Raw genomic sequence first — 115343 nt, forward strand, 5'->3', positions numbered from 1 at the left:
GATCAAAGCAAAGCCTTTTATCAATCACTTGACAGTTATTCAGCACAAAGTAAACCACTTAACAATGGCAATTACAGTTACTTAGCTTTAAATGGCACACCTGCTATTGGCTTTGTAAAAAAACCAGATGCCGAGATTGGTAACACATGGGTAAATTACATCAAAGTAGCTGATGTTGATGCGACCCTATTAAAAGTAACCGCCGCAGGCGGCATAGTTCTGATGGCACCAAATGACAAAGTCCGTAATGGCAGCGTCGCAATTATTCGTGATCCAGCGGGTGCTGGTATTGTAATTCAGGAGCAAATGTAATGAATAAAAAAATGATTCGCTTAGCTGCTCTTGCGGCTGCACTGTTAGCTTTAAACGCTTGCACCCCCTATGCAAGCCTAGATATTAATGCGCCGTTTAAAGTAGGCCCTGTGTATGTTAATCCGAGCATTGGTATTGGCGGTACACTTTAATAAATTATAGGGCTCTGCGTTTTAAACAAAGCGCCCTATTCATTAATGTTTTACTTTTAAGCGCTGAACCTGTGTAAGCACATCTTCAGCCTTAGCGCCTAAGTAAACGTAAATAGCAAGAGCAATCAAAAGTCCAACTACAGCAAACATCATCAAAACAGCAGGTATAACATACTCTGTTTGCCCTAGTGCTGCTTTAAACATGGTAAGCAAAGCTTCTATTGATACCGCAATCAGTATTGTTGAGATAAAGCGCGTAATCGTGCGTCTTGTCGAGCTGTGACGAAAAATATCCTTATGCATAAGGATTTCTTCTTCCAGTATAGTTTTCCCTAAATCGAAAATAGCCAAAGCTAAAGTAACAAAGATAATAATAGTAAATGGCTTAAGAGGATCTGACTGCATATTTTCATTCAAGACTAAATCCACCATACCAGCAAACACCTTATATAACAGATAAATTACCAAGCAAAACAAACAGCCAACAATCAGACCATAACCAACCCTGAAGTAAGGTGTCATTCTTGCTCGCTTAATATCTCCCATAATAAATTCGATTAACTCAGTTAAGCACACATCAATTACCAAAAATTGCTGCTTACCTTTTTCGGAAGGAATCATTTTAATAACTGAAATACATAAATGCTTTGTTGCTGTCGAAATATACGGCGAAGTAAAATGGGGATCAGGCGAAGCTGAAGCAAGTAAGAAATAAGGCCGAGCGCTTAAGTCCTGACCAGCCCCTACATGCGCGAGTTTTTTCTTATATTGACGTTTAAAACAAACATTATAACCCTGCTGAATACCTTGCTCATTCAAGCAATATTGTAATTCTAGAAATGGATATTGATTGACTAGCTGCTGATATTCTTGCTTGTTAGTTAAAGATGCCTGAACGCTTGCCAGTATTGAGAGTAGTAAATTATGAATAAGCACTTGTTGCTCTTCATAGCGTTCTATAGCACTTAAATAACTCATTCTTGCCATTTTGCTTCCTTAGAGTAATAGACACACTAAGCTAAGCAAGGAAGGCTCCAAATTTGTAACGCCTTGATAATCAGTTGATTGGAGGATTTGAAGATTTAAAAACAATGATCAAGGCACTATAAAAGTGCAGAGTATAATTAAAAAGCACTAAAACGAAAAAAGCCGTAACTTATTAAGTTACAGCTTTTTAATTTTGGTGCGGATGGGGGGACTTGAACCCCCACGGCCGAAGCCACCACCCCCTCAAGATGGCGTGTCTACCAATTCCACCACATCCGCATACAATTCTGTATGTTGTTAAGCTTGTTTTGTTTACTTGAGGAATGAAAACTACTTAACAATAATTAGTAAAAACTAATTAGTTAGGTACGTCAGACGCTTTTTCTTCTGTCACAGGCACATCAGTTTGTGCTGGTGTTACAGTTTCAACAGCTGGCGCAGCCTCTAGGTTTTCCCACTCATCAGTCTTTTTAATTTGACCTGCAGTAAGGTTGCCCAGAACAATACTTAGTACGAAGAAGATCGTCGCTAAGATTGTTGTTGTTTTAGTCATGAAGTTACCAGCACCTGATGAGCCAAACACAGTTGCAGAAGCACCTGCACCAAATGATGAACCCATATCAGCGCCTTTACCTTGTTGGATTAAAACCATACCAACTAATGCTAAAGCAACGATTAAATAAACTACTAATAAAATTTCGTACATCTTATACGGTCCCTTTTGCACTTTCACAGATAGCAGTAAACGAATCTGCTTTAAGACTCGCGCCGCCAATAAGGCCACCGTCTATATCTGGTTGTGCAAATAATAATTCGCTATTTTTTTCATTCACGCTACCACCATATAAGATGGTTAGTTGCTGTGCTATTTCGCTATCCGAAGAAGCAATTTTCTCACGAATAAACTTATGTACAGCTTGCGCTTGCTCAGGAGAGGCAGTCTTACCTGTGCCAATGGCCCAAACGGGCTCGTATGCTACCACAGAATTCTTCAGTGCTGCTACACCTAATTTGCTAATTACAGCATCAATTTGTGCTGCAACCACTAATTCAGTTTCATTTGCTTCACGTTGCTGTTCACTTTCACCAACACACAGAATAGGTGTTAAGCCAACTTGCTGCGCTCGTGCAAACTTATCTGCAACAACGTCATCTGACTCACCGTATATGCTACGACGTTCAGAGTGACCAACAAGTGTAAAAGTTGCGCCTAAGTCTTTTACTAACTGGGCATCTACTTCACCAGTAAACGCACCAGCATGATTTTCAGAGACTGTTTGCGAACCAAAAGTTACGTTTTGTTGCTGCAAAGAACTCAACAATGGGAATGGTGGAAACACCACTATATCCAGTTCATCCGATTGAACATTTTTGATAGCAGTTGATAACTGTTCAACAAGCTCTAAAGAGCCGTTCATTTTCCAATTACCTGCGACCATCGGCTTACGTGTTGCCATTATTCCACTCCACATTAGAAAGCGGGCAAGATACTAACTCGACTTGCCCAAAGTTACAAGAGGTTATTGTTATGCCTCGGTTTGTTTGCTCACAGTTTCGACAACTTCGGCAATTTTGCGTGCGCTATCAAGAACAACCTTTTCCTGTTCAGCTTCAACCATTACTCGTACAACTGGCTCAGTCCCTGATTTACGCAGTAATACACGACCTGTATCACCTAACTGTTCTTCAACCAGTGCTACCATATCAACGACAGCTTGATCTTGCGTTGGATCAGTGCCTTGTGGGTAACGCACATTGATCATTTTCATTGGGTACTTTGTAAAACCAGCCCCTAAGTCTTGCAATGTTTTATTCTGAGCAACCATCGCAGCCAACACTTGTAAGCTTGAAATAATGCCATCACCCGTGCTAATTAAATCAAGGTTTAATACGTGACCTGAGCTTTCACCACCGATTTTCCAACCATTTTCTTGCAATAACTCCATTACATAACGGTCACCTACTTTACTGCGAGCAAAACCAATGCCACGTGCTTTTAAGGCATTTTCAAGACCCATGTTTGACATAACAGTACCAACAACACCACCACCTAACATATCGTCGTTGGCTGCTTGACAAGCAATGATATAAACAATGTCATCACCATCAAAAATTCGCCCATTATGGTCAACCATCATTACACGGTCACCGTCACCATCGTAAGCAATACCTACATCAGCATTGTGCTCAAGAACTTTACGTTTTAGGGTTTCAACGTGAGTTGCACCACATTCAAGGTTAATATTTACACCATTTGGCTCACAAGCATGACAGATAACCTCAGCACCTAACTCACGCATTACTGAAGGAGCAATGTGATAGGTAGCACCATTTGCGCAATCAAGAACGATTTTTAAACCTTCAAGTGATAAGCCTTGCGGGAATTGGCTTTTACAAAACTCAATGTAACGGCCATCTGCCGTTTCTAAACGACGTGCTTTACCAAGTTTATCAGAGGCAACACAGGTCATTGGTTCATCCATCATAGCTTCAATTTCAAGCTCAACTTCATCTGGTAGTTTTAAACCTCTGCTTGAAAAGAACTTAATACCATTATCGTGGTAAGGGTTATGAGATGCACTAATTACAATCCCCGCTTCAGCGCGGAAAGTTTGTGTAAGATACGCCACCGCTGGAGTCGGCATAGGGCCCAATAATACAACATCGATGCCAGCAGCTATTAAACCAGCTTCAAGTGATGTTTCGAGCATATAGCCAGAAATACGGGTATCTTTACCAATAATAACCTTTTTCGTCCCTATTTTTGATAATACGCGACCTGCTGCCCAGCCTAACTTCAATGCAAATTCAGGAGTGATTGGAAACTCACCAACCATACCGCGAACTCCATCCGTGCCAAAATACTTTCTTGTTTTACTCATTTGTAATTCCTTTCGTGCATGCTTGCCAAACGCTAAGCACATCAACTGTTTCTTGTACGTCATGAACGCGGATAATTTTCGCACCATTTTGTGCTGCAATCAGCGCACCTGCTAAGCTTCCCGCTAAGCGTTCATGTGTTTCTCTATTTAATAAATTACCGATCATCGATTTACGAGATAACCCCGCGAGAACCGGTAACTTGAATTGATTAAATACATCAAACTTATTTAAGATTTCGTAATTATGAGCCAGTGTTTTACCAAAACCAAAACCTGGGTCTAAAATAATACGCTGTTGCTGAATACCCGCTTGCTCACATTTGGCTAAACGCTCTGCAAAGAACTCATTAATATCAGTAAACAAATCATCATAGTGTGGGTTACTTTGCATAGTGCGAGGCTGACCTTGCATGTGCATTAAGCAAATTGCCACCTCAGGGTATTGAGCTAAGACCTCAATAGCCCCAGGTTCTTGCAATGCTCTAACATCATTAATGATGTCAGCACCAGCAATAATCGCTTGGCGCATGACTTCACTTTTACTGGTATCAATGGAAATAATGCAGTCGCTAGTTTTTCTAAGTGCTTTGACTAAAGGTATAACTCGCTCAAGCTCATCTTCAAGAGATACATCTGGAGCTCCTGGACGTGTTGACTCGCCGCCTATATCTATTATTTTTGCACCTTGGTTTAATAATATTTGAGCTTGCTTGACAGCGCTGTCTAGTTGGCAGTAGCTGCCACCATCAGAAAATGAATCAGGAGTGACATTTAAAATCCCCATCACGACAGGGGAATCGAGGTGTAAAATACGACCTCGGGGTAATTTAAGAGCGGTCATTTTTACCTTCAAATCTTCCATGCATTTGCTCTACTAACAAAGAGCCAATTTAATGCTAAAAAAAAACCCCGGCATCCGGGGTTTTTGCTGTGTATATTTTAACGATTATTCAGCTTTGTCATCAAGGCTTGTTTCATCCTTTTTTACTGAATCATCCTCTTTTGTCTCATTGGCTACAGGCTCTGCTTTTGCTGTAGGCTTTTTATCATCTGAACGACGGTCATGAACATCACGCGGCTCTCGTACAGGCTGACGTGCCATTAAGTCATCAATTTGACCGGCATCAATCGTTTCGTACTTCATTAGTGCATCTTTCATTGCATGTAAGATATCAATGTTATCTTTAAGGATTTGCTCTGCACGTTGATAGTTACGATCTGAGAATAAACGAACTTCTGTGTCGATCACTTTTGCTGTTTCATCAGACATGCTCATAGAACGGCTACCGCCGCCACCCATGTACATTTCGTTTTGATCTTCAGCATAAAGTAACGGACCAAGTTTCTCACTTAGACCCCATTGGGTAACCATTTTACGAGCAATATCTGTTGCACGTTCAATATCGTTACTTGCACCGGTTGTAACTTTGTCTTCACCATAAATTAGCGCTTCGGCGATACGACCACCATAAAGGCTAGAAATCATTGACTCTAATAGCTCTTTTGAGTGGCTCACACGATCTTGCTCTGGCAAGTACATAGTGACACCTAGCGCACGTCCACGAGGAATGATAGACACTTTATAAACCGGATCGTGTTCAGGTACCATGCGACCAACAATCGCGTGACCCGCTTCATGGTAAGCAGTCATTTCTTTTTCTTGCTCACTCATCACCATGGTCTTGCGCTCTGCACCCATCATGATTTTATCTTTTGCAGCATCAAACTCTGCCATGCTTACAACGCGTTTGTTCCCACGAGCTGCATATAACGCGGCTTCGTTAACTAAGTTTGCAAGGTCTGCACCAGAAAAACCTGGCGTACCACGTGCAATAACAGCGGCTTCTACGTTGTCACCTAAAGGCACTTTACGCATATGAACTTTAAGGATTTGTTCACGGCCACGAATGTCAGGAAGACCAACAACAACTTGGCGGTCAAAACGGCCAGGACGTAATAACGCAGGGTCTAATACATCTGGGCGGTTAGTTGCAGCAATAACGATAATACCTTCGTTACCTTCAAAGCCGTCCATTTCAACCAGCATTTGGTTAAGTGTTTGCTCACGTTCATCGTGACCACCACCCATGCCAGCACCACGTTTACGGCCTACTGCATCGATTTCATCAATGAAGATGATACAAGGTGCTGCTTTTTTCGCTTGTTCGAACATATCACGTACACGTGATGCACCAACACCAACAAACATTTCTACGAAATCAGAACCTGAAATTGTGAAAAACGGCACTTTAGCTTCACCTGCTACTGCTTTAGCAAGTAACGTTTTACCCGTACCAGGAGGACCAACCATCAACACGCCTTTCGGGATGCTGCCACCAAGTTTTTGGAATTTTGATGGGTCACGTAAGAAGTCAACTAACTCAGTCACATCTTCTTTCGCTTCGTCACAACCCGCTACGTCAGCAAAAGTCGTTTTAACTTGGTCTTCGCTCATCAGGCGCGCTTTGCTCTTACCAAAAGACATCGCACCTTTACCGCCACCGCCTTGCATTTGACGCATGAAGAAAATCCATACACCAATAAGCAGTAACATTGGGAACCAAGAGATTAAAATGCTGGCGAGGAATGACTGCTCTTCAGGCTTAACGCCTTTAACATTAACATTGCTTTTTAAAAGATCATTCAAGATGTCTTTATCATACATAGGCATGATGGTTTGAAAGCGTTCACCGTTTGTTTTTGTACCTGTAATAGTACCCGTTGTGCTTTCAATAGAGACTTCTTGGATAGCGCCACTACGAGCGTCGCTAACAAATTGAGTGTAACTTGTTTGGCGATCAGCCTGATCACCACCATTAAAGCTCTGAAACACTGACATTAGCACTACTGCAATGACCAGCCAGAGTATTAGATTTTTCGCCATATCGCTCAAGGAGTTAACCTCTTGTATCCAATTAATTTAAATTCAACTTAACGCAGCACAACTGTACTACAGTTTGTAGCCTGTCGCCACTATATAAACTTCCCGAGAACGGGCGCGTGATGCATCAGGCTTTCTAATTTTCACCGCTTTAAAGCTATTACGTACTTCCTGCAAGTATTGATCAAATCCTTCACCTTGGAAGACTTTGACACAAAATGCGCCATTTTTCTTTAAAACTTGGTGGCACATATCTAATGCCAACTCAACTAAGTACATACTACCAGCTTGGTCAACAGATGTATTGCCGCTCATATTTGGCGCCATATCAGAAAAAACAACATCCACGTTTTTTCCATCAATGCGTGTCAATAGAGCATCAAGCACCGCTTCTTCACGAAAGTCACCTTGTAAAAAGTCAACACCTGCCAGCGAGTCCATAGGTAAAATATCACAAGCAATAACTTGGCCTTTGTCACCTACCTTTTCCGCTAAATATTGCGACCAACTACCTGGTGCAGCACCTAAATCAACCACAGCCATCGATGGTTTAATTAATTTATCTTTGTTCTGAATTTCGTCTAATTTGAAAACCGCACGAGAACGCCAGCCTTTCTTTTGCGCTTCGTGAACATAAGGATCGTCGAAATGTTCCTTCAGCCAACGCTTAGAACTGGCTGAATGTTTTTTATTTGCCATAAATTAATACGTAACTAATTAGTAATATTCTCTAGATGGCGTTAGAATACCCTTAATTCAAGCCATATTCAGCAAAATTTGTAACATGATGAAATTATCGAACAAACAAAAGCAGTTTTTAAAAGGCCAAGCGCACAGTTTAAAACCTGTTGTATTACTTGGTGCAAACGGGTTAACCGAAGGCGTTTTAGTTGAAATTGAAAGCGCTCTAGATATTCATGAGCTAATCAAAGTTAAAGTTCCTACTGACGAACGTGAAACTAAGACATTGATTTTTGATGCTATTGTTCGCGAGACAGGCGCAACAAAACTACAAACAATTGGCCACACAATTGTGTTGTATCGCCAAAGCGAAGAGAAAAAGATTCAATTACCACGCGGTTAATCTAACCCGAGGAAATCTTGAATCAAGGAAAAGCCAGCAAAAATGCTGGCTTTTTTGTAGGCAAAAAATTTTTGCACTAATTTGTAACTAAACTTTTTTACCTAGGTTATTTTTGCTCACGAGTGTATTTCAGTACCCGATTGATAAACTCAGTGGTTAACTCATTAATTAACCCGGTTTCAGCATTGAGAACTAAGCTAAACCCTATGTTCAGATGTGGAAACACAACAATATCGCTGCGATAACCTTGCACCCAGCCACTATGGTAATACAGCAGTTCATCATCATAGTTATATACACGCCAACCCAATCCATAATAAGCATCTTTGACATGACTACGCCAAACTCTACGACGAGTTTCCTTTTTAGTATGTGTATAAGGGCGTGTTTGCTTAATAAGTGCTTCTAGAGGTAACACGTCAGGATACTGCCCTAACTGCGCATTCAACCAAATAGCCATATCATTTGCGCTGGCATTGACACCTGCAGCGGCAGGTACCTTATAATAGTTTTTCTTTAATCGTGAAGTATACCAACGCTTTCTTCCACGAACATGAGGGTGAGCATAATTATCATCTCTTACCATCCCCTCAAAACCAACACTGGCATCCACCATTTTCAAGGGAGCAAATATATACTCTGAAATCCAGTGCGAGTAATCCATCTGTGTTGATTGATAAATTACAGAATCAATCAAGCTAAACATCACATTTTGATAACCGTAGCACTCGCTTGGTTTACAGATAGGTTCAACAGTCAATAACCGCTCAACAATGTCTGGGTAGCTCATACGCGACTCAATAAGGTTATCGTATGCATTAGGTACTAAGCCACTTGAGTGACTAAGGATGTGATAGATTTTTAAGTCATCTTTATAAGCTGTATTAGAAAAAGCAGGAATAAACTTACTTATTGGGTCGTCAATATTAAACTCACCTTGTGCTGCAAGTTTTGCGGTCAACGAGCCGGCAAAAGTTTTTGATACTGACGCTAATCGAAAACGTGTGTGTTTATCAACTTTGCGACCTTTTTCTATTTTTGTTCGCCCAATACCACGAATAAAATCTTCATTACCAATATTTACAATCGCCAATGAACCCCCTGGGATCCCTTTGCTTTTTAGTTTTCGGGTTAGGTGTTTATTATAGTCAGCAACGAAACTTTGCCACTGTTTGTCACTCGAAGTAGCTTCACCACTCACCACAAGCAGTAATAAAGAAAAAAGAAAAAGAATTAAAGATGAGCTGTACTTCATTATTTATTTTTTTAAGTCTGTTTGGGAAGTTTCTCATAACATAATATCATGAACTTTTGCCTCGACTAACGTACAATACGCTTAATCTTAACTTTTTATGGGTAGACTATTTTTCATGCGCTTACTTGTGGTTTTGTTTTTTACTTTAATTTCAGTTGGTTGTGCTCTAAAACCTGAACCAGCTCCGTTACTTTCAATGCCTAAGAAACCAAGCTTACAAAGCCAACGCTTTCAAGTTGAGTACCAAACAGAGCATGCTGCGCCTAAAGTAAAGTCAGTACAATTACCTGCACATGTGGTTAGTACACATCAAACTGTTGTCATTGTTGCTGATAAAACCAGTGTAACAGATACGCTTTACGCGCAGCTGGCCGAAGCACTCACAGCAAAGCAATTAAAGGTTGTAGAAGAAGGTGCACAAGCAGACTATACCCTTTCAATTCACCAGCTTGATCTTGAATTGATTGAAGACACAGAATACCAATTGGTAAAACCTGAAAAGCCATTGCCTTTATTTGATGAAGTAGCAAAACAGTTCCCGGTTCAAAAGTGTGCAACTATTTTAGGCCAAGTGAGTATGCGTCTGACTCATAAAAAAACCGGTGATGTTGTTTGGTTCGCAAAATCATCGATTGATAGTGCAAGTTTTCATCGTGAGCCACTTATCTATAGTTTTGAACAGCAACAGTTAATAAAGAATGAACTTGAAGTAGCGAGTTTTGTGCACGAGCAAAACTCAGAACAAGCTCGGATGGAGCGTATTAATAAAGAAGTCACTATTCCTGCTTATCAGACCTTCACACAAGTGAACGCGTTTAAAAAAGAGCAAGGCCCGTGTAACCGTACAGAAATTAGCGCTCTAACACCTATGATGCAGTACTACTTGAGCAGTATTTTAATCGATAAAATTAAAGTTCAGTAAAACTCATTAGCTGTTTGCCTACCCATAGGCAAACAGCGCCCTCCTTGAATTTGCAACACTTTCTTACACTTCCAATTCCTACTAATACATTTTTTTACAGATTACAGGAACTCCTTAACAATATACTATAAGCTATTACCCTTTCTAACAGACAAGGAAGCAACGTTGCGAGCTCATAGTGCCCTATTATTGATATGTTTAACCCTGCTTAGTACCACAAGCCGAGCTAGTAATCGCTATTATGCAGATAATACTTTAGAACCAAGCCAAGGTTTTGCATGGGACTGGGGCATAGGTCTAGGTTACTACATTGAAGATTCTTACCTTGTTGGCATGGATTCATACAATGATGGTATAGAGCCAGATGTTCACCTCGCCGTTTCTTACGACCGTTTTTATCTTGATTACGATCAGAGCCAACTCAGTGGTGGTTTAACACTCGGTTACAGTGTTATCGATAAATTTGAATGGGGCTTAGATATTGTTGGCACGAATATTCAATCTGGATTTGATGAAACAGGCTTAAATATTTATGGTAACGAAGTAATTAAAGAGCTTGAAGGGATCAGAACACGCGACTACGACTTTGATGTAGGTCTTCGCCTATCACGTCGCTTTGAAAACTCGCAAATTTCATTTGAATACCTGCATGATATTTCAGGTGCGCATAATGGTTGGGTAATGAATTCATTTTTTAGTCAAATTATCCCTTGGCGAAATTGGGAATTTCGCTCAGGCGTTGGCTTGAGTGCCTATTCAAATGACTTTACAGATTATTACTTTGGCATTTCAGACGCAGAAGCATTGGATACACGCCCAGCATATAACCCAGATACCTCTTACAGCCTTATTTTTGAATTTCACGCAGAATACCCCATCAATAGGCACTGGGTATTTTTAACTGGCTGGCTATCAACTTGGTTTTCAAATGATATCCACCAAAGCCCTATTATCTCTCAAGAATATCAGCATAAAGCCAAGGTAGGCGTGCGTTATGTTTTCTAAGTATTACTTGTGCTTTATCTTCTTGGTGTCAGGGCCCTTATTCGCCAAGCAGCAGTTAGAAGCTGATCAGACAACCGAAAGTGCACTAGTTGCACTACCAGATACCTGTGTAGCGCTGCGTGAAGGCAGAAATTGTTATGCCGAAGTTGATATTACATGGCACCAGCAGCAAGTTGGTAATTACTGCTTACGTAACGCACAAAGCAAGCACATAATGCAATGCTGGTTAATGCAACAAAAGGGCTTATTTAGATACCAATTTGATTCAGCAGAAACCATAGGTTTTGAACTTATAAGTAGTGATAACGGTAAGGTTGTTGCAAGCACTGAAATACAATTACAGTGGGTCTATCAAAATCGTCAGAAGAAACGTCGTTGGCGACTGTTCTAAGCAGGAGTAAAAAATGGAACATTACGGAACTATCTTATTAGTAGAAGATGATATCTCGCTCGCCAACTGGGTTGCGGAATACTTAATTGAGCAAGGCTATCAAACGACTATATGCCAACGCGGTGACCTAGTAGTTGAGCAAGTACGTAAAACAAATCCAGACTTAGTGTTGTTAGATATTATGCTACCAGGTCAAGACGGTATTAGTGTGTGTCGCGATTTAAGGCATTTTTATCAAGCTCCGATTATTATGCTAACTGCACGTGATGATGAAATGGATGAAGTTATAGGCCTCGAAGTGGGTGCCAGCGACTATATGATGAAACCAGTTCGCCCTCGCGCTTTATTAGCACGTATTAAAGCTGCACTTCGCTCTAAAACAGACACGCATGAAGCTGCAAATTCTGAGCTTATAAGTGTTGGTAAATTATCAATTAACACTGAATCACGCACGGTTTACTTGGCTAACGACGAGGTACATATTTCAAGCGCTGAATATTTACTGCTAAACTATTTAGCAAGCAATGCAGGTCAGGTGGTATCTCGTGATGCGGTGTTTAAGGCAACGAAAGGCCGAGAGTATGATGGCTTGGACAGAAGTGTAGATGTACTCATTTCCTCATTAAGAAAAAAATTTAATGATGACCCACAGCACCCTGAAAAAATTAAAACCATTTGGGGCAAAGGCTATTTACTTGTTGCCACTGCTTGGCAATAACGACTAGCGCCTGTGAAAAAGTTTTATATTTCGCTACTTGGTAGCGCTTTGCTTTCAATCATTGTTTTGGGCTGGCTAATTGATGCTTTTAGCCAACAAACCCAGGCACCTCAGGATGTGTTTTCTAGCGAAACGAAAATGATCAAAGGTTTTGCAAAGCAACTGGCTAAACTTGACGCGAAGCAACGAGAGCACGCTATTGCAGAGTTTAATCAAGACTTTTCTGTACAACTTGAGTATCGACCAACCCAATCCCTTGCGCTGCCTTACTCATTATTAGCTCAAATAACTCAGCCAAGTGGTCTCATTCTAGAAGATCAGCAAGGCTATTATTTGCTTTACAGTGAAGCAGCCCTTGATACTCATCATATAAAAATGCGACTAGACAAAGACTTAACTCATGAACAAGGTAACGATGTATTACTTACCTTGTTATTCTATACTGGGTTATGTGTATTTATGGGCTTCATTATTGCACCACTTGCAAAGCGTTTAAGCGTATTAAACGAGGCGGCACAACGCTTTGCAAAAGGTGATTTAAAAAGTCGCATTCAATTATCACACTTTACTTATATCAAAGATGTTGAACTGACATTTAACCGCATGGCAAACCAAATAGAAAAACTCCTTGATGAGAATAAGTTAATGGCATCGAGCTTATCTCATGATATTCGCACACCTATAGCTTGTTTACGATTTGGTTTAGAAGCGGCACAAGACTGTCCAAGTGAAGAAAAGCGCCTTGAATATCTTGCACGCATGGAAAACGACTTAGATCAAATGGAGTCTATGTTAAAAAGTTATCTGGCATTTGCAACACTTGAGCAAAAATCTAATCAGCTAACGTTTAACCACTCTGATCTGCAAACTTATATTCTAACTTTAATTCATCAAATAGAACCTAAGCTTGAGCAACGCGGTTTACGAGTCAGTCACCGAGTTAAAGTTGGTGATATTTGTGCTGATTTACACTGGTTAGCACGCGCCATTGTTAATCTATTAAGTAATGCCTGTGACTTTGCAGAGTCTGAAATTTCAATCAGTGCAACCAGTACTAATGAGTACATCACTATTAGTATTGAAGATGATGGCCCTGGTGTGAGCGAACAAAATTGGCAAAAAGTATTTAGCCCATTCTTTCAAGAACAAACGCACCGTAATCGCGATGGAGAAAGCTACGGGCTAGGTCTTGCTATCGTGGCTAAAGTCGCTGATTGGCACCACGGCACGGTCGAAGTATCAAAAAGTAAGCAGCTAGGTGGCGCCTGTTTTAGCATAACAATCCAAAATAAAAGCCAATAAACATGTTTCATTTGTGTTAATTGTTTCGTATTGTAATGCGCAATTGCACGAATTCTACGCTGACAACTCGCACACAACGAAGAACAACCAAAATGCGGATGATTAACCCTTTTTATTTAGTGTTAATTCGAGTAGATTGTCAGCGCCGTCACAAATAGAGAAGTAACAATAATATGAGCGCATCACGTGGGGAGTTCAGCTCCCGCTTTGGATTTATTATGGCTGCAGCAGGCTCTGCTGTTGGCTTAGGAAATATTTGGGGTTTCCCAACACAAACTGCAAGTAATGGCGGTGCCGCGTTTTTAGTGGCTTATTTAGTGTTAGCATTTTGTCTTGCTTATCCTGCTTTAATGGCTGAGTTAGTAATTGGTCGTCATGGTCAAGCTAATGCCGTCACTTCACTTCGAAAAGTAACGAATCAAGCATGGCAAAAGAAGTTCGCCTTCGTGGTGGGTTTTGGCGGTATTATTTGTGCGGGTCTCATCTTAAGCTTCTATGCGATTGTGGCTGGCTGGATGCTGAGTGCAACCCTCGAACCCGTTGCACAATTAGCCGGTCAAGAACAAGCTGGCACTTGGCTTAGTGAGCAGTCACTATCAAGAAACCTTATATTTACTGCTGGATTTATTATTCTAACCGTCTCTATTATCTCTAAGGGTGTAGAAAACGGCATCGAAAAATGGTCTAAACGCTTAATGCCTGCCCTTTTAGGTATTTTGTTTATGCTAATCATCTATGTAATGACGCAAGAAGGCGCGATGGAAGGCCTAAAAGCGTATTTAGTGCCAGACTTTTCATCGATTTTAAACCCAGAGTTATTAGTGAATGCGTTAGGACAGGCGTTTTTCTCATTGTCGCTTGGTACCAGCGTAATGATTATCTACGGCTCATACATAAGCAAAAAAGAGAATTTAGTATCGCTAGGTGCGTATGTTACTTTAATCGATGTGTTCATTGCCTTTGTAGCTGGTTTATTGATTATTCCAGCTATGTATGTTGCACAAGCGCAAGGCGTACAAATTTTTTCTGCTGAAGGTGCCCTACTTTCTGAAGATACCTTGGTATTCCAAGTGCTACCAGCATTATTCACTAGCATGGGTGATGTAGGTATTTTTGTTGGCTTTGCTTTTTTTGCTTTAATGAGTATTGCCGCATTAACGTCATCAATCTCGATGCTAGAAGCACCTGTTTCTTATGCAGTTGAGCGCTTTGCTTTGAAACGTGTTCAAGCTACTTGGATCATCGGTGGTATCATTGCACTCGTTAGTTTCACAATCGTATTTAACCTAAGCACGTTATTTGGTTTTGTAATTACTTTAACCACTAAGATTGGGCAGCCTATTCTAGGCTTAATGTGTTGTATTTTTGTCGGTTGGATTTGGCATCGTGCGTCTTTACTAAAAGAAATTCAACAAGGATGCCCAGAAGCTGCAAACAGCTTCTTCTGGAAAGTATGGCCATGGTACATTAAGTTCATTTGTCCACTTGCCATTGCATTGGTATTTGCTAACTCATTATTAAATTAACAAATTACGGAGGTAGCCATTTGGCTACCTCAAACACATATCCTGGTGTGGAATGCCATCTTCTAAATAATCATCCCCCACATTTACAAAGTCAAATTGCTGATAAAACCCGGTTAAATAGCACTGAGCACCAATCATGATCGCTTTATCTGGCCAATGTTTTTTACAAGTATCTATCGCGGTTTGCACTAGTTTAGTTGCCAACCCATCACCACGAAATTGCTCTGCAACCAGCACTCGACCAAATGCGCTAAATTGCTCATTCTTTTTATAGCAACGTGCATAGGCAGCTACCTGCTGAGCTTTAAACAAAAATATATGCTGAGTAAGCTCATTGTTATCAACTTCGTCAATTTCTGGGTAAGGACAGGTTTGCTCTACAACAAATACATCAACCCGCGCCCGTAAAATGGCGAATAACTCATCTTTACTGAGTTCGCTATAACTTTTAATAGAAAACATAACGCTCCTTTATGAAGACAAAAAACCCAGCCGTAGCTGGGTTTTAACTAACTAGCTAATAGTTAGTCTTTAAGCAAATAATCGTTCTAGCTGATCACAAAGCTGTGACAGATTTACATGATCATGTTCAATGGTTAAATCTACATAACCATCCCCTCTGAAGGCGCGATCAAGTTCGATTAATACATGTGTTTTATGTGCTTCAGGCACAAACGACAACTCAACCTCTTGTAAACCAAAGAGGCTACGGCTATTTGGGCGATATTCTAATTCTTGATAACAACCAGAGTGTGATTGAAAAGTGGGAGCCCTCAAGAAGCCTTTTTCTACATCCGCTTTTACTAGACTGAAGCCCAGTCGATCCATCGCTTCCATAAACGTGCTTACAGCGTCATTAGGATAAATATGCAATGCATCACGGTCTGTTGGATCAAGCGCTAAATCAATGTCTAAGCCAGTTTCAAGCCAAACATGCGATTGGTTATAACCAGCATTAATTTCGGTGATCGGTGTCTCAGAATGAAGGCGAGCTTCAAATGGAATATGTTTTTCAACACCCGCTGCAATTGTGCCTATATCTGTAATACGCCATTTTTCAATAACATGGTTTGTGAAATACTCACCATCTTCGCCATCGACTTTTACACGTGTCATAAGTGCTAGGTCTAAACCCGATATTTCTTGGTCCACATCGCCACCTTTGATGACAATAACGGCATTAAATTTTTGACCCGGTTGTAAATGCTCTGTCTCGAGTACAGTGTCAACTTTTGCTGCACCAATACCTACTGATGCAAGGATTTTCTTAAACATCTATTCTCCTTAAGCCAGCTTCTAACCTATGGCTTAAATTCCTTTGTTAATGCATCTTAACCACAATTAAAAGCTAATGTCAGCGAAAAAATGATGCTTTTGCCGGATTAATCAATAAATCATGTATAAGTGCTTATTTTTTGAACTCCTATTACTCGTTGTTGTTTTCCAACTACGAATATTTCGCTACACTTCAAACAAATGAAGTTAAAAGAACAATTATGGAACTAATCTACTTTGCTACCGCGTTCGTTTGTGGCTTTGCTGTTTACCAGTTAAAGCTGCCTCCTCTTATCGGCTTTTTATTAGCGGGTTTTGCACTCAACCTATATGGATATAAGACAACCGAGCTGCTAAATACCTTGGCAAGTCTTGGTGTTACTTTGTTATTGTTTAGCATTGGTCTTAAACTCAAAGTATCTAACCTAATGAAGCCACAAGTATGGGCGCCAGCCTCAATGCATATTGTTTTGAGTAGCACGCTGTTTAGTGGTTTTATGTTGTTATTAGGTGCCTTAGCACTACCTTTATTTAATGAGCTGACTTGGCAAAGTGCATTATTAGTCGGCTTTGCCTTTAGCTTCTCAAGCACCGTATTTGCAGTAAAAGTACTTGAAGAGCGCGGTGAAATGGCAAGCCTTCATGGTAAAATTGCTATTGGTATCTTAGTTATGCAAGATATCTTTGCAGTTATCTTCTTAGCCATCAGTACAGGTAAAGCCCCAAATATTTGGGCACTGGCATTATTAGTCGGCTTACCAGTTTTAAGACCTGTGATGTTTTGGGTATTAAACCGCTCAAAGCACGGTGAATTATTGCCGCTTTTTGGTTTTTTCTTTGCACTTATTATTGGCTATCAGGCTTTTGAGTTCGCGGGCCTTAAGGGTGATTTAGGCGCTTTGATCATTGGTATGATGTTCGCTTCACATAAAAAAGCTGGTGAGTTATCAAAGTCGTTACTTAATTTAAAAGACATATTATTAGTCGGCTTTTTCTTAAATATTGGCTTGAATGCAGAACTGACAACTCATGCAGTGATCGTTGCAATCATCATTATATTAGTCTTACCATTAAAAGTTGCTCTTTATTATGTGCTAACAAACACATTCAAATTACGTGCTCGTACTTCTTTGTTAAGTGCCTTCAGCTTAGCTAATTATAGTGAGTTTGGCTTAATTGTGTGTGCTGTTGCCGCCACCAGTAATATGATCACCTCTGAGTGGTTGGCAGTGATGGCTATTGCTGTGTCTATCACCTTTATTTTAGCTTCGCCATTAAATAAGCGATCAAATGAAGTTTATGTGAAAATTGAACATTGGCTGCTTAAATTTGAAAGTGATAGTCGTCTTGCTGAAGAGCTGCCCGTAAACCTTAATGATACAAAAATTGTTATATTTGGCATGGGTCGCATTGGTACAGGTGCTTATGAAACAATCAGCCAAACCCATCCAAATCTTGTCGCAGGTATTGATATAAAGCCTGATGTTGTTGATAAACATATCAAACGCGGTCGCCGTGTATTGCTTGCAGACGCCACTGACCCTGATTTCTGGCAGCGTGTAAATCACTCTCATGTAGGGATGGTGATGCTTGCGATGCCGAAGCATATGCAAAATATTTTTGCTTTAGAGCAACTTCGTGCTTCTGGCTATGAAGGTCAGGTTACTGCTATCGCAAACTACCCAGATCAGCAAAAAGAACTAGAAGATATGGGGGTTGACTCGACATATAACTTCTATTTAGAAGCTGGTAGTGGCTTCGCTGAGCATGTAAAACAAAAACTTTTCTCTTAATGTAAAAAAAAATTATCAGTACCTCCAGATGGTACTGATAATTATTTTCACTGTATTCAGTTAGTTGGCTAACTAGTTTTCTTTCCTCAACAACCCCGTCCCCACATTGGGTTAAGCCTATTTACAAAGCTTTACATCCAGATTAGCAATCAGGCTAAAAAAAAGAGTAGAATTAATTCTAAGGTGCTTAGCTAAGTATCTATTTTTAACACAAAAAAGTTTAGCCATGTTGTGATTTCGTTATCTCAAATACAGCGCGGTTAGATTGATTGAGGTTGTTTAAATGAAAAATAAGTTTACCAACGAGTTTTTAGCAAATACGGATGATGCACGTGGTGGGAAACTTTCAGATATTCAGCAGCAACTTGATGAGTTACAAAATAACGGCATGACTGCTTTGGATATTAGAACCGTGCTATTCAACAAGATGCTCGATGTATATCAAGTACCTAGTGATCATTTTCTTCGTGACTGTGAAACACCTGAACGAATCGACGACCCAGCTATTGCCCTCAAGCTAAATAAGCTTGGCTTTACGAAAAAGCGTCGTAACCAACTACACTAATACGCCGTAATTAATTTAGTGGCTGTTATTCTGAGGGCCTACATCCCTCACTAAATAGGCTGTTTCTTGCCCGTCACAGCCTATTTTCTCTCCCCTTTTTACCGTATCATCTAGCTTTAAAATTTCTTTGAGATAAAGATGGATACAGCTCAACTCAAACGCGCCATAAATACTAAGATGCCATTTGGAAAGTATGCTGGTCGCCCTTTATTATTGCTGCCAGAGCCTTATTTGGTGTGGTTTAAACAACAAGGATTTCCTGATTCCCAGTTAGGTGCACAACTAGCGATGATGTATGAAGTGAAGCTCAATGGCCTAGAAAAAATGCTAATGCCATTATTAGATGAAAAATAATTAACCTTTTTTCGAACTTTTATAATTAAGTGCGGTCTATTACTTTGCTACTTGTTTATTTTTGGTTTTAATCTTTAAAAAGCGCCTTAGGCGCTTTTTTTATGCCTGCAAAAATACCTGTAATCTAAGACTTAATTAGTCTTGAACAAGCGAATCACAAATTTTGCTCCACCTAATGGTGAATCACACACTTCAGACTGCCCTTGATGCCAACTGACAATTTTAGCGACAATTGCAAGACCTAACCCAAAGCCACCTGTTTTCTTATCACGGCTTTTATCTAAACGAGTAAATGGCTTAAAAATACTTTGCCACTCAGATTTAGCGATCCCTGGACCATCGTCTTCAACACTAATTTGTATCGAATCACCTAACTCTTCAAGGCTCACATGAATTTTGTGGTTTGCGTATTTTTGTGCATTGCCTAATAGGTTTTGAATACAACGCGCCATAAAATGCTCGTCACACTCGTAGTAAAGCTGCTTAGGTGCACTCACTGCTACCTCAATGTCAGTAGCAAATTCGAGCTTATTCACCACACTGTTGATAAGCGCAGTAAGGTCACAAGAACGTGGTTTTAAACTCGGTTGATGTGAATCAAGCCGCGCATATTCCAGCATTTCGGAAACTAATGCCTCAAGCTCTGCAATATCAGCCTGCATGTTATCAATGTAAGTATAAGATTTTTCATTCTCAACTTGCTCTTCAAGCATAGCAATTGCAAACTTTAAACGAGCAAGTGGCGTTCTAAACTCATGAGAAACAGAAGAAGTAAGCTCTTGCTGTGCTGCTAGAAGGTATTGGATACGCTCTTGCATCGCATTGAGTGTATCTGTGATTGGCAGGAAAAAGGATTTGGAAGCGTCTTGTAGTTCGAAGTCTTGCGCTCCTCCTACAGCTTCACAGGCAAGTGTGAGTTTATTAAAATCTCGCCATAGTAATAAGCTCCATAGCCCAATAGGCAAACCAATTACTGTTAATAATAAAAAGTAAGGCCAAACTGAGCTAAAATTTGGGTTTTCAACAGAAAGTGGACCTACTTGCAAAAGCTGTGTGTCGTTGATAGCAATATACCAAACCACCTTTTGCTCTTTATTAAACAAATACAGATGATGATCATTTTTGAGCTGTGATTTTAAATCATCTGGTAAAGCAAGGTCTGAGAGATTAATCAATTCGCTTTCATACTCTCGTTCTAGCGAAGCTAAACCATTATCCGTTTGGCTTAATAGCCATAGAGATTTACCAAATTCTTGGTCGAGGGCGATTTGTTGTTGAGTTTCTTCGTAGGGCCATAACTGTTCTATGACCCCACTAACAAGAAACAGAGAAACTATTATATAAAGATATAAGCTTGCAAATAGTTTCCCCATTAATGTTTACATATCCCATGCATCAGATACAAAGAGGTAACCTTGTCCCCAAACTGTTTTAATTCGGTATGGTTTATCACTGTTATCACCTAGCTTCTTGCGGATACGTGATACGCGTACATCAACTGTACGGTCTAAGCCATCATACTGACGGCCAATCATATGCTGGTGCACATGTTCACGGCTTAACACTTCACCTGCATTTGATGCGAGTAACCAAAGTAGCTCAAACTCATGGGAAGTCAGTGTAATTTCACTGCCTTTTAGTGTAACGATGCGGCTAGTTTTATCAATAGTTAAATCACCAAAACTAAGCTCTTCAGGTGCCTTGTTAGTAGCTTGTCCACGACGTAATAACGCATTAATACGCGCTAATAATACACGAGGCTCAGCAGGCTTGATTACATAATCATCTGCGCCGAGCTCCAAACCAATCACTTGGTCAAAGTCTTCACCTTTTGCTGTTAACATTAAAATAGGTAAGCTGAATTTATCACGAACCTGACGACACACACTAAAGCCGTCTTTACCCGGTAACATGACATCTAAAATCATTAGATCAACAGGGTTGTTTTCAAGGTATTCAAATACTTCATCGCCGCGTTCAAGGACCGCAACATCCAACCCATTATGCTGAAGGTAATCACGTGTTAACTGCTGTAAGCCGAGATCATCTTCAACAAGTAAAATCTTTGCCATTGGTTGCTCCTAAATTAAAAAAAGCTCCACGGTGAGCGTAACCTACGCCTCGTTGTTTTTGCTTCGGTGCTTTGCACTTCGACTTTTGCTGTCGCAATTTTACTCCCCGTGTGCGGATTGACTAAGGAGTATATTGTTTCAATCTGAACCCGCGCTTTATGGCTGAAAACCCCTGAACTAGTGTCGTTCCAGCATTGAATTTTCTGATTATTTTGGTACAAACACAAATCTTGAGGCTGTTGACTTTGCCAGCTCATTTTTAACTCAAGATCACAAAATTCGTGCTGTTGTAATACAACGCACACTTTTGGTGTGATATCAAACTGAGTCGCTTGTGCATAGCTTGGGGAAGCCCAAATAACAGCAACAAACACACACAGACTAAAAGCAAAATACTTCATATTAAAAAATATGATTGAATCCTATAAATGCAGTCATCGAGTACGTGTGTTCAAAAAGCGGACTGTCATCCACGGCTGAGTAGTCATAATATGCTAAATGAAAACGAAGAGAGTTAGCCTCACTCAGGGGCCAACGGGCGTCGATTTTAGCATAAGGTTGCCAGCTACTGCCAACATCAATTTCCCCATATGAGGACTCTTCTGCCGATAAACCATAAAAATAATCATTTAGTCTGGCTGATTTGTACCAGATCCCTAGGCTAGGTGCGACCGATAAGTTTCCTATACGGTGATGTGATTGCCATTGTAAAGCACTACGCAAACCGTTATAAACTCCGGAAACATCGGTCAACGCTTGTACAGAGATAACATGATTATTTCGAATATAGTGATAACTTAAGCCAGCATCTAAAGCCCAGCGTCTTTTTTTAATATCGCTTGTAGATACAGACTTTTCTGCCAGTTCATTACTAGTGGTCGATTCAACAATAAAACTATTTGATGTTTGCAGTGCAAATATATTACTTGGATGGAAATCTATAAAGAAACGCGTCTCAGGGTTGAACTCAGTAACAAAGTTAACGACGTGACTATCACTCTCTTGTAATGAATAACCTAAACGGCCATTATCAAAGAACCATTTTTCACCATAAAAAGCGATTTCAGGCAGCACGAGCAAAGGTAAGTTATCACCTCCATGAAGTGGATTCGTGATCACCCCCGCACCTGTATTAATACTTAGATGCCATTGCTGGGTATCAATCTGTTGATTTGCCACACGGCTTTCACGTTCAGTGCGCGTTGAGTCATCAGCGCTTGCTTGACTCACTAGCATGCCAAATATGGCATAAACCAGTGCGCACATCCTGATCGTTTGAGATTTCATTGTTATTTTACGACCAAAGAAATTTATGCAATAAGAGCATAATATCAAGATGTGAACAAACTGTCGTTGCAAGGTTACAACTATTCACAAATTTGATACATATATCGATTAAGTTTGTTACTCTTCGACGATTTCTATGCGATTGCGACCATGCTCTTTTGCTAAATAAAGCGCTTTATCAGCTTTAGCAATCAGTTGTTCCGGTTTACTATTTTTAGCTTTAATAGCAATACCAAAGCTTGCTGTCACTTGGCTTAACACCTTGTCAGATTTAGGATTTTTAATTTGTAGTTTAGTAACAGCCTGACGTAGTTGCTGGGTAAAGTTAGTCATATCACTAATGCTGGCAAACTGAGCCGTGAAACAAAACTCTTCGCCACCATAACGATAAGCTTGGCCAACACTTGAAACATGCTTAAGTAGTTTTGCTGAAACAGCTCGTAAAACTTGATCTCCTTTTTGGTGACCAAAGGTGTCGTTAAACTGTTTAAAGTGATCGATATCGACCATTGTAAGCACGGCGACTTCAGCTAAATTATTAGTTTGGCAAAATCGCGTTATATCTTCATCAAACTTACCACGATTATAAAGCCCAGTCAGAGGGTCTTTTTCAGCTTTACTTCTTGACCTAACAAGCTCTTGCTTTAGCTCTGTAATTTCGGAGTACGCCATAGCGAGTTGGTTTTGAAAATCTTGCGCACGGCTTTGCAAAGCTGCCGACTCATCACTTAAACGCTCTACACAATCAAGTACATCATCAAAGCCACTTTCTTGGCTTATATCAGCACTCGTTAGTGTTTCACGACACTCTTGCAGTGCCTGATTAAATTCAGTTGAGTAATTTAGTGCTTCGTTAATATCTTGATGTACCTTGCCAACAACATCGTTAAAGCCGCTAGAGAGCTGATAAAATAGTGCCAAGTCATCCCGAGATAAGTACTTATCGAAAAGCCGTTTTGCCTGCTCATGACTACAAGTATTGTGTTGTTTAATAATACTATCGAGCTCTTTACTTAACTTTTGATTTTTATCACTCACATAGCAATACCAAAGCGCATAATTAAGCGGCGTAATTGGCATCTTGTATTTTACCATTAGAGGAATTGCTAGCTTCAGACAATGGCTCGAGTAGCTTAAAGAGTGGTCGGCTTGCGCTGAGAGTATCATGAGTCTAGGCCATGAAAATTTTTATTATTTCAATTAAGTTAACAACACCCAAAGAAAAATCAATGAAAAAGGATTTTGACAGACTAAAACCAGTAAAAACCACGAAAAAATTTTACAAAAACCAATACTAAATAACTAATTAAAGTGTGCGGTTGTATCTATGTAAAAGTTTAAATTAAAGTCAAAGCCACTAGTTATTAAGTTAAATTGCTTGCTGGGTAAGCGATTGAGCAATACTCCAAATCGCGTTGAGTGCAGGATCATGACGCTCTTTATTTAGTACGGCTAGACCAATTTCGAAACCTGCAATAGTTTGTTCTGCATCACTAACAATTTGCACTTTATCTTTGAGCGGGCTGTTATCCAGTACTATTTTTGGCACCATAGCAATACCTAAACCTAGACTCACCATAGAGACCATAGCTTCATGACCTGCAACCTGCGCATATATACGGCCATGAATATTTTTTTTACGCCACCACTGCTCAAGACGCTGCCTTGATAAACCTTGCTCAGCAACAATAAATTCTAAATCTGACCAATCAATTTGCTCATTTGCTGACAGTTTTTCGCTGATCGGGCACACGATTTTTGGCGCAATCAATACTAGTGGCGAATAACCAACACTAGTAAAGGCAATTTGTCCCGGTAGTTTTGTTGGTTTAGCAGCAATTGCCATATCTTCATGACCATCTAAAACACGATTTATTGCTAATGCAGGGTCACCAGTATTCAAAGTAATTTCAATATATGGGTGCTGCATACGCAGTTGTTCAAGTATTTGATGTAAAAAACTATATGAGGCAGTTACAGAGCAATAAATACTGACATTGCCATAAACATGCTGTTGCGGCTCTTGTACATTAGCTTTAAAACGATGCCAGTTAGCAAGCGTCGCATTAGCGTACTCAATAAATGACTCACCCTCGCGGGTTAATTTTACGGTGCGATTATCCCTATTAAATAACACCACCCCAACCTCTTCTTCGAGTTGCTTGATGTTCCGACTCAAGGTTGGCGCACTGATATGGCAAAGCTCACTGGCTCTTGCAAAGTGTAGCGTCTTTGCTAACGCCAAAAAGTAATTAAGATGTTTATGATCCATACCACCACCATTTCATTTTATGAAATACTTTAATTCAAATATATCATTTTACGCAAGGTAAAAAATTGCATAGTGTTAAGACATACAAAGAACACTACGTCGGTTCTTTGATTTTCTAACAAAATTGTATTTATAGGACACTAACAATGGCGAATTATTTTAATACTCTTCCTTTAAGAGAGCAGTTAGCGCAATTAGCGCAGTGTGAATTTATGGACCCAGCAGAGTTTGCTGATGGTGTAGACGCTTTAAAAGGGAAAAAACTCGTTATTGTCGGTTGTGGCGCACAAGGCCTTAACCAAGGTTTAAATTTACGTGACTCAGGTTTAGATGTTTCTTATACATTGCGTGAATCAGCTATTGCTGAGCGCCGTCAATCTTTCTTAAACGCATCTGAAAATGGTTTTACTGTAGGCACATATGAAGAGCTTATCCCAACAGCAGATGTAGTATTAAACCTAACACCTGATAAACAACATACCGCTGTTGTAAATGCTATTATGCCTTTAATGAAGCAAGGCGCAACGCTTGCTTACTCACATGGTTTCAATATTGTTGAAGAAGGCATGCAAATCCGTGAAGACTTAACGGTTATCATGGTTGCACCTAAGTGCCCTGGATCGGAAGTACGTGAAGAATATAAGCGTGGCTTTGGTGTACCAACATTGATTGCGGTTCACCCAGAAAATGATCCTCAAGGCCATGGCCTAGCTCAAGCTAAAGCTTATGCAGCTGGTACCGGTGGTCATCGTGCTGGCGTATTAAAATCATCATTCATTGCGGAAGTTAAATCTGACTTGATGGGTGAGCAAACGATTCTATGCGGTATGCTACAAACCGGTTCATTACTATGCTTCGACAAAATGGTTGAAAAAGGTATTGATGCAAGCTACGCGTCTAAACTAATCCAATACGGTTGGGAAGTGATCACTGAAGCACTTAAGTATGGCGGTGTTACTAACATGCTTGACCGTTTATCAAATCCAGCAAAAGTAAAAGCATTTGAATTAAGTGAAGAGCTTAAAACAATTATGCGTCCACTTTATAATAAGCATATGGATGACATCATTAGCGGTGAATTTTCTCGTGGCATGATGGCTGATTGGGCTGAAGATGACGCAAAATTACTAGCTTGGCGCGCCGAAACAGCAGAAACCGCATTCGAGAAACAACAAAATACAGATCAAGAAATCAGCGAACAAGCATTCTTCGACCAAGGTATTTTAATGGTTGCCATGGTTAAAGCAGGTGTTGAGTTGGCCTTCGAAACCATGACTGCGGCAGGTATCATCGCTGAATCTGCTTACTATGAATCACTACACGAAACGCCACTTATCGCGAATACCATTGCTCGTAAGAAGCTTTTCGAAATGAACCGAACTATTTCAGATACTGCAGAGTATGGCTGTTACTTATATAACCACGCATGTTTACCGTTGCTGCAAGATTTTATGAAAAATATCGATACAGATGTAATTGGTAAAGGTCTTGATAGTGCTAGCAACCAAGTTGATAACCAAACCTTGATTGCCGTGAATAAAGCACTGCGCGAGCACCCGGTTGAAATTATTGGTAGCAAGCTACGTGGTTACATGTCAGCAATGAAGAAAATTGTTTAACCCTGGAAAGTAAGTTTCGCTTGTTAGAAACCAAGCCCAATTGCTTATATGCTTTGGGCTTTTTTTTTGTCCCTACATTGATTCGTCATCTATAAAGTGTATGCTAAAATTACTGACTTAAATGTTGTAAACTAAGACACTTTCATGGCGTTAAATCAACTCACCATTACTAAAAAAATTACACTGCTTGGCAGTTCTATCGCCCTAATTGTTGCTGCGTTAATCGGCGCAACGGCTATATATAGTGCAAAACAAATCATTGAACAACGAATGATTGAATCTGAACTACCTAGCAAATTGCAAGCAATTGATAATTATATTACTCATGATATAAATCAAATGATCAGTGCGGCAGAGCAGCTATCTAGTAACGAATTTGTATTAGAATGGGCTCGCTCAGGTAATACTGATGACAAGACTTTGCTTAAAGAGCTCAACCGCCTTGTTAAGCAATACGACTTAGCAACTGCTTCGTGGGCTAATCGAGAAACTGCACAATATTGGAACCAAGATGGCTTTTTGCGAGTTTTAACCAAAGAGCAGGATGGCTGGTTTTATGCGTTTACCAACACTACACAGCCTTTTTCAATCAGTATCTATCAAGAATCACCCACTGATGTAAAAATGTTTGTAAATCACCAGCAAACCAATGGGATTGGTTTAGCAGGCCTTGCAAAAAGTATTGACGATATGCAAGCAATGTTACAGCGTTTTAAAATTGAAGAGACTGGTTTTGTTTACATTGCCGATAAAAACGGCCTAATTCAGCTTCATAAAGACGAGAGCAAAGTCGCCAAAGCTAAATTAGATGACGTTTATAAAACTGCTATCACTCGTTCTCTGTTAACTCAAAGTGAATTCAATTTACAGGAAATCGATCTTGATGGTGAAGCGACATTAGTAGCCGCAAGCCCAATCCCAAACACAGATTTATTTGTCATTGCCCAAGTACCTAAGCACGAAGTATTTTCTAGCATCCAAGTTTTACAATGGCAAATTATCAGCTTTGCAATTGTTATTGCCCTCATTGCAAGTTTTGCAGGGCTGGTGCTGGCACGTACACTATCATCGCCGCTGTCTAAAATGGCAGAGTTGTTTACTCGTTTAGGCTCAGGTGATGCAAATTTAGCTTATCGTTTGCCAGCTTCCGAACAACCTGAACTCGCTAACTTGTCAGCAGGCTTTAACCAATTCATCTCTAAGATTGAGACTGCTATCAGCCAAGTTGCCCAAGAAAGTAGTGAAATAAGACAAAGCGCTGATCATGTGTTTAAGCAAGCACAGAAGAACTCTGAAGCGCTAGATAATCAAAAAGAACAAACAATTTCGGTCGCAGCAGCGATTAATGAAATGGGTGCGACAGTGCAAGAAATTGCCTCAAGCGCAGCTAATACGGCTAAACTCACTGAAAACAGTAAACAAAATACCGAACAAAGTCATACTCAGGTAACACAAAGCAAAGAAGCAATTATAGAACTTGCATGCGATATCGATAACATCACTGAGCAAGTAAACGAGCTTGCAAATAAAACGCAAGCTATCGCCAGTATTGTTGACTCTATCAGAGGTATTTCTGAGCAAACTAACCTATTAGCACTTAATGCGGCGATTGAGTCAGCTCGTGCTGGTGAGCATGGTCGCGGTTTTGCAGTTGTAGCCGATGAAGTAAGAGCATTAGCAAACCGTACTTCACAATCAACAACTGAAATTCAAACGATGATCAGTGAACTAACGAATACGTCTGATCTAGTGGTTAATCATATCAATCACTCGAAATCACAAGCACAGTTAAGCGTTGATGCAATGCAAAGTTCAGTTGAATTGCTCAATGCCATTAACGATGCTGCTAATGAAATAAACGATATGGCAACCTTAATAGCAACTGCGACCGAAGAGCAAAGTAATGTAGTCGCAGATGTGGGCCGTAACATTGAGCAAATAAGCGATATTAGTGACAACGTAATGCGTGAACAAATCGACAGTGAACAAGCAATCAAAGATTTAGCAAACAGTGCTCAAACTCTTGATGACCTTGTTGCGACCTTCGATAAACGCTGACACGTTTTGTAACAGTTAACCCTGACCCTTTTTCATTCACGGCCTATACTTAAATGGTATTAGGCCAAGAATTAAGAGGGTCAGATGAAATTACCTAGCATTGTTTTAGCCTCAAGCTTTTGCTTATTAACAGCGTGTAGTAGTACAGAAAATAACACCGCTCCCCCACCACTTGCTTTGACGCAAAGTAATACGTTTACTCAAACCTCAGTTGAAACTCAACAAGAGATTTTTGCATTAAGTAAACATATAAAAGAGCAACTTGATAGTACCTTTCCAAAAGACAGCCGGTCATTACAAAGCACTAAACGTTTGCTCAAGTTCCTTTTGCAAAATGGTGATGCTTCTTTATCTTATCAATCTGGCGCCACCTTAACGGCCAAGCAAGCCTATTCAAATTTAAATGCTAATTGTTTATCGTTATCGATTTTAGCCTACAGTCTTGCTGAGTATCTCGGCCTTGAAGGACAATTTCAAAAAGTACATATTCCAGAATATTGGGCACTTGATAATGGCTTTAATTTACTCACAGGCCATATCAACTTAAAAGTAAGTGAGGCTCAAAAGCTCGTGGTAAATAGAAAAGTCATTTACCCAGAAGAGCGCTCTTTAGTGATAGATTTTGACCCTAACAGCCGCCAAGAAGCGTTTAAAACCAGCAACATCAATAAAGCCCGCATCACAGCAATGTTTTATAATAATAAAGGCGCAGCTGCGATGCTAAAACATGATTATGATACTGCTTTTAGCTATTACAAAGCAGCTGTTAATATTGATAGCAACTACTCAGGTGCTTGGGGTAACCTTGGGGTATTGTTCAGATTAACAGATGACTATCCAAGAGCTGAAACAGCCTACCAATACGCGATTAGTTTAGATCCAGATAACAACACCGCATTAGGCAATTTAGCCAGACTCTATAATCTGACCAATCGCGAAGAGCAAGGCCAGGCGATATTAGCCAAGCTTGATAATAAGCGCCAAGCAAACCCCTATTATCACATTTCTTTAGGTAATGATGCTTACACGACCGCCCGTTATCAAGATGCAATAAAGCACTACAAAAAAGCCCGTGACTTAAACCCAACCCTGCATGATACTGATTTTGGTTTAGCGAGAACCTATTATCAATTAGGTGACCTAAAGCTCGCTAAAAAGTACTTAACTATGGCAAACAATAAAGCAGACTTTGATCATGATAAACAGCGTTACGAAAGTAAGTTACAAGCGCTTCGTTCGCATACTGCAAAGCTTATTGATTACCGCTAGTGCTACACTAAGCACTGCGCAAGCTTTTGCCAGTACAGATTTAGAACGAGACGTCATAACGCTAACATCGGCTCAATTTGCTGGGCGAAAAACGGCGACTCAAGGCGCTCAGTTAGCCGCCCACTTTATAAAAGAGCGCTTTATTGCTCATGGCTATTCTGTTGATGATCAAGTATTTACTTATCAGTCAGGGCTCTTTGGCAAGGCTACTGGGCGGAACATTATTGCGACTAAAAATAGCCACTGTGAGAAGTGTAAAAAAGTAATTTTTACCGCTCATTACGATCATTTAGGGCAAAAAGGTAATCGGCTCTACCCAGGTGCGAACGACAATGCCAGCGGCGTTGCCGCTTTACTTTATTTAGCTGAGCACTTTGCGCAAAGCCCTCTGCCCTATCAATTAGTTTTTGTTGCAACCGATGCAGAAGAAAATGGCCTACATGGTAGCGAGTACTTGGTATCGACACTTAATAAAGACGAAATCAAACTTAATATTAATTTAGATATGCTCGTTGTGAACCCCAGAAAACCGCGTATCTATGCATTTTTAGATAATCAATCATTAGCACATTATCAAGCTGACATTAAAATTCTATCTGATGAACAGTTAACCTTTATGGTAACTAGCTCGTCAGCGAGGCTAAATCGGTTATTTGATCTCAAAGTTGATTGGCGCAGAGCAAGCGACCATTATTCATTCGCTAAAGCGGGGATCCCTTATATTTACTTTGGTATAGGACATGACAAACACCACCACCAAAGCACAGACACGGCGGCGCACATCGACTTTACACTATTCGAATATGCCATAGCGAAAATAGCCCTATTTATTGAAAAGCTTCCAAGTTAGTTATTTAGGTAGCTCAGACGTTAAAACAAACTGTCTTTTTTGTGCTTTGCTGAGCTTTTTTACGCTTATTTCTAGTTTAGTTGCTTCACTACGGTTACCCACCTGCTGTTGATAGATAAGCGTTAGAGGCCCTTTTCCCTTAAGATTTTTCGCACCTTTTCCCGCTTGATGCTGAGCGAATCTTTTTTCAACATTGGTACTGATCCCTGTATACCAATGACCTAAACGTGTTTGCACTATATACAAATACCACATGACATCTGAGTTATCGCTGTTTTTTAAAGGCTGATGTAAACTTTTTGGGTTTGCAGTGGTCAAATTTGTGCCTCGTGGTTTTTAATCGCATTTCAGTAAAAACAATTACTGAAAAGGGTTTTACCTTCTGTGACTAATCGGTATCATGCAGTGTATAAAAAATAAGGATTCAAACAAATAATGCAGTCGTTTAAAACTTTTTCTTTTTGGTTAGTACTTACCCTTACTTTAAGTGCTACAGCAGGGTGTTCAAGCTGGGTTTACCGTATCAATATTCCTCAAGGTAACTTTTTAGAACAATCAGATGTAGATAAGCTACGTGTTAATATGACTCGCGAGCAAGTACTGTATGTTCTAGGCAAGCCAGTAGCAGAAGACTCTTTTGATAAAAATACGTGGCATTACCTGTATGTATTTAACATTGGCCGTAGCAACGAGCAACGTAAGTCACTCACTATTAACTTCGAAAATGATAAGCTTGTTTCGTTATCAGGTGACTACGAGCAACCTAGCGAATTTAATACGCCGCTTGAACAAGAGTAATCTTAATTCTAATTAATTAAGGGTAGCCTGAGCTACCCTTTTTTATGCCTTGTTTAGTGGCCTTCCGCCAGTCACTTTATTGGCACGTCCTTCTTCTTTGGCCTTTTCAGCTCGACGTCTGCGCGCATCCTTTGGATCAGCAATAAGAGGGCGATAAATCTCAATACGATCCCCTTCCTTTACTTCTTGATTAAGCTTACAGGTACGGTTCCAAATACCCAGTGTTAAGTTATTTGCGTCTATTTCAGGACACTTATTGATAATACCCGACTTAATCACCGCTTGCTCAGCTGTCGTGCCTATCGGCACTTCTACTAATAAACTGGTTGCCGTTGTTGGTAAAGCAAAAACTACTTCAACAGTTATCATGGACGAACTCCGTACACAGTTTTAGCACGCTGCGTAAATGCATTAACCATATTTTTAGCTACTTCGTTAAATACTTTTCCAAAAGCCAGTTCGATAAGTTTACTCGCAAATTCAAACTCAAGATGAAGCTGTACTTTGCACGCTTTATCGTCCAGCGGTAAAAATTGCCATTTACCTTGTAACTTTTTAAATGGGCCATCAACTAAGCGAAGTGCAACAGTTTGCTCATCAATAAACGTATTTTCGGTAGTAAACCACTTTTTTAAACCCGCTTTTGAGATCTCCAAACTGGCCGTCATGCCACTAGCTTGTTGCGTGATGATTTTAGCATCTGAGCAATTTGGCAAAAACTCTGGATAAGCATCAACATCATTCACTAAATCAAACATTTCTTTGCTGCTGTACATTACAAGCGCACTTTTTTCTATTTGCGGCATATTCACTCCCAACTTTGTCGGCGAATTTTAGCAAGCTTTGGCTATTTCCCCAAATTTTAGTAACACGAAAATATCCGCAAAGCCTTAAAAAAGCGATGTAAAAGCGCTGTTTTTACGTATAATATGGGCCACTATGGCTAAGAAAAAATCATCTAAATCGACAAGTAATACCATCGCGCTTAACAAAAAAGCGCGCCATGAGTATTTTTTACACGATAAGTTCGAAGCAGGGGTTGAACTACAGGGCTGGGAAGTAAAAAGTATCCGAGCTGGTAAAGTAAACATCTCTGAGACTTATATTCATATTAAAAACGGCGAAGCATTTTTACTTGGCAGTCAAATTCAGCCTCTCAACAGTGCTTCTACTCACGTAATTTGCGATCCACTTCGTTATCGTAAGTTACTTTTAAATAAACGTGAAATCGATCGTCTTATCGGTGCAACAGAACGCGACGGGTTTTCACTAATCGCAACTGCAATGTACTGGAAAAAATGCTGGGTGAAGTTGGAGTTCCACCTTGCTAAAGGTAAAAAGATGCACGATAAACGTGAAGACGGAAAGAATAAAGATTGGGCACGAGAAAAAGAGCGCCTAATGAAACATAAAGCTTAATTTATGAAATGAGCCTAACTTTCGTGTTAGGCTCGTACCCCTTACAAACACTCACTTTTTACAAAAATATCAATACCCTCTCTAAAAAACCCATCCTTTTTTGCTATTCCAAACCAGTACGTTTACATGATATCAATCTTTACCGTGACAACTTCACAACTTTTTCACAATTACACAAGGATTGAAATTTATGAAGAACACCCACCGCTTTCTACAGCGACCTCTCTACGCATTTACTATTGCAGCACTAAGTGGCACAAGCTTTATGTCTATTGCTGCTGAGTCAGATGGAGCTGAAAAGGTCGAGCGTATTGAAGTTACAGGTTCTCGTATTAAACGTTCAGACATTGAAGGGCCATCACCGGTACAGTCAATAAGTCGTGCAGACATAGACAATATGGGCTACGACAACCTACAACAATTATTAGAACGTATGCCAGTTGCAGGTAATGGTACTTTCTCTACTCGCGGCAATAACCAAGACTCTACAGCTAATGGGGCTGCAGCGGTAAGTCTCAGAGGCTTAGGCTCTGATGCAACATTAGTACTTATTAATGGCCGTCGTGTTTCAATAAGTGCTTTTGCGGAAAGCATCACCAATTCATTTGTAGATATCAACTCGATTCCTGTTTCAGCGATTGAGCGTATCGATATTTTAAAAGATGGTGCATCGGCAATATATGGTTCTGATGCGGTTGCAGGTGTAGTTAATATCATCTTAAAAAAGGATATTAATGGTCTAGAAGTAAACCTTGGATATGGTGGTACTGATGGTCCTAACTACGAAGAAAAAACAGCAAGCCTCGTTTGGGGTACCAGTACAGAAAAAAGCAGCGCATCAATTATTATTGATTACTTTAACAACTCAGCACTCTCCTCTGATGAAATGGGCCGTCTAGGTACAGCAAACCAAGAACCATATGGTGGTATGGATTTCCGTTCATCGCGTGGTTTCCCAGGCTACTTTTATGTAGATGGTGAAAAAACCATTGATCCAGCATGCCCTGCAGAAAATGCGACAGCAAGTGGTAGTTGTTTATTTGACTATGGCCCGTATGGTTACGTAACCCCTGCATCTGAACGTGTTGGTGCTATTTCGCAGTTTGAATATAACTTTGATAATGGTATATCGGCATTTTTAGAAGTTGCAGTACAACACAATAGTTCGCAAGCAGCTGGTGCACCGACTCCGCTTGATGAAGATGCCGGCCTTACAGTGCCAGCAAACCACCCTAACAACCCGTTTGGCCAAGATATCGAAATTGGTCGCTACAGAACAGTAGATGCGGGCCCCCGTCAATGGGATATCGAATCAGATACACTTCGCTTTGTTGCGGGCCTAAAAGGCGAGATCAGTGACTGGAGCTGGGAAGCAGCCATTCAAAAAGGTCGAAGTAAATCAATGCAAACAGGCGATAGAAGCCAAGGCTGGGTGCGTACTGATTTCTTACAACAAGAAATCGATGCGGGTAACTATAACCCTTTCGGTGGCACCTATAATGACCAAGCAGTTATTGACCGTATTACGACAAGCTTAGTTCGTCGTGGTGAGTCTCATATGACATCATTTGATGCAAATATCAGTGGTGAAGCATTTAGCTTTGGCGATGATGTGGTGATGATGGCTGCCGGTATTGAATACCGTGAAGAAGATGTGAGCGATATTCCAGACGATCAATTCCAGCGTGGTTTAATCTTTGGCACTGAGTCAGTATCAGCCGCTGCAGAACGCGACCAATATGCAGCTTATATTGAGTTTTCAATTCCTCTTGCTGAAAATTTAGAGCTACAATTAGCAGGTCGTTACGATGATTACAGTGACTTTGGTTCAACAACAAACCCTAAAGTAGCTGTACGCTGGGCGCCAACAGACTCAATTACTGTTCGTGGTTCATGGGCACAAGGTTTCCGAGCACCTTCACTAGCACAGATTGGTTTAGGCCCTTCTGAAGAAAGCCAATTCTTCGTTGATACATACCGCTGTCAAGCGACAGGACTTGACTGTAATGCCCTTGATTACAATATCCAATTTGCGGGTAACCCTAACCTTGAAGCTGAAGAATCAGAGTCATGGAATGTTGGTTTCATATGGGCACCAACCGCTGAATTTGGTTTCGGTGTCGATGTATGGAGCATTACGCAAGATAACAAGATAGATGAACAAGAATTCGGCCCTATCTATGATAATAACTGTAACGATCAAAACAGCACTGTGTGTGTGCGTTTAGCACCACAAAATGGTCAAAGTTTAGGTGTAATCCAAAAAGTTTACAGCACCTTTGAAAACGTTTCATCGCAAGAAGTATCGGGTGTTGATGTGTCGGCAAACTACACTCATGCTATGAACGATTACGGCTTCTTAAAATTCAATTTAGAATGGGCATACCAAAACGAATTTAAAAAAGATGGTCGCGATTACACAGGCGAGTACCGTTATCCTGAAAACCGTTGGATTTTCTCTACAAACTGGGAGATGGGTGATTTCAATACCAATGTAAATGTGAGCTACACTGGTGAGTTTGAAGATACACCAGACATCGACTTTGATGGAAACTTAGACTTTGATAGCAACACATCACGTATGGTTGATTCGCAAACACTGGTTGATTTACAAACTGCTTATAACTTCTCAGATAAAATCAAACTATCTGTGGGTGTGAATAACGTGTTTGATGAAGATCCTCCGTTTGCAATCGGTGATGGTGATGGCGACTTATATGGCTATGTGTCGAGCGTACATAACCCACGTGGTCGTTATTTCTATACTAAACTAACAATGCGCTTTAATTAATCGCGTTGAGCTTAAAAACAAAAACCCGCCAATTGGCGGGTTTTTTAATTCGCTAACAAAGGCCTAAATTATAGGTCGCCTTCGTTTTCAGAAAGGAATTTAGCAACACCTTCAGGGCTTGCATCCATACCTTTTTTACCTTCAGTCCAACCTGCTGGACATACTTCACCGTGCTCGCTGTGGAACGCTAGCGCGTCAACCATGCGGATCATTTCGTCGATGTTACGGCCTAGTGGAAGGTCGTTAACTACTTGGTGACGTACGTTACCTTCTTCATCGATTAGGAAAGAACCACGGAAAGCAACACCTGCTTCTGGGTGCTCAACGTCGTATGCTTGACAGATTTCGTGTTTAACGTCTGCAACTAGTGCATATTTAACTTGACCAATACCACCGTCAGCAACGGCAGTGTTACGCCATGCATTGTGTGAAAATTGTGAATCGATAGAAACACCGATTACTTCAACGCCACGCTTTTGGAACTCTTCAAAACGCTTGTCGAAAGCGATTAACTCTGAAGGACAAACGAAAGTGAAGTCTAACGGGTAAAAGAAGATAACTGCTTTTTTACCTTTGATAGTTTCTTTTAGGTTGAAGTTTTCAACGATTTCACCGTTACCTAGAACAGCTGCTGCAGTAAAGTCTGGTGCCTGACGGCCAACTAATACACCCATTTTTATCTCCAAATATTTGAGTTTATTTCCAATTGCCTATGCAATACTCACTTATATATGGTTACTAAAAAGCAAAAACCAAGAGTAAGTATTGATAATTTGCAAGATAGTTTAATGAGGTTACAGACAAATGAACAATCGAAAAAAGCGATATGCCTAATCGGAAAAATTGATTCACATTAAATACTGACGATTCTTATCAATTCGTGAAATAAGTGAGGACCTTTTTATAGTGGTAGCGACAGGTCTAATCCCTCAAAATGATTAAGTATTATTAGTATTAATCTTGGTCAGAACAAAGCAGTGACGATAGAAAAGAATGTCGTGCACACCTGCTCGTAAATCTAACTTTCTGCTGTAAAAAGTTTGCGAACACAAAAAACCCAGCATCAAGCTGGGCTCTTAAAAAATAGAAAATCAATTAGTGCTACCTAGTCCATGATATCTTCTGGCATATCACCACGGATTTGCTGCCAGATTTCACCTGTTTGATGACCGTATTTACGCATCATAGAAATCGCTCCATCGTGTTCACGACGCTCTGCCAGCACAGTTAAATCTTTATAAAACTGACGCGCTAATTCACGGGTACGTGAATCAGAGAAGTAATGGCAACCAATTTTTGAGTAGAAGCCTTTAAAGCCATTTAAGATAAGCACGTAAATGCGGTTATTACCAGCAACGGCTAGTTCATGGTGAACTTTATAATCGTAATCAGCAAATGCTTGAGCACTGTCTTCAAGTTCTTCACTTTGCGCTAAGATTTCAATTACACGCTCAGGGGCAAGCTTAATTGCCGCACGAGTGTAAATTGCGCTGATATTAGTACGAGCAGAAAGTAATTGATCTGTAAGCTCTGGCATTTTATCTTCATCAAGACGCGCAAGTGTTTCTAAAATATTTAGACCTGAGGTTTCCCAGAAGTTATTTACACGAGTAGGTTTACCGTGTTGAATTGTTAACCAACCATCACGAGCTAAACGCTGCAGTACTTCACGTAACGTTGTGCGTGTTACACCAATAAGTTCTGACAATTCACGTTCGGCAGGAAGAATTGAGCCAGGCGGAAAGTCACCATTCCAAATAGATTCTACAATGTATTCTTCAGCAAAACCTGCTGGGCTTTTCGCTTTAAAAATTCTCATTCAATTTCCACTTGAGTTAGCAACTACTTTTACCGCATTTGGCATTCAACTCACTGATTGTACCAGATGATCAGCAACTAACAAGTAAACTAACTCTGCTGTGCATAAAAATCTTTAAGATCTCGTTAAATAAGTGACCTTTTGGATTAAAAGCACACCAAACAACAATACTTTCGATATACTCAACTTCTAATTATTTACAATAACAACCAGCACTAATAAAAGGTACAGCCATGCAACAGCGCGTTTTACCAGCAATATTTAAAAACTTTTTGGGGACTTCGCCACAGTGGTATAAATACACCATTATTGCGTTTTTACTAATCAACCCAGTTTTATTTCAACTTAACCCTTATCTGGCAGGATGGGTATTAGTGCTCGAGTTTATCTTCACACTCGCAATGGCGCTAAAGTGTTACCCGCTTCAACCAGGTGGCTTATTAGCCATAGAGGCGTTGTTTATTGGAATGACAACAGCCGGCCAAGTTGAGCATGAAATAGTACAGAATATTGATGTAATTCTGTTACTTATCTTTATGGTTGCAGGCATATACTTTATGAAAGACTTGCTTTTGTATATTTTCACAAAGCTTGTTGTTTCGGTGCGTAGCAAGACCGTGTTATCGCTGTCGTTTACAATTGCAGCTGCCTTCTTATCCGCTTTCTTAGATGCGTTAACGGTTATGGCTGTGGTTATTGCCGTCGCTATGGGTTTCTATAGCATTTATCATAAAGTGGCATCTGGCAAAGATTCTAACAGTGAGCACGATATTAACGATGATAACCAGGTACGTCCTGTCAATCGCCAAGAGCTTGAAGAGTTTCGCGCTTTCTTACGTAACTTGTTGATGCATGCATCAATTGGTACTGCCTTAGGTGGTGTGTGTACTATGGTAGGAGAGCCACAAAATTTAATTATTGCGGAACGAGCTGGCTGGTTCTTTGGCGAGTTTTTCTTTCGTATGCTGCCTATTACTTTGCCTGTAATGATTGCAGGTATTGCCACGACTTTCTTCCTCGAGAAAACCAAAGCATTTGGCTATGGTGCCAAACTCCCAGCACCCATTCACACTATATTATCGGACCACGCTAAAAAGCTTGAGAAAAAACGTACTACACGCGATAAAGTGAACTTAGCTATTCAAGCATTTATCGCTGTTTGGTTGATTATAGGTCTAGCACTTCATTTAGCCACTGTTGGTTTAATTGGCTTATCGGTAATTATTTTTGCGACAGCCAGTGCCGGCATCATTGAAGAACACCAACTAGGTAAAGCATTTGAAGAAGCCCTGCCATTCACTGCATTACTTTGCGTATTTTTCTCAATTGTTGCCGTTATTATCGACCAGCATTTATTTACACCCGTGATCGCATGGGTACTTACTTTTGAAGGCCAGCTGCAATTAGTCATGTTCTTCATAGCTAACGGTATTCTGTCGATGGTCAGTGACAATGTTTTCGTAGGTACTGTGTATATAAACGAAGTTGCTGCTGCACTACAAGCAGGTCAAATTACTCGTGATCAGTTCGATTTACTGGCTGTGGCTATTAACACTGGTACTAACTTACCAAGTGTTGCTACCCCTAATGGCCAAGCTGCGTTCTTGTTCTTGTTAACATCAACATTAGCACCTGTACTAAGGCTGTCTTACGGGCGCATGGTTTATATGGCCCTACCATATACCATAGTGTTAACGATTGTTGGTTTGAGTATGACCTTATTTAGCCTATCTGATATGACAGATTTACTCTATCAATGGGGCTTAATCAACCACCATACGGGTGTGTTACCAGGCTCACTTGGTGGTCATTAATCTAAACAAAAAAGCCCGCGAAATGCGGGCTTTTGGTTTTATTGAGTATGAGTATTTAATCTAACACTTTTGCATCGTTCGCTTTGTTTAGTAAGCTTCGGCTTTGCGTTAAGAAATGCGCTGTCGCATCAGAGAAATACTCTTTCGCATCTGCAAACGCGGCAATCAATGCAGCTTTATCACCTGCTTTGAGTTTTTCGAGGGTTTCCGCAAAAGTATCTTGGTAATTTGAAAGTAATGATTCTACATCGTCGAATTGCGCTAACATGATATCAGAATATAGTTCAGGTGACTGAGCAAACAATCTCCCAACCATCATTAACTCTAACTGATAAATTGGTGATGAACAGCTGCGAAGTTCTGCCAACGTATGACTTTGCTTGGCAAGAAACTGACCGTATACAAAGGTTGTTAAGTGACGCATTACCTGAATGATTTGCATCGCTTCATCATGTTTTTTAGCATCCATTTCAACCACTTGACATCCCCAAACTTGGAGTTGCGCCATTAGCCCTTTAGCTACTTCATGATCTCGCCCTTCACACACAACAACGGTTTGTTTTACCCAGTGTGAAATATCTGGACCAAACATGGGATGCAACCCGACTACTGGGCCGCTATGAGCCGCCATTAGGGCTTTTAAAGGCTTTTGCTTAACTGATGTAATATCAACTAATAAACAGTCATCATCGAGTATTGGTAATGCCGAAACTACGTGTTCAAGTGCATTAATTGGTACACTTACAAGGACTAATTTTGCCCCTTTTAATATCGCTTCACTCTGTGCTTGCTGTGCTTTATCTAAAATACGGACTTCATAACCTGAACGAGCAAATTGTTGAGCAAATAGCTGACCCATGGCACCTTCACCACCAACAATTACAATGGGTGATAACTGAGGTGCAACACAAGCGAGGCTACCTTGCTGGTTTTGATACGCTTCACGCATCATACGGCGCAGGATATCTTCAACTAACTCAGGGTTAACCCCTTGTGCGACTGCTTCTTTACGGCGAGCTGCAAGTAAATCAGCCTCGCGATCTGGGGCATGTAATGGCGCACCGATTTGTTGTTTAATTGCGCCTATTTTTTCTGTAATCCCATTACGCTTTGCCAGTAATGCCACCAATTGCGCATCACATTCATCTATTCCTGCTCTTAAATCAGCTAGATCATTCACTGTTACCACGTTACCACACCTCAAACCCTAAAAACGTAAATAATTATATACAAAAAAGTAAAGCTTTTAATACAAATTATAGTAACAGGATAACAGCCAAAGCACAAAGCCCTAACGTGAATGTAGCATAGCTTATAAAGGGATAAATAGAGGTCAGTCGATCAGTTTGAAGGGAGTACTTAGGTGTCTCACAAAGGGGGAAAATTATTTTTGTGGTATAAAAACCAAAACGGGCTGCAACCTAAGGCTGCAACCCGTTTTATTTTGCGTTGTAAAACAGCGCGTATTAGTTAAGTTTTTCTCTAATACGTGCAGATTTACCAGAACGCTCACGTAGATAGTAAAGTTTCGCACGGCGAACAGCACCGCGACGTTTAACTGAGATACTATCGATAAGAGGGCTGTGCGTTTGGAATACACGCTCAACACCTTCACCGCTCGAAATTTTACGAACTGTGAATGCTGAGTGAAGACCACGATTACGCTTAGCGATTACAACACCTTCAAAGGCCTGTAGACGCTCTTTGTTACCTTCTTTTACACGTACCTGTACAACAACTGTATCACCAGCGCCGAATGCTGGTACGTCTGATTTAAGCTGCTCTTCTTCAAGCGCTTTAATAATATTTTGGTTTACTTTTGCCATTATATTTCTCACTTTCCTAGGTGTAACTGTCTTCTAGCCACAAGCTTGTTGGTACTCTTGCTGAAACTCAGCAAGGAGTGCCGCTTGCTCCTCAGTCAGAGCTAGGTTATGCAACAAGTCAGGACGACGAAGCCAAGTTCTACCAAGTGATTGCTTTGTGCGCCACTTAGCGATTTCTTGGTGGTTTCCGCTGAGCAATACAGCAGGCACCTGTTTATCATCCAATGTCTCTGGCCGTGTATAGTGAGGACAATCAAGCAAGCCATTCGAAAATGAATCTTGCTCAGCTGACTGGTTATGACCTAACACCCCTGGTACTAATCGTGCTACTGCATCAATTAGCGTCATTGCGGGTAGTTCACCACCACTTAAAATAAAATCACCAATTGACCATTCTTCGTCAACGTATGATTCTATAATTCGCTCATCTATACCTTCATAGCGACCGGCAATTAAAATCAGCTTTTCTGAATGCGCAAGTTCACTTGCACCTTGCTGATCTAATTTGCGCCCTTGCGGTGACATATAAATTACTTTTGCACCATCACCTGCCGCTTTTTTAGCGTCAAGGATAGCTTGTTTCAATGGTTCAACCATCATTAACATGCCAGGACCACCCCCGTAAGGACGGTCATCTACAGTTCTATGCTTATCAGTAGCATAGTCACGCGGATTCCAGCAGTTAAAGTCAATTAGACCATTTTTAACTGCGCGACCTGTAACCCCTTGAGTGGTAATCGCATCAAACATGTCCGGGAAAAGGCTAATCACCCCTACCCATAGCGAACTCGTTTGTGACATTAAAACCCTGGGTCCCAGTCAACGGTAATTTCTCTTGCATCATATTTAACTTCTTTAATAACAGAGTCTGTTAAGAAAGGAATTAAACGTTCTGCTTGGCCAAATGCATCTTTTTTGTTTGCTTTCACAACCAAAACATCATTTGAGCCTGTCTCCATAAGGTCATCGACTGTGCCTAAGTTATAACCTTTATCAGTTATAACAGACATGCCGATCAGATCTCGCCAATAGAATTCACCTTGCGGTAATTCTGGTAGCTGCGCTGCGTCTACTGAGATTTCTACATTGGTTAAAGCCATTGCTTCGTCTCGGTCGTTTACTTGCGCAACTTTAGCGATAAAGCCTTTGTTGTGGCGACGCCAGTCGACCACTTCTAAGGTCTGCCATTTACCTTGCTGCCCTATCAACCATGGGCTGAAATCGAAGATCCCTTCGGGATCATCAGTAAATGAATGCACCTTAAGCCAGCCCTTTATACCATACGGGGCACCGAGCTTTCCTACTGTAATATACGAGGTGTTCTCTTGACTCATGGTTACTCTTACGCCTATTAAGCCGCTTTACGAGCGTCTTTAACTAACTTAGCTACGCGATCTGAAAGAGATGCGCCTTGACCTACCCAGTGTTCAACACGAGATAAATCTAAACGTACTTTTTCTTCCTGACCAGAAGCAATTGGGTTAAAGAAACCTACTTTCTCGATGAAGCGACCGTCACGCGAGAAACGGCTATCCGCAACCACAATTTGATAGAAAGGGCGTTTTTTAGCGCCACCACGTTGCAAACGAATAGTTACCATACCGTCCTCTACATTAGATTGACTGTTTTCATTAATAAGATTTACTCCCCAGTACGGGAAGCTGGGGAATTGTACGAGTTTTTTGCAACATTGCAAGTAAGAACTGCTGCAAAATGTAAGTTTAGTTGATTAAACACTGATCTGGCCTTTAAATCTTACATGCAGCTAACAACTATGCATAAATTATCTACAAAAAAAGGAGCTATACGCTCCTTTTTATACACTTAATAAAAAGCGCTATTAAAATTTAGGACCACCACCCATCATGCCAGGTGGTAACATGCCTTTCATACCGCGCATCATTTTCTTCATACCCCCCTTGCCTTTCATCTTTTTCATCATCTTCTGCATTTGCGTAAATTGCTTAAGCAGTTTGTTGATTTCTTGCACTTGGGTACCAGAGCCTGCGGCAATACGTTTTTTACGAGAGCCCTTGATGATTTCAGGACGCGCGCGCTCTTTTGGTGTCATTGAGTTAATGATGGCTTCCATTTGTACGAAAGTCTTATCGCCCATCTGCCCTTTTACGGCGTCTGGTAAGTTTTGCATGCCCGGTAGCTTATCAAGCATCGACATCATACCGCCCATGTTCTTCATTTGACGAAGTTGCTCAGCAAAGTCATCTAATGTGAAGCCGTCACCTTTAAATACTTTCTCAGCAACTTTAGCCGCTTTCTCTTTATCTACTTTCATTTCGACTTCTTCGATTAATGAAAGTACATCACCCATACCTAGGATACGAGAAGCAATACGGTCAGGGTGGAAAGGTTCAAGTGCATCAGTGCGCTCACCTACACCCATAAACTTGATCGGCTTACCGGTAATATGACGGATTGATAATGCAGCACCACCACGAGCATCACCATCAGTCTTTGTTAAGATCACACCACTCAAAGGTAGCGCTTCATCAAATGCTTTTGCGGTGTTTGCTGCATCTTGACCTGTCATCGCGTCAACGACGAATAAGGTTTCGATTGGATTAATCGCACTGTGCAGTGCTTTGATCTCGTCCATCATGTCGTTATCGACATGTAAACGACCTGCAGTATCGACTAATACTACATCGATGAACTTTTTCTTCGCGTGTGAAATCGCATTATTCGCAATATCTACTGGCTTTTGTGAGATATCGCTTGGGAAGAACTCAACACCCACTTCATCAGCAAGTGTTTCTAGCTGTTTGATTGCTGCCGGACGATAAACGTCAGCACTAACAACTAACACAGACTTTTTCTTACGCTCTTTTAAGAATTTAGCTAGTTTACCAACACTGGTTGTTTTACCAGCACCTTGTAGGCCCGCCATCATAACTACCGCAGGCGGCTGCGCATTAAGGCTTAACTCTTCATTTGCTTCACCCATTGCCTTTTCAAGTTCTTCACGAACAATCTTAATAAAGACTTGGCCTGGACTTAAGCTTTTCGTTACTTCAACACCAACGGCGCGTTCTTTAACTTGCTTAACGAACTCACGAACAACAGGTAATGCAACGTCCGCTTCCAAAAATGCCATGCGGACTTCACGTAATGTATCTTTTATATTTTCTTCAGTTAGGCGTCCGCGGCCACTGATATTTTTTAAGGTTTTACCTAAGCGTTCTTGGAGATTCTCAAACATGTAAAGGTTCCGATAAAACGTGTTTCACCTGTAGTGTACATAAAACAGACAAGTTTGAAGACAATACAGGCAATATTAAAATTTAATTACTAGCAGTATACCGTAAATGATGGTCGACAATACAGTGTTCAAGTGTGTAGTTTGAGTTTCTTTTTACAAACTCTATGCTTTTTCCTTGCTATAAAATACAATGGCATCAAAGAGACAAGGATTTATCTATATAAATTAAGTGGCCAAAACACGATGATTATTAGTTTAACTATTATTGCTAGTTTGTTTTATGTGTTAGCAACGTCACATGTGCTATCACGCCTTTTCCACAAACAAGGTCCGAGCCAAAAACTCACAGTGATACTAAGCACTGTGGCTATCCTTGCCCATATGCTATTACTGGTTAATTCAGTTTTTCGTGCTGACGGTCAAGATTTGAGTATCGTCAACGTTGCTTTATTGACCTGTTGGGTCATCGTAGTATCCGTTACAGCTGTGTCGCTCAAGTTCCCTGCTACCTTATTACTACCAGTTGTGTATGGTTTTGCAGCCTTACTTACACTTGCCAGCTTATTTATTCCGCATCATGTGATTTTACAATCAATAGATGTTGAACTTGGCTTAGTCACTCATATATCGTTATCACTTTTGGCATATTGTGTGCTGATAATCTCGACACTCTATGCGGTACAGTTTTACTTTATTGATAAGCGTTTAAAGCGCAAAGACTTAGCAATCGTACACAGTCATCTTCCACCTTTAATGGTCGTTGAGCGTCAGCTTTATCAATTACTCACGCTTGGTACAATTCTACTTACCTTTGCACTACTTTCTGGGTTTATCTTCTTAGAAGGTATGTTTGCCAGTGAATTTATCCATAAAACGGTTTTATCGTTAATTGCTTGGCTTATTTTCACTGTTGTAACAGTGGGTCACTTACGTCAAGGCTGGCGTGGTAAACCCGTGGTGTTTTCGATCATGATAGCCGCTTTTATCTTGTCACTTGCTTATTTTGGCAGCCGTTTCATCCAAGAAGTGATTCTAAATAAGTTTTAACTTGACTCAGCAAGCTGTCTCTAGCTTAATATGCACTGATTTATAAAAAAAGGATCCATCGTTGGACGACATATCGACTAGTACCCTGTTTATTATATTGGGATTATTGATACTTATTTCTGCTTATTTTTCTGGTTCTGAAACTGGAATTATGTCAATTAACCGTATCCGCTTGCGCCATCTTGCTAAAGAAGATCATCGTGCAGCGAAACGCGTCAGCAAACTGTTAAGTCGCCCAGACAGACTCATTGGTCTGATCTTGATTGGTAACAACCTAGTTAATATCGCTGCAGCACAGGTTGCAACGATTATTGGTATTCGCCTATACGGTGACCTCGGTATCGCAATTGCAACTGGTGCACTGACCTTAGTGGTTTTAATCTTTGCCGAAGTAACGCCAAAGACACTTGCAGCGCTTTACCCAGAAAAGGTCGCTTTCCCAAGTTCGATTGTCCTTAAGGGGCTTTTGAAAATACTTTTCCCATTTGTGGTTATCGTAAACTGGATGACCAATGGCATGCTGCGCTTGTTTGGTATCACAACAGCACAAATTGAAGAGCACAGTTTAAGTAAAGAAGAATTAAAAACCGTGGTGAACGAATCTGGTGCTCTATTACCAGCTCGCCACCAAAGCATGCTGACTTCAATTTTAGATTTAGAGCAAGTAACTGTTGAAGATATTATGATCCCACGCAACGAAATTGTTGCTATCGATATCAATGATGACTGGAAACTTATTAGCCGTCAGCTAACTCATGCTCAGCATACTCGTGTTTTATTATATCGTGACCAAATTGATGATGCTGTTGGCTTTATTCACTCACGTGATGCACTGCGCCTATTAACTAAAGAACAGTTTGATAAGCCATCACTATTACGTGCGGTTCGTGAAATCTACTTTATTCCTGAAGGCACATCACTAAACACACAATTGCTTAAGTTCCAGCAATCAAAAGAACGTATCGGTTTAGTTGTTGATGAATATGGCGATATCCAAGGCCTAGTAACACTTGAAGATATTCTCGAAGAAGTTGTTGGTGACTTCACAACAACGCAAACTCGCACGCCAAGTGAGGAAGTTACAGAGCAAGACGATGGCTCAGTACTTGTAGATGGCGGTGCTAATATTCGCGATTTAAATAAAGAAATGGGTTGGGAGCTCCCGATTGATGGCCCGAAAACGCTAAGTGGTTTAATCGTTGAATACTTAGAGGATATCCCAGACTCAAACCTAAGTTTACGTATTGCCGGATACCCTATTGAAGTGATCGAGATAAAAGAAAACATGGTGAAGTTAGTTAAAGTTATTCCAAGCAAACGCACGGAGTAACGTTCGACTCACCCCAAAAAAGGAGTAGCTTGCTACTCCTTTTTTGTTAGTTATAACTGAAACGCCTCAGAAAATTCACATTTTCCCAGCAGACCCCACACCGTAAAGCAATTCCTCTACTATTATTTTCTTTAAATACTCTGTTGTATAACAAGGAAAAATAATGGACGAAATATCAATCGAGAAAATCTACAACCAAGCTATAGAGTTGCTAATGCTCTACGGGCCAAAGTTTATTTTAGCAATACTGGTTTTAATCATTGGTTGGTGGTTAATTGGTAGAGTTGCCAACATGGCTGAAAAATCAATGAATAGGGTCAAATTCGAAGTTGGTTTGACGCACTTTTTAGTCTCCTTCATTTCTGTCATTTTAAAGGTACTACTGCTGATATCTGTTGCCTCGATGATTGGTATCGAAACAACCTCATTTATTGCAATGCTCGGAGCAGCCGGTTTAGCCGTAGGTATGGCACTGCAAGGCAGTCTAGCGAATTTTGCAGGTGGAGTGCTTATCCTATTCTTCAAGCCTTTTAAAGTAGGTGATGTTATTGAAGCCCAAGGCTACATGGGGAAAGTAGTAGAAATTCAAATTTTTGTCACTGTTTTACTTACCTACGATAATGAAAAAATCATTATTCCAAATGGCACGCTATCGAATGGCTGTGTTAAGAATAAGTTTGCAGAGCCAACACACCGCGTTGCAATCGAGTTTGGTATTAGCTATGGCGATGACGTTCATAAAGCCCGTGACGTGCTTATGAGCGTTCTGGATGACTATGATCTGGTATTAAAAGATATAGAAGATAAAAAACCAACAGTGCATGTTAGCCAGCACGGTGAAAGTCATATCGGCATGTTAGTGTGGGCTTGGGTTGAATCGGATAACTACTGGCCTGTGTACTTCGGTTTGTATGAACGAGTCAAAATTGCCTTTGATGCTGCTGATATCACTATTCCATTCCCACAGCGAGATGTTCATATTCACCAATTCCCTGGTAAATAATTTACAAGGCGAGGTCAACTCGCCTTATTTGATTGTGCTTGTTGAATTCGTATCAATAACTCTGCCGTAGCAGTTGCATCGGCTAATGCTCTATGATGATTCGTTAAGTTCAATTCAAAGTGTGTCGCTAAGTTACCAAGTGAATAAGACTTTAGCTTTGGAAATGTCTTTCGTGATTCAACTACTGTACATAGCTTAGGCATTTTAAAACCTTGCCCGAGTGCAGCGTATTCCTTGCGAATAAATCCGTAATCAAAATTCACATTGTGGGCAACAAATACACTGCCTTTTAACAGGGCACGCAACGTGTCGGCTATCTCCTCAAAGCGAGGAGCATCACGCACCATTGCCGCGTTAATTCCTGTTAATTTGGTAATAAAGGCAGGAATACTTCGTTCGGGATTGATTAAACTCGCCCACTGCTTAATAACTTCGCCAGCTTGTAACTGCACAACCGCAATTTCAGTGATTTTATTATTCCCTTGTACGCCGCCAGTGGTTTCTATATCGACCACACTATAAATGCGATTTGGATCATTAAACCAGCTCACCTTAACGATATTTACTTCAAAGCCGTGTTGCTTTAAGACATCAATACTGACAAGTTGGTTGCGTCTTAGTTTGTCGCCCGGAGCTTTAACTTCTTCAAATGTGAGCTTATGCTCTTTTAAAACCATTAAATCTGGGTAACCATCTTTAAGCTGCTTAAAGGTTTTTGTCATTTGCAATAAATGCGCTTTTAAACTAGCTAGACTGCTGTGTTTTATCAATATTTTTAGTGGCTCTAAAATATCGCTATGCCACATAAAAACACCATTGGCTATTTCGTAGTACTGTCCTGCATTTTTACAAACATATTTATACAACGCTTCATTACTAGTGAAATTTGCAAGCTTTTGCTCAATTTGTGTATGCTGCGCTGTGTAAAAGCAATCAGCAAGTAGTACTTGTGGATAAAGATCAAATTCATTACACGGCGGGTACGGTGTCTCGATAAAGAGCTCTTGCCAAAATGTTAAGGTAAAAAGACTTAACCAAAGATTATTCTCAGTAAAAAACACTGTGTTACCGAACTGTTGATAATACTCGCATACTCCTTGCTCTACATCACCACGGTAAATGTCATCAACCTCTATTTGATGCTCTGTATCAATTAACATTTGTGTTAAGCGTGAACGTTGCTGCTTATTATATTTACGCTGTAGAAAGTCTTCGGCGAAATACAAAATGCTATCATCAAGCGGGTTTTGGATAATATTTTCAAGCTTATGCTCAACCCAGCTTTTGTCTCCTAGCTTGTAACGCTGGCGAATTGCCAGCTCTTGCGCTTCACTACTGCCCTCACAATGCTCTAGTAACTCAAATGCAAAACCTAAGTCATGATCTTTAAGCTGCTTATATAAGCGGATCAGTAACTTGTTTTTGATGCTCTGGGCTAATTCATCTTCACAGTTAATAGCTAAAAGTGCTTGAGCTAAGGTTTGGTACTGTGTTTCTGATTGGCTTTGCTTAAGCTGCATACGCAACTGGTTTAATTGATAATGCGATTGTGCCTCGGCTAAGGTTTTAAAACGCGATAAGCTGTCGCTGACATCACCACGTACTTTTGCAATTCCTAAGTCACGCATTACAAAGCGATTTTGATGGTTTATATCGCCTTGACTTAGTCGGCCGCTATGTAAAAACTCAAAGTATTCATAATACTGGCTTCGGCTATTGACCACGAACTGACTAAATAAAGCGTCTAAATCACTGTGGTTGCGGTCAATATACTGTTTACAAAGTTGAATTAAGCTATGTTTGCTGGCTGATTTTTTATAATCAGGTTGTGTCGTCATTAACTCATCGTTTGCTAATAAGGTTAATAAAGTTGGCTTTGTTAAATGCTCAAGCAGCAAATCTAATTCATCATGACTTGGGTGTGCCACCAGCCCCTGTTGCTTTAGCTTAAAAATAGCCCCATGTAGATTAGGGATTTCTTCATAATTTAATGATGACAGTGCCACGATTTTTGGTTTACGGGAATAAATACGCAGCAAAGTACACAAACTTTGCTCATCAAGTAGGGTGAGTTTTTCAAGAAATTGCATTTGCTCAGCTAAGAGTAAATGCGTGCACTGAGATTGAATAAACTCAGCGAGCTCAAAGAAATGACTTAAATAATATTTTGCTGGTAATTGTGTTTTCATAGCCAAACCTGATACTGTATATAAATACAGTATCAGGTATTAGTAAACTGATTTCAATGTTTGAGGCTATTTAACTTTTAAAATACCTACAATCGCGCAAATTGCACCGCCTACCATACCGAGCCAAGCCTCAATCGGTGTATCACCACTAAAAGTTCGGCTAATTTGTGCACTTGCAGAGTCATAAACGTTATATCCCCATACTGCGAGCGCTACACCAATAACGATTAAAGCAATACCTATAATTTTTCCCATCGTGTTGTTCCTTTTTGTTGTTTTGATTTCGTGCTGCTATGTTTAGTTTTGCACATATAATAATTAGCTGCAAAACCTTAAGAAATAATCAAACTAAAGGTTATGTTTTGCTCACTTAACGAAACCTGAAGTTCAGCATCAATTGCTTTACTTAACGCTTTGGCAATGGATAAGCCTAAGCCAAAGTTATCTTCAGACGTTCTGGCACTATCTTTTTGCCAAAGCGGATCAAATAACTGGCTAATGTCTTCATCTGTTAATGGTACTTTTAATTCGTTAGTAACAGAAAATTGCAACTTCCCCTTTTTATTAAGCAGCGAACTTACAGTCACTATGCTCTTTTCTGGACTGTATTGTTTAGCATTATTTACAAGGTTGGTGATGATTGATTCAAGGGCAAATAAGTTACTTACAATGGCTGGGATATCATCTTGAAACTCAAACTTAACCCATTCTAAATCGCACTTTTCTAAGGTGCGTAAAATAACCTGATTTAAATCACATGCATCTTGCTTTGGTAGGGCTTCATCACTGTACTTATGCAGTAGCAATAAGTTCGACACAATGCTCTTTAAACGCTGGCTAATTTTTAGCACTTCAGGTTTAAAGTCTGCCTCAAACTCTTTTTCATTTGGAAACCGAATCGCCACTTCAGCCATATTTATAAGCTCAGCAATCGGCGTTTTTAACTCATGGGCAATATCTGAGGTCAAGCGCTTTTCACGAAAATAGAGCTGGCGGTTTTCTTGAATAAAGGCATTTAAGCTATCAACAATGGGTTGCAGCTCTTTCACAGGTTCTTTTATTGTTATCACGGCACTTTTATCTGCGATACTAAGCCGACTTATATCACGGTTTAGTTTATTAAGTGGCGCTAGAGAACTGTCGACCGATTTACGCACAAATAATCGAATGAATACGATTACTGACACGGTAGAAACAACAAAAATAACGTCAATTAACCATAAAATAAAATCAACTTTTTCTGATGAAGCTGCATAAGCCAAAGTAAGCGTGGTGTGATGCGTTTTGCTCACGCCATCAAAAAAATTTCTATGTGAGTGAGAGTCGATTTGCGGCTGGAAACGAGTATAAATAATTCGCCCGTCACGACCATCCGGCAGCTCAGTGGTCATTATTTTCGCTTCACCCAGTTTTAATTTTTCAAACTTGAGGTTCTTCAAAGCGAATAAATTAAGGCTCTGTGAGCGGGTAAACACCCCATAATCAGTCCACATTTGAAAATATTCAGGCTCAACTTGACCATCAAATTCTGGCATAAAGTCACTAGAAAAATTAAAAGTTAACCCCTCTTCATCTTCATGAACCAAAGTCATCAGCATACCGGCTTTTGATTTCATGCCACGGTTAAATTCATTATCAATCCAACTATCAACGGCTATATCAGTGGCGACTAAAATACTTAAAACTAGCCCAGTTATAGTAATCGATAATGTAGTTACCAACTTACTGCGAATTGACTTCATTATTTTCCTTGAATGATATAACCAAAGCCACGCTTAGTTTGAATAGGTAATTCACCGCCTGCCACCCTAACCTTTTTGCGGGCCGATGATAAATGCGCTTCAATGGAATTTTTTGAGACCAAGTCATACTGCCCAGCTATGTAGCTACTCAACTTTTCTGCAGTGATCACTTTATTTTGATTGCTAAATAAACACTCAACTATTTTATATTCGTTAGGTGTTAAGTCGACTGAAGTACCGCCGACTTGTAAGAGTTTTAATTGTAAATTTAAAGCCAAGTTATCAATGCGGATCACATCACTGATTGTTTTCAGACCACCGCGACGCATTAAATTTAATAACCTTGCATGCAGCTCATCAAACGAAAATGGTTTGGTCAAATAATCATCGGCCCCAGTCAGCAGCCCCATTACTCTGTCTGCAGGTTCTTGCTTGGCAGATAAAATAAGCACACGCACATCGAGCTGCTTTGCTCTTATGGTTTGTAATAACGTAATGCCATCAAGGCTGGGTAACATAATGTCGAGTATTACTAATTCGTACTCACCAGACATAGCCATACTCAAACCTTCAGCACCATCGCCGGTTTCATCAATGGTAAAACCTAAGTTTTCAAGGCCAATTCGTAGACTACGTCTTAATGACACCGAATCTTCTATTATCAACAATTTCATATGTTACTCATTTAGATAAAAACCACTTTTGTGTCATCAGGTTACGCTCAAAATCTTAAGATTCCCTTAAGATTTACTTAAGTTTTTCTAGTTTAGAAAATATTAAGATTACCATAAGGGTTTCTTAAGTTTCACTGCCTAGTATTGCCATAGTTTCGATTAAGTAAGTACGACTATGACAGCAAAACTCTCTGTTTTAAAACCTTTGTTCCGTTTTTCATTAATATTAATGGCAGTTTTTATACTGTCGAGAATAAGCTTGCTAATATGGCAACAGCAAAGGTTAGCTGATGGCGATAGCCTAGCGGTTTTATTTGGCGGCTTAAGGGTAGACTTAAGTAGTTTAGGGTATTTATTAGCCCTTGCCGTTTTAATGTTGATAGCTCATATTCTTTTGCGTAGCAAAACCTCTTTATTGCAACTTATTTTTACTCTTTATTGCAGCATAGTCGTTACTTTAATCGTGGTTATTGAAGCATCTACTCCCGCGTTTATTACCCAGTACGATGTACGACCAAATCGCTTATTCGTCGAATATCTTGATTACCCCCAAGAAGTATTTTCCATGCTATTACATGGCCACCTGTTCGCTATGATAAGCACCTTAATTATTGCAACGCTAAGCTGTGTGTTTGCGTATCGTTATATAAATGCAGCATTTAGCAAACAACAAAACGCTAAAACTGTTAGCCAAGTTGTAATACTCGTTACCACTTTATTAGTCTGCTTAATTAGCGCACGAGGCACTGTAAGCCACCGCCCTTTAAATCCTGCTTTAGTGTACTTTTCAAGTGACTCGCTGGTTAACTCGCTGGCTTTGAATTCAACGTACAGTGTGGCATTTGCTATTAAAAATATGGGCAATGAGAAAAATGCCAGTAGTTTATACGGCAACATGCCACGTAATGAGATTTTACAAACAGTAAAGCAAGCAGCCTATAAACAAAAGTTTATAACTGAGAATATTCCTACACTTTCAAGCAACACGCCTTTTAACACGGGTAAGAAAAAGAATTTAGTTATCATTTTAGAAGAAAGCTTAGGTGCACGTTTTGTTGGTGAACTAGGTGGCATTGGTGTGACTCCTGAGCTTGATAAGTTATACAAGCAAGGCTGGGGCTTTAATAACTTATACGCAACTGGCACTCGTTCTGTTCGAGGCATTGAAGCGGTAACAACTGGGTTTACTCCGTCTCCTTCACGCTCAGTGGTAAAACTATCAAAATCACAGCGTAATTTTTTCTCACTAGCTGATGTATTAGCCCGCACAGGCTACACCACTCAGTTTATTTACGGCGGTGAAAGTCATTTCGATAATATGAAAAGCTTTTTCTTAGGCAATGGCTTTAGCGATATTGTAGATATCAATGACATGCAAAACCCTGAGTTTATTTCGTCATGGGGTGCAAGCGACGAAGACTTGTTCAATCAAGCTGATAAAGAGCTAAGCGCATTAAATAAAGCAGGCAATCCTTTTTTTAGCCTTGTGTTTACTTCAAGTAACCACGATCCATTCGATATTCCAGAAGGTAAAGTAACACTACCTGAAGGCCATGACTCAGAAAACCTCAAACGTGATCTAGCAATCAAATATGCAGACTATGCATTAGGTAAATTCATAGCAAAGGCAAAAACGCAAGATTACTGGCAAGACACAGTATTTTTAGTGGTTGCAGATCATGATGTGCGAGTGTTTGGCTCAGAGCCTGTGCCGCTTAAATCTTTCCATATTCCTGCCGTGATCCTAAATAGTGGTATGGACGCAAAGCAGGATACTCGCTTAGTCAGTCAAATAGACTTACCTGTCACTTTGTTATCGCTATTGGGCGTAGACCAAGCGACACCTATGCTTGGTTATGATTTAACTAAACAATACCCAGTTGAGCGCGCCATGATGCAGTACTACGACAACTTTGCTTACGTTGAAAATGGTGAGGCAGTGATACTCATGCCAAACCAAAAGGTTAGCTATTGGCACTACGACCCAGCCACTAAAACCCAAGTAGCTATTGATAAGGCTGGCAGCAGCGTTGAACTTGCCAAAAAAGCTCTGGCTCACGTCTTATTTAGCAATTTAGCTTATACCGAACAGTTGTATCGCTTACCAAATAAATCGTAGCGATGAGGAATAATCATGAGCATAAAAATTAAACAACTCCTTATTAAAAAATGGCAAGTTAGCTACAGTCAGTTTGTGTGGCTGGTGTCGTTGTACTTGGTTATCGCATTTAATAGTCTATTTTTATTTAACATGGCTGAAGCAGCAAGCAAGCCAGAACATGTCAATTGGTTATTTATAGCAAGCGTACCGTTTTTATTATTAGCACTGACGGCAATGGTGTTAAGTTGGTTATCGTTAATCACCTTTGTAAAACCAGTGCTTTTAACAAGCATCGTAGTTTCGTCACTGTTGTTTTATGCAACCTTAAACTACGGTGTTATCTTCGATAAAAGCATGCTACAAAATATCTTAGAGACAAACTCAGGTGAAGCATTTTCATACTTAAATATACAAGTTGTCGTCTTTATTTTTGTACTTGGCGTGCTCCCCGCTTACTTGTTTTCACGTTTTAAAATTGTTGGTAACTTTCGTGTTCGTCTAAAAAACTTTGCGCTTCTCAACGTCACAGCATTTATTGCTATAGCAGCTATTGCAGTACCATTTTATAAAGATTATGCCTCTGTTGGGCGTAATAACCGTCAATTAACTAGCTATATTACCCCTTTTGCATTTTACACTGCGGGCTATAAGTATCTGCGCGATAATTATTTTTATCCGCCTTTACCATTTAAAGTACTGGATAAAACGCCGCATTTACTAGAACAGCAACAAAGTTCGCTGACAATTATGGTAGTAGGTGAAACAGCTCGTGCAGCAAACTTTTCACTGCAAGGATATAACAAGCCAACTAATCAATATACACCTAAGCTTGGCGTTAAATATTTCAGTGACGTTAGTTCATGTGGCACGGCTACGGCTATATCTGTACCTTGCATGTTCTCGCGTTTAGACCGTAATCACTATGATTCGCGCATAGCGCAAAGCCAAGAAAATGCGCTTGATATCATTCAACGAAGTGGTGTCGAAGTAACGTGGATTGATAACAATAGCAGCTGTAAAGGGGTTTGTGTGCGGGTAAACTCACAAACGGTAGAACCAACAAAGAGCAACCCACTTTGTGATGGACGCTATTGTTTTGATGAAGTACTCGTGGAAGAGTTAGCTACAAAACTTGCCAAGAGTAATGCTAAACATCAACTTGTTGTGTTACATATGATTGGTTCACATGGTCCAACTTACTATCGTCGATACCCAAAAAAAGACAGTGTATTTATGCCTGATTGTCCGCGTAGTGATATTCAAAATTGTAGCAGCGAGCAACTAACAAACACCTATGACAATACTATTGCTTATACAGACTTAGTACTCAGTAAACTTATTAATTTAATGCAAAACAGTCAGGCGGATGACAAAGCCCTGCTGTATGTTTCTGACCATGGTGAATCACTTGGAGAAAAAGGCTTGTACTTGCATGGCTTCCCATACGCATTAGCACCTAAAGAGCAAACCCAAGTGCCTATGTTGTTTTGGAGTAATAAACTAGCCGATACCCGTTTTAATCAATGTATCGAACAACAGCGTAACAACGCTTTTTCTCACGATAATATTTTTGACACCCTACTTGGTTTAACCCATGTAGACAGCACTGAATATCATCCAGAGCAAGATATCTTCAATGCTTGCTCAAAACAAAGCTAACGAAATAGAGATTTCATACTATGCAATTTGATAGCACTAACAAACCCATTGGCATTAAACGTATTCGCCTAGCATTTAAAAACTCCCAACGTGCATTCACTTGGTTAGCAAAGCATGAGTCTGCTTTTAAACAAGAGCTGATACTGTTGGTCCTTGCCATAGCAGTGGTTTTTGTATGGCAAATTAACCTGTATGAGAAAATCATGCTGCTTGTATCTGTACTATTTGTGATGTTTGCTGAAGTCGTAAATACGGCAATTGAAGCCACAATAGACCGTGTAGGCCTTGAAATTCATCCATTATCAGGCCTAGCTAAAGACTTAGGATCAGCAGCCGTACTTATTGCCCTAACAATTTGTGCGCTGGTATGGGGCGGTGTGTTTGTAAACAATCTAAGTTAACTCGCTTTTTTATCATCAGGGGTGTCATTACAAAGTGCACAGTGGCGCCCTTTTGATGAATGATATAAACGGGTTGCGATAAAAATTGCCGTGGCAATAAAAGACCAAAGTAACGCAAAGCCTAATGCGCTGAGTGTCTCGTGACCTTTCAGTATTTCCACCATAAATAATAAAATAGCCACCAGCGTGAAAACTCTAGTGGCTCTTAAAACCCAAAATTTAATACCCATAACTTACTCCTTTAAATGAGACCCCTTTAAACGAGCCTCCTTTGAAAGAATGAGTGTAGTTCAAAATAAGAAAAACACCTTATAAATCCAGAACAGGCTCAGACAATATTTGTACGTTATTTTTAAATACCTCTAACAGCCCCGGCGGTGAGTGTTCAGTACCAAGTACGGTAACATGACATACATAACGATAACCGTTATTAGTAAAGGTATAAAAATGATTTCCGCCACTGCCATCAAAGCTTAGAGTGCCCCCTGTGATCACAAGGCTTGGCTCATCTTGCATAGATTGATCTATTTCCCATGCTGCATAGCGGTACTGATTATCAGCAAGCTCATCGATACGAATTAAGTGCTTTTTAGTTTGCCACGTTAATATCGGTTTTGTAAATTCACGAAGGCTTTTATGTAATGCTTGTTTTTGCTCGTCAATCAGTGCTTCGCGTCGTGCTTTTTCTGCCTCTGATTCATAAGGCACAGCCCAAATAGAGCCATCAAAGTCTAACCAAAATTTGCCTGAATCAAACATAATGCCGCGCCACCCCATCATTTCCCAGTCGTGGCGAATATTTGAATTCACGATTTTTTCGACAAACTCTTTATCAAAAATTTGCTCAAACTTTTCTATAAGCATTTGCTCATTTTCAATTGCTTGCAGAGGCGCTTTGCGCTGCAGAGGATAATGCACTCGCTTGGCGATTGCAGCTCTATCACCCGCTTTAAACGCCGCAACCACAGGTTTTACAATTTTTATATGTTTTGTTGCGGCTGTTGTTGAAAAAGAGATAAGGCAACCGAACAAAATTACCGCGAAAGACTTCATATGCCTACTTTAAAATTTAAAAACCTGATTATTCAAAGCGTAACAAATTTTTGTATATACAGTACAGGTGCTATTTCATTAACAACTCAATCTCAGCGCTTTGATTACCAAGCCTATCAATTGCAATTATCTTCATTGCCTCTAATGGTCGTTGTCCATAAGAAGCTGCAACAGAGAACGTACTCTCATCACTTGAGTAAATATGATAGTGCCACTGCTGCGCATATTTTAGATAGACAAGTAACTCAGACACTTGATCTGAATCTGGGTGTGTCCAAGTCAAATGAACATCGTCACCATCATATTTAACATCAACTTTAACAGCTGCTATTACTGACGCATCTAGCCAAGGAGTTTCTGGAATTAAGGCTTGATGTTGAAATACGCCTTTAGTAATCACATCACTCATCAATTGACTGCCTTCAAGCGCTGTAACATTCCAAAAAACTGTACCGGGTGAAGTTGATAAAAACCCACGATTTATCATAATTTGATTGACGACCTCATCAACACCAGCCTCATCAAATGAACGCAATGCATTAATGCCAGGCCATAAATGTCGCCCATGAGTGTTTTGTGATTGCCACCAGCTTAATAAGAGCGGGTAGCTTTGTGCATATTGATTAATTGGCCAATAAAGTTGCGGTGAAAAATAATCAAGCCAGCCTTCGTTAAGCCACAGCTTTGCATCAGCAAACAAGGTGTCATATTGATCCATACCACGAATAGTTTCAGGTTCATCAGGCCTATATATACCAAATGGGCTTATCCCAACAAGAACATGAGGCTTTGTTTGTTTAACTAATTTGTATAAGCTTTTCACAAAATGATTTACTGCTTCACGGCGCCAATCACCGATAGATAACTCACCACCTGCTTCTAAATACTGACTGTATTGTTTAGCATCAGGAAAACCTTCATCGTTATTGTAAGAAGGATATGGGTAAAAGTAGTCATCATAGTGAATACCATCTAAATCATAGTTTTCTACAAGTTCCGTTAATACACTTAAAGTATGCGACACTACAGCTTGATCTGTAGGCAAAAACCAATAGGTCTCATTTTTTAGTTTCACTACTTTATCCGTCATTTTTTCAACAACTGAATGCTCTGAAACGGGGCCTCCAATGTGGTGATGAGCGCGGTATGGGTTTATCCATGCATGTAACTTTAAGCCTCGTTTATGTGCTTGTTCTATCCAAAATTTTAAAGGATCATAAAACGGTTCAGGTGCTTTTCCCTGCTTTCCAGTAAGATAATAAGACCATGGTTCATTCGTACTTTGATATAAACTGTCTGCTTGCGGTCTAACCTGAAAAATAACGGTATTGAAGTTATGTTGTTTTAGTAAATTAAGGATTTTAATTGCTTGTTGTTTTTGCTCAGCAACAGATAATCCAGGCTCTGATGGCCAATTAATGTTTGCAACGGTTGCTACCCATGCAGCACGAAACTCTCTTGCAACCTGAGGTTGCTGGATAGTGCCAAAAAACTGCTTTTCAATGTTCGTAGCCTCTTGTTTTTGCATAAAAACACACGCATTCAAAGCAAAGCAGATGAACAATAATAATAAATGTTTAAAATACACTGTATACCTCACAAAAAAGGCACAACAAAAACTTGTTGTGCCTACATGAATCTAATTCAAATAAGAAAATTAGAACTTCATTTGCGCGCCGACCAAGAAACGACGACCATAATCATGAATAGCTAAAGGGCGATTAGCATCTGGCATACCGGTGCTATTACCTGAAGTCGCTTTTTGCTCTTCATTTGTTAAGTTAATAGCTTGGAAAATAAGATTAAAATCTTCAGAAACATTGTAGCTTATATTCAAATCATACTGACCAAAACCATCTTTATACTGATTTAAACCAAGATAATTTGTATAAAAATATTCTGAACGATAGGTATAAGAAACACGCGCACTGAAAGCTGTATTTTCGTAGTAAACAGTTGCGTTGAAGGTATCTTCTGAATTGTTAGGTAACACAGCCTCTTCACCCGCAGCTTTTTGCTCTGCAGTTTGCTCTAGCTCAGCATCTGAATAAGTGTAGTTAGTTTGAATGCCAAACCCATACATTAGCTTTTGCGTATAGTTCACTTCAAAGCCGGAATTCTCACCACCTAGCCCGTTTTGCGGTTGAGTCACTAAGAAATCACGAACCTCTTCAACGCCAGTATCAGGGTCTGTCCATGTCCACTGCTTTTCAACAGTGGTATTGGTAATATACGAATCAATGTCTTTATAAAAATAAGCTAATGACAATATTGATGACTCATTAAAGTACCACTCAGCTGATAAATCATATTGAGTTGAACGATAAGGTTTTAAATCTGGATTGCCTTGTGAGCCTTTACAACCTGTTGCCGCTGCACAGTAGCCACTTTTACGCGCTGATAAAAAATCGTAGTCAGGACGAGACATTACTTTAGCTGCAGCAAAGCGAAGCACAACATCATCCGTAAAGTCATAGTTAATATTTACACTTGGTAAAAAGTCATCGTAGCTATTTGAACTATACACATCTTGAATATTTTCAGGCGCAAAACTACGTCCTGTGTATTCAACTGAACGAGAGTCAAGCTCTGTTTTAACTGCACGTACGCCCATATTACCGCGCCACTTATTGTGCTCGAACACAGCTTTGACGTATCCAGCCGTAACGGTTTCTTCTAGATCGAAGGTGTAGTCAAGGTGCTCATAAGGACCTGAAGTAGGACTTGTTGACGAAATCCAGTCTGCATATTGGTTATTATCAAACTGCCATAAAATGCCGTCACTAGCAGAATCACTTGCAAACATACCCAAATTAAAATTTTCACCTGCTGCTGAGACTTTTGGATAATTGGCTTTCATTAAACTGGCTGCTTTTGTATGCTCACGGTATTTTACACCCGCTTTAATTGCAGTGAAAAAACCAGTATCTAATAAATATTCAACATCAAATTGTGCATAAAGCTCATCAGAATCGTTGAATATATCATTTTTATGGTTGTAATCTAATCGATAATCTTCAGGGCTTAAATCTGCAGATAAAGTTACATCAGGCGTGCCGTTTTCTAATGTAAATGATGCATTTGTATTGGCGTAATACTCAGAATACACATCACTCACCTCACCATCCGCTTTACTATAACCAAATTGACCTGTAAGAGTGTAATCATCGGCTTTAAAAGTCACTTTTAAGTCATGCGCTTGAGTTTTAAATTCACCGCGATATCCCGCATTACCATAATAACCCAAGTTATTGTGTGCTGGTAAATCACCTGCGACAACCGTACCATCAACAATCACTGGGTTCTCAATATTAGCAATATTCTGTAAGATAAAACCGCTTGAATACGTGCCATATGATTCATGTTCTGACTTTGAATATAAGTTATTGAAAACAAATTCAAGATTATCATTAGCTGCGTATTGGAATGTCGCTGTTGCGGTATCTAAATCACTATCACTTGCGTAGCGGTTGTAACCCACTGCCCCTGGATAAAATTCTGCATTCCCATCTTGGTTGGCATCTGTGCTGCGATATCCAAAACGTACTTCTTTACTATCACGCTGCGTTGCCGTTTCTTTGTGGACAAAACCAACATTAAACCCAAAATCTTGGGCTTCATTTTTCCATGAATATAAACCAGACACGTATGGCTTAGTTTCATCTGCGTTTTCAAAATGAAATGCTTTTACTGAAAGCGCAGCATAGTTAGCTTCACTATCAAGCGGTTTACGTGTTTTTACTACAACAGTGCCGCCAATTGAACCCTCATCAATGTCAGCTTCAGCAGACTTATAAACCTCTAGAGTATCGACCATTTCTGCTGGTAATAATGAGTAATTAAAACCACGCGACGGGCGTGTAATTGATGCCGAAGCCGTTGCAGAAGCCACGTTTTGGCCATTTAACAGCGTTATATTTAAATGAGGTGCTGTACCACGAATACTCACTCGATCGCTTTCACCGCCTAAGTCTTTCTCTACTTGCACGCCTGGAATACGCTGTAGTGCATCAGCAACTGTTTGATCAGGAAATTTACCGATGTCTTCGGCAGAAACCGCATCAACAACGCTGTTTGAAAAACGTTTCATGTTGATACTTTTCTCAACTGACGCCGCATAGCCGCGTACTTCGATCTGCTCTATATCCTCTTTTGTAATTTTATTTTTTCCATCTTCTTGAGCAGCTGCAAAGGCAGTCGTACATGTTCCTAACACAAGTGTTGGGAGCAATGCTTTTTTAATACAAACAGTTAGCGTGGAGAATTTTTTATTCATGGAAATGTAACCCTATCGTTTTTAAAAAGTGAGAGATTTTGTGACTACAAACTACATAAATGCTCTTTTGAACAACAACTGGTAACAACTTTATTGCTACATTGCGGCTACAATAGTAGCAACGCCGCACAAAATCAAGATATTTTATTCTTAATTATAAAGCAAGATGAAATATAAAATTCCTAAAAAACATCCAAAAACACCCCTAAAAAAGACAATAAAAACACCCCATTAAAATCAATTATTTGAATTTATAATAAAAATAAGCACTTATAATTAAACCAGTACCTAATAAGCATTCTTAAAAGAAAGAATTATTCTAACAACAAATCAAACACAACATTGACACTTGCTCTGAAGGTAATCGACTCTTGTAAATACTTACCTTCTGGGACTGCATTAATACGTGAGCCCGTTACCATAATTTGTTCAATATTGTTGTTGCTACCATAGCCGAAGTGACTACCTACCTCTTGCGATTGAATACTATACACTCGACCAAGTTTCGCTTCGAATGCGCTAGCAAGGCTGCTCCCCTGTTGTTTGGCATTCACTACTGCCTTATTCAGAGCGACTTGCTCGTAGTCTGAGGCTTTCGTTGATAAAAGTTGAATTTGCTCGATTTGATTGACACCCACTTTATGCTCGATTTGATTGACACCCACTTTAAGAGCAAAGTTTAAGAAACCATCCAAAAGAGAGAGTTGTTTAAGGCTGACTTTGAGCTTACGCGTGGCTCGAAAACCATCTTTAGCTAGGTTATCGTTTTCGTCATAACGCATATTGGGCTCAACAAATATCCGCCCCGTAGAGATACTTTTTTCGTCTATAGAAAAATTGCTTAATCCCGCAAGAAGTTTGTTCACTTGCGTATCGACTTGCTGCTTCGCTTGCAAACTTTCAGCTTTTACAGATTCAAACTCTAACGTGATATTAGCCATATCGGGAGCAGTACGCACAACAGCCTCACCTTTAACAACGATGTGGCGATTATCTGGTAAACTCGTTGCAGTCATCACAGAACTGGTACATAAAACCAATAGTAACAAAGATTTAAGCATCATAATCTCTCCCTAGAAAAAGTTATGATGCCTTGCTACGGTATGAAAGTGTAGTAATACTATGCTTTAATGAAGTGTAAAAAAACCAAAGTTAGCAAGTCTGCACTCGCTACCGCATCGAAGTTAATATGAGAGGAAATAAAACCTAAGCAGCTTTAGCTCGCCATCGCATTGTCGACGTAATCTTCGACCATATCTGCAAAATCTTGGTCAACAATGCCAAGTTCAGATAAGCATTGCTCTTTAATTTTAAACCACTCGCTTGAATACTGTTGGAGGCGCGCATAGTCCACAGCACTCTCTGCGCACTTTAAAATGGCATACGCCATACGCTGCTGCTCATCATTGCTTTGCTCTAAAAAGTGCGTGTTGTGATGATTTAAAATAACGTGACATAGTGGCTTAGGTAGGTGCCAAGATACCGATATAAAGTAGCCAATCACCGCATGGTCACACTGATAACGTGCTTGTTCAAGGTCTGTAATTGCGAGCTCTTTGGCTAGGTTTGCTTGCTTGAGTACCTCAACATAATCTCTAAATTTTAATGCCATAGCAGCAATACCTACATTATGAAAAAGCCCTAATGAATAAAGCTCATCCACTGGCATTAAAGACTTATAACGATTACCCAGTAACACACAGGCATTTGCAACTTCAACCGATTCATCCCAAAAGCGCTCTAAGCTAATACAAGCATTGCCTTTAAAGTTTTGCTTTAGTAGAGCCAAAGTTACCAGCCGATTAAGCTGATCTAACCCTAAAAACATCGCCGCTTGGCGTATATCACTTATGGTGCGTTGTAAGCCAAACACGGGGCTGTTGATTGTTTTTAATAATAAGGCCGAAAGGCTAATGTCACGTGATATTAAATTGGCTACTTTATCTAAGCTTGCATCAGATTTTTGCATTTCTTCAGCAATTTGGCTCAATAGCTCAGGTTTAGGTGGAATATGAAAACCGCGTTCGAGTGAAACTAGGTGTTGTTCATCTAAGTTGATCATTTGCCCAAGAGCCTCCGTTAATAAGCAACGAGCAATTTAATAGTTTAGATGTGTAAAATAACCTAAGAAGTTTGCCTTAGTATTGTTTGAGATCAATGTGTTGCGAAGAAAGGGAATTAATTCATAAAAAGCTAACACGGCATATTATGACACGTTGCTATAATATGCCGTCTTTTTGAAGGTTTGCGGTTTGCTTAGTGAGCAAGTACGCTTAGCCAGTCATCAGGGTTTGCTAAAATGAACTCAAATACATCCTTGTTATTTAGAGTAATGCGAATTCCATCTGCTGTGATTGGCAAAATACCCGCACCTTTACCTGAACACTTATCAACGTTATTGATTTGCGCTCGTGAAAATCTGTATGGGCCTAAGCCTAACTCTTTATTAAACGGTTCAAAAACAATGTCTTGTTCAGTAACTAAAAGCTTACCATCCGCTTTTGCGACACCCGATTGAATAGTTGCTGCTGATTCTTTGACTGTGTGTGCGTGCATATCCTTTACTCCACTTAACAAATGAGTGTTAGCCTACACTCAATTAAACCTTAAAATAGCGTACCAACTTAAAATACAACAAGTACGAAAAAAGTACAGTTAAATCAATTAATTTCAAATCATTATTTTACAAAGGGCTTTTGAACACGTTAGATTACTTTTCCTTTGTTTAGGGCTTTTAATATTTTCATAAAAAAGCCGTCACAGCTTTACCCTTTCTTATGTGAACAAATAAAAATGCGCTATGCTTAGAATAACAACAGGATAGGTGCCGTAAACTGATGATAAAAGCGTTGCAGCAAACTAAAAACAAGTTAAAAGTAAATGCCATTATCATGATTGCATTAGTAGCTTCGCTTACTGTTACCTCTTTATTCTTTTACAGAAATGTTGACTCACAATGGCATGACTATTCAAAAACCGCCGCTAACATTTATGTACTTCACGACAAGCTCATTCAAAGACTTGGTTATGGTGGCTTTATTCACCATTTTAAAAACCTAGTGCTTAGAAAAAATACAGATCTATACCTACCGCCCATTGAACAGGAACTCATCGAAATAAAAGAGATCCTTGCCAAACTTGGTGCAATCAAAGAATACGATAAAACAGCACTTAGTGACGTTAAAAAAACGGTTATTGAATATGAAGACAAAGTCGATATTGTTTTAAAGATGATTACTAACGGCGCTACAAGCGAGCAAATAGACTCTACAGTAAAAGTGGATGACGCAGCCGCTTTAAAGGCACTTGCCGCTTTTGAGCAACATGTAAACTCGATACTCCAAAATAAAAGCATCGCTATTGATGAAAACTTTCAAATTGCTTACATCGTGCATGTGCTAACAATCATATTGCTCACCAACATATTGCTTATTTACTTTAGAAAGCTTTCAAACTCTTATAAACAACAGATTGAGCTCACTGAGCGTGCGGTAGAAGGAGCGAGAATAAAATCAGAGTTTTTAGCAAATATGAGCCATGAAATACGCACCCCACTTAATGGCATAATGGGGCTTTTACAAATTTTGCAGCCGAACATTCAAAAACCGAAAAATATTGAAGTTGTTTCTAAGGCGCTGTTTTCTTGTCGATCACTCCTTACCATTATCAACGATATTTTAGACTTTTCGAAAATGGAGGCGAACGAGCTTTATATTGAACAGGTGGATTTTTCGATGTCGAAGGTCGTTGAGTCGATCAATTCTGATTTTCTGCCGCTTTGTAACGAAAAAGCAATTGAATTAAACATAGATATAGACGATGACGTTGAAGATTTATGGATAGGAGACCCAGTTCGGGTTCGACAAATTATTTTAAACCTGGTTTCTAACGCCGTTAAATTTACCGAGCAAGGTGGCGTGCAAGTAAAGATTAATAAATCTTCGCAAATCCAAAAGCAAGGTGTTGAGATAGAAGTGATTGATACCGGCATTGGTATGAGCAAAGAGGGTTTAATGCACCTGTTTAACCGTTTTCAGCAAGCCGATAACAGCATAACGCGGCGTTTTGGCGGGACAGGATTAGGAATGTCGATCACCGCTAATCTCATTAACCGTATGAACGGCCGTATTGATGTAGACAGCGCACTCGGTAAAGGCACCCATTTCACGGTTTATTTACCACTCAAAGTCTCTGAAAAGCAACACTTAAATGATAGCTTTACTGATGTAACCGCACCTGATTTATCGGCTAAAACCTTATTAATTGCTGAAGATAACCCGCTCAATACTATGATCATCAAGTCGATGCTAGCAGAAACCAACGCAGATCTTCATTTTGCAAAAGATGGTGCTGAAGCAGTCGAGTTATTTAAACAACTTAACCCCATTTTAGTTTTAATGGATATACAAATGCCAATTATGGGGGGGATAGAAGCCTGCTCCCATATTCGTAGTATTGATAAAGAGATTCCCGTTATTGCCTTGACTGCCAACGTGATGAAAGAAAATATAATCGAATACATGAACTGTGGTTTTAATGGCCACGTAGGCAAACCCATTGAAAAGCATTTACTATTTAAAGCGCTGCATGATGCAATTGCAGTTAGCCGCGATGAGCTCATTGACTAAGCTTTTATAGTACAGCGATAACCCTCTGATTTTTAATTTCTTATAAATATACCAATTTTTAAAAGCGTAACTTATTACATATTTTCAATGAGTTATATTTGTAGATTACTACTAACTCCCTCTCTTATAGCGCTGTACAAATATCATTCGATATTAATTGACTTAGCTAAAAAGATCCCCCATAGTCGAAAAAACCATCAGTACACATTAGACCAAATTATAAAACCAAGTAGCAAACTAATTGCTATAAACAAAAATGTGGAGGAGATGCGTTATGAACCGTAAGTCAAAATTAATCTACCGTATTATGTTGGCCTCTAAGCTTCATAGCCGTAATAAAGAGATATCACTCGATACATTAAAACAAGGCTGTTGTCTAAGTGACTCTGAATTACTAACCATTTTAAAAGAGCTAGAAATTAAAAAACTGATCAGCTGGGATGCCAGTAAATCTGCTTTTATGATTTCAGCCTAGCTCAGCATATTTAAACGACAGCTTGGCTATGCATTGCTGTCGTTTTAACATATACCCGACCCGGTTTAATCATTTAAGTTTTTACCTTCCTAGCCCTTTAAATACACCTTTGAAAGATGAACTTAATCGATTACGTAAATATACTGTGAATACGTATGTATAAATTTGTTACACACAAACCTTGGGTATATATTTATCAGACTGTTTGTTAGTACACACAATTTAAATTGACAACAAGGTCTGACATGAATTCACTTCTTACCAAAAGCTTGCTTATATTTACACTGAGCTTACTCGCTGCATGTTCACAAACCACAAGTACAAAAAGTGCCTATGAACCAGAAACCTATGTAAAAATAACTCATCCTGAATGGTCAAAAAATGCGGTACTTTATCAATTAAATACTCGCCAATTTACTCCAGAAGGAACCTTTATTGCAGCACAGCAACAGCTGCCTCGCTTAAAAGCATTAGGTGTAGATATTATTTGGCTCATGCCCATTAACCCTATTGGCGAAGAAAATCGCAAGGGCAGTTTAGGTAGCCCTTATTCTGTAAAAGATTACCGTAAAGTAAACCCTGAATTTGGCACATTAAATGATCTAAAAGCCTTTGTTGATAAAGCTCATGAAATGGGTATGTATGTTATTTTAGATTGGGTAGCGAATCACAGTGCCTGGGATAATTGGCTTCGCTATGAGCACCCTGATTGGTACGAGCGTGATTATCAAGGAAACTTTAGGCCAACGCCTTGGTGGGATTGGTCTGACATTATCGATTTTGATTATTCAAAGCCAGCGCTGCGTAAGTATATGACTGAATCAATGAAATACTGGGTAAAAGAAGTAGGTATTGATGGCTATCGCTGTGATGTGGCAGGCTTTGTACCCGTCGACTTTTGGAATAACGTTCGCCGTGAGCTTGATGAAATAAAGCCTGTTTTAATGCTGGCTGAGTGGGAATCTCGTGATTTACATGCTAAAGCATTCGATATGACTTACGCTTGGTCATGGTCTAAGCATATGCATAATATCGTAAATGCTCATGCCGATGTCAGCGCTCTCTTCCTTTATTATTCATGGAATGAAAGTGCATTCCCGGCCGAGGCGTACCGCCTTGTAGGTGTTGCAAATCACGACACCAATGCATGGGAAGGCACCATGTTCGAAAACTACGGCGATGCACTTGAAGCTGTAATTACACTTTCTGTGATTGGCGAAGGTTTCCCGATGATTTATAACGGTCAAGAAGCTGGCAACGATAAACGACTCGCCTTTTTCGAACGCGACCCAATAAAGTGGCAAAAGCACCCTATCGGTGATTTATACCAATCGCTATTTGCACTCAAACATAACAATGAAGCCCTGTGGAATGGTCAATTTGGCGGCCGCATGGTACATGTACCAAACACCGCACCTAAGCAGGTGCTTAGCTTTGTTCGTGCAAAAGGAAACGATAAAGTATTTGCCGTATTCAATCTTTCAAAAGAGCCTAAAACTGTCAGCTTTAAAGAGCCGTTGTTTACAGGAAAATATAAAGAAGTACTTTCTAAAGAAATAGTTGAGTTTACTGAAAGCTCAACACTAACCCTGCCTGCTTGGGGGTTTAAAGTATTCGCGAAATAACAATTTTGAGTGCACTTAAGAGAGCATGAATTCCTTTATCAATTCTTATAAAAAAGGTGCCACTGCACCTTTTTTTATTATTAAGTATAGAAATAGTTTAGTAAAAGCAATGGCGCTAATACGACTGTCTAACGCTAGATTAGGCCAGTTATCTGCTATTTTTTTCATTTCTAGATCGAGTAACCACCGCGCCAAAATTGATACTTTTTCATTAATAAATTTTCATTTCATACTACTCATCTTTAAAGTTTGAAAATCTCAATATTTTAAATAAACATTGTAATTTCATAACCTTAAGAATTTAGCGGTTTAGTAATTTAATCGTTTAGTAATTTAATATTTTTAATGGTTTTAATACTTTTAATAATTATTGATATGACAATTAAACCAAGTACCATATTTGGATACGGAGGATAAGATGAAATCAGAACACTCAGGAACCAGCCAAGCTCCAATCAAAAACAAACCTCTTATTTTTGATTACGGAAGCCTGACTATTTATGGAAAAAAATACAGAGTCAGCCCTGCCACATTTAGGGTTTTTGAGGTTCTTTATCGGAATATTGGAAAAACAGTTAATAGGTACGAATTACTAAGGATTGGTTGGCCAGAACAGAAAGCTGTTATTGGCAATGTAAATGTTTCAATTTATCAGTTAAGAATTATCTTGAATGACACCAGCTACATTATTGAAAGTGTGAGAGGAGTCGGTTTCAAGTTAATAAATATAAGGAGAGAATAAAATGAACGTATTGGACAAGAATATAGATGAGTCTATTGTTAACTTAATACTTGTTATTGACTCTTTACCACGTCTCAACTTCGCGAGAAATAACCGAGCATCTATTTCAGAGCTCTCCAGCAAACTACTTCTCGCAGGCCTAGATAACACATCACTTGAAGACAAAATAAACTTTATTAAGCTCAGCTCTACTTTTCTTAATGATGCAATGCATCATAACGACACTGAAGAAAAAGCATTAAATAGAGAAGAAATTGATTACATAAACTATGTAACAAGTAACTAAAATGATAATACTCAAAAAAAACAAATTAAGAATTATCAATCATTCTTTAGCACTTTCGTTGTTAACATTGGTGCTGTTTTACGTCGACTTTAAGCTCTTCATTTTGAGCCTGACATTCTTAATTTTATTCATCGTTTTCTGTTTCATTTCAAGATTAGAAAAGTATAGACAAGGGCTATACTTTTCATTCTTATCATTTGAATCTTACATTAATTCTGAAAGAGTTCTTGAAAGAAGGTTACCTTTCTACACTTACTATTGGGACAATAAAGCATTCCCAATTCACTTAAGTTTTAGGGAGCATTAAGGCGCTCACTATACACCTGCCTAACACCCATTGTGCCACCATTGAACATGCATAAATACAAGCAGCAGTTTGACCTATTTTAAGAACTCTAGACTCCTCACTTATCAAAAACCATACAAAAATTAATTCTGTCAAATTGCACTGCAAGCCTAACGAACCGCATTAAGGCATAAGCAACAATACCATCCAAATACTATTGCACATAAACACGGCACCGCGTCTTGGACTGAAAAAGCCAAGCATCTAGAGCAATTAAAATAAAATCAGATAAATATTGGATTACAACAGAGTATTAAAACTTGAAAAAGATAATGAAAATAAAGAAAGTCACCCATGTTGTTTGAAGCATAAGTTAAATTTATAGTGGAAAGTGTACTAAATTCATAATAGTAATGTAAAACAATAATATACGGTAGTAAAATATTAGTAGTGAGGGCGTTCAGAATTCAGTGTTAGTTTACCTTTCAGGCTTGTACTAACCAGCTATTTTGCGCCCTTTAAATTACAACTCTACAGATTTTGGTTAGCAATTTTTCCAGTAAAGCCAGAGACTAAAGCCAATGACTTTTTATTTTGGCTGGCATGCCTATACATACAAGCAGAACGCCCAAAGCCTAACGAAGGCTCCTTCTCTTCACGAGGAAAAAATGCACTAGAGTTATATTCAAATAAAATGCCAGCTACATTGCGACCTGCATTTTTGGTGGATACATGTTCCTGCTCTTTAGCGAAATCCGTAATTGCTCTTTGTATTTCCATATCATATAAATGCACATTACTAGTTGCGGCTACTGTACCTTCAGGCAAAAGTACATCAGTCACGTCCAATGCTATCAAACCATACTTGTTTTTTCGATTCGCACCAATGCGTGTATCAATCTGACTTGATGCTTTTTTAATACGAGAGGCTAATTTCTTTATGGACTTGATACGTTTACACTCTACGTACAACTTATCCTTACCTATATTGACAACAACATCACAGTCATCTGTTAAATCAACTTCATATCCCCCCTTGAGAAACCTAGAGGCAATATTCAGTTCAAACGCGAAGTCTCGTGCAGGGTCATCATTTTCCCCCTTTGCATTCTTCTTGATTGCTTCGGCCCGCAAGCTCTTACCTGACATAACATGCTTGATACGATCTTTTAAACCATCGTGCTTACCATCTTTAAAAGTGTTCCATAAACGGATAATCTGACATGCCTCGGTCGCAGCTTGCATAAAATGATAAAAATCATCAATTAAGTCCTGTTCCGTTGGTACTTTAGCTCCAGGGTTAACAAAAGTTTTTAGCAAACGTTCATAGTCTCCCATTCGAGTACTTTTATACGGAAAACCCAGCTCTTCGGATAGCCATTTACACGATTCTGAAAATTCTATTCGACGATCCTTAAACTCTCCTTCATATATTGCCGTTTTACTTATTTCCAACATTGAAATGCTCATATATCTCCGAACTCAAGTAATTGTTAATGCCGGAATAAACGGCGAGGAATTGTAGACTACGATAAATGACGAAGGAGCGTAAGCCTACAGTTTTTGCATCCACAGTTTTATAAATGCTAAATGTACTTAGGTCGATAGGTGACCAGCAGCGTAGCCGACCCCAGTAGCCCAAGTTGTTTCGAACATTGAACTGAAAAGAATACGAGCACGAGCTTTTAATGTTTTTGCCATAGACACCTCCTTAAATTTGCCTGCCGTGGTTGATAGGACCATTTGGATACTTGCATATCGAATAAGCACAAAAATAAGGGCTACGGAGCCAACAAACGCCCAAGGAATCGAACCTTGGCCTACCTCCCCCATCAGCCTAAGTACACTCTTTTAAGAGCTATTTAAAAACACATATCTAAATAAATTAAGACTTTACTTTATTTTCCATATTCTGCAACCTATTCACTATCCACCTATAGCTGCATGGCTTTAGCTCAACTAAATCAGCCTCACGTCTTTCTGCATTAAGCGTATCAAGCTGTTCAAGAAACTGGTCATACACCTTCTGGTACCTCATCACGGTATGCGTGCGCAGGTATTCGTTTATCACTTCATCAATGAGATCATGGACTTCTTGAGGCAGTTGCTTGGTTCGGTTGCCTTTGGCCTTATGTTTGGGCATCAGTGCGTGTTTATCCCAGCCGCTTTCCACAAAGGCTTTGTTCCAATAGGCTAGCGTGCGCCATGACGGTGGGCCACTGTCGTTTATCTCCGCCGCCTTTTGCGCAATATACGGGGTTAACCATTTCTCGGTATAGGCTGGAACGCTTTGTTCAATTGCGCCTTGCACATACCTATAACGTCGCTGCATTTCTTTTTTTGATGCAACATCTTCCGCAGTTTCTGCTTTAGGCTTTTTAACGGTACTGAGTGGTTTAAAGGTTAGCTTGGTTGGTAGCTCACGCCGCGCAATGGTTCTAAGCTGACCGTTTGAAACCAGTTGTTCAAGTTTTGGCTTTGCAAAATTAAACCGCCCACCGCTTTCAATATCCGTCAACACCACATCACTACCCGCAATGCTTTCAACCGCAAAGTAGGAGCATGAATGCTCCGATAGGCGTTTAACTAAAATCAGGTCGGGGTTTTGCAAGTCCATTATGGTGGCATTTCCTAAAACGACGGTAAAGCACAAGTTCAAATAGCGTATACCCTAATTGAACATCACCAAAACAGACTAAAAGTGTTCATTTAGGGTGGTTTAAGGCGTTAGTACGCACTATGTTTATTTAGTCTAGATGCTAAATGAACAATTGCCATGAGTAAGATTGGATATGCACGAGTTTCGACCACGGTTCAGTCTTTAGATTTACAAGTAGCCAAACTTGAGGAAACTGGTTGTGACAAGGTGTTTACCGATATGGCATCAGCGTCGAATACCAAACGCGATGGGTTTCAAGCCCTACTTGACTACCTTCATGCTGGTGACAACTTAATTGTGACTCGAGTCGACCGTATCGCTCGTTCCGTTCTCGACTTACAAACCTTAGTAAACCACCTAAAATCCAACGATATTCAGCTACAAGCGCTAGAACAACCCATCTCAACCGATTCAGCCTCGGGCAAAGCCTTTTTAGATATGCTTGCCGTGTTCGCAGAGTTTGAACTCAATATCAGAAAAGAGCGGCAGCTAGAGGGCATTGCAGCCGCTAAAAAAGCGGGTAAATACAAAGGCCGTAAGCCAATATCCGACGAAGTAAAACTTGATATCCATCGTCTACACAAGCAAAATCAACCTATTACAACAATCGCTAGAGAGTTAAATATCTCTCGAAATACGGTTTATAAAGCCATCAGATCAAAAAAGTAGCTTTGATTGGCAGACATTCATAAGGAAAATGTAGTGATTTCAAGTGTGGGGCAATTCTTAGATCTGATAGCAGACCATGATATCGATTTTTGGTACCGAGGTGTTGGTGATCTCAACTTCAAACCCAGTTCACAAGTTGAATGGCGTGGGCTAGATAAGGCGAAAGAAGACACTGTTGCATACAGGTTTCTCCGTGATTACGGCAAATACTCAGAAACAGAGAGCCACAACCCATGGAAAGTATACGCTTTAATGCAGCACCATGGTCTGCCAACTAGACTACTAGACTGGTCACGTTCGCCTCTGGTCGCATTGTTCTTCGCCGTTACCCAAGAGCCTTTATCTGAGAAAGGTCACAGGGCAATATGGGTTCTTGATCCACACTCTCTAAATAAACTAGTGACAGGATTGAATTTGATATATTGCCCTTCGCAAATGGGCAACAGAAGAGTTTTTAACGCTCATGAAGTAGGAAACCCTGACTATATCGCTGAAGGAGGTTTGTTATGGTCTAACTTTGCAAAAAGCGGTGACGAAACAACTGATATTGAATCGTACTCTTTAGATGAGTATTTACCATATCCCCTCTTTTTGCTTTCACCATCAAATTCTTTAAAGTCATTTACTTGGGAATATCCGCTGGCAATTGAAGCTAGCTCTTTAGATGGTAGAATGGATTTGCAGCACAGTGCCTTTACGATTCATGGCAATAATAATGAACCATTAGATACGTTTTTAAAAAGGCACAACCGAAGCGATATTTTGAAATGTATACATATTGAAAAAGGGGCTGAACAAGCAATTCTAGCTCAGCTAAGCAAATGTGGGATCAATAGAGAAAGTATCTTTCGTGATTTGGATTCCCTGTGCAAAAGAATTATTTCTGATGTTTTATTTTAAGTCAGGAACTGCTTTTTCAAACTGGCTTAGTCTAACACTCACAATATACCAGAAAAATCAAAAGCTTATACAATGAGAAACGAACGGTGTCATTATGCTACAAATCAATTCAGGGAAGCTGTTTAAAAATGAAGTAGAATATAGAAATAACTTGAGAGGTATGATCTATACAAACCTTCGGTTTCCGAGAGATGTTATAGTAGAAACAGCAGCTGGCAAACTCCTTCCTGCCATAACAGCAGATTCTACAAACGCGCTAGTATATGAGTTAGAGGAGTTGATTGAGAAAAGGGGAGAACAGCGAGGTATTTTAGTTTCGCATTCAATTACTCCCTATGCGTTAGATTTCTCCGTTATAATATCTTTTGCTTTAAATTGTACGGCCTCCCCAAGCAACTTTTTAGTGGAAAGGTTGCTTTCTGAACGCCCAAACCTTTCTACTAGGACAGCTCCAAAAAGTATAGTGAAACGAACTTTTGATTCGAATATATATTGCACTAACGAAGATATTTCACATTTTACTTGCCTAGTATCAAAGCTTATAGGCATGAAAAGGAAGAGTTATCTAAGCATAATGAAATCATTAAGGTCATACGTGACAGGAATGCAGCGTATAAGTGATGATCTTGAACTTGCTTATACTTTGATCGTCGCATCTATTGAATCTTTGGCTCAGGAATTTGATGGGCACGTCGCTGCGTGGGAAGATTATGACCAATCAAAGAGAAGTAAAATAGACAAAGCTCTCAAAGATGCTTGTCCAGAAGTGTCAAAAAATGTTCAAAACGCTATTTTAGAAATAAACCATACTTCTCTAGGCCGCAGGTTTAAAGATTTTTCACTATCTTATACTAAGCCTTCATTTTATCGCTTATTAGAAGCAGAGCAAGCTCTCGCTCCAATAACCTCCTTCGATTTATCAGCTTCTTTATCAAATGCTTATCAAGCTCGCTCGCAGTATATCCATAATTTAAGAAAGCTACCCAGTGAGGTTACTTCTTCAACTCCATTTGCTGAAACCTGCATGGTAAACAATAAGCCATGGATGACGATTCAAGGGCTCTCCAGGCTTGCTCGACACGTGATAACTGAGTTTATTATGAGCCAATCAACAATTGAGCATGAAGACTATGATTACGATCTAGAGCGTGCAGGAGTAGTTCTTCTTCCCTTGGCATCGCAATATTGGATTGGAAATCCCGTTAACTATGAGAATAATGGAACAAAAAAACTAGGAGCATTTCTAACTCAATATGTATCGTATTTAAGACAGTCACCTGATGCGATTGTCACTGATTTGAAAGAGCTGCTCTTAGTTGTCGAAAAGAAAATCTCTGAAATGCACAAAGATGACAAGCGCGCTTATGCGACACTTTACATACTTTATAACTGTTTTGTTGGTACCAACGATAGAATGGCTAACGCGGAGCGCAATTGCTCTGGTTTTGACAAATATATTCCAGAAGATTCTATCGAGTCATTAATTATTTCGTGCCTTTTAGATCATAAGCCTGATATAGGTTTAGATGTATACTACAAAACCCTCATGGAATACTTTAAAACTAGAAATAACAAGCTGACATTAAGAGTTCCAAGCATTATTGAGGCTATATTAGTCTTAGAGCTAGCTGAGTTATATCGCCAATCAGAGCAGATGCAACAAGCAAAGAAAATGATATCTATTGCCGTTGAATGTATGCCAGGAAATTCGCAGTTACTAAACCTTGAACACAATTTCATATCTATTGATAATTATGTAATTAACTGGAAAAACATTTTATTTCCTGCAAACGAATAGGAGGGTTAAGTTGTACCAGATTCAAACGAGTTCATCGCCCATTCTACACCACAGTATTACTTTGTAGCTCTTTTAGAAAGAAAACAGAATTAAACCATCTTCCTCAACCCATTCACGTACCCGCGCTTATAAATCTCATTCCCGTCAGCATCTTTGACTTGGCCAGTTGGCATAACTTCCCAGCTTTGCTTGTTAAAAAACGCATAAGAAATTGCGGCTTGGATGGCTTCAACTTCCAGCGGTACCAGTTGTTTGTTTTCAAGTGTGGTGTTGGTTTTATCGCCTTTGGTTCTGTCTATAAATAAGTCAGAGTTGGCTTTTAGTGTATTGAGTTGGTCACGGTATTTGTTTCGTTCAGCAATCAAAGAGCCTACTACGGCTCTAATCACAGGGTCGTCGATGGCATCCAGAATATGTTGGTCGTTGCTGTTCAAAAGCTGTTTTTGGCGCACTGAGAGCGGCTTTTTACACGTTGTGCCTGCATAGGTTGCCCAAGCCTCAATTAATTGCTGAAAGTGCTTGCCTGTGCGATTACGGATGGTTTGTGTTGATGGACCGCCTTGTTCTTTTGACAACCGTCCGATCGTTGCCATAGAAAAGTCGAGAGGCGTTATCTTACTTTGTTGCTCAAGCACTGCATTCAATACCGTTAAAGCATTGGCGGTTCTTGCGGTGGCGCTTGCGCATAGCTCTTGCAGCACTAGGGTTGGGTCAACTGGATTAGCCATTTTTCTTCACTCCTAAAGTGGCTGTTGCCATGCTTGCTAATGTTCTGATGCTAATGCCTGTGTTACTTTCAATCGCTTGTACACCTTGCTCGAGCAGGCCTGCGTCTTTCAAGTAAGCTTCAGTATCAAGGTAAGTTGAAAGCATTATCATGGCTTTGCTTTTGTCTGGTTCTTTAGTGGCATTTAGCATGGCATTGACCATCACATTGCCAAGCTTAAGCTGCGCTTCGTCGTCGAGCTGCATCAGGATTGGTTGGTAGCCCATGCGCATTAGCATGGTGTTTAGCATGTTTGATCTGTGATTAATGGCCGTGGTTTTCTTTAAGTCATCTTTTAAGTCTGCAAATACCTCTGCGTCATCGCAGATTTGGATCAGCTGCCTAAACTCAGATTTCGTGTCTAAAAAGCTAAAGAATGGTGATATGTCTTGTGCCGAGCCAAGCGCAATCACTTTGTCTTTGCGGTCGTGTTCTTCCCGATTTTGCTCAATACTTAGCACCTTACGGATCACCTGAAAACACGCTACTAAGTCTTTGCAGTATTCATCGGCTTCGGATTTTTGTCGCTCAATACGCCTGTCTATGCTGTTTAGTTGGTCGCGCTTGCTAAATGGGGTGCCATTTACTTCACAAAAGTATTCTTCATCCAACAAACTAGATTGCTCGCCCTCAAGTTCCGCAGCAATTTTAGCCGCTTCTGTGGCGTGATAACTTAGGTTGTTAAAGTGAGCCGTAAGCGATTGAATATAGCGGATGCTGGTAATAAACCAGCGACAGCGAATACAGTTTTCAATCCCATGGGGTACTGGCGCGTGTAAGTCGGCTTGGTTTCGATTCGCTTTTTTGAGCTTATCTCCGCCATTCCAGCACCCAGCAATTGAAGCATGTTCAACCAAGGGCGAGGTGTTGCCTCCTGCTAAACAAATGCCTATCGACTTTTCTTGCCACCCAGCAGGGTTACGCACTCTCAATGCGGTTTGTAGCGATTCAATGTCTTTAAACGCGGCTTGCAGGCCGATTTCTTCAATGGATTTATTGGCCAAGAATGACCGCAAGCTATCGTCTTCTTTGTCAATTATTTTGCCTTCGGCCTCGCGCATTTTCTTGGCCATCATCACAGGCGTGAGCTTGGTGTAGTGCAAAGTCATGATCAAACGACTGTGGCCAACCAACAGCTTTGACAATATTGGTGTGGGTATTTCCCCCTCAATGGCGTAGCAAGTGATCAAAGAGACGCGTAATGCATGCAAAGGAAATAGCGGCCTTCTGGCATTTTTAGGGTCTACAAAATGCACTTTGGCACCATCTCTTAAAGTATGCTCTTTTTTCGCCACATCGTGCTCGAGTTGGGCAAGCAAAGCCACCCAAAGCGCGTTAACATAACCATCTGTAATTGGCATGCACCGTTCGCGCTTACGATACGCAGCGGCATTGCGAAACAAAAAGCAAATATCACCAATTTCACTGCGCTGAATTTTGGTTTTAGTGCTACCAAAGTGCTTGTAATCTAAGTCGTTAATTGACGTGGGCTTGTTGATTGGGTTGTACTTTTCTTGCCAGTTTCTGAGCTTTTCAAGCCAATACAACACCTCTTCGTGTTGCCACGGGATCACGTACCCCCGAGTTATTTCGTCTTTGTTTCTATCTGCGGTTTTATTGGTGTTTATGTACATGCCCGTCATCACATCACCAATATCTGGCGTAATAATGCGGTGGAATACCCCTTTTTGCCATGGGCGCTTATCGCTGCCTTCAGCAAAAGGGTGTTGCTCATTCATTTGCCACTCACCATTGCTGTAACGCCATGTATCAGCCTCGCCTGAGTCCAGCATTCGTACTTGAAAGGTTCGCAAAGGTAATTGCAATTTAAGATACAAAGCCATCGCACGAACAGGTGACCAAATTAAGTAAATACTGTCGCCCTTCTCTAAGGTTCTAAGTGCACCATCTACTCTTATTTGCCGCTGTTTATCTAGTGTGTGTTTTTGCCAAACACAATCAGGGTCTGCTTTGTCTATCACCGACTCATCAACCAAAATCCAGTCTTTTAAAAAGCGAGCGTTGGTGAAGAAGATCTCACTGTAGTCGATGGCCCACTTCCATTGCTTAAAGTGACCCCGAGGCGCGGGGCATAATATGCTGCGCTGTGGCTTAATATAAGCGTAGGGTAAAGCGTTGTAGACAGTCTCCTGCCTTCTTACAGGGCTTTGCTCTTTATCAAAGGGGTTTTGAAATAGCGGCACAGGATCGCCATTATCATCTGGCTCTGAGTAGTAGGTATCAATTATCCAATCAATAAAGCGGCATACATCGTTGTTTTGCCTAACACGGTAGCCTTCGTTCAGCTCAAACGACATAAGAAATTTGTTGTAGTCTTGATCTGCCAGTGTAAAAAGCTCAATGGGGTCGATAATAAATCGCGGTACCAAGTATTCGTCTAAAAAGCGTGAAATAGCTGCGCGTGAGTGGTCAATGCCGTATTGCTTTTGTTCAAGCCAAGCAGAGGCCAACTCCCGCCATGTTTCCCAACCTGAGCCGTTTTTCTTTATAAACCAATTGAACTCATAATCCTGTGTTTTCATGGTTTATATCTCCTTAATTTAGGGTACTTACCGCTAAATAGCCCATCTGGATCAATATCTTCAAAGCCCGATTCCATCACGTTTTGCCAGCTCACGCTGACGTCTTCTTTAAACTCGGCATAGTGTTGACCATCAAGGTTTTTTGACGCTCTTTCACATGCCAACGTCACATCTCTAATACTGGGTTGGGTATATACGGCTTGTGATAACAACGAAGCATGGTGGAGTGCCTTTTTGATCAGCCTTGGATCAATGCCCGCGCTCGACATGCGTCTGCCATAAGCATGACGGTGGGCATGCGGGGTTCGTCCTTCGGGTTTTGACACAACAAGGTTGATGCGAGCCATGGCCGCTTTATTACTTTGGTTAAACGCGTTTAGGGTGAGTGATTGGCCTTCCTGCGCTTGCGAAAAAGACACAAATGCGTAAGGGTGCATTCTTGGCAACGGTAATAGGTAAAGTAAGTATTGCTGCCACAACTTGGCAAATAGCTCACCGTAAAAGGCAGGAAACCAGTGCAGTTGAATGTAGTTTTCGTCATCATCAACTACTTTGGTTTTCCAGCCAATTCGGCCGGTACCCGTCATGCGGTTACGAGGAATTAGGTTGAAGTTCTCAGACAAATACGCTGCGCGTGTTTTTTGTCGTTTGCGGCCAGTCCAATTATTTGGTGCTCTGCCATCTTCAGGATGATACAAGCGCACTATTATACCGCTTGGGTTTTCTGGGTCGTAAAACACATCATCTACCCAAAGGTGCAAAGCATCACTTTCCCGTACACCGGTGCCATGCATCAGCAGCACAATAAGCTGATCACGCAGTGCCACGCGCTTATCTCTGGCTTTGCCTAAACCTTGGATAAAAAAGGGTTTAAAGAGCTTTTCTGGAAATGAAATGGCATCACCGTCAACCTTTAGCACATCCTTTTTGCCACGTACTTTGCGCACGGTTTTAAGCACACTAGGTAAAGGGTTACTTTTGATATGGCCTAAAAAGTTGTACTGGTTACGTTTGTACCATGCAGCATAGTTAAGGCGTTCTTGATGAGAGCTGGCTTGTTCAATTGGGTTTAAGCTGGTTGTATTTCTGTTATTGGCGAGCCAATCCGTTAAGCCATTTAGCGCAGATAAAAGTTGATTTACGTTTGCTGTAGAACGAGGTAGCCAGTATAAACCCGATGGGTCATTCCCTTCTGGGCTAATGGTACCCAACGATAAACGCATTACAAATGATTGAAATAATTTACTAGAGTCTGAAAATAACCCTGTGTTGGCTTCCATGTACTCGAGTAACAGTTGGCAAGCAAACGTAATGCGATTCATCCATGGCAAACTTTTAATGTGCGACTGGCTTATAACGTAATCAAGTAAGGGATCGAATACACCAAATTCGCTAAGCAACACAGGTACTTCAATCAATAAGCCTGAATTATCTGTTTTAACTTGCGCAAGAACTTTGACTAACACGTAACTAAACCAATTAGTGCTGAGGAGTTTTAGTAGATTAGTATAAGAAGTACTATTGATCTAATGAACTGAGATCTAGTTTTTAATTGGATTTATAAGGGAATTAGTATGTTTTAGTATACTTTTGAGTGCTATTAATAAAACTTATACTTCAAACAACAACCCAAGTAGGATTTTGGGTGGCAGTCTTACCAGCCGCATCTCGGCACACACGTCACACGCTGTGGCTGCTCCCTTCCGGGCCTGACCAGGTTCACCTGCTAGTGTTGCGAGAGGACCAATAAGACTACCATTGAGGGCCTTGTTTGGCGCGGGAGGGATTATCTCTACTTTTAGCCTGTTATTCAAGGGGTATTCGAAAAAGAAAGTGCGATTGCATACTTGGTATACAATCGCACTGTATTTAGAGGGGTAATTACTTACTTTTCAAGTCCAGCTTTAATGTTGCGTAAAGCTGCTTTCACTTTTTTCATATTTTCTGGCCCCATGCGCAGCAATTGTTTTTGCGCATCAGGAAGATTTTCCCATTCAGAGTATGCGTATTGATAAGTGACTGAGTTACGAACTAGTGGCATATCACCTTTTGGTTCTGGCGTATCTAGAAGCACATCAATAGCTTCTTCTAAAGTCCCAGTAAATGCATCACCTTCGTAGCCAATTTCTGCATAAGCTTCGTTGATAAGAGGTTTATATTCATCATACATACGAATCACTTGCGCAGCACTTAAGCTTGTAAAGAGTTTCACATAAGGCGTATAGCGCTCATAGCTATTTGGATCAATTGTTAAAATATCACCTTCTATGACTTTGAACGACTCCTTAGGGCGCTCAACAGGAGCATGACTTAATGCTACTTTACCTTTTGCAATGTTATCAACATACACAACACCACGACGAATAAGATCATCAGTCACCATTAAACTCATCACTTGGTCACTTAGTAATTCATCCATGCGAGCAACAACAACTTCATCACTTTCATTTAAGGTTGGTAATGGCTTAACTTCAGGAACTGGCTCAGGAGTGCGCTCTGGAGCTGTATCTACTACAACAGGCTCTGGTTCAGGGTTTGTAACTTCAGGTTCTGACTCTGCTTCTGGTTCTTGATATTCCACAACAGGTACTTCTTCAGTAACAATGTCTTCAACAACTTGAACTGGTTTATCTTCAGGCTTTAATAAAATAAACGCTGCTACACCAGCGATAAGGATAAGAATAACAACCGCAAAAATGAGGTTATTATTTGATGAACCTTTTTGTACTTCAGGTTCTGACGAATGCTCCGACATAGACACTCCCTTAAAAATAAAACAGATAAAAATACGAAAAAACCATTTAGCCTTGAGCTAATCTTTGCTTCTTCTAGCTTAAAGACTTACAGTTGATAAATAAAGTAAAGACGCACAACTATTTAAATGCAACCATGAGCAGTAAGTTAAAAAAAACACAACACTCTAAAATCGCTTTATTACTAACAGGTGGTGGCGCACGAGCGGCTTATCAAGTCGGTGTACTTAAAGCGATAACGCAAAGCATGCCTCGAACAGCACCGCTGCCCTTTACTATTATTAATGGGACATCAGCTGGCGCAATTAATTCCGCAGCATTAGCTTGTTATGCATCTTGTGCGCACTTAGCATGTAAAAAACTTGAATGGGTTTGGAAGAACTTTTCTACTTCTCAAGTATATAAAAGTGACTTTTTAAGTGTGTTTTTGCATATTACTCGCAACATGCTGACAAGCTTTCAATCTGAACATATAAACCACCCACCAGCGAGCTTATTAAACAATAAGCCACTTAGAAAACTACTGCACGAAATACTCGATTTATCGCGTATTGAACGAAACCTACATAAAAACTATTTAGATGCAGTTTCAATTACGGCTTCAAGTTATACCACTGGCGACTCTGTAGCGTTTTTTCAGTCACTGACACAAAATCCTTGGCGCAGAGCAAAGCGTGAAGGCCAAGCAACCCGCATTAATGTTGAGCACTTAATGGCATCAAGTGCCATTCCTATGGTGTTCCCAAGTGTAAATGTTTATAACCACTATTTTGGTGACGGCTCTATTCACCAACTCTCGCCGCTTAGCCCGTCAATACATTTAGGTGCTGAGAAAATCTTTATTATTGGTGTTGATGAGCCAAAAGAGTTGCACCCACCGGGTTATCAACCCCATTACCCAGGTCTTTCTAATATCGCTGGTCACTTACTCGACAGTGTGTTCACAGACACGCTACAGTCTGACTTAGAGCGCTTACAACGTATCAATCGCACTTTGAGCCTATTGCCTGCCCGCGACAAGCACCAGGAACTAAAACAAATCGAAACATGCGTCATCAATCCATCGCAAAACTTCAATGCGATTGCTGCTCAGTTTTATGATGATATGCCCATGGCAATCAAATTACTACTGCGCATGATAGGTGTGAAAAAGCGTTCTCAATCAAGTTTAACCAGCTACTTGCTCTTTGAGAAACGCTATACCCAAAAGCTAATTGAAATTGGCTACCAAGATGGTCTCAATAAACTACCAGAAATTCGCAAATTCTTAGAGTTGGAGTAGCTATTCCATACCATCGAGTAAAAAGCGCTCTACCCGCTCTACTCGCCGAGGTTTACCTTGGAGCACTAAAATATCGCCCGCCAGTAAAATAGTTTGTGGTGAAGGAGCGTCAATTTCGCGGTCTTGTCGGCGCAGTGCTCTAACCGACACGCGGCGCTGCTCAAGCTTTAGCTCGCTAATTTTCTGATTTACCGCATAAGCATGCTCAGGCAACGCAATAACATGCAGATACTCAAGTCTGTCTGAGCTCGCCTCTTCACCATCAAGTTTATCACCAGTGAAAAAACCATGTAGAAACTTATAGCGATTACGCCTTTCTTTACTAACACGGCGAATAATTCGCGTCATCGGCACGCCAGACATATAAAGCACATGTGACACCAACATTAAGCTTGCTTCCAGCGTCTCTGGCACAACTTCAGTAACACCAAGCTCTTTAAGGGTTTCAAGTTCTGTATCATCACGCATCCTTACAAGTATTTTAACATCAGGCGCAATTTGCTTAATGGCATCTACAACTATTTGAGTTTGCTCAAAATCTGTAAAAGTAATGATCACTAGTCTTGCACGCTCTACACCCGCTGATTTTAAAATATCTTTTTGATTTACATGGCCAAATATAACAGGCTCGCCAGCTGCTTTAGCTTCTTGCAGCAAGATAGGGTTACTTTCTACCGCTACATACTCAATAGCTTCAGGTTTTAAAAAACGTGCAACAGTTTGGCCTACGCGAGAAAAGCCACAGATCACCACATGATTTTGATACAAAGGACTGCTGGTCGCAGGCTGTTGCCAGTACTGACCTGTGTGGCTCAAAAGACCCAGTTTTTTAAGAATAAGGGGGGTTTTATCAATGAGGTAAGGCGTTAACGCCATTGAAAGCACGCCAACTGCAATTAAAAATGAAGCTTGCTCTGAGCTTATTAATAAATGCTGCGAAGCAAGCGCTATTAATACAAAACCGAACTCCCCCATTTGCCAAAGCATTATACCTGCCGATACAGCATCTTGCTTACGTTCACCCATCACTTGAGCAGAAATCGCGAGCACTGCAATTTTAAACAGTAACAAGCCAATTAATACGGTGATGATCCAGTACCAGCTATTTAGCACATAAAGCACATCTAACTGCATACCTACAGTAACAAAAAATAGCCCCATTAAAATATCGCGAAAAGGCCTAATATCGGCTTCTAATTGGTGTCGATAATGACTTTCACCCAACATCATACCAGCTAAGAAAGCCCCTAACGCCATTGATAAGCCAAATAAGTAGGTTAGACCTGCGGCAAATAAGGCAACCAGTAAGGTCGTTAGCATAAATAGCTCATCGGTTCTTACTAGCGCTATTTCGCTAAACACTTTAGGTAAAATCCACTTACCTATACCAAACAACAAAATACACACCAAGGCACCTTTGGTGAGAGCAAAAGCAAGTGCGCCAACAATTTCTTCAGAGCCACTTTGAGCTAGTAAAGGATAAACAATGAGCAGAGGAACAACAGCAATATCTTGAAATAGCAACACCCCGATTGCCAGCTGACCGCGGCGCTGATTTAAATCTCCTGATTCTTTAAGCAACTTAACCACCACCGCCGTTGAAGACAGTGCCATCAAACTAGCAATAGTAAAACTATTTAAAAGGCTGTGCTCCAACAATAGTAAAACCAGCATAAACACAATACTGGTTACCACCACCTGCAAGGATCCAAGGCCAAATACAATGTTGCGCATCGCCATTAAACGCGGCAATGAAAACTCAAGCCCTAAACTAAACAATAAGAACACAATGCCTAGCTCAGCAACAAAATGCATTTCATGGCTTTGCGCCATCCAGCCTATACCATGACTACCCGCCAACAAGCCTGTAGCAAGATAAGCAAGAATAGGTGGTAAACCAATTCGTTTGAAGAACCAAACAAATAATACGGCAGCGACGAGCAAGCCAAACACTTGAATCAGCACATTTTGCAAGCAATAAACTCCTTTCTACTTGATGATAAAGCTGTACCCTCCTTTAAATATAGCAACCATCTGTTTTTCAGCCAGTTTAAAAATGTGGCACAAATCTCGCTAAGTATGAGTATCAAAACACTCCGGGGGGAGAATTATCATGGAAAATGTCCATATTTTGACGCAGCGGGTGTCTGCGCGAGGCGAGTTTCTGCCGTTTTCGGCAGAGCATTACCGAATAAATGAAACGAATAATCCACAAGACTTGGTCGCGAGGTTACAAACCACGTTATCAATCGAAGAAATTTTGACTATTTTTGCCGAGCACGCAAAACAATTAATCAATTTATCTGGGTTACAGTTTCAATCTGCGCTCGGAGTGTCACAAAGTGCTGGAAGCGATACTAGTCAAACACCCTACTCTTTTGATTTAGATATCGAAAGTGAACGATTAGGGCAATTAATTTACTTTAGCCAATTTCCTATGGGCAAGGCAATTGAAGCTAAACTAAAAATGCTTCATGCAGTCCTTGTTTATCCGTTACGTAACGCACTTATGTACACCCGCGTATTACGCTTGGCTACTAAAGATGCACTAACTGGCTTAAACAACCGTAGTCAATTTAATGACAGCTTGGCACAAAAATTAGAGCGTTGCCGCCGACAACATCGTCCGTTTAGTTTAATGCTGCTTGATTTAGATAACTTTAAACAAGTTAACGATACCTATGGTCATAAAATTGGCGACGATGTTTTACAAGAATTTGCTGAAGTTTTGCGTTGCAGCGTGCGTGGAACAGACTCAATTTTTCGCTTTGGCGGAGACGAATTCGCGTTATTAATTGATGACCCCGAATTTACAACCAATAAAGTGGTTGCAGAACGCATTATGAAACTAGTAGAAGATTCCAGCTTAATGAAAAAATATAGTGTTTCTTCTAGTATTGGTTATACACTCGCTAATAACCAAGACTGTGAAAATGAAGTATTCGCACGTGCTGATAAAGGCCTTTATAAGGCAAAAGCAGCAGGCAGAAATTGCGCACGAGCTTACTAATCAAGTAAAAGCCTAGCATCCCCCGCTAGGCTTTTTTTTTTATAAATTTATAACCAAGTAGTACTAACCAAAAACCAGCAAAGAAGCCAGTTAATAAGTAAAGCAAGGCAGCCATGTTGGTAAGGGGCGATACCATCACTAAAGCCAATGGCGTAAGCACGCCTAAAATAAAGAAAATACCGCCTTTACCTGACCAATAGCCTAGCAGCAATATTGAACAAACTATGCCGCCAGCTAGCGCATAAAAAAGTGTGTTTAAAGTCAGTTCTGTATAGGCAAAACCAGCAATAACAGCCACCAACACAGATAACACAAAGCCTAGTGGTGCTTTATTAACTAGCGATAAACCTACATGTGGTTGTTCACTCATAGGGTGTCTCCCAGATAATTCCATCTTCAACACTGTGCTGCTCACTAACAAAGTAGCCAACAACTTGCACAAGTTGATCATTATAAAAAATAAGTGGTGTCTGCGCACGAAGCCAAGGGGCAACTTTGGCATCTTTAAACCAATGTTTTAAGGTATTTGAGCCAGGTTTATGCAAAGGCTTTATGCGCGCTTGTGGTTTATTAAATTCAACCCTTACTCGCTCATCTTTTTGAGGTTTCCTAACACCTTTGCCCGCTTTGACAATTAATTTGCGGCCATCTGTAAGTTTAACGCTCTGCAAAGCAATATCCATTGCCTGTGGTATTGCTTGCTCCGTCACAAAGTACAAATATTGCTGATGACGACGAACATCGCCGCTTTGCAAACAGATTTTTAACTGCGCATCGGCTTTTGCCGTTAAGCCTTGCTCGATAATTTGCTGCAGTTGATTTTCAGAAGGTAACTGATACGTAAACTGATTAAGCCACGCACGCACTAGGTTAGCTTGTCTGGGCTTACTAAAATCAGCAATTGCCGCACAACTTAAGCCTTTATACTTATTTTGACAGTTTGCAAGATCGTTTTGGGTATACTCATCAAGTAACGATTGCTGTTGCTGTAACAGTCGAATACTACGCGCTGCACTTTTTTCAAAGCCTTGAAAGCGTTCAGTTAAAGTAGGCATTACCTGATGACGTAAAAAATTACGGTCAAAGCGTTCATCAACATTTGAGTCATCGGTGATGTGGGTAATGGCAAACTCATCGGCAAACTGCTCTATTTGCTCACGAGTAATATCTATCAGTGGCCTAAAGCAAACTCGCCCAGAAGCTAATAATCGCTTTTGTTGCATCGATGCCAAGCCCTGTAAGCCTGAGCCGCGTTTAAGCCGTAATAAGAAAGTTTCAAGTTGGTCATTTAAGTGCTGACCAAGCAGAATTACACTACCAACCAAACAGTGCTCATCGAGAGCTTGGTATCTTGCCTCTCGAGCTTGTGCTTCGAGTGAAGTACGCGAGCGTTCAATAATTTCAACCTGCAACGCTTTAAATGTCACACCTAGCTCTTCGCATAGCGATTTACAAAATACTTGCCACTCATAAGCATGTTCACTCAAACCATGATTAACATACACGGCTTCAAGTTCAAGTTCAGGATGCTGTTTTCGAGCTAAGCTCATTAGATGTAATAACACGACAGAGTCAACACCACCAGATAAGGCGACACTAAAGTAGCGTTGCTGAGCGTTCAGCAAAGGCTGTAATTGTGCTAAAAAATGGTGATATAAACCTGATGTTTGCATTAATAACCAATGAGTATATAAGCGCCTGAGTTATCGGCATTATAAAACAAAAAAAGCCGCAAAAGCGGCTTTTTTCATTTATTTGCTGTGTTAGCAATAACCAAACGACATTAAACGCTTGTAACGCTGATCAAGCATTTCATCAAGTGAAAGGCCTTGTAACTCAGCAAGATCACGCTTAAGTTGGTTTTTAAGGTTACGAGCCATGGCATCATAATTGCGATGTGCGCCACCTAGCGGCTCATCAATTACGTTGTTGATTAAATCAAGCTCTTTAACACGTGCAGCAGTTACACCCATTGCTTCTGCAGCTAATGGTGCCTTGTCTGCGCTTTTCCATAAGATTGATGCACAACCTTCTGGTGAAATAACTGAGTAAGTGCTGTATTGCAACATGTTAACGCGGTCACCCACACCAATTGCTAATGCACCACCAGAACCACCTTCACCGATCACAGTACAGATGGTTGGTACTTTTAATGCAGCCATTACTTTAAGGTTACGAGCAATAGCTTCACTTTGACCACGCTCTTCTGCACCAACACCTGGGTATGCACCTGGCGTGTCGATGAATGTCATGATTGGCATTTTGAAACGCTCAGCCATTTCCATTAAGCGTAGTGCTTTACGGTAACCTTCTGGCTTTGGCATACCAAAGTTGCGTTTAATTTTTTCTGCAGTATCACGACCTTTTTGTTGGCCAATAACCATCACTGGTTGACCATCAAAACGTGCAACACCGCCTAAAATAGCTGGGTCGTTAGCAAAAGTACGGTCGCCTGCTAGTTCGTCAAATTCCGTGAAAATACGCTCGATGTAATCACGAGTATAAGGACGCAACGGATGACGGGCTAACTGAGAAACCTGCCAAGCACCTAATTCAGAGAAAATTTTCTCTTTCATTTCAGCACTTTTCTCTTTTAATCGACTGACTTCCTCTTCTAATCCAAGGTCTAATTCGCCAGCGCGGCTTACATTTTGTAATTCTTCAATTTTTGCTTCTAATTCTGCAATTGGAAGCTCAAAATCAAGATAATTGAGGCTCATGCTCTAAACTACCTAATTAATTAAATTCTAGTTCTACATCTTGCGCCGCCATAAGCGATAACTTGTGAATTAAGTCATCGCTCGGCGTAACACACCATTCGGTTCCTAAAGTAATCTCAGCCAACGCATCCGGACGTTGATAGAATACTTTAATAGGACAAGTACCAAACTTATAAGGTTCCAGTACTTTTTGTAAATTATCGAAGAAGTTCGCCTCGATCTGCACCATATTTAAGGTCATTTTAATCGCTTTTATACGTTTTTCTCGCGCCTCAGCGATGGTGCATATGTCTCTAGCGGTCATTGTAATGCCACCGGAGAAGTTATCAAAGCTGACCTGTCCTGATATTACCAAGATATTGTTTACTTGCAGCAAATCTTGGTACATTTCAAACTGTTCTGGGAATAAGCGTACATCAATACGGGCACTCTTGTCATCTAAAGTTACAAGACCCCAACGATTTCCCTTTTTGTTTATCAGGGTTCGGGCAGAAATCACTAAGCCTGCAGCTGTGGACTGCACATCGCGATTAGTTGGCTGTAAATCGACTAGTCTTCCCGTTGTATAGTGTTTTAACTCTTTACGATACTGATTAATTGGGTGGCCAGTTAAATACAGGCCTAAGGTTTCTTTCTCACCATCAAGCCACTCATTGTCGGTTAAATCGGTTGCTTTAATGAATGCTTGTTCAACTTCATCTGGCTCTGTCGCAAGTAAACCAAATAAATCTGCCTGCCCTAGTGACTCAGCCTTATGATGCTGATCGGCTGCTCGCATTGCATCTTTTAAACTAGCCAATAAGGTAGCACGACCAGGCTGTGTTTTATCTGGGCCGAGTTGATCGAGTGCTCCGGCATAAATAAGCTTTTCAACAACACGCTTATTTAAACGCTTTAAGTCAACACGGGCACAAAAATCAAATAAGTCTTTAAACGGACCACCTTCGCTACGAGCTTCTAAAATAGCTTCAACAGGCGCCTCACCGACCCCTTTAATTGCACCGATACCGTAGACAATTTCACCTTGTAGATTAACCGTAAACTTGTACTCACCGGCATTTACATCTGGTGGTAGCAAGGTCAGTTTCATGTTTTCACATTCATCTACCAAGGTAACAATTTTATCGGTGTTATCCATATCCGCCGACATTACCGCTGCCATAAACTCTGCTGGGTAGTGGGTTTTCATCCACAGTGTTTGGTACGATACTAAGGCATAAGCAGCTGAGTGAGATTTGTTAAAACCATAACCTGCGAACTTCTCTACCAAGTCGAAGATTTTCATTGCAAGTTCGCCGTCAACTCCGTTATTAACAGCTCCTTCTTCGAAGGTTGAACGTTGCTTTGCCATCTCCTCTGGCTTTTTCTTACCCATCGCACGACGCAACATATCAGCGCCACCTAGCGTATAACCTGCTAGAACCTGCGCAATCTGCATTACTTGTTCTTGGTATAGAATGATACCGTAGGTTGGCTCTAATATTGGCTGCAGACTTTCATGTTGCCATTGAACATCTGGGTAGGATATTTCTTCTCGACCATGCTTACGGTCGATAAAGTTATCTACCATGCCTGATTGCAATGGACCTGGGCGGAATAGTGCTACCAGTGCGATCATATCTTCGAAACAGTCGGGTTTCAGACGGCGAATCAAATCTTTCATACCACGAGATTCTAGCTGGAATACCGCGGTGGTTTCGGCGCGTAGCAGTAACTCAATACTTGGCTTATCATCAAGAGGAATAGCGTTGATATCAACCGGCTCTTTCCCCTCTCGGGCTAAGCGCTCATTAGTCATATCAAGCGCCCACTGCAAGATAGTTAACGTTCTTAGACCTAAGAAGTCGAACTTAACTAAGCCTGCCGTCTCAACATCGTTTTTATCAAATTGCGTTACTGGGAATTTACCTTCATCATCACAATAAAGGGCCGCAAAGTCAGTGATAGTAGTTGGAGATATTACAACACCACCAGCGTGTTTACCGGCATTACGTGTACACCCTTCAAGGATGCGACACATATCGATAAGTTCTTTTACCTCTTCATCACCGTCGTAGGCTTCTTGTAAACGTGGCTCAACATCAAAGGCTTTAGCTAAGGTCATACCCGGATCGCCCGGTACTAATTTCGAAATACGATCAACAAAGCCGTAAGGGTGGCCTAATACACGGCCTACATCCCGAATAACCGCTTTTGCGGCCATGGTACCAAAAGTGATGATCTGAGATACCGCGTCACGACCATAAAGCGCCGCTACGTGATCGATTACCTCATCGCGTCGGTCCATACAGAAGTCGACATCAAAGTCGGGCATTGAGATACGCTCAGGGTTCAAGAAACGTTCGAATAGTAAGTCAAATTCTAACGGATCAAGGTCGGTAATCTTTAGTGCATAAGCAACCAACGAACCAGCACCAGAACCACGCCCTGGTCCTACCGGAATATTGTTATCTTTACTCCACTGGATGAACTCCATTACGATCAAGAAGTAACCAGGGAACCCCATTTGGTTGATTACCTCGAGCTCTATTTTTAGACGCTCATCATACTCAACACGTTTTTCTTTACGCTCTTGCTCATCGGGGAATAAAAACTGTAAACGCTCTTCAAGACCATCTTCAGAAACCTTTACCAAGAAGTCGTCAATTTTCAGCGATCCAGTTGGATAATCTGGTAAGAAGTAAGTCCCTAGCTGCACGGTCACATTACAGCGCTTGGCAATTTCAACGGTGTTTTCTAACGCTTCTGGAATATCGCTAAATAGCTCAGCCATTTGCTCCGCTGTTTTAAGATATTGCTGCTCAGAAAAGCGTTTTGGTCTACGTTTATCTTCTAATGTGTAACCGTCATGGATTGCAACTCGGATTTCGTGGGCTTCAAAGTTTTCTGGTTTTAAAAACACTACTTCGTTAGTTGCCACCACGGGTAACTGCTCTTTTGCGGCAAGCTCAACAGCTAGGTGTAAATAGTCTTCTTCTAAAGCACGCTCAGTACGAATAAGCTCAATGTAATAATGATCGCTAAAATGCTGCTTATAAAAGCTAACTACCGATTCAATGAGCCCAGGGTTACCTTTTAATAGGGCTTTACCTAAGTCACCATCTTTCGCACCAGATAATAAGATTAGGCCATTTTTGTGCTCCACCAGCCATTCACGGTCAACCACAGGGCGATGAAATAAATGTCCGCGCTGATATGCTTTAGAGATCAATAAAGTAAGGTTTTTATAGCCTTCGTTATCTTTCGCTAAGATGGTAATACGACTAGGTTCGTCTTCAAATTCAGGGCTTCTTAACCAAAAATCAGCGCCGACAATTGGCTTAATACCGGCACCATGGGCAGCACCATAAAAACGCACCAAACCACATAAGTTCATCTGATCGGTAATAGCCAATGCAGGCATTTGCAGCTCTTCTGCTTTAGCTACAATCGGCTTAGTTTTAGCTAGACCATCCACCATTGAGAAATCTGAGTGAACACGTAAGTGAACAAATTGCGGCGCTGGCATTACAATTGCTCTCCTTTTAACGCCAAAATGCGCTGAACAGGTTTAAAGCTTTTACGATGTTCTGCAATTGCACCGTATTGTTCGAGTGCCGCAAAGTGCGCTTTAGTCGGATAGCCTTTGTGGCCTGCAAAGCCATAATCAGGATAACGCTTATCAAGCTCAATCATTTCATCATCACGGGCAACTTTAGCTAAAATAGAAGCAGCTGAAATCTCTTCGACCAAGCTATCGCCTTTTACTACCGCCTGTGCTGGAACTGTCAGTTGGCTTGGCACACGGTTGCCATCAATAAAAACAAACTCAGGTTTAACACTTAAGCCTTCAACTGCGCGACTCATTGCTAGCATAGTGGCGTGCAATATATTTAATTCGTCAATTTCACTTGGGCTACAGCGACCAATGGCATAACACAGCGCTTTTTCTTTTATTTCTGCAGCCAATAATTGACGTTTTTTGTCTGATAACTTTTTAGAATCGGTTAAACCTGCAATAGGCTTATTTGGGTCGAGTATCACCGCAGCGGTAACAACATCACCGACCAATGGACCACGGCCAACTTCATCTACACCAGCAATATAATTAACATTCGGTCGTTCAATTTGCATTTAGTAACTCCGCGACTGCTGCTGCAGCTTGTTCATTGGCATTTAATCTTATGTCTTTATGGATGGCTAAAAAGCGCGCTTTTAGTTCACTGTTATCCGTATTCAACATAGGTGTTAGCGCAGCTGATAAGTTATCAACATTACACTCTGATTGTAGGTATTCTGGTACTAGTTCTTCATTGGCTAATAAGTTAGGCAACGAGAAATATTTAATGTTAAAAGTGAATAATGTTTTGAATATCCAATAACTCATAGGCTTAATTTTGTAGCCCACGACCATCGGCTTTTTATACAACATGCCTTCAAGTGTTGCGGTTCCTGAGGCAAGTAAAATGGCATCCGCTGCTTGCATTGCAAGGTTTGACTGACCATCCAATAATTGCAGTTTTAGCTCAGGATCTGTTTTTTCTAAAATTTCACAAAACTGTGCTTTTCGTTTCTCATTAACTAATGGCACCACAATTTTAAGATCAGGATTTTGTGCTTGTAGTTTAGATGCCGTTTCGATGTAGGTTTCGCTTAAAAGCCCCACTTCAGAACCACGGCTACCCGGTAATAACGCTAGCACTTTATCTGTTTGTGCTAAACCAAGTTTGTTACGAGCCTCGGTTTGGTCATGCTCAAGTGCAATATCATCGGCAAGCGTGTGCCCAACAAAAGTACATGGTACACCGTGTTTATCGTAAAAGGCTTTTTCAAACGGTAATAATGCCAACACTAAATTTGTGGCTGCACTGATTTTATGAATACGTTTTTCACGCCACGCCCACACTGATGGACTAACATATTGTACTGTTTTAATGCCTGCTTCTTTTAGCGGTTTTTCAACACGTAAATTAAAGTCAGGCGCATCAATACCAATAAATACATCCGGTGGATTGTCGATAAAATGTTGCACCAATTGTTTGCGTATTTTAAGTAAGCGAGGTAACCGGCCAAGTACCTCAACTAAACCCATTACCGATAATTCATCCATATCGAATAATGTTTTACAGCCAGCCGCTTGCATACGCGGGCCCGCAATCCCTTCAAATATGGCATCCGGAAAACGGCGTTTAAGTGCTTTTATTAGCCCTTCACCTAAAATATCACCAGATAACTCACCTGCCACCAAGGCAATACGTAACGGCTTTGTATGTTCTTTCATTCGTTGATAATTCGCAACTTTTGGCACTAATAAAAATGAGTTTACCGTGTTTTAGCAGTCGGATAAATGTCACAGAGTTAATAAATACTAGAAATCGAAATTAGCGTGCTTACTTGCTCAATGATTGAGCTTCTTAAGCGCGAATCGTGCAGGTTTATTGCCGCTTGCTAAAAAAAATATATGAAAAAGAATAAAATAAGCCATAGCTAACAGGCTTTTTATAACGATTAAATATTTGAAATTTTAGAGTTTTATCTCTAATCTGTAGAAAAGATGAACATAATTAATTCATCTTTATTTCATATTTTCCTATTGACTAAAATGAATACAGGTTTACTATTTGCAAAGTTTCAATAATTACTGAAACTTTATAACCGATAATTTGTCGTGTCTACCGCACCCGCTAACAAGGAGCTTAACAATGATAGATGAAACATTTGTGGATCTATCGCGATTGCAATTTGCAATCACTGCCCTATTTCACTTCCTATTTGTCCCACTTACCTTAGGTATGACGTGGATTTTGGTGATCATGGAATCCGTTTACGTGATGACTGGTCGAGAAATTTATCGTGATATGACTAAGTTCTGGGGTAAGTTATTTGGTATTAACTTTGCGATTGGTGTGGCCACAGGCCTTACCATGGAGTTTGAGTTCGGTACCAACTGGTCTTATTACTCTCACTATGTGGGCGATATTTTTGGTGCTCCACTGGCGATTGAAGGCTTAATGGCTTTCTTCTTAGAATCAACTTTTGTGGGTATGTTCTTTTTAGGCTGGGAACGACTGACACGACGCCAGCATCTTGCTGCAACCTTCTTGATGGCATTAGGTACTAACTTATCTGCGCTATGGATTTTAGTAGCAAATGGTTGGATGCAGAATCCTGTAGGTGCTGAATTTAATTACCAAACCATGCGTATGGAAATGACCAGCTTTGCTGAATTGGTATTTAACCCAGTCGCACAAGTTAAGTTTATTCATACCGTATCAGCAGGCTATGTTGCAGCATCTATGTTCGTACTTGGTATTAGTAGCTGGTACATCTTAAAAGGTCGCGACCTTGCTTTTGCAAAACGCTCGTTCTCGGTCGCGTCAGGTTTTGGTTTAGCGTCTATTCTTTGTGTTATTTTACTTGGTGATGAATCTGGCTACGAAGTTGGCGAGGTGCAAAAAGTAAAACTCGCTACCATTGAAGCTGAGTGGCACACCGAAGAAGCCCCTGCTGCATTCACACTGGTAGGTATTCCTGACTCTGAAGAGCAAGTAACTCACGCTGCTGTTAAAATTCCATATGCGCTAGGTATCATTGCAACGCGCTCAATTGATGAGCAAGTAACAGGCATTAAAGACCTCGAAGCACAGCATGAAGAGCGTATTCGTAATGGCATGATTGCATACGAATACCTAGAGAAGCTTCGTGGTGGTGAAGACACCCCTGAAAACATTGCTAAATTCGATACTTTAAAAGCTGATCTTGGCTATGGTTTGTTACTTAAGCGCTACACACCTAACGTGGTAGATGCAACAGAAGAACATATTCAAAAAGCAGTGAAAGACTCAATCCCTCAAGTTGGCCCTATGTTCTGGTCATTTAGAATCATGGTTGGCTGTGGTGTCATTATGCTTGGCGTATTTGTTCTGGCGTTTTATTACAATGCACACCGTATTATTGAGCAAAAGCGTTGGTTACTCTGGGCTGCAGTATGGAGTATTCCACTTCCTTGGATTGCCATTGAGTTTGGCTGGATTGTTGCAGAATACGGTCGCCAACCTTGGGCAATTTCAGAAATTCTACCGACCTTCTTGGCAACCTCGTCGCTGACGGTGAATGACTTATTGATTAGTATTACTGGTTTCTTAGTATTCTATACAGGTCTAGCTGCAGTTGAAGGCTGGTTGATGCTGCGCTTTGTTAAACAAGGTCCAAGCTCGCTTCATACCGGTAAATATCACCATGAACTTGCCAAAGCGGATTCACTTGTAAGCGAAGGAGCTCAGTCATGATTTTTGATTACGAAACACTAAAACTAATTTGGTGGCTGTTAATTGGTGTATTACTGATTGGCTTTGCAGTGACCGATGGTATGGATATGGGCGTGGCAATTTTGCTTCGTCTGGTTGGTAAAACTGATGTTGAACGCCGTACAGTAATTAACACCATTGGCGCTCACTGGGATGGAAACCAAGTATGGTTCATCACCGCAGGTGGTGCCCTCTTTGCTGCTTGGCCTATGGTGTATGCAGCCGCATTCTCTGGCTTTTACTTTGCAATGATGCTGGTGTTATTTGCGCTATTTTTCAGACCGCTTGGTTTTGATTACCGCTCAAAAATAGATTCACCACGCTGGCGTAATAACTGGGATTGGGGCCTGTTTGCAGGTAGCTTTATTCCAGCACTCGTATTTGGGGTTGCCTTTGGTAACCTATTACAAGGTGTGCCTTATCATATCGATGATCTACTACGTGTTAGCTACCAAGGTTCATTCTTTGCGTTATTGAACCCGTTTGCCATCGTCGTTGGTCTCGTTAGTGTACTTATGCTAGTTGGTCATGCGGGTATGTGGTTGCAACTTCGAACTGATGCAGAAGTAGCAAAACGTTCAGCACAATATGGCCAATATGCACTTATGGCGTTTATTGTATTATTTGCCTTAGCAGGTGTGTGGGTATCTCAAATTGACGGTTATAAAATCGTTAGCATGGGCGATACACAAGGCTTTGCAAATCCATTGGCTAAAACAGTAACTCAGGCACCAGGTGCATGGCTTGATAACTATACAAAAATGCCATTAACAATGCTGTTCCCTGCTCTTGCTTTTATCATGGCTGCACTGGCAATTGTGTTATCTAAATTACAAAAACCAGCGATGGCACTTATCGCTTCAAGCTTAATGCTAGCAGGTGTGATATTGACTGCGGGTATGTCAATGTTCCCGTTCGTTATGCCTTCGAGCAATAACCCAAATATTAGTCTAACTATGTGGGATGCAGTTTCGAGCCATATGACATTAAACGTGATGTTTTTCGCTGCCGTTATTTTTGTACCACTTATTCTTATTTACACGACATGGTGTTATGTGAAAATGTGGCGCAAAGTAACCATCAATGAAATTGAAAACAACACCCACGGTAGCTATTAAGGAGATTTAAATATGTGGTATTTTGCCTGGATATTAGGTGTTCTATTAGCCTGTACTCTTGGGGTGATTAACGTAATGTGGTACGAATTTCACCAACATAAAGATTCTATCGCTGATGATGAGCTAGAGCTGTACGCGAGACTCAAAAACAACGATGACAACTAAACCCCGACCAAATCGCGCGCAGCAGCAAACGCTGCGCGCTTTTTTAAAGCAGTATAGTCAGTCCGCTTCAGGACTTCTTAAATTAAGCATTAGTCTGGGTACACTCAATGCCCTATTAATGATTGCCTCTTGTTATCTTCTTGCAAACGCTGTTCATCAAGTCATGTTTGAGCAAGCAGACTTGCAAGCTGTAATCCCCTTGTTATGGCCTCTTGCTGGACTTATCTTACTACGCGCTGTGCTTGTTGCTCTTAGTGAGCGAGTAAGTAACCTTGCCGCATTAAAAATAAAAAACGTGATGCGCAATACATTACTTGAAAAGTTAACCAAACTTGGTCCGGCCTATAGTGAACAAAAAGGACATGGCGCAACGCTTAATACATTACATAATGGTGTTGAAGCGCTGCATCAATACTACGCAAACTACATTCCCAGCGTGGCATACAGCGCACTGATCCCTTTGGCTATATTAGTAGTGATTTTTCCAACCGATTACAAAGCTGGGCTCATTTTTCTTTTAACAGCCCCGCTTATCCCATTTTTTATGATTTTAGTGGGCCATAAAGCTGAGCAGCTCAACCAAGAACGTTGGCAGCAACTTGCTGTACTCGGCAATTACTTTTTCGACCGCCTACAAGGGCTTACTCAATTAAAACTATTTAATGCAACCAAGCGTGAGCTAAATAGTATCAGTCAGATTTCTGATGATTACCGTGGTGCAACCATGGGAGTATTGAAAGTTGCCTTTTTATCTTCTTTCGCACTTGAGTTTTTAGCCACTATTAGTGTTGCACTTGTTGCAGTGATCATTGGCTTTAGACTGTTTTTTGGTACGCTCGATTTTGCCACCGGATTTGTAGTGCTATTACTGGCTCCTGAGTTTTACTTACCACTTCGACAAATGGGCACTCATTACCATGCAAAGCTCGAGGGTATTAGCGCCGCTGCTGATATGGTCGACATAATTAATCAGAGCGACGCCGATGAACATTTAGGTTCCTCTAAACTTGAGTTACCGCTAAAAGACATACAACTGAGTGCGCTTAGCTACCACTACCCCGAAACAAATGAAGGGGTGACTGATATAAACTTAACCCTACCTAAAAAAGGCCTAATTGCATTTGTGGGTGAAAGTGGCTCTGGTAAAAGTACCTTATTTGATTGCCTATTGGGTTTTCATCATAAAGCCAGCAGTGCCATTATCATTAACGGACAGCAACTAAGCACTATTGCTTTACATGATTGGCAAGCACAACTTGCGTGGATCCCACAACAAGCCACGTTATTTTATCGAACTGTTGCAGACAATCTGAGATTAGCTAAACCAGATGCAAGTCAAACAGAACTCGACGAGGCCGCAATGAGAGCAGGTGCGCTAGAGTTTATAAACGCCTTACCTGATGGATTTAATACCTTATTAGGTGAGCAAGGAGAAGGCCTCTCTGGGGGGCAAAAGCAGCGCATAGCCCTTGCCCGTGCGTTTTTAAAGAATGCCCCTGTGCTAATGCTTGATGAGCCTACAGCGCACTTAGACAGCCAAACAGAGCGCCTAATCAATCAGGCAATTCAAGATTATGCAAAAAACCATCTCGTGTTGGTTATTGCTCACAGGCTTAATACGGTAAAACAGGCGGATAATATTTACGTAATGCAACAAGGTCAAATTGTTGAATCTGGTCATTATCAGCAACTCATTGAACAAGCAGGCCTCTTTGCTAAACTCGTGAGCCAAGGTGAAGCCCATGCATAACTTTATACGCTTATTAAAGCTATGCAAGCCTCATGCTGGCATGCTGTTACTGGGTGCTTTTTTAGCAAGCTTAACGGTACTTGCTAACGTTGGCTTACTCTCTATTTCGGGCTGGTTTTTAGCAGCCATGGCAGCCGCTGGTATTGCCGGAGTGCAGATGAATTACTTTACTCCAGCTGGGGTGATCCGCTTTTTAGCGATAGTACGCACAGCTTCACGTTACGGTGAGCGGATGATAACTCATAATGCCACCTTTTTATTACTGAGCGAATTTCGCGTAAAAATGTTCAGGACCCTCAGCCAGCTAAACAACGTTGACTTAGCAATGAGTCGTAGTAGCGATTTGTTTAACCGCCTGCAAAACGATGTTGATGCGCTAGATAAGTTTTACCTAAATGTGCTGCTTCCCATTATCGTCGCGATTATCAGCATCCCTATCGTAATGGCATTTATGGCTATGTATAGCGCTGAGGTTGCATTAGTCTGCTTTATTTCACTGATGATTATTGGCGTACTGCTACCAGCAATATTAAGCCGTAAACTTCACCGACAAGCAGATGCAGAAACACAAATTTCAGCAGAGTTAAGGTCTGAACTTGCCGATACTCTAAAAGGTGCAAGAGAGCTTGCTGTTTATCAAGCACAAGAAGCGCAATTAACCCATTGTGACTTACTGAGTAAGCAATACAACAGCCAGCTCTATAACCGCCACAAAGCCGTTGCAAACAGCAATGGCTTAAGCACTTTGGTGATACAGCTTACCATGCTAGCCAGTGTATTTATGATAATTCCACTGGTTGCAATGGGAACCATGAAAAACGTTGAACTGGCGATGCTCGCGTTATTTGTATTAGCAAGTTTTGAAACAGTGCTCACCTTGCCCACTGCATTTATCGAGTTGCCACTCACCCTAAGTGCTGCAAAGCGACTGTTTGCACTTGAAGATAAGCACAGCAGCCATCTAAGTAAACAGCAAAACTGCTTAGCTCACCAATCTGCAATTGGTCTTGAACTGGCTGCGGTGAATTACCAATACGCAGGAGCGAAAAACAAAGCTCTTAATAATATCAATTTTGTGATTACACCGGGGAGTAATGTTGCGCTAGTGGGTGCCAGTGGCAGTGGCAAAACTACCCTTGTTAACTTACTCACAGGCCTTTGGCCAAAGCAATCAGGCTCATTAAAATTCATTACAGATCAAGGTACCTTTGAACTAGAAAGCATGACGGCTGCAACACGCTTTAAGCAGCTGACAATTGTTGCTCAGCAACATCATATTTTTGATGGTACGCTTCGTGAGAATCTTCGCTATGCAGCGCCAGAGGCGACTGATGAAATGCTTATTGAAGCCTGTGAACAAGCTGAACTTGGCTCTTGGCTAAACAACTTAAAGACCGGCCTTAATACCCGTTTAGGCACCGCGGGAAGAAAACTTTCACATGGTCAGTCACGTCGAATCGCCATTGCCCAAGCCCTATTAAGGGAAGGTAATTTAATTGTTCTTGATGAACCAACAGAGAGCCTAGATAACCATACCAAGCAGAAATTGCTCACTACGCTTGAAAAAATATGGGCCGATAAAACTATGCTGACCATTACTCACGATCCAGAAATGCTAAGTCGTGTTGATAAGGTTATTTGGTTAGAACAAGGACAAGTAAGAGCGCTTGCAAGTCATGCTGAATTAGTGGCGAATGAAGCTGATTACGTGGAGCTTATCACCCGTTTTTAATCGAGTCGCTCAACTGTAACGTCAATCACACCTTGCTTTACTGAGGCAATTTGTGAGAACGCCTTTTTTGATAAATCGATAATACGACCGCGGATAAATGGGCCGCGGTCATTAATGGTAACAATCTTACTTTTATTGTTACTAATATTGGTGACCTTTACTCTGCTGCCAAAGCCAAGCGTTTGATGAGCCGCGCTCAATGCCTGTTGATTAAACACCTCTCCACTTGCTGTAGTTCGGCCATGGTATTTATCAGCGTAATAACTGGCTTTGCCTTTTTCAATCACTCCTTTAGATACCGAAGGCGCACTACTACAACCAGTTATAATTAAGCTTAATAATGCAAAGAGGATGAGTTTGTTCATATTATATAATCCTTTTTTTTTACCATAAATGTAGCAAGCGCTTATACCAATCCGCTTAATTAAATGGTCTATTTTGAGGCAATAAAACCTCGTTGATAGCAAGGCAAAAATTTCGTTATTTAGTTGTTCTAAATTAGAAATTTTTAACGCAGATAGCGACAGGTTTAATCCCTCAAAATGATTAAGTATTTTTGCGGATTGGTATTAGCAAAACCTGAACTATAAAAGCAAAAAAGCCACCTTTCGGTGGCTTTTAGTCTATCGCTTATAATTAGCGAATAATTCCGCGCTCAGAGCTTTTCACAAAGTCTATCATCAGCTGAACAGCTGGGTACTTCGCAGCATCTTCGCTTAGCTCAGCGATTGCTTCTTCAACACCTAAGCTCTTACGGTAAAGCGTTTTATATGCACGGCGTGTGGCCATGATTTCATCGCTTTCAAAACCTCGGCGCTTCATGCCTTCAGTATTGATTGCTACAGGGCCTGCTGGCGTACCAATAGTTGTTACAAATGGCGGTACATCTTTATTAACACCTGAGTACATACCAACAAAGGCATGTGAACCGATTTTACAGAACTGATGAACACCAGAATTACCTGCAAGGATCACCCAATCACCTACATGAACGTGGCCAGCAACAGAGGCATTGTTAGCAAAAATAACGTTATCGCCCACGACTGCATCATGTGCAACGTGTGTGTAAGCCATGAATAGGTTATTGCTACCAATTTTTGTCACACCTTGATCTTGAATTGTACCTCGGTGAATAGTTGCACACTCACGGATCACGTTGTTGTCACCAATAATCAAGGTTGTTGGCTCATTAGCGTACTTTTTATCTTGGCAAGCTTCACCAACCGAAGCAAATTGGAAAATATGGTTACCAGAACCAATCGTCGATGGGCCTTTTACAACCACATGAGATTCGATGATACAGTTATCACCAATAGTTACATCGTTACCGATATAGCTATAAGGGCCAACTGATACGTTATTTCCAAGTTTTGCACCTGGTTCGATTATTGCCGTAGGATGGATCACTATTAAAACTCTCTTCTCGCACACATGATTTCGGCAGTACACACTACTTTGCCGTCAACTTTTGCTTCTGCTGCAAATTTCCATATATTGCGGCGCTCTTTTACAAACTCTACATGCAAATGCATGGTATCACCAGGTAATACCGGCTGTTTGAATCGCGCATTGTCGATCGCTGCGAATAAATATAGTTCGTTATCACTGCGATTTTCAACTGTCTTAAAACCAAGTAAGCCAGTTGCTTGTGCCATTGCTTCTAAAATCAACACACCTGGAAAGATAGGTTGATTAGGAAAATGACCCGTAAAAATAGGTTCGTTCACTGTTACGTTTTTTATAGCATGTAACGACTCGCCTGGCGTGTAATCAAGTACACGGTCAACAAGTAGCATCGGGTAACGATGCGGAAGTAAACTCAAGATATCTTGGATATCAAGACTATTTAATTCATTTGCCAAAATAGCATCCTTATTTGTCTTCAATATTGAGTGACTTTGTCAGTAACTCAAGTGCTTTAATGCGGTCTTTCATATCGCCAAGGTTACGGATATGGGCAATACTACGTCGCCATTCTTTATTGGTTAAATGTGGCAAGCCTGAAGAATAAATTCCAGGTTCTGTGATTGCCTTAGTCACCATACTCATGCCAGTGATTATAGCACCATCACATACGCTAATGTGACCATTAATTGCAACCATGCCGCCAATCTGACAATTCCTACCGATCACTGTGCTGCCAGCAAATACCGTGCAACCAGCAACCGCTGTACCTGAACCGATCTCGACATTATGCGCTATTTGACATTGATTATCGATAATTACATTGCTGTGGATGATAGTATCGTCTAGTGCGCCACGGTCAATCGTGGTAGACGCACCTACCTCAACCTTATCACCGATTATAACTCGACCAAGTTGCGGTATTTTCACCCATTCGCCACGCTCGTTAGCGTAACCAAAACCATCACTGCCCACGACCGTATTCGCTTGGAATAAACAGTCACTGCCAATTTCAACTTCATGGTAAACGCTAACATTTGCCCAAAGCTTTGTGCCTTGACCTATTTTTGCTTGCTCACCGATAAAACAGCCTGGGCCAATCTGCACATTGTCAGCAATAACAGCACCCGCTTCAATTACCACATTGGCTGCGATCGCGACATTATGGCCAATAGAGGCTGAATCGTGAATGACTGCACTTGGGTGAATACCCGACACTGCAGAGCGCGGTGTGGTGTCCATCAATTGAGCGAGCTTTGCGTAACAAACATAAGGGTTTGCAACAACAAGTTTATTACCTGAAAAATACTCAGCGTCTGCTGGTGACAAAATCACTGCACTTGCTTGAGTATCATCTAATTGCGAGCGATATTTCTTGTTCGCTAAAAATGCAATATGCCCATGTTGGGCATTTGCAAGTGTAGATATTTTTTTAATCTCTGTGGCGCCGTCACCTTGAAGGTCAGCGCCCAGAAGATCCGCTATCTGCGAAAGCGTGTAGTTTTGCATATATGATTTCTATTGCTTACTTACTTTTTCAACAACTTTACTTGATAAGTCATCGACAGTTTTAGGGTTAACATAAATCGTTGTTTCTTTAACTTTAACTTCATCGAATTTGCCAGCTTTCGCTACTTCTTCGATTGCATCCAAGATTAGCTTTTGAACTTTAGCTAGTTCTTGGTTTTGACGCATTTTGATTTCTTGCTCTAAAGGACGACCTTTTTCTGCAAGCTGCTGTTGCATACCTTGAATCTTAGTACGTAATTCATCTTTTTGCTTATCGCTCATTGTTGTCGCTTCACGCTTGAACTTTTCAGCTTCAAAACGAATATCACCTTGAAGCTTTTCAAGCTCTTGACGACGCTCAGAGAATTCAGCTTCTAGCGTTTGCTCTACTTTTGCCATTTGTGGGATTTGCTTGTAGATTTCTTGCATATCAACAATACCTACTTTGTGCGCAAATGCGTTAGTAGATAGACCCATAGATAAGGTGGCAAGTAGTGCAAAAGCTGTTGATTTAATTGATTTATTCACGAAAAAACTCCTTTAGAATGTATTACTAATGTTAAAGCTGATGGTCTTCGTATCGTCATCTTCTTCTTTTTGCAATGGATACGCAAAACTGATCAGCATTGGACCCATTGGAGAGATCCATTGTAGAGAAAGACCGGTTGAAACCCTAAAGCGCATTGGATCTGAATAATCATCCAATTTTGCACGCTGATCTGTTGACAGGTTTTGATAACGGTCAATATTAAACTCTGTATCCCATACGTTAGCTGCATCTACGAAGAAGCTGGTACGTACAGAGCTGGTGTTTTCTTCATCTAAGAAAGGTGTTGGAACAATTAACTCCATCCCTGCTACCGCTTTGGCGTTACCACCAATTCGGCCTGCTGTGTAAAGTTGGTCAAATTCTGATGCACCACCAATGCTACCAGTCGTAGTGCCATCAGGTAATGGTGTACCAGGAATATTTTGCGGAACACGCGATACAGCCCGTGGCAAAATCGTATTTCTATCGAAGCCACGTAATTCCATCTCAGTGATTCTGAAGAACTCTTGGAACGGTAGTGTTTGGTCATAACCATTCGTTGTTCCATAACCATTACCATAGCCAAGTGCTGCACGAGTTGAAAATACCCAACGATGGTCATTACTGATTGGCCAGTAGAAACGCGAGTCGTAGTTTAACTTAAAGTACTGTAAATCAGAGTTCGGCGTTGTTGCTGTTAAGTTAAGTGATTGGCGCGAACCTGCTGTTGGGAATAAACCACGGTTAACAGTAACACGTGACCAACCTGCGCTTAACTCGTACTTGGTAAAATCAAAGCCAGCATCTGGATTTTCAGGATCTAAGAAAGTTTCACGAATAACACGTGTTTGCTCATATTCAGCAATATCAGATAACTCTTCTTGCACCCAACGGACACCAAAGTTAATACGGTTTACAGCATCAATTGGGAAGCCAATATTAGTACCAATACCATAACTCTTTGACTTATAGTCGATTAGGCTGAACTTGCTCGCATCATAGTTGCTGTAGAATATACTACTACCTTGCGATACACCGTCTGGAGTAAAGTAAGGGTCTGTGTAAGAAACGCTGACACGCTCAGAACCACGTGAAGTATTAATGTTAAAACCAATTTGGTTACCAGTACCTAAAAAGTTTGACTCACTCACACCAATGTTAAATTGCAGACCCAAATAAGAACCATAAGCAAGACCAGCATTGAAGCTACCTGCAGATTGTTCTTTAACAGTAAAGTCAACATCAACTTGGTCATCAACACCAGGGACTGGAACAACATTGAAATCAACGCTTTCCATATAAGGTAAACGCTGGATTTGTAGCTTAGAGCGCTCAAGGCTTTGGTTTGATAGCCACGCACCTTCAAGCTGTGTCATTTCACGACGTACAACTTCATCAGAGGTATTTTGGTTACCACCCACAATAATACGACGAACATAAACACGCTTGCCTGGGTTTACTGATAACGTTAGCTGAACTTCTTTATTTTCGTCATCAATCTCTGGGATTGTTCGTACTTCAGCATTAGCATAACCAAAACGTGCTAAGTAGCTTTTAATAAACTCTTCAGAAGAAGTAACCACAGAGCCATTATAAAGCTCGCCAGTTTTCAGCGGAATAACACTTTTAATTAGTTCTTCACGACCTAGCAAGTCACCAATAAAGTCAAAGCCTTTAACTTTGTATTTAACACCTTCGGTAATATTCGCTGTAACATAAACAGAATCACGCTCAGGGCTTACTGATACTTGTGTTGAATCGATATTAAAGCGTAAGTAACCACGATCAAGGTAGTAGCTGCGAATTTTTTCTAAATCGCCTTCAATGGTTTGCTTTTGATAACGGTCGCTAGACATGAATTGCCACCACGGCAGATCTTGCTGAGACTCTGCTAACTTAAGCAATTCTTCATCAGAGAATAATTCGTTACCAACTAGGTTAATCTGACGAATTGAAGCTGCATCACCTTCATCAAATTCAAACATTAGTTTTACACGGTTACGTGGTAACTTAATGATGCTTACATCCACTTTTGCATTGTATTTACCAATACTATGGAAAAATTCAACTAAGCCTTTTTCAATGTTATCAAGGACTGTTTTATCAAGCGGCTCACCAGTACGGATATCTTGCTGGTCTAGCGACTCATTTAGCTGCTCATCTTTGATGTCTTTATTGCCATCAAATTCGATCATGCTGATCGTTGGGCGCTCAGTCACTCGGAAGATAACACTGTTGCCATCACGTAACGCTTTAATATTGTCAAAGTGACCTGAACGATAGAGAGCCTTTATGGTTCTTGAAATTGTGTACTCATCAATATTATCGCCCACGTTGATAGGAATATGTGTTAACGCAGCACCGAGTGCAACACGTTGTAAGCCTTCAACTTTTAAATCATCTACAATAAAGGAGTTTTGGCCTAGGGCTGCAAAGCTAGCACCTAATAAACTTGAAACTGCCAAATGTTTTTTTATAGCCATTTTGTTATCTTTATCCTTTACAACTGTATTACCGCTCAACACCTTATAAATTTAACTTTTGCGGTGTTTTACAATCGTGTTCAAATTGGAATTTTTCGCTTATTTGTTATAAACGCGATACATCATTGAACAATGCGAAACATGTTAAAAACAGAAGCAGCAAGGCCCCCACTTTAAAACCAAATTCTTGCGTCTTTTCAGAGACCGGTTTTTTGCGAAAAAGTTCAATTATGTAATACATTAAGTGCCCACCATCTAGCACTGGCAGCGGTAATAAGTTAAATACGCCAAGGTTTACACTGATTAATGCTAAAAAGCTTAAAAATGCAACCAAGCCATAGCTTACGCTAGTTCCCGCACCAACTGCAATGCCCACCGGACCACTTAAATTTTTAACCGATACCTGACCGGTAATTAAATTACCAATCATATCAAAACTAAGAGTAATTAAACGCCATGTTTCGTGTATGCCCAGCACAATACTATCGACAGGGCCATAATGTCTAGTTTCAATATAGTTTTCTGGCCATGGCTCAACCACCGGAGACACACCTAGAAAGCCCTGTGCAACACCAGCATCATTAGTTCTGCTTTGTGGCGTCACTATTAGCTCTTTTATACTATCTTGCCTTTGTACACTAAATTGTAAGGATTTGTTAGGTGATTGCTGAATTAGTGAAACTAACTTGGTCCAACTGCTGATATTTTCACCATTTACGGCAATGATTTTGTCATCAACTTGTAAGCCAGCAGCCTCAGCCGCCGAACCTTTACTGATCATGGCCACTTGTAAAAGTGCTTTAGGGCGAAATGGTACAATACCAATTGAGGTTAATGGCGGAACATCTTGTTGATCTAATTTCCAGCCATCTAGGTTGAGTGTACGTACATGTTTTTGATAATTCTGGTCACGAAGCGTTACCACAACACTTTGTTCACCTAAACGGCTCATTAGCGAGAATGTTGCATCTTGCCAAGTGTTGATATCGTCTTCACCGATTTTGATAATTTGCTGGTTTGGTTCAATATTGGCAGCAGCTGCACGGCTACCTTGCGAGACCTCGCCAACGACAGGTTTTAACGACTGTACGCCCACCATATACATCACTGCAAGAGCAAAAATAGCAAATAAAAAGTTCGCCATCGGACCTGCAGCAACAATAGCAATACGTGCTTTAACTGATTTGGCATTAAATGATAAATGACGCTGCTCTGGCGGAACTTCGTCAACTCGCTCATCAAGCATTTTGACATAACCACCTAATGGAATCGCCGCAATCACATATTCTGTTTTGTGTTTGTCATACCATTTTATCAATGGCTTACCAAAGCCAATCGAGAAACGTAGTACTTTAACACCTGCTTTACGAGCGACCCAGAAGTGACCATATTCATGTACAGTTACTAAAATGCCAAGCGCAAGGATAAATGAACCAAGGTTCCAGAAAAAATCAAACATGCTAGTCGAAGCCTCTTTTTACAAACTCAGTAGCCTTTAGGCGTGCCGCTTGGTCACAAGCTAAAATCTCTTCAAGTGTTTGCACGTTAATGTCTTGTGTAGCATTGAGTGTTTCTGCGTTGATTCGGTAAATATCCGTAAAGCCTATTTGACCATCTAAAAATGCAGCAACAGCTATTTCATTAGCTGCATTTACTGTAGTAGTTGCACCTTGCCCCATTTCACACGCATCAATTGCGAGTTTTAAATTAGGGTATCTCGCATAATCAGGCTTGGTGAAAGTAAAGTCTGCCATTTGTGAAAAATCGAGAGGTTTTACACCTGCATCAACGCGCTCAGGAAATGCTAAAGCATGCGCTATAGGAGTGCGCATATCAGGATTACCCATTTGCGCAAGCACAGAGCCATCTTGATATTGCACCATAGAGTGAATAATGCTTTGTGGGTGAATTACCACTTCAATATCACTAGCATGGCAGTTAAACAACCACTTAGCTTCAATAAACTCGAGGCCTTTGTTCATCATGGTTGCTGAATCAACGGAAATCTTTTGTCCCATTGACCAGTTAGGATGAGCCACCGCTTGTGCAACAGTTACTGATGATAACGTAGCTATGTCGCGCTTTAAGAAAGGACCGCCAGAGCCAGTTAATAAAATTTTACTCACGCCATTGTCAGCCAGTAAGCCCGACGCATTTTGTAGTGATGCTGGCATACATTGGAAAATAGCATTATGTTCACTGTCGATAGGCAGCAAAGTTGCGCCATGCTGTTTAACTTTATCGATAAACAACTGACCCGACATGACTAGAGATTCTTTATTTGCTAACAGCACTTTTTTGCCAGCTTCAACCGCACTTAAAGTCGGGAGCAGACCTGCAGCACCAACTATAGCTGACATCACAGTATCAACATCTGCATGAGCAGCTAGTTCACTCATAGCCTCAACACCCGCTAGCACTTGTGTGTTACATGAACTGTTAGCGAGTAAGTTCGAAAGTGCTGAAGCGGCTTGTTGGTCAGCCATGACAGCAAATTTAGGTTGATGCGCGATACACAGCTCAGCCATTTGATCGGCATTTTTACCGGCTGCTAATGCAAAAACCGCAAAACGCTCTGGGTTTCTAGAAACAACATCTAAGGTGCTTAAACCGATTGAACCAGTTGCGCCCAATACGACAAGTTGCTCTATTTTGCTCATAAACTCAGTGTCCATGCGTAGCAAAGTACAAAAATAGGCGCAGCTGCAGTAAGGCTATCGATACGGTCTAAAATACCGCCATGACCTGGTAAACATGAGCCACTGTCTTTTAAACCAACTTCTCGTTTGAACATGCTTTCGAGTAAATCACCTACCGCTGAGAATAATGCGATAAATGCAGTCATCACCGCATAGATGGGCCAAACACTCATATCAACATTAGTGAAGTGACAAAATATTAAGACAAAAATAACTGAGGCCACGACCCCACCTAATAAACCTTCTATCGTTTTATTAGGACTTACTTTTGGCATTAACTTGCGTTTACCAAAATTTTTGCCGGTAAAGTAAGCACCAATATCAGCGCTCCATACAATTCCTAGCACAACTAAAATCAGCATTGAACCAAAGTGTGTTGACTCGTTGTAACCTGCGCTACGCAGTGTATTTAGTGCAAGCCAAAGCGGTACTAAAGTTAAAAACCCTGCTATGGCGCGCATCACAATACCTTCATTCCATGCTTTTGCCATTGCTGGATAGCGCCAAACTAAATAAGTTGCCACAATCCACCAAGCAAATGACAGGGTAAATAAATAATTTGCATCACCCACTAATTGACCATTTTGCCAAAGTGATTCTATTGGCCAATGCCAGTTAAGTAATGCCAAAAATGCCGCTGTTGCTGCAACAAATCCAAAACGTTTAACTTTATCGCACAGGCCCATAAATGCAGACCATTCCCATGCACCGAGTAAAACAATACCGGCGGCGATATAACTAAATAGTGTTAATGGGGTATAAAAAACCAAAATAAGTGCAAGTGGTGCCAACACGAGCGAGGTTAAAATTCGTTGTTTTAGCAATGTGTGTACCTTCAACTAGTAATTAGGTCTCGGCGAGTAATTGTTTTATTTGTTCGCCTGTACAACCGAATCGTCGCTCTCTGGCAACGTAACATGCGATAGCGTCAGCAAATGCAGCTTCATTGAAGTCTGGCCAAAGCGTATCAGTAAAGTAAAGCTCAGCATAAGCCGCTTGCCATAAAAGGAAGTTACTGATGCGTAAATCTCCACCGGTGCGGATCATTAAATCAAGTTCACCTTGATTGGCCATACTCATTTGTTCGGCCATGAGCTCTTCAGTAATATCTTCTGCGGCCATTTCACCGGCTGCGACTTTTATCGCAAGCATTGTTGCGGCGTTAGTGATATCCCAACGTCCGCCATAATTAGCTGCCACGTTTAACTGTAGACCCGTATTATTACGAGTTAATTCATGGGCTGCATCAACTTTCTCGCGCAGACCTTCTGAAAAGCGTGATAAATCACCAATTATGTTTAGCTTTACATTATTTTTATGAAGCTTTTTAACTTCTTTGCCCAGTACGAATAAAAACAGCTCCATAAGCGTATTTACTTCGTCTTCTGGACGTCGCCAATTTTCGCTACTAAATGCGAATAGTGTTAACGACTGTATACCTAAGCGAGTACAAAATTGCACTGATTGACGAACTGCATCAACGCCCTTTTTGTGTCCGTAAACACGCGGGCGATTTTTCGCTTGTGCCCAACGTCCGTTGCCATCCATGATTATAGCGACATGCTTAGGCAAACTTTGCTGGGAAATTTTATCAGCGTTAAGAACCATAAATATCGAGTATTCCATAAAAAAACGCCGTCTAGTATACCCTAGACGGCGTTTCAAAACTAATAAATTTAGTTGCGCCTGTTTACTTACAGAATCAGTGTCTGAAAGATAAACAGCAGCAATTAGATTTCCATTAGCTCAGCTTCTTTTGCAGCTAATTGTGCATCCATCTCTTTGATGAACTTATCTGTAAGCTTTTGGATCTCGTCTTCTGCTTGACGTGCTTCATCTTCAGAAATATCTTTTTCTTTCAATAAGCTCTTAATGTCGCCATTTGCGTCACGACGGATGTTACGTACAGCAACACGGCCGCTTTCAACTTCGCCACGTACGATTTTGATTAGGTCTTTACGACGCTCTTCTGTAAGTGGAGGAAGTGGAACACGGATAACTGTACCTGCAGACATCGGGTTTAAACCTAAATCTGAAGCCATGATCGCTTTTTCTACTGCTTGCGCTAATGACTTGTCGAACACGCTAATTGCAAGTGTACGTGAGTCTTCAATTGTTACGTTAGCAACTTGGTTTAATGGTGTGTCAGCACCGTAGTAAGACACTTGAATACCATCAAGTAATGCTGGGTGCGCACGGCCTGTGCGAATTTTAGATAATTGACTGCCTAGTGCCGCAACACTTTTTTGCATACGTTCTGACGCATCTTTTTTGATATCGTTAATCACGGTTCAATCCTAATCTATTTGCTAGTTTCATCTGAGGCTTGTGAAGAGATAAGCGTTCCTTCATCTTCGCCCATAATAACACGCTTAAGCGCGCCTGATTTATTCATGTTAAATACGCTTAATGGCATTTTGTGGTCACGCGCCAGCGTAAATGCAGCTAAATCCATAACTTTAAGCTCTTTATCAATGATTTCATTGTAGCTTAAGTGGCGATATAGTGTAGCTTCTGGGTTTTTCACTGGATCATCAGAGTAAACACCATCAACTTTAGTCGCTTTGATTACAGTATCTGCTTCAATTTCAATACCACGTAGACACGCTGCTGAGTCAGTCGTGAAGAATGGATTACCTGTACCCGCTGAGAAAATTACAACGCGGCCAGATTTTAATAGGCTAATAGCTTCTGCCCAGTTGTAAGCATCACATACACCGTTAAGTGGAATAGCTGACATTAAACGACAATTTACAAATGCACGATGAAGTGCATCACGCATTGCCAAACCATTCATTACAGTAGCAAGCATACCCATGTGATCGCCTACTACGCGGTTCATGCCCGCTTCTGCTAATGAACCACCACGCAAGAAGTTACCGCCACCGATAACTAAACCTACTTCTACGTCGAGCTCTACAAGTTCTTTAATTTCTTGAGCCATACGGTCAAGTACTTTTGGGTCGATGCCGAAGCCTTCGTCTCCCATTAATGCTTCACCGCTAAGTTTAAGAAGAACACGTCTAAAAATAGGTTTACGATTGATAGTCATAATATTTGGGCCAGCCTTAGTAATGAGATAAAAAATAACCGCGCTATGGTTACACATAAAACGCGGTTATTTTAAAGAATTTTCATCAGTGACGCAAAAGCTAATAACAGATTAATTTCATCTAATTGGCCTACGTCACTAAGTTAGAAAATTACTCGCCTTTTGCAGCAGCGATTTGAGCAGCTACTTCAGCAGCGAAGTCTTCTTCTTTACGCTCGATACCTTCACCAACTTCTAAACGGATGAAGTTAGAAACAGTTGCGCCTTTCTCTTTAAGAATTTCGCCAACTGATTTTTTAGGTTCCATGATGAAAGCTTGACCAGTAAGAGAGATCTCACCAGTGAATTTCTTCATACGACCGATAACCATTTTCTCAGCGATTTCAGCAGGCTTGCCTTCGTTCATCGCGATATCGATTTGAACTGCTTTTTCTTTTTCTACAACGTCAGCTGGTACGTCTTCTGGGTTTACGAACTCAGGCTTAGACGCAGCTACGTGCATAGCAACTTGCTTAAGTGTTTCTTCGTCAGCTTCACCAACTACAACAACACCGATACGGTCGCCGTGGCGGTAAGAAGAAAGTTTGTCACCGTCGATGTACTCAACGCGACGAACATTGATGTTTTCACCGATTTTAGCAACTAGAGCAACACGAGTTTCTTCGAACTGTGCTTTAAGTGCGTCGATGTCTGCTTTAGATTCTGCAGCAGCGTCAAGAACTTGGTTAGCGAAACCAAGGAAGTTAGCGTCTTTAGCAACGAAGTCAGTTTGACAGTTAACTTCAAGAAGTGCAGCGAAACCGTTACCTTCTTTGATTAAGATTGTACCTTCAGCAGCGATGTTACCTGCTTTTTTAGCAGCCTTTGCAGCACCGCTCTTACGCATGTTTTCGATCGCTAACTCGATGTCACCGTTAGTTTCAGTTAACGCTTTTTTACAATCCATCATGCCAGCGCCAGTACGCTCGCGTAATTCTTTAACTAGGGCAGCAGTTACAGCCATTAGAATATCCTCAATTGAATTCTGTTATAGGGAAGCGGTATAGGCCGCTTAACAAGAATAACAAGTCTTCACCTTAATTAGATGAAGACTTGATGACAGCTAATTACTCAGCTTCTACGAAGTCGTCTTTCTCAGCTTGAGCAACGATGTTGTTCTCACGACCTTCAGTGATCGCAGCTGATACAGCGCCTGTGTAAAGTTGGATAGCACGGATCGCATCGTCGTTACCAGGAACGATGTAATCAACACCGTCTGGGTTAGAGTTAGTATCAACGATAGCAACAACTGGAATACCTAGGTTGTTAGCTTCACGGATAGCGATGTGCTCGTGGTCTGCATCGATAACGAAAAGCGCGTCAGGAAGACCGCCCATGTCTTTGATACCACCAAGGCTCTTTTCAAGCTTTTCCATTTCACGAGTAAGCATTAACGCTTCTTTCTTAGTTAACTTCTCGAAAGTGCCGTCTTGGCTTTGCGCTTCAAGATCTTTAAGACGCTTGATTGATTGACGAACTGTTTTCCAGTTAGTCAACATACCACCTAACCAACGGTGGTTCACGTAGAACTGCTCGCTTTGGATCGCTGCTTCTTTAACTGCTTCGCTTGCTGCGCGCTTAGTACCAACGAAAAGTACTTTACCTTTGTTAGAAGCTGCGTTCGATAAGAACTTAAGTGCTTCGTTGAACATTGGTACAGTTTGCTCTAGGTTGATGATATGAACACGGTTACGAGCGCCGAAGATGAAAGGCTTCATCTTAGGATTCCAGTAACGTGCTTGGTGACCAAAGTGAACACCAGCTTGAAGCATATCGCGCATTGAAACGTTTGCCATTTGTATAATCCTCTATAATTTAGGGTTAGGCCTCCACATATCCCATAGCACCAACACCGCAGTTAATTTGTAACTTAAGTGCACCCAAGTGTATGTGACGATACGTGTGTGTGTTAAAATAAAATTGTGTTTGCCTTAAATACAAAAAATCAGTTAAGAATTTATTTGTAAAAAGACGGCGCGCTTTATACCATATTAAAATTGAAAACTCAACGTCTAGTGCAAAATTTGTGCACTAAAAACTGACCTGAAAAACAACTTTGGAGCCTCAATGAGTGCTGTGATCAAGACCCCTGAAGAAATCGAAAAAATGCGTGTTGCCGGGCGCTTAGCCGCCGAGGTACTAGAAATGATAGAACCGCATGTGGTGCCAGGTGTAACCACAGATGAACTAAATACAATTTGTCATGATTATATTGTCAATGTTCAAGATGCTATTCCAGCACCGCTTAATTATCACGGTTTCCCAAAATCAATTTGCACCTCAGTGAACCATGTAATTTGTCACGGTATTCCAAATGACAAACCGCTTAAAGAAGGCGATAGCGTAAATATCGACGTGACTGTGATCAAAGATGGCTATCACGGTGATACATCTAAGATGTTCCACGTTGGTACACCTAATATTCAAGGTAAACGCCTTGCTGAA

Annotated in this window: 107 protein-coding genes, 1 tRNA gene and 1 other RNA gene (2 of these 109 cut by a window edge); 42 read left to right on the top strand and 67 right to left on the bottom strand. The window is 40.6% G+C overall.

Annotated elements, in window-relative coordinates:
• Together J3455_RS12290 and J3455_RS12295 are read left to right on the top strand one after the other, a co-directional pair.
• Nucleotides 1–312: the end of a VOC family protein gene (locus tag J3455_RS12290; protein WP_130051095.1), read on the top strand. It extends 531 nt beyond the left edge of the window; only the last 312 of its 843 coding nucleotides appear in the window; the start codon falls outside the window, past its left edge; the stop codon is at nucleotides 310–312.
• A complete protein-coding gene (locus J3455_RS12295) occupies nucleotides 312–464 on the top strand; it encodes a hypothetical protein (protein ID WP_167658344.1) in 153 nt (50 codons plus the stop codon). Before J3455_RS12290 ends, J3455_RS12295 begins: the two co-directional genes overlap by 1 nt.
• 42 nt (nucleotides 465–506) lie before the next feature.
• Here J3455_RS12295 and J3455_RS12300 read toward each other — a convergent pair whose 3' ends face one another.
• The 8 genes from J3455_RS12300 to rlmE all read right to left on the bottom strand — a co-directional run bounded on the left by J3455_RS12300 (nucleotide 507) and on the right by rlmE (nucleotide 7913).
• On the bottom strand, nucleotides 507–1451 hold the full coding sequence (locus tag J3455_RS12300; protein ID WP_349561844.1) for a general glycosylation pathway protein: 945 nt from the start codon (nucleotides 1449–1451) through the stop codon (nucleotides 507–509).
• A 194-nt stretch (nucleotides 1452–1645) separates the two neighbouring features.
• Nucleotides 1646–1730: transfer RNA gene (locus tag J3455_RS12305), tRNA-Leu, on the bottom strand.
• Nucleotides 1731–1809: 79 nt separating this feature from the next.
• Nucleotides 1810–2157 carry a preprotein translocase subunit SecG gene (secG, locus tag J3455_RS12310; protein ID WP_130051093.1) on the bottom strand — a complete coding sequence of 116 codons (348 nt, stop codon included), beginning with the start codon at nucleotides 2155–2157 and terminating at the stop codon, nucleotides 1810–1812.
• Nucleotide 2158: 1 nt separating this feature from the next.
• Nucleotides 2159–2908, bottom strand: coding sequence for a triose-phosphate isomerase (tpiA, locus tag J3455_RS12315; protein ID WP_130051092.1), 750 nt, complete (start codon nucleotides 2906–2908; stop codon nucleotides 2159–2161).
• A gap of 69 nt (nucleotides 2909–2977) precedes the next feature.
• Entirely contained in the window at nucleotides 2978–4333 is a 1356-nt protein-coding gene (gene glmM, locus J3455_RS12320; RefSeq protein ID WP_130051091.1) for a phosphoglucosamine mutase, read from the bottom strand.
• On the bottom strand, nucleotides 4326–5174 hold the full coding sequence (gene folP / locus J3455_RS12325; RefSeq protein ID WP_167658387.1) for a dihydropteroate synthase: 849 nt from the start codon (nucleotides 5172–5174) through the stop codon (nucleotides 4326–4328). Before folP ends, glmM begins: the two co-directional genes overlap by 8 nt.
• 105 nt (nucleotides 5175–5279) lie before the next feature.
• Nucleotides 5280–7217 (bottom strand): ATP-dependent zinc metalloprotease FtsH, encoded by a 1938-nt coding sequence (ftsH, locus tag J3455_RS12330; protein WP_130051090.1) that lies wholly within the window; start codon nucleotides 7215–7217, stop codon nucleotides 5280–5282.
• Between the two features lie 66 nt (nucleotides 7218–7283).
• The gene (gene rlmE / locus J3455_RS12335) at nucleotides 7284–7913 is read right to left on the bottom strand and encodes a 23S rRNA (uridine(2552)-2'-O)-methyltransferase RlmE (protein ID WP_130051089.1); all 630 of its coding nucleotides are present in this window, start codon (nucleotides 7911–7913) and stop codon (nucleotides 7284–7286) included.
• A gap of 88 nt (nucleotides 7914–8001) precedes the next feature.
• Between rlmE and yhbY the strand changes: the two genes are divergently transcribed.
• Complete coding sequence (yhbY, locus tag J3455_RS12340) at nucleotides 8002–8298, top strand: ribosome assembly RNA-binding protein YhbY (protein WP_130052264.1); 297 nt, start codon at nucleotides 8002–8004, stop codon at nucleotides 8296–8298.
• A 106-nt stretch (nucleotides 8299–8404) separates the two neighbouring features.
• On the opposite strand, the gene J3455_RS12345 is transcribed toward yhbY, so the two are convergent.
• The gene (locus tag J3455_RS12345) at nucleotides 8405–9553 is read right to left on the bottom strand and encodes a serine hydrolase domain-containing protein (protein WP_130051088.1); all 1149 of its coding nucleotides are present in this window, start codon (nucleotides 9551–9553) and stop codon (nucleotides 8405–8407) included.
• Nucleotides 9554–9668: 115 nt separating this feature from the next.
• On the opposite strand from J3455_RS12345, the gene J3455_RS12350 reads away from it, so the two are divergent.
• The 6 genes from J3455_RS12350 (at nucleotide 9669) to J3455_RS12375 (ending at nucleotide 15417) form a co-directional block, all read left to right on the top strand.
• A complete protein-coding gene (locus tag J3455_RS12350) occupies nucleotides 9669–10475 on the top strand; it encodes a hypothetical protein (RefSeq protein WP_130051087.1) in 807 nt (268 codons plus the stop codon).
• A 165-nt stretch (nucleotides 10476–10640) separates the two neighbouring features.
• On the top strand, nucleotides 10641–11480 hold the full coding sequence (locus J3455_RS12355) for a MipA/OmpV family protein (protein WP_239976930.1): 840 nt from the start codon (nucleotides 10641–10643) through the stop codon (nucleotides 11478–11480).
• Entirely contained in the window at nucleotides 11470–11871 is a 402-nt protein-coding gene (locus J3455_RS12360) for a DUF3019 domain-containing protein (protein ID WP_167658349.1), read from the top strand. The genes J3455_RS12355 and J3455_RS12360 overlap by 11 nt, the downstream gene beginning before the upstream one ends.
• Before the next feature lie 13 nt (nucleotides 11872–11884).
• A complete protein-coding gene (locus J3455_RS12365; protein WP_130051084.1) occupies nucleotides 11885–12589 on the top strand; it encodes a response regulator in 705 nt (234 codons plus the stop codon).
• A gap of 12 nt (nucleotides 12590–12601) precedes the next feature.
• On the top strand, nucleotides 12602–13891 hold the full coding sequence (locus tag J3455_RS12370) for a sensor histidine kinase (RefSeq protein ID WP_349561845.1): 1290 nt from the start codon (nucleotides 12602–12604) through the stop codon (nucleotides 13889–13891).
• Between the two features lie 173 nt (nucleotides 13892–14064).
• Entirely contained in the window at nucleotides 14065–15417 is a 1353-nt protein-coding gene (locus J3455_RS12375; RefSeq protein WP_256854585.1) for a sodium-dependent transporter, read from the top strand.
• A gap of 24 nt (nucleotides 15418–15441) precedes the next feature.
• On the opposite strand, the gene J3455_RS12380 is transcribed toward J3455_RS12375, so the two are convergent.
• Both J3455_RS12380 and J3455_RS12385 read right to left on the bottom strand, forming a co-directional pair.
• Nucleotides 15442–15879 carry a GNAT family N-acetyltransferase gene (locus tag J3455_RS12380; RefSeq protein WP_130051081.1) on the bottom strand — a complete coding sequence of 146 codons (438 nt, stop codon included), beginning with the start codon at nucleotides 15877–15879 and terminating at the stop codon, nucleotides 15442–15444.
• Nucleotides 15880–15948: 69 nt separating this feature from the next.
• Nucleotides 15949–16692: a sporulation protein gene (locus J3455_RS12385; RefSeq protein WP_130051080.1), complete on the bottom strand. Its 744-nt coding sequence runs from the start codon at nucleotides 16690–16692 to the stop codon at nucleotides 15949–15951.
• Nucleotides 16693–16913: 221 nt separating this feature from the next.
• Here J3455_RS12385 and J3455_RS12390 point away from each other — a divergent pair, with 221 nt between their 5' ends.
• From J3455_RS12390 to J3455_RS12400, 3 genes are all read left to right on the top strand, one after another.
• The gene (locus tag J3455_RS12390; RefSeq protein WP_130051079.1) at nucleotides 16914–18485 is read left to right on the top strand and encodes a cation:proton antiporter domain-containing protein; all 1572 of its coding nucleotides are present in this window, start codon (nucleotides 16914–16916) and stop codon (nucleotides 18483–18485) included.
• A gap of 283 nt (nucleotides 18486–18768) precedes the next feature.
• Entirely contained in the window at nucleotides 18769–19050 is a 282-nt protein-coding gene (locus J3455_RS12395) for a hypothetical protein (protein ID WP_130051078.1), read from the top strand.
• Nucleotides 19051–19188: 138 nt separating this feature from the next.
• Nucleotides 19189–19404, top strand: a complete 216-nt coding sequence (locus J3455_RS12400; protein ID WP_062564309.1) for a DUF3820 family protein — start codon at nucleotides 19189–19191, stop codon at nucleotides 19402–19404.
• A 131-nt stretch (nucleotides 19405–19535) separates the two neighbouring features.
• Here the strand turns inward: J3455_RS12400 and J3455_RS12405 are convergent, their stop codons facing one another.
• The 6 genes from J3455_RS12405 to ilvY form a co-directional block, all read right to left on the bottom strand.
• The gene (locus J3455_RS12405; protein ID WP_167658353.1) at nucleotides 19536–20777 is read right to left on the bottom strand and encodes an ATP-binding protein; all 1242 of its coding nucleotides are present in this window, start codon (nucleotides 20775–20777) and stop codon (nucleotides 19536–19538) included.
• A 6-nt stretch (nucleotides 20778–20783) separates the two neighbouring features.
• The gene (locus J3455_RS12410; RefSeq protein ID WP_054562019.1) at nucleotides 20784–21476 is read right to left on the bottom strand and encodes a response regulator; all 693 of its coding nucleotides are present in this window, start codon (nucleotides 21474–21476) and stop codon (nucleotides 20784–20786) included.
• 14 nt (nucleotides 21477–21490) lie between these two features.
• Nucleotides 21491–21877: a DUF3019 domain-containing protein gene (locus tag J3455_RS12415; protein ID WP_130051075.1), complete on the bottom strand. Its 387-nt coding sequence runs from the start codon at nucleotides 21875–21877 to the stop codon at nucleotides 21491–21493.
• Nucleotide 21878: 1 nt separating this feature from the next.
• Nucleotides 21879–22706 (bottom strand): MipA/OmpV family protein, encoded by an 828-nt coding sequence (locus J3455_RS12420; protein WP_484581370.1) that lies wholly within the window; start codon nucleotides 22704–22706, stop codon nucleotides 21879–21881.
• Between the two features lie 174 nt (nucleotides 22707–22880).
• Nucleotides 22881–23858: a GGDEF domain-containing protein gene (locus J3455_RS12425; RefSeq protein ID WP_233786745.1), complete on the bottom strand. Its 978-nt coding sequence runs from the start codon at nucleotides 23856–23858 to the stop codon at nucleotides 22881–22883.
• A 274-nt stretch (nucleotides 23859–24132) separates the two neighbouring features.
• Nucleotides 24133–25035: an HTH-type transcriptional activator IlvY gene (gene ilvY / locus J3455_RS12430; RefSeq protein WP_130051073.1), complete on the bottom strand. Its 903-nt coding sequence runs from the start codon at nucleotides 25033–25035 to the stop codon at nucleotides 24133–24135.
• 146 nt (nucleotides 25036–25181) lie between these two features.
• On the opposite strand from ilvY, the gene ilvC reads away from it, so the two are divergent.
• The 4 genes from ilvC (at nucleotide 25182) to J3455_RS12450 (ending at nucleotide 30831) form a co-directional block, all read left to right on the top strand.
• Nucleotides 25182–26654 carry a ketol-acid reductoisomerase gene (ilvC, locus tag J3455_RS12435; protein WP_130051072.1) on the top strand — a complete coding sequence of 491 codons (1473 nt, stop codon included), beginning with the start codon at nucleotides 25182–25184 and terminating at the stop codon, nucleotides 26652–26654.
• A 144-nt stretch (nucleotides 26655–26798) separates the two neighbouring features.
• Entirely contained in the window at nucleotides 26799–28712 is a 1914-nt protein-coding gene (locus tag J3455_RS12440) for a methyl-accepting chemotaxis protein (RefSeq protein ID WP_349561846.1), read from the top strand.
• Nucleotides 28713–28796: 84 nt separating this feature from the next.
• Nucleotides 28797–29981, top strand: coding sequence for a tetratricopeptide repeat protein (locus tag J3455_RS12445; protein WP_130051070.1), 1185 nt, complete (start codon nucleotides 28797–28799; stop codon nucleotides 29979–29981).
• Nucleotides 29968–30831: a M20/M25/M40 family metallo-hydrolase gene (locus J3455_RS12450; protein WP_239976937.1), complete on the top strand. Its 864-nt coding sequence runs from the start codon at nucleotides 29968–29970 to the stop codon at nucleotides 30829–30831. The genes J3455_RS12445 and J3455_RS12450 overlap by 14 nt, the downstream gene beginning before the upstream one ends.
• Here J3455_RS12450 and J3455_RS12455 read toward each other — a convergent pair whose 3' ends face one another.
• Nucleotides 30832–31149: a GIY-YIG nuclease family protein gene (locus J3455_RS12455; RefSeq protein ID WP_233786746.1), complete on the bottom strand. Its 318-nt coding sequence runs from the start codon at nucleotides 31147–31149 to the stop codon at nucleotides 30832–30834. It lies immediately after the preceding gene.
• Between the two features lie 117 nt (nucleotides 31150–31266).
• Here J3455_RS12455 and J3455_RS12460 point away from each other — a divergent pair, with 117 nt between their 5' ends.
• The gene (locus J3455_RS12460) at nucleotides 31267–31629 is read left to right on the top strand and encodes an outer membrane protein assembly factor BamE (protein ID WP_063528054.1); all 363 of its coding nucleotides are present in this window, start codon (nucleotides 31267–31269) and stop codon (nucleotides 31627–31629) included.
• A gap of 42 nt (nucleotides 31630–31671) precedes the next feature.
• Here J3455_RS12460 and J3455_RS12465 read toward each other — a convergent pair whose 3' ends face one another.
• Nucleotides 31672–31998: an RnfH family protein gene (locus J3455_RS12465; protein WP_130051068.1), complete on the bottom strand. Its 327-nt coding sequence runs from the start codon at nucleotides 31996–31998 to the stop codon at nucleotides 31672–31674.
• Nucleotides 31995–32435, bottom strand: coding sequence for a type II toxin-antitoxin system RatA family toxin (locus J3455_RS12470; RefSeq protein ID WP_167658356.1), 441 nt, complete (start codon nucleotides 32433–32435; stop codon nucleotides 31995–31997). The genes J3455_RS12465 and J3455_RS12470 overlap by 4 nt, the downstream gene beginning before the upstream one ends.
• A gap of 133 nt (nucleotides 32436–32568) precedes the next feature.
• Here J3455_RS12470 and smpB point away from each other — a divergent pair, with 133 nt between their 5' ends.
• Nucleotides 32569–33048: an SsrA-binding protein SmpB gene (smpB, locus tag J3455_RS12475; RefSeq protein WP_063700124.1), complete on the top strand. Its 480-nt coding sequence runs from the start codon at nucleotides 32569–32571 to the stop codon at nucleotides 33046–33048.
• A 265-nt stretch (nucleotides 33049–33313) separates the two neighbouring features.
• Nucleotides 33314–35839, top strand: coding sequence for a TonB-dependent receptor (locus J3455_RS12480; RefSeq protein ID WP_349561931.1), 2526 nt, complete (start codon nucleotides 33314–33316; stop codon nucleotides 35837–35839).
• 68 nt (nucleotides 35840–35907) lie between these two features.
• Here J3455_RS12480 and J3455_RS12485 read toward each other — a convergent pair whose 3' ends face one another.
• Both J3455_RS12485 and fadR read right to left on the bottom strand, forming a co-directional pair.
• A complete protein-coding gene (locus tag J3455_RS12485) occupies nucleotides 35908–36513 on the bottom strand; it encodes a peroxiredoxin C (RefSeq protein ID WP_054551729.1) in 606 nt (201 codons plus the stop codon).
• A gap of 431 nt (nucleotides 36514–36944) precedes the next feature.
• A complete protein-coding gene (gene fadR / locus J3455_RS12490; RefSeq protein ID WP_130051065.1) occupies nucleotides 36945–37658 on the bottom strand; it encodes a fatty acid metabolism transcriptional regulator FadR in 714 nt (237 codons plus the stop codon).
• A 233-nt stretch (nucleotides 37659–37891) separates the two neighbouring features.
• Here fadR and nhaB point away from each other — a divergent pair, with 233 nt between their 5' ends.
• Nucleotides 37892–39472 (top strand): sodium/proton antiporter NhaB, encoded by a 1581-nt coding sequence (nhaB, locus tag J3455_RS12495; protein WP_130051064.1) that lies wholly within the window; start codon nucleotides 37892–37894, stop codon nucleotides 39470–39472.
• Between the two features lie 55 nt (nucleotides 39473–39527).
• Here the strand turns inward: nhaB and tyrA are convergent, their stop codons facing one another.
• The 6 genes from tyrA to ffh form a co-directional block, all read right to left on the bottom strand.
• Nucleotides 39528–40661, bottom strand: coding sequence for a bifunctional chorismate mutase/prephenate dehydrogenase (gene tyrA / locus J3455_RS12500; RefSeq protein ID WP_167658357.1), 1134 nt, complete (start codon nucleotides 40659–40661; stop codon nucleotides 39528–39530).
• Nucleotides 40662–40938: 277 nt separating this feature from the next.
• A complete protein-coding gene (gene rplS, locus J3455_RS12505) occupies nucleotides 40939–41298 on the bottom strand; it encodes a 50S ribosomal protein L19 (protein ID WP_130051062.1) in 360 nt (119 codons plus the stop codon).
• Between the two features lie 33 nt (nucleotides 41299–41331).
• Nucleotides 41332–42099, bottom strand: a complete 768-nt coding sequence (gene trmD, locus J3455_RS12510) for a tRNA (guanosine(37)-N1)-methyltransferase TrmD (RefSeq protein WP_130051061.1) — start codon at nucleotides 42097–42099, stop codon at nucleotides 41332–41334.
• The gene (rimM, locus tag J3455_RS12515) at nucleotides 42099–42632 is read right to left on the bottom strand and encodes a ribosome maturation factor RimM (RefSeq protein ID WP_130051060.1); all 534 of its coding nucleotides are present in this window, start codon (nucleotides 42630–42632) and stop codon (nucleotides 42099–42101) included. Before rimM ends, trmD begins: the two co-directional genes overlap by 1 nt.
• Nucleotides 42633–42649: 17 nt before the next feature.
• Complete coding sequence (gene rpsP / locus J3455_RS12520; RefSeq protein ID WP_036967110.1) at nucleotides 42650–42898, bottom strand: 30S ribosomal protein S16; 249 nt, start codon at nucleotides 42896–42898, stop codon at nucleotides 42650–42652.
• 240 nt (nucleotides 42899–43138) lie between these two features.
• A complete protein-coding gene (gene ffh / locus J3455_RS12525; protein WP_130051059.1) occupies nucleotides 43139–44515 on the bottom strand; it encodes a signal recognition particle protein in 1377 nt (458 codons plus the stop codon).
• Between the two features lie 243 nt (nucleotides 44516–44758).
• Between ffh and J3455_RS12530 the strand changes: the two genes are divergently transcribed.
• The 3 genes from J3455_RS12530 (at nucleotide 44759) to J3455_RS12540 (ending at nucleotide 47895) form a co-directional block, all read left to right on the top strand.
• The gene (locus J3455_RS12530) at nucleotides 44759–45562 is read left to right on the top strand and encodes a cytochrome C assembly family protein (RefSeq protein ID WP_130051058.1); all 804 of its coding nucleotides are present in this window, start codon (nucleotides 44759–44761) and stop codon (nucleotides 45560–45562) included.
• A gap of 61 nt (nucleotides 45563–45623) precedes the next feature.
• Nucleotides 45624–46892, top strand: coding sequence for an HlyC/CorC family transporter (locus J3455_RS12535; protein ID WP_130051057.1), 1269 nt, complete (start codon nucleotides 45624–45626; stop codon nucleotides 46890–46892).
• Nucleotides 46893–47055: 163 nt separating this feature from the next.
• The gene (locus tag J3455_RS12540; RefSeq protein WP_130051056.1) at nucleotides 47056–47895 is read left to right on the top strand and encodes a mechanosensitive ion channel family protein; all 840 of its coding nucleotides are present in this window, start codon (nucleotides 47056–47058) and stop codon (nucleotides 47893–47895) included.
• A 14-nt stretch (nucleotides 47896–47909) separates the two neighbouring features.
• On the opposite strand, the gene J3455_RS12545 is transcribed toward J3455_RS12540, so the two are convergent.
• The 4 genes from J3455_RS12545 to J3455_RS12560 form a co-directional block, all read right to left on the bottom strand.
• Nucleotides 47910–50084 carry an exonuclease domain-containing protein gene (locus J3455_RS12545; protein ID WP_349561847.1) on the bottom strand — a complete coding sequence of 725 codons (2175 nt, stop codon included), beginning with the start codon at nucleotides 50082–50084 and terminating at the stop codon, nucleotides 47910–47912.
• 66 nt (nucleotides 50085–50150) lie between these two features.
• A complete protein-coding gene (locus J3455_RS12550) occupies nucleotides 50151–50339 on the bottom strand; it encodes a DUF3185 family protein (RefSeq protein ID WP_054553751.1) in 189 nt (62 codons plus the stop codon).
• A gap of 77 nt (nucleotides 50340–50416) precedes the next feature.
• Complete coding sequence (locus tag J3455_RS12555; RefSeq protein WP_349561848.1) at nucleotides 50417–51826, bottom strand: sensor histidine kinase; 1410 nt, start codon at nucleotides 51824–51826, stop codon at nucleotides 50417–50419.
• Entirely contained in the window at nucleotides 51826–52500 is a 675-nt protein-coding gene (locus J3455_RS12560; RefSeq protein ID WP_130051053.1) for a response regulator transcription factor, read from the bottom strand. The genes J3455_RS12555 and J3455_RS12560 overlap by 1 nt, the downstream gene beginning before the upstream one ends.
• A gap of 175 nt (nucleotides 52501–52675) precedes the next feature.
• Here J3455_RS12560 and J3455_RS12565 point away from each other — a divergent pair, with 175 nt between their 5' ends.
• From J3455_RS12565 to J3455_RS12575, 3 genes are read left to right on the top strand one after another with little or no spacing between them, the layout of a single operon-like run.
• Nucleotides 52676–54619: an LTA synthase family protein gene (locus J3455_RS12565; RefSeq protein WP_349561849.1), complete on the top strand. Its 1944-nt coding sequence runs from the start codon at nucleotides 52676–52678 to the stop codon at nucleotides 54617–54619.
• Between the two features lie 15 nt (nucleotides 54620–54634).
• Nucleotides 54635–56260, top strand: coding sequence for a phosphoethanolamine transferase (locus J3455_RS12570; RefSeq protein WP_349561850.1), 1626 nt, complete (start codon nucleotides 54635–54637; stop codon nucleotides 56258–56260).
• Nucleotides 56261–56280: 20 nt separating this feature from the next.
• A complete protein-coding gene (locus J3455_RS12575) occupies nucleotides 56281–56661 on the top strand; it encodes a diacylglycerol kinase (protein WP_130051050.1) in 381 nt (126 codons plus the stop codon).
• Here J3455_RS12575 and J3455_RS12580 read toward each other — a convergent pair.
• From J3455_RS12580 to J3455_RS12610, 7 genes are all read right to left on the bottom strand, one after another.
• Complete coding sequence (locus J3455_RS12580) at nucleotides 56658–56891, bottom strand: hypothetical protein (protein ID WP_130051049.1); 234 nt, start codon at nucleotides 56889–56891, stop codon at nucleotides 56658–56660. The genes J3455_RS12575 and J3455_RS12580 overlap by 4 nt on opposite strands.
• A gap of 79 nt (nucleotides 56892–56970) precedes the next feature.
• Nucleotides 56971–57714 (bottom strand): hypothetical protein, encoded by a 744-nt coding sequence (locus J3455_RS12585; protein ID WP_167658360.1) that lies wholly within the window; start codon nucleotides 57712–57714, stop codon nucleotides 56971–56973.
• Between the two features lie 70 nt (nucleotides 57715–57784).
• Nucleotides 57785–59242 (bottom strand): glycoside hydrolase family 10-like protein, encoded by a 1458-nt coding sequence (locus J3455_RS12590; RefSeq protein WP_297331112.1) that lies wholly within the window; start codon nucleotides 59240–59242, stop codon nucleotides 57785–57787.
• 129 nt (nucleotides 59243–59371) lie between these two features.
• Nucleotides 59372–61990 carry a TonB-dependent receptor gene (locus J3455_RS12595; protein WP_349561851.1) on the bottom strand — a complete coding sequence of 873 codons (2619 nt, stop codon included), beginning with the start codon at nucleotides 61988–61990 and terminating at the stop codon, nucleotides 59372–59374.
• A 314-nt stretch (nucleotides 61991–62304) separates the two neighbouring features.
• Nucleotides 62305–63054, bottom strand: coding sequence for an SIMPL domain-containing protein (locus tag J3455_RS12600; protein WP_349561852.1), 750 nt, complete (start codon nucleotides 63052–63054; stop codon nucleotides 62305–62307).
• Between the two features lie 152 nt (nucleotides 63055–63206).
• On the bottom strand, nucleotides 63207–64052 hold the full coding sequence (locus J3455_RS12605; protein WP_349561853.1) for an HDOD domain-containing protein: 846 nt from the start codon (nucleotides 64050–64052) through the stop codon (nucleotides 63207–63209).
• Between the two features lie 194 nt (nucleotides 64053–64246).
• Nucleotides 64247–64546, bottom strand: coding sequence for a hypothetical protein (locus tag J3455_RS12610; protein ID WP_297331116.1), 300 nt, complete (start codon nucleotides 64544–64546; stop codon nucleotides 64247–64249).
• Between the two features lie 281 nt (nucleotides 64547–64827).
• Here J3455_RS12610 and J3455_RS12615 point away from each other — a divergent pair, with 281 nt between their 5' ends.
• From J3455_RS12615 to J3455_RS12635, 5 genes are all read left to right on the top strand, one after another.
• Nucleotides 64828–66618 (top strand): ATP-binding protein, encoded by a 1791-nt coding sequence (locus tag J3455_RS12615; protein ID WP_349561854.1) that lies wholly within the window; start codon nucleotides 64828–64830, stop codon nucleotides 66616–66618.
• A gap of 274 nt (nucleotides 66619–66892) precedes the next feature.
• Complete coding sequence (locus J3455_RS12620) at nucleotides 66893–67093, top strand: hypothetical protein (protein WP_130051041.1); 201 nt, start codon at nucleotides 66893–66895, stop codon at nucleotides 67091–67093.
• Nucleotides 67094–67338: 245 nt separating this feature from the next.
• Nucleotides 67339–68718: an alpha-amylase family glycosyl hydrolase gene (locus tag J3455_RS12625; RefSeq protein WP_349561855.1), complete on the top strand. Its 1380-nt coding sequence runs from the start codon at nucleotides 67339–67341 to the stop codon at nucleotides 68716–68718.
• A 418-nt stretch (nucleotides 68719–69136) separates the two neighbouring features.
• A complete protein-coding gene (locus tag J3455_RS12630; RefSeq protein ID WP_130051039.1) occupies nucleotides 69137–69460 on the top strand; it encodes a winged helix-turn-helix domain-containing protein in 324 nt (107 codons plus the stop codon).
• Between the two features lies 1 nt (nucleotide 69461).
• Entirely contained in the window at nucleotides 69462–69746 is a 285-nt protein-coding gene (locus J3455_RS12635; protein ID WP_130051038.1) for a hypothetical protein, read from the top strand.
• An 817-nt stretch (nucleotides 69747–70563) separates the two neighbouring features.
• On the opposite strand, the gene J3455_RS12640 is transcribed toward J3455_RS12635, so the two are convergent.
• Together J3455_RS12640 and J3455_RS12645 are read right to left on the bottom strand one after the other, a co-directional pair.
• Nucleotides 70564–71502: a hypothetical protein gene (locus tag J3455_RS12640; RefSeq protein ID WP_349561856.1), complete on the bottom strand. Its 939-nt coding sequence runs from the start codon at nucleotides 71500–71502 to the stop codon at nucleotides 70564–70566.
• Nucleotides 71503–71917: 415 nt separating this feature from the next.
• Nucleotides 71918–72649 carry a hypothetical protein gene (locus J3455_RS12645; RefSeq protein ID WP_182758324.1) on the bottom strand — a complete coding sequence of 244 codons (732 nt, stop codon included), beginning with the start codon at nucleotides 72647–72649 and terminating at the stop codon, nucleotides 71918–71920.
• A gap of 159 nt (nucleotides 72650–72808) precedes the next feature.
• On the opposite strand from J3455_RS12645, the gene J3455_RS12650 reads away from it, so the two are divergent.
• The 3 genes from J3455_RS12650 to J3455_RS12660 all read left to right on the top strand — a co-directional run bounded on the left by J3455_RS12650 (nucleotide 72809) and on the right by J3455_RS12660 (nucleotide 76058).
• A complete protein-coding gene (locus J3455_RS12650) occupies nucleotides 72809–73360 on the top strand; it encodes a recombinase family protein (RefSeq protein WP_349561857.1) in 552 nt (183 codons plus the stop codon).
• Between the two features lie 6 nt (nucleotides 73361–73366).
• Nucleotides 73367–74260 (top strand): FRG domain-containing protein, encoded by an 894-nt coding sequence (locus J3455_RS12655; RefSeq protein WP_349561858.1) that lies wholly within the window; start codon nucleotides 73367–73369, stop codon nucleotides 74258–74260.
• A gap of 94 nt (nucleotides 74261–74354) precedes the next feature.
• Nucleotides 74355–76058, top strand: a complete 1704-nt coding sequence (locus tag J3455_RS12660; RefSeq protein ID WP_349561859.1) for a hypothetical protein — start codon at nucleotides 74355–74357, stop codon at nucleotides 76056–76058.
• 89 nt (nucleotides 76059–76147) lie between these two features.
• Here the strand turns inward: J3455_RS12660 and gmtX are convergent, their stop codons facing one another.
• The 5 genes from gmtX to J3455_RS12685 form a co-directional block, all read right to left on the bottom strand.
• The gene (gene gmtX, locus J3455_RS12665) at nucleotides 76148–76786 is read right to left on the bottom strand and encodes a gamma-mobile-trio protein GmtX (RefSeq protein WP_349561860.1); all 639 of its coding nucleotides are present in this window, start codon (nucleotides 76784–76786) and stop codon (nucleotides 76148–76150) included.
• Nucleotides 76779–79367: a gamma-mobile-trio integrase GmtZ gene (gene gmtZ, locus J3455_RS12670; protein WP_349561861.1), complete on the bottom strand. Its 2589-nt coding sequence runs from the start codon at nucleotides 79365–79367 to the stop codon at nucleotides 76779–76781. Before gmtZ ends, gmtX begins: the two co-directional genes overlap by 8 nt.
• Complete coding sequence (gene gmtY, locus J3455_RS12675; RefSeq protein WP_349561862.1) at nucleotides 79364–80833, bottom strand: gamma-mobile-trio recombinase GmtY; 1470 nt, start codon at nucleotides 80831–80833, stop codon at nucleotides 79364–79366. The genes gmtZ and gmtY overlap by 4 nt, the downstream gene beginning before the upstream one ends.
• Before the next feature lie 186 nt (nucleotides 80834–81019).
• Nucleotides 81020–81116, bottom strand: an RNA gene (gene ffs, locus J3455_RS12680) — signal recognition particle sRNA small type.
• A 136-nt stretch (nucleotides 81117–81252) separates the two neighbouring features.
• Entirely contained in the window at nucleotides 81253–82122 is an 870-nt protein-coding gene (locus J3455_RS12685) for a DUF3014 domain-containing protein (protein WP_349561863.1), read from the bottom strand.
• A gap of 134 nt (nucleotides 82123–82256) precedes the next feature.
• Between J3455_RS12685 and J3455_RS12690 the strand changes: the two genes are divergently transcribed.
• Nucleotides 82257–83402: a patatin-like phospholipase family protein gene (locus tag J3455_RS12690; protein WP_130051036.1), complete on the top strand. Its 1146-nt coding sequence runs from the start codon at nucleotides 82257–82259 to the stop codon at nucleotides 83400–83402.
• On the opposite strand, the gene J3455_RS12695 is transcribed toward J3455_RS12690, so the two are convergent.
• The gene (locus J3455_RS12695) at nucleotides 83403–85376 is read right to left on the bottom strand and encodes a monovalent cation:proton antiporter family protein (RefSeq protein ID WP_167658367.1); all 1974 of its coding nucleotides are present in this window, start codon (nucleotides 85374–85376) and stop codon (nucleotides 83403–83405) included.
• A gap of 139 nt (nucleotides 85377–85515) precedes the next feature.
• Between J3455_RS12695 and J3455_RS12700 the strand changes: the two genes are divergently transcribed.
• On the top strand, nucleotides 85516–86412 hold the full coding sequence (locus tag J3455_RS12700; protein ID WP_167658368.1) for a GGDEF domain-containing protein: 897 nt from the start codon (nucleotides 85516–85518) through the stop codon (nucleotides 86410–86412).
• A 25-nt stretch (nucleotides 86413–86437) separates the two neighbouring features.
• On the opposite strand, the gene J3455_RS12705 is transcribed toward J3455_RS12700, so the two are convergent.
• The 6 genes from J3455_RS12705 to lpxB all read right to left on the bottom strand — a co-directional run bounded on the left by J3455_RS12705 (nucleotide 86438) and on the right by lpxB (nucleotide 94392).
• Nucleotides 86438–86782 (bottom strand): hypothetical protein, encoded by a 345-nt coding sequence (locus J3455_RS12705; RefSeq protein WP_349561865.1) that lies wholly within the window; start codon nucleotides 86780–86782, stop codon nucleotides 86438–86440.
• The gene (gene tilS / locus J3455_RS12710) at nucleotides 86775–88085 is read right to left on the bottom strand and encodes a tRNA lysidine(34) synthetase TilS (protein WP_349561866.1); all 1311 of its coding nucleotides are present in this window, start codon (nucleotides 88083–88085) and stop codon (nucleotides 86775–86777) included. The genes J3455_RS12705 and tilS overlap by 8 nt, the downstream gene beginning before the upstream one ends.
• Nucleotides 88086–88175: 90 nt before the next feature.
• Complete coding sequence (gene accA / locus J3455_RS12715; RefSeq protein ID WP_130051031.1) at nucleotides 88176–89132, bottom strand: acetyl-CoA carboxylase carboxyl transferase subunit alpha; 957 nt, start codon at nucleotides 89130–89132, stop codon at nucleotides 88176–88178.
• Between the two features lie 16 nt (nucleotides 89133–89148).
• On the bottom strand, nucleotides 89149–92640 hold the full coding sequence (gene dnaE / locus J3455_RS12720) for a DNA polymerase III subunit alpha (protein ID WP_130051030.1): 3492 nt from the start codon (nucleotides 92638–92640) through the stop codon (nucleotides 89149–89151).
• Nucleotides 92640–93245: a ribonuclease HII gene (rnhB, locus tag J3455_RS12725; RefSeq protein ID WP_130051029.1), complete on the bottom strand. Its 606-nt coding sequence runs from the start codon at nucleotides 93243–93245 to the stop codon at nucleotides 92640–92642. The genes dnaE and rnhB overlap by 1 nt, the downstream gene beginning before the upstream one ends.
• On the bottom strand, nucleotides 93235–94392 hold the full coding sequence (lpxB, locus tag J3455_RS12730) for a lipid-A-disaccharide synthase (RefSeq protein WP_167658371.1): 1158 nt from the start codon (nucleotides 94390–94392) through the stop codon (nucleotides 93235–93237). The genes rnhB and lpxB overlap by 11 nt, the downstream gene beginning before the upstream one ends.
• Nucleotides 94393–94813: 421 nt before the next feature.
• On the opposite strand from lpxB, the gene J3455_RS12735 reads away from it, so the two are divergent.
• From J3455_RS12735 to cydC, 5 genes are read left to right on the top strand one after another with little or no spacing between them, the layout of a single operon-like run.
• Complete coding sequence (locus J3455_RS12735; RefSeq protein ID WP_130051027.1) at nucleotides 94814–96400, top strand: cytochrome ubiquinol oxidase subunit I; 1587 nt, start codon at nucleotides 94814–94816, stop codon at nucleotides 96398–96400.
• Nucleotides 96397–97536: a cytochrome d ubiquinol oxidase subunit II gene (gene cydB, locus J3455_RS12740; RefSeq protein WP_130051026.1), complete on the top strand. Its 1140-nt coding sequence runs from the start codon at nucleotides 96397–96399 to the stop codon at nucleotides 97534–97536. The genes J3455_RS12735 and cydB overlap by 4 nt, the downstream gene beginning before the upstream one ends.
• Before the next feature lie 12 nt (nucleotides 97537–97548).
• Nucleotides 97549–97701: a cytochrome bd-I oxidase subunit CydX gene (gene cydX, locus J3455_RS12745; RefSeq protein ID WP_036969707.1), complete on the top strand. Its 153-nt coding sequence runs from the start codon at nucleotides 97549–97551 to the stop codon at nucleotides 97699–97701.
• Nucleotides 97691–99451: a thiol reductant ABC exporter subunit CydD gene (gene cydD / locus J3455_RS12750; protein ID WP_349561867.1), complete on the top strand. Its 1761-nt coding sequence runs from the start codon at nucleotides 97691–97693 to the stop codon at nucleotides 99449–99451. The genes cydX and cydD overlap by 11 nt, the downstream gene beginning before the upstream one ends.
• Entirely contained in the window at nucleotides 99444–101183 is a 1740-nt protein-coding gene (gene cydC / locus J3455_RS12755; RefSeq protein WP_349561868.1) for a thiol reductant ABC exporter subunit CydC, read from the top strand. Before cydD ends, cydC begins: the two co-directional genes overlap by 8 nt.
• On the opposite strand, the gene J3455_RS12760 is transcribed toward cydC, so the two are convergent.
• The 14 genes from J3455_RS12760 to rpsB all read right to left on the bottom strand — a co-directional run bounded on the left by J3455_RS12760 (nucleotide 101180) and on the right by rpsB (nucleotide 114694).
• On the bottom strand, nucleotides 101180–101548 hold the full coding sequence (locus J3455_RS12760; RefSeq protein WP_349561869.1) for a septal ring lytic transglycosylase RlpA family protein: 369 nt from the start codon (nucleotides 101546–101548) through the stop codon (nucleotides 101180–101182). The two genes, cydC and J3455_RS12760, sit on opposite strands and share 4 nt — an antisense overlap.
• Nucleotides 101549–101819: 271 nt before the next feature.
• Complete coding sequence (lpxA, locus tag J3455_RS12765) at nucleotides 101820–102590, bottom strand: acyl-ACP--UDP-N-acetylglucosamine O-acyltransferase (protein WP_054553112.1); 771 nt, start codon at nucleotides 102588–102590, stop codon at nucleotides 101820–101822.
• A 2-nt stretch (nucleotides 102591–102592) separates the two neighbouring features.
• Nucleotides 102593–103045, bottom strand: coding sequence for a 3-hydroxyacyl-ACP dehydratase FabZ (gene fabZ / locus J3455_RS12770; RefSeq protein WP_054562040.1), 453 nt, complete (start codon nucleotides 103043–103045; stop codon nucleotides 102593–102595).
• Between the two features lie 10 nt (nucleotides 103046–103055).
• On the bottom strand, nucleotides 103056–104096 hold the full coding sequence (gene lpxD / locus J3455_RS12775; protein WP_130051022.1) for a UDP-3-O-(3-hydroxymyristoyl)glucosamine N-acyltransferase: 1041 nt from the start codon (nucleotides 104094–104096) through the stop codon (nucleotides 103056–103058).
• A gap of 9 nt (nucleotides 104097–104105) precedes the next feature.
• Nucleotides 104106–104624, bottom strand: coding sequence for an OmpH/Skp family outer membrane protein (locus J3455_RS12780; RefSeq protein ID WP_130051021.1), 519 nt, complete (start codon nucleotides 104622–104624; stop codon nucleotides 104106–104108).
• A gap of 12 nt (nucleotides 104625–104636) precedes the next feature.
• Entirely contained in the window at nucleotides 104637–107108 is a 2472-nt protein-coding gene (gene bamA / locus J3455_RS12785) for an outer membrane protein assembly factor BamA (RefSeq protein ID WP_130051020.1), read from the bottom strand.
• 106 nt (nucleotides 107109–107214) lie between these two features.
• On the bottom strand, nucleotides 107215–108567 hold the full coding sequence (gene rseP, locus J3455_RS12790) for a sigma E protease regulator RseP (protein WP_178927209.1): 1353 nt from the start codon (nucleotides 108565–108567) through the stop codon (nucleotides 107215–107217).
• 1 nt (nucleotide 108568) lies between these two features.
• Complete coding sequence (ispC, locus tag J3455_RS12795) at nucleotides 108569–109768, bottom strand: 1-deoxy-D-xylulose-5-phosphate reductoisomerase (protein WP_178927210.1); 1200 nt, start codon at nucleotides 109766–109768, stop codon at nucleotides 108569–108571.
• Nucleotides 109765–110631 carry a phosphatidate cytidylyltransferase gene (locus J3455_RS12800; RefSeq protein ID WP_130051017.1) on the bottom strand — a complete coding sequence of 289 codons (867 nt, stop codon included), beginning with the start codon at nucleotides 110629–110631 and terminating at the stop codon, nucleotides 109765–109767. Before J3455_RS12800 ends, ispC begins: the two co-directional genes overlap by 4 nt.
• A gap of 22 nt (nucleotides 110632–110653) precedes the next feature.
• The gene (gene uppS / locus J3455_RS12805) at nucleotides 110654–111433 is read right to left on the bottom strand and encodes an undecaprenyl pyrophosphate synthase (RefSeq protein ID WP_349561870.1); all 780 of its coding nucleotides are present in this window, start codon (nucleotides 111431–111433) and stop codon (nucleotides 110654–110656) included.
• A gap of 104 nt (nucleotides 111434–111537) precedes the next feature.
• The gene (frr, locus tag J3455_RS12810) at nucleotides 111538–112095 is read right to left on the bottom strand and encodes a ribosome recycling factor (protein WP_054553121.1); all 558 of its coding nucleotides are present in this window, start codon (nucleotides 112093–112095) and stop codon (nucleotides 111538–111540) included.
• A gap of 14 nt (nucleotides 112096–112109) precedes the next feature.
• Complete coding sequence (gene pyrH / locus J3455_RS12815) at nucleotides 112110–112859, bottom strand: UMP kinase (protein WP_130051015.1); 750 nt, start codon at nucleotides 112857–112859, stop codon at nucleotides 112110–112112.
• 151 nt (nucleotides 112860–113010) lie between these two features.
• Nucleotides 113011–113862 (bottom strand): translation elongation factor Ts, encoded by an 852-nt coding sequence (gene tsf / locus J3455_RS12820; protein WP_130051014.1) that lies wholly within the window; start codon nucleotides 113860–113862, stop codon nucleotides 113011–113013.
• A gap of 103 nt (nucleotides 113863–113965) precedes the next feature.
• A complete protein-coding gene (gene rpsB / locus J3455_RS12825) occupies nucleotides 113966–114694 on the bottom strand; it encodes a 30S ribosomal protein S2 (protein ID WP_054562046.1) in 729 nt (242 codons plus the stop codon).
• 247 nt (nucleotides 114695–114941) lie between these two features.
• Here rpsB and map point away from each other — a divergent pair, with 247 nt between their 5' ends.
• Nucleotides 114942–115343, top strand: the start of a protein-coding gene (gene map, locus J3455_RS12830; protein WP_256854704.1) for a type I methionyl aminopeptidase. The gene runs 408 nt beyond the window's last position; 402 of the gene's 810 nt are visible here — the first part of the coding sequence; it begins with the start codon at nucleotides 114942–114944; its stop codon lies beyond the right edge, outside the window.

The organism is Pseudoalteromonas sp. NFXS39, assembly GCF_040148775.1.
Lineage (GTDB): Bacteria > Pseudomonadota > Gammaproteobacteria > Enterobacterales > Alteromonadaceae > Pseudoalteromonas > Pseudoalteromonas apostichopi.

Excerpts from the sequence above, each read along its gene's own strand:
- J3455_RS12295 (WP_167658344.1), top strand. The coding sequence starts at position 312 with ATGAATAAAAAAATGATTCGCTTAGCTGCTCTTGCGGCTGCACTGTTA.
- J3455_RS12300 (WP_349561844.1), bottom strand. The coding sequence starts at position 1,451 with ATGGCAAGAATGAGTTATTTAAGTGCTATAGAACGCTATGAAGAGCAA.
- secG (WP_130051093.1), bottom strand. The coding sequence starts at position 2,157 with ATGTACGAAATTTTATTAGTAGTTTATTTAATCGTTGCTTTAGCATTA.
- tpiA (WP_130051092.1), bottom strand. The coding sequence starts at position 2,908 with ATGGCAACACGTAAGCCGATGGTCGCAGGTAATTGGAAAATGAACGGC.
- glmM (WP_130051091.1), bottom strand. The coding sequence starts at position 4,333 with ATGAGTAAAACAAGAAAGTATTTTGGCACGGATGGAGTTCGCGGTATG.
- folP (WP_167658387.1), bottom strand. The coding sequence starts at position 5,174 with ATGACCGCTCTTAAATTACCCCGAGGTCGTATTTTACACCTCGATTCC.
- ftsH (WP_130051090.1), bottom strand. The coding sequence starts at position 7,217 with ATGGCGAAAAATCTAATACTCTGGCTGGTCATTGCAGTAGTGCTAATG.
- rlmE (WP_130051089.1), bottom strand. The coding sequence starts at position 7,913 with ATGGCAAATAAAAAACATTCAGCCAGTTCTAAGCGTTGGCTGAAGGAA.
- yhbY (WP_130052264.1), top strand. The coding sequence starts at position 8,002 with ATGAAATTATCGAACAAACAAAAGCAGTTTTTAAAAGGCCAAGCGCAC.
- J3455_RS12345 (WP_130051088.1), bottom strand. The coding sequence starts at position 9,553 with ATGAAGTACAGCTCATCTTTAATTCTTTTTCTTTTTTCTTTATTACTG.
- J3455_RS12350 (WP_130051087.1), top strand. The coding sequence starts at position 9,669 with ATGCGCTTACTTGTGGTTTTGTTTTTTACTTTAATTTCAGTTGGTTGT.
- J3455_RS12360 (WP_167658349.1), top strand. The coding sequence starts at position 11,470 with ATGTTTTCTAAGTATTACTTGTGCTTTATCTTCTTGGTGTCAGGGCCC.
- J3455_RS12365 (WP_130051084.1), top strand. The coding sequence starts at position 11,885 with ATGGAACATTACGGAACTATCTTATTAGTAGAAGATGATATCTCGCTC.
- J3455_RS12375 (WP_256854585.1), top strand. The coding sequence starts at position 14,065 with ATGAGCGCATCACGTGGGGAGTTCAGCTCCCGCTTTGGATTTATTATG.
- J3455_RS12380 (WP_130051081.1), bottom strand. The coding sequence starts at position 15,879 with ATGTTTTCTATTAAAAGTTATAGCGAACTCAGTAAAGATGAGTTATTC.
- J3455_RS12385 (WP_130051080.1), bottom strand. The coding sequence starts at position 16,692 with ATGTTTAAGAAAATCCTTGCATCAGTAGGTATTGGTGCAGCAAAAGTT.
- J3455_RS12390 (WP_130051079.1), top strand. The coding sequence starts at position 16,914 with ATGGAACTAATCTACTTTGCTACCGCGTTCGTTTGTGGCTTTGCTGTT.
- J3455_RS12395 (WP_130051078.1), top strand. The coding sequence starts at position 18,769 with ATGAAAAATAAGTTTACCAACGAGTTTTTAGCAAATACGGATGATGCA.
- J3455_RS12400 (WP_062564309.1), top strand. The coding sequence starts at position 19,189 with ATGGATACAGCTCAACTCAAACGCGCCATAAATACTAAGATGCCATTT.
- J3455_RS12405 (WP_167658353.1), bottom strand. The coding sequence starts at position 20,777 with ATGGGGAAACTATTTGCAAGCTTATATCTTTATATAATAGTTTCTCTG.
- J3455_RS12410 (WP_054562019.1), bottom strand. The coding sequence starts at position 21,476 with ATGGCAAAGATTTTACTTGTTGAAGATGATCTCGGCTTACAGCAGTTA.
- J3455_RS12415 (WP_130051075.1), bottom strand. The coding sequence starts at position 21,877 with ATGAAGTATTTTGCTTTTAGTCTGTGTGTGTTTGTTGCTGTTATTTGG.
- J3455_RS12425 (WP_233786745.1), bottom strand. The coding sequence starts at position 23,858 with ATGGTAAAATACAAGATGCCAATTACGCCGCTTAATTATGCGCTTTGG.
- ilvY (WP_130051073.1), bottom strand. The coding sequence starts at position 25,035 with ATGGATCATAAACATCTTAATTACTTTTTGGCGTTAGCAAAGACGCTA.
- ilvC (WP_130051072.1), top strand. The coding sequence starts at position 25,182 with ATGGCGAATTATTTTAATACTCTTCCTTTAAGAGAGCAGTTAGCGCAA.
- J3455_RS12440 (WP_349561846.1), top strand. The coding sequence starts at position 26,799 with ATGGCGTTAAATCAACTCACCATTACTAAAAAAATTACACTGCTTGGC.
- J3455_RS12445 (WP_130051070.1), top strand. The coding sequence starts at position 28,797 with ATGAAATTACCTAGCATTGTTTTAGCCTCAAGCTTTTGCTTATTAACA.
- J3455_RS12460 (WP_063528054.1), top strand. The coding sequence starts at position 31,267 with ATGCAGTCGTTTAAAACTTTTTCTTTTTGGTTAGTACTTACCCTTACT.
- J3455_RS12465 (WP_130051068.1), bottom strand. The coding sequence starts at position 31,998 with ATGATAACTGTTGAAGTAGTTTTTGCTTTACCAACAACGGCAACCAGT.
- J3455_RS12470 (WP_167658356.1), bottom strand. The coding sequence starts at position 32,435 with ATGCCGCAAATAGAAAAAAGTGCGCTTGTAATGTACAGCAGCAAAGAA.
- smpB (WP_063700124.1), top strand. The coding sequence starts at position 32,569 with ATGGCTAAGAAAAAATCATCTAAATCGACAAGTAATACCATCGCGCTT.
- J3455_RS12480 (WP_349561931.1), top strand. The coding sequence starts at position 33,314 with ATGTCTATTGCTGCTGAGTCAGATGGAGCTGAAAAGGTCGAGCGTATT.
- J3455_RS12485 (WP_054551729.1), bottom strand. The coding sequence starts at position 36,513 with ATGGGTGTATTAGTTGGCCGTCAGGCACCAGACTTTACTGCAGCAGCT.
- fadR (WP_130051065.1), bottom strand. The coding sequence starts at position 37,658 with ATGAGAATTTTTAAAGCGAAAAGCCCAGCAGGTTTTGCTGAAGAATAC.
- nhaB (WP_130051064.1), top strand. The coding sequence starts at position 37,892 with ATGCAACAGCGCGTTTTACCAGCAATATTTAAAAACTTTTTGGGGACT.
- rplS (WP_130051062.1), bottom strand. The coding sequence starts at position 41,298 with ATGGCAAAAGTAAACCAAAATATTATTAAAGCGCTTGAAGAAGAGCAG.
- trmD (WP_130051061.1), bottom strand. The coding sequence starts at position 42,099 with ATGTCACAAACGAGTTCGCTATGGGTAGGGGTGATTAGCCTTTTCCCG.
- rimM (WP_130051060.1), bottom strand. The coding sequence starts at position 42,632 with ATGAGTCAAGAGAACACCTCGTATATTACAGTAGGAAAGCTCGGTGCC.
- rpsP (WP_036967110.1), bottom strand. The coding sequence starts at position 42,898 with ATGGTAACTATTCGTTTGCAACGTGGTGGCGCTAAAAAACGCCCTTTC.
- ffh (WP_130051059.1), bottom strand. The coding sequence starts at position 44,515 with ATGTTTGAGAATCTCCAAGAACGCTTAGGTAAAACCTTAAAAAATATC.
- J3455_RS12530 (WP_130051058.1), top strand. The coding sequence starts at position 44,759 with ATGATTATTAGTTTAACTATTATTGCTAGTTTGTTTTATGTGTTAGCA.
- J3455_RS12540 (WP_130051056.1), top strand. The coding sequence starts at position 47,056 with ATGGACGAAATATCAATCGAGAAAATCTACAACCAAGCTATAGAGTTG.
- J3455_RS12545 (WP_349561847.1), bottom strand. The coding sequence starts at position 50,084 with ATGAAAACACAATTACCAGCAAAATATTATTTAAGTCATTTCTTTGAG.
- J3455_RS12550 (WP_054553751.1), bottom strand. The coding sequence starts at position 50,339 with ATGGGAAAAATTATAGGTATTGCTTTAATCGTTATTGGTGTAGCGCTC.
- J3455_RS12555 (WP_349561848.1), bottom strand. The coding sequence starts at position 51,826 with ATGAAGTCAATTCGCAGTAAGTTGGTAACTACATTATCGATTACTATA.
- J3455_RS12560 (WP_130051053.1), bottom strand. The coding sequence starts at position 52,500 with ATGAAATTGTTGATAATAGAAGATTCGGTGTCATTAAGACGTAGTCTA.
- J3455_RS12565 (WP_349561849.1), top strand. The coding sequence starts at position 52,676 with ATGACAGCAAAACTCTCTGTTTTAAAACCTTTGTTCCGTTTTTCATTA.
- J3455_RS12570 (WP_349561850.1), top strand. The coding sequence starts at position 54,635 with ATGAGCATAAAAATTAAACAACTCCTTATTAAAAAATGGCAAGTTAGC.
- J3455_RS12575 (WP_130051050.1), top strand. The coding sequence starts at position 56,281 with ATGCAATTTGATAGCACTAACAAACCCATTGGCATTAAACGTATTCGC.
- J3455_RS12580 (WP_130051049.1), bottom strand. The coding sequence starts at position 56,891 with ATGGGTATTAAATTTTGGGTTTTAAGAGCCACTAGAGTTTTCACGCTG.
- J3455_RS12585 (WP_167658360.1), bottom strand. The coding sequence starts at position 57,714 with ATGAAGTCTTTCGCGGTAATTTTGTTCGGTTGCCTTATCTCTTTTTCA.
- J3455_RS12590 (WP_297331112.1), bottom strand. The coding sequence starts at position 59,242 with ATGCAAAAACAAGAGGCTACGAACATTGAAAAGCAGTTTTTTGGCACT.
- J3455_RS12595 (WP_349561851.1), bottom strand. The coding sequence starts at position 61,990 with ATGAATAAAAAATTCTCCACGCTAACTGTTTGTATTAAAAAAGCATTG.
- J3455_RS12600 (WP_349561852.1), bottom strand. The coding sequence starts at position 63,054 with ATGATGCTTAAATCTTTGTTACTATTGGTTTTATGTACCAGTTCTGTG.
- J3455_RS12605 (WP_349561853.1), bottom strand. The coding sequence starts at position 64,052 with ATGATCAACTTAGATGAACAACACCTAGTTTCACTCGAACGCGGTTTT.
- J3455_RS12610 (WP_297331116.1), bottom strand. The coding sequence starts at position 64,546 with ATGCACGCACACACAGTCAAAGAATCAGCAGCAACTATTCAATCGGGT.
- J3455_RS12615 (WP_349561854.1), top strand. The coding sequence starts at position 64,828 with ATGATAAAAGCGTTGCAGCAAACTAAAAACAAGTTAAAAGTAAATGCC.
- J3455_RS12620 (WP_130051041.1), top strand. The coding sequence starts at position 66,893 with ATGAACCGTAAGTCAAAATTAATCTACCGTATTATGTTGGCCTCTAAG.
- J3455_RS12625 (WP_349561855.1), top strand. The coding sequence starts at position 67,339 with ATGAATTCACTTCTTACCAAAAGCTTGCTTATATTTACACTGAGCTTA.
- J3455_RS12630 (WP_130051039.1), top strand. The coding sequence starts at position 69,137 with ATGAAATCAGAACACTCAGGAACCAGCCAAGCTCCAATCAAAAACAAA.
- J3455_RS12635 (WP_130051038.1), top strand. The coding sequence starts at position 69,462 with ATGAACGTATTGGACAAGAATATAGATGAGTCTATTGTTAACTTAATA.
- J3455_RS12640 (WP_349561856.1), bottom strand. The coding sequence starts at position 71,502 with ATGAGCATTTCAATGTTGGAAATAAGTAAAACGGCAATATATGAAGGA.
- J3455_RS12645 (WP_182758324.1), bottom strand. The coding sequence starts at position 72,649 with ATGGACTTGCAAAACCCCGACCTGATTTTAGTTAAACGCCTATCGGAG.
- J3455_RS12650 (WP_349561857.1), top strand. The coding sequence starts at position 72,809 with ATGAGTAAGATTGGATATGCACGAGTTTCGACCACGGTTCAGTCTTTA.
- J3455_RS12660 (WP_349561859.1), top strand. The coding sequence starts at position 74,355 with ATGCTACAAATCAATTCAGGGAAGCTGTTTAAAAATGAAGTAGAATAT.
- gmtX (WP_349561860.1), bottom strand. The coding sequence starts at position 76,786 with ATGGCTAATCCAGTTGACCCAACCCTAGTGCTGCAAGAGCTATGCGCA.
- gmtZ (WP_349561861.1), bottom strand. The coding sequence starts at position 79,367 with ATGAAAACACAGGATTATGAGTTCAATTGGTTTATAAAGAAAAACGGC.
- J3455_RS12685 (WP_349561863.1), bottom strand. The coding sequence starts at position 82,122 with ATGTCGGAGCATTCGTCAGAACCTGAAGTACAAAAAGGTTCATCAAAT.
- J3455_RS12690 (WP_130051036.1), top strand. The coding sequence starts at position 82,257 with ATGAGCAGTAAGTTAAAAAAAACACAACACTCTAAAATCGCTTTATTA.
- J3455_RS12700 (WP_167658368.1), top strand. The coding sequence starts at position 85,516 with ATGGAAAATGTCCATATTTTGACGCAGCGGGTGTCTGCGCGAGGCGAG.
- J3455_RS12705 (WP_349561865.1), bottom strand. The coding sequence starts at position 86,782 with ATGAGTGAACAACCACATGTAGGTTTATCGCTAGTTAATAAAGCACCA.
- tilS (WP_349561866.1), bottom strand. The coding sequence starts at position 88,085 with ATGCAAACATCAGGTTTATATCACCATTTTTTAGCACAATTACAGCCT.
- accA (WP_130051031.1), bottom strand. The coding sequence starts at position 89,132 with ATGAGCCTCAATTATCTTGATTTTGAGCTTCCAATTGCAGAATTAGAA.
- dnaE (WP_130051030.1), bottom strand. The coding sequence starts at position 92,640 with ATGCCAGCGCCGCAATTTGTTCACTTACGTGTTCACTCAGATTTCTCA.
- rnhB (WP_130051029.1), bottom strand. The coding sequence starts at position 93,245 with ATGCAAATTGAACGACCGAATGTTAATTATATTGCTGGTGTAGATGAA.
- lpxB (WP_167658371.1), bottom strand. The coding sequence starts at position 94,392 with ATGAAAGAACATACAAAGCCGTTACGTATTGCCTTGGTGGCAGGTGAG.
- J3455_RS12735 (WP_130051027.1), top strand. The coding sequence starts at position 94,814 with ATGATAGATGAAACATTTGTGGATCTATCGCGATTGCAATTTGCAATC.
- cydB (WP_130051026.1), top strand. The coding sequence starts at position 96,397 with ATGATTTTTGATTACGAAACACTAAAACTAATTTGGTGGCTGTTAATT.
- cydX (WP_036969707.1), top strand. The coding sequence starts at position 97,549 with ATGTGGTATTTTGCCTGGATATTAGGTGTTCTATTAGCCTGTACTCTT.
- cydD (WP_349561867.1), top strand. The coding sequence starts at position 97,691 with ATGACAACTAAACCCCGACCAAATCGCGCGCAGCAGCAAACGCTGCGC.
- cydC (WP_349561868.1), top strand. The coding sequence starts at position 99,444 with ATGCATAACTTTATACGCTTATTAAAGCTATGCAAGCCTCATGCTGGC.
- J3455_RS12760 (WP_349561869.1), bottom strand. The coding sequence starts at position 101,548 with ATGAACAAACTCATCCTCTTTGCATTATTAAGCTTAATTATAACTGGT.
- lpxD (WP_130051022.1), bottom strand. The coding sequence starts at position 104,096 with ATGCAAAACTACACGCTTTCGCAGATAGCGGATCTTCTGGGCGCTGAC.
- bamA (WP_130051020.1), bottom strand. The coding sequence starts at position 107,108 with ATGGCTATAAAAAAACATTTGGCAGTTTCAAGTTTATTAGGTGCTAGC.
- rseP (WP_178927209.1), bottom strand. The coding sequence starts at position 108,567 with ATGTTTGATTTTTTCTGGAACCTTGGTTCATTTATCCTTGCGCTTGGC.
- ispC (WP_178927210.1), bottom strand. The coding sequence starts at position 109,768 with ATGAGCAAAATAGAGCAACTTGTCGTATTGGGCGCAACTGGTTCAATC.
- uppS (WP_349561870.1), bottom strand. The coding sequence starts at position 111,433 with ATGGAATACTCGATATTTATGGTTCTTAACGCTGATAAAATTTCCCAG.
- pyrH (WP_130051015.1), bottom strand. The coding sequence starts at position 112,859 with ATGACTATCAATCGTAAACCTATTTTTAGACGTGTTCTTCTTAAACTT.
- tsf (WP_130051014.1), bottom strand. The coding sequence starts at position 113,862 with ATGGCTGTAACTGCTGCCCTAGTTAAAGAATTACGCGAGCGTACTGGC.
- rpsB (WP_054562046.1), bottom strand. The coding sequence starts at position 114,694 with ATGGCAAACGTTTCAATGCGCGATATGCTTCAAGCTGGTGTTCACTTT.